The organism is Alphaproteobacteria bacterium, from assembly GCA_030680745.1.
Taxonomy (GTDB): domain Bacteria; phylum Pseudomonadota; class Alphaproteobacteria; order JAUXUR01; family JAUXUR01; genus JAUXUR01.
The window spans coordinates 1-92,583 of the sequence record JAUXUR010000043.1; the positions used below are offsets into that span (position 1 = coordinate 1).

Consider the following 92,583-nt stretch of genomic DNA (forward strand, 5'->3'; position numbering starts at 1 on the left):
CACTTTCAGACCAATTCATGAATAATGCTCCCTAAAAAGAAAACATTGTCGCAAAAATTATATTAAAAATCAATAGGTTGAAACACTTATGGGTAATGATATGCCCGCGGCTTGTCCGCGGGATCCATAATGCTGTAGAAGATATCTAAATATTATTAGGCTAATCGTTTCAGAAACTTTCTGGATCCCGCGGACAAGCCGCGAGACGTAGGAAAAGAGGTCATTACAACTATATCTCATTTTAACATAAACCCTATCTTAGTTAGATCAAATTCAGGTCCATGCGTACGAATTAGTTTATTCTTTATTTCACGCTCAAAATCACTTGCAGGTATAAAATGATCTAAAGGTGTCATTAATTTTTGACCGGCGGGCACGGGTTGTACCAAATACGGTGTAATAATAATCACAAGCTCTGATTCTTTTTGTTTAAAGCGCGATGACCTAAATAATGCTCCAATAATCGGCATTTCATGCAATGGTGGCAAGCCTGAAATACCCGAGCTTGTATTTTGTTGCAAAAGCCCAGCGATTGCAAAACTTTGGCCACTCATTAATTCAACCATGGTTTCAGCGCGCCTCGTTTTAAGACCAGGGATGCGCAACCCATTCACAACGACTGAATGGGCTTCTGATATTTCGCTTACTTCTGGTGCTACTTTAATACTGATACGTTTGCCTTCTTGAACAACAGGCGTAAAAGAAAGTCTGACGCCAAATTCTTTAAAAACAACTTCAACATTGTCCCTATTATTGGAAATGGGCACAGGAAACTCACCACCCGCTAAAAAACTTGCTGTATGACCTGAAAGCGTTGTTAAATCGGGCTCTGCAAGAATCGTAATCAATCCTTCGGCCGCCAATGCATCTATAAACACATTGATATCCTGATCGTGTGTTACATGCCCAAATCTGAAACCACTACATTCTGAAACAGAGGAAGCGAAATTAGTTGTAAGACCCAAAACAAAATGATCTGGACGTAAAATACTGCGCCATTTAATGCCCAATTCTTTATCAATATGGCGTGAAATTTCAGCGACCCTGACGCGCAAATTAACTTGCGTTGATTGCGTCACGCGTAAGTGATTGATAATTTTTGATTCGCCCGCATAGGCTTGTACGATATCAATAATTTCAGAGGCTTCTAAAGGAGAGGCAACTTCACCCTGTACACGTAATGCCATGTTAATAGAGGTTACTTGAATTTGCGGTGAAATCCGATGCAAATCTTCTTGCAAAGGACGCAAATCAAGACTGACTTTAACATCATGCCGCATCATTTCGTGTCCAGCTTCATCAAGCGCATAAACACTTGTGATACCAGATTTTAATCCATAAAGATGGAGCTTTTGAGGATTGGCCATATGAATCGTTGCAATATCAGGATTCACGATACCGATTTGAGAGGCAGCTTTTTTTAAATGAATTTCATGCGATTGGTTTTGACATAAAGATAATGTATCAGCTTTTGCGTCTATATTTATTAAGATGAAGAATAAAATGATAACGCTTTTAATTTTTAAATACATAAGACTCAGTTTTCTGCCCTTTAATAAAAATCACTTCTTTTTGTTTTTTCTTTTTAGGTTTTATAAAGGCATTTTCAGTAATTTTTAGAGTTGAATCAGCTTTTTTTTCAGATGTTTCCGGATATTTAACAAAGGAAATCTTACCAATTTCAGCACCCAAAAGAATTTTAGACACATCATTTTCAAGAACAGCAAAGGTAACACCTGGCTTTTCTAAAGATTTGGATTTATCAGGTTGAGGCACATCAAGTACGCGTAAATGTTGCACTAAAATATGAGATTGTGTTTTTTCCTTCACAATTCCTTCTTTGATGCGTTTAAATTTATGCGTTAATACAAGATCAACCCTATCATCTGGTTGTAATTGCAAATTTTCTTTAATGGGCAAAAAAAGAGCACGTTCATTTGGCTGTAATGTAAAATGTGCAGGTGGAATTTCAGCCTTGATAAGTTTAGCTTTTGTTAAAATTTCACCCTTAAAAATAGGGTAAAAAGCTTTTTGACCTTCAATCTGCGCAAGATCTCTGAGTGCATTTTCAGGAATCAATTCAATCGGATAATCTTTCATTTCGCAAAATTTCGCATTAATAATGCTATTTGCAGGAATGTGATCATTAATAAGGATAATCTTTTGAGTCTTTGGCTTTACCATTTGTAGAGATTTTTCAGGTTGATTTAGATATTGGTTAAGCACAAGGGTAAGCAGCAATGATACAGCCAACAAAGAAAGATAGATTTTAATCTTGCGTGATTTCATTATATTCGTCTTGTTTAAGGTAACAATCTCATAAAATCTCTATCTTCTAGCGACCTTTGAAATGCATCTCTTCGTTCTTTTTCCATTAATTCTATAAGCATCTCCATTACATCTACTTTTTCTTCAGTTAAAGGTTCTGTTTTTTCACCACTATCTTGCTTGATTTCATCATGTTTCACTTCTTTATATCGGTCTCTTGATTGTCCTTCTTCTAGATAAATCCGCATTATTTCTCTGCATAACATAAGGTGTTGTTCTAGTCTTGCTGAGTTTATACATAGATCAATTTCGGATGTGGTGTTTTCAATTGCAGGTTCTACGCATTGCACGGAATCTTGTTTAAGTTGTTCGAATTGTTCAGACATCATTTTGCTGAATGTAGTAGGTTCTGTATTTGCAAGCGCATTTGCTGTAGCTTGCATTTGCATGTCCAAAGTGGGTCGTAGTTTTTCAAATTGCAACTTAAGTTCTTCTAATGATGGAAACGGTCCCATCGCAAAACTATTCGATAAAACGAAAAAAGTTCCTAAAAATAAAATTGATTTTTTAAACATGATGTTTCCTTTCAGTTTATATTTTCTTGCGTGGTTTCATCGTGTTCGTCTTGTTTATCTGATGTTACTGATAATTCTTTTAGTTCCAATGCTTTTTGCTCTTCACAAGCTTCACAAAACATTTCTTGTGCAATAAGTAATTCTATTAACAGTTCTGTAGAATTTTTGTGAGGTATGTTTCTTTCTACTAAAACTTCTGATTCTTCAACAGCTTCTTTTTTTTTAATATATTCTTTTAAGAATTCGACGGGTATTTCTTTAATTAATTTAATGGTTAGTTTCTTCATTTCTATTGGTAAGCACATCACTTCCAAGCATTCTATTTTTTCTTCTGTACTAAAATTTTCAGATGTCATTAGAAAAATTATAAATCGTTTAACTTCTTTTATAAATTTTTCTTCTTTACGTTTTTCTTCATCATATTTTTCTAGTATGCGTGTAGAATATTTATGCTCTTTTTGTCTTTCTATTAATTTTATCATTTCTTCAGTTATATCAGTTGGAGATACTATGTTTTCATTGAGATTATCGGGCGTTGCGAATTTAACAAAATCTACTATGAATTCATGGTGCTCTAATTCAACTGAAGGTTTTGTACTTGCAAGTGCATTTGCTATATCTTCTATTTTTACAGTGAGTTGTTGTTTTGAACATTCCAAGTTATTAAGTTCTGCTAATGAAAACACGCGCATGGCAGAAACATCAGATAAGACGAAAAAAGTTCCTAAAAGTAAGATTGATTTTTTAAACATAATGTTTCCCTCTGTTATGTTTTTTTAAGTCTTACGGAATGTCTTCCTCAACAGCGCCAACAATTTTTGCTGAAGATTCTCCTGACATTTCTAATGTTTCGAGTGTTTCATTTATTATTGACAAAGATGTTTCTAATATTTTTTTTAATTCATCGTTTTCTTCATTTTTTGTTTTTTCTTCATAATCTTTTTTATGTTTCTCGTACTCAGGTAATAATTTATCTTTAAAATACTCAAGACAATTTTCTTTTTTGACTTCATCCGATAATAATTTTGTTTGGTCTAAAACGTAAATTTTCGCATTATTATAATCATCTACTTTTTGTTCTATTGTTTTATCAGTAATATTGTTCATTAAATCGTTTTGATGTGGTCGAATTGTTTCTTCCAAGGAAATGTATTGATTCCACAATTCTTCACATTTTGGATTTGCATGTACATTAGTTATTATTAAAACAGCACATGACAATAAGATTGATTTTTTGAACATATTTTTCCCTTAGCTTTTGTTTTTTTTAAATTTGTCACCCATAAAAAAGGCTATTAACCAAAGTTAATGAACTTAATAAGGGATGTAAAGGATAAAATTGAGAAATATTCTATGAATAAAATGAACAAAACTGCAAGGGTTTTGAACCCTATGCAGCTTCTTCTATATCAGGAAGTTCCATGCCTAAAGCACGACGATAGACGTCAAGCATGACTTCTTGTTCTTGGATGTCGTCTTGATCCATTTTGCGTTGCTTTAAAATAAGGCGCATAATTTTTGGATCATAGCCGGAGCTTTTCGCTTCAAGAAAAATATCTTTAACAAATTCAGATATTTCATGTTTTTCTTCTTCAAGCTTTTCAATACGTTCTATGTAAGAACGAAGTTGATCAGCCGAAATGCCACCAACTTGGCCTTTAAGGACTTCGTTTGACATGTCTTAATTAACCTTGGCGTGCTTTGTAGCGTGGATTAACTTTGTTAATAACATAAAGACGACCACGACGACGTACAACACGGCAGTTTTTGTCTCTGTTTTTAAGCGTCTTAATTGAATTTGCGACTTTCATTCTTCTAACCTTCTATAAAAGTGGTCCTAATTTATACCCAATTAATGACCTCACGTCAACCATTTTGGATATCTTTTTATAACAACCCAAATTATGGACAAATTCGTCGTCAAGTCTGCGTCTTCCGGTACTCATGCACAAAAAGGTACACTCCGTTCCGGTTCTCGCCTTTCCTAGACTTTGCCTCATCGTTTGGGTTGTTAATCAAAAACACATTGGTGTTAATTTTAATTTTCACGTCCATGGCAGTTTTTATATTTTTCACCCGATCCACAAGGACAAGGCGAATTACGTTGCACTTTACCCCAAGTGTTTGGATCATTCGGATCAACTTGTCCAGTTGCGTGACGTATAGTTTTAGGCTTTTGATCGTCTTGTTCGTCACCCTCTTCATCGCCTTCAAAAATATCTTGTCCATGAATTTCTTGAACTTTTTGAGGTGCTTCAGGATAGGCATCTTCAATTTCTTCAGGATCAGTTTCGCTTAATTCCATATGAGTCAACATACCAACTGTATGGTCACGTAAACGCTTCAGCATTGTTTCAAAAAGCATAAAAGATTCATGCTTATATTCATTCAATGGATCACGTTGTGCATAAGCACGTAAATTAATCCCCTGGCGTAAATGATCAAGCGATAATAAGTGATCTTTCCACAATTGATCAAGCAATTGAAGTACGATACTTTTTTCAGCTATACGCATTAATTTGGCACCATAAGTCACTTCTTTTTGGGCCATTTTTTCGCGCAAGGCTTTATTGATTCGGCTTTCTATTTCACGTGCTGATAAATGATCTTTTTCCCAAGCATCAACAGGAAGATCGAGCTTTAAAAGACGTAAACATTCTTCATGCAAGCTTTTTAAAACGCCTTTTTCTTTGACGCCTTCTTTAGGCACATTAAGAATAATTATATCTTCAATGACTTGCTCTTCCATATCACGGATAGCAGGAGAGATATCATTGGCGCTCATTAAATCTTTGCGTTGTTCATAGATGACCTTACGTTGATCATTCATCACATCATCATATTTAAGCAATTGCTTACGAATTTCAAAGTTTCTGGCTTCAACGCGTTTTTGAGCACGTTCAAGGGCTTTATTAATCCAAGGATGCGAAATCGCTTCACCTTCTTTAAGGCCCAAACGCTGCAAAACAGAATCCATTCGATCAGAACCAAAAATACGCATCAATTCATCATCAAGCGATAAGAAGAAACGTGAGGCCCCTTGATCGCCTTGACGACCTGAACGACCACGTAACTGATTGTCGATACGACGACTTTCGTGACGTTCTGTACCCATAACACAAAGCCCACCGGCTTGTTTCACGATTTCTTTTTCGGCTGCAACTTCTGCAATAATTTGATTTTTGCGTTTTTCAAATTCTTTAGGATCTTCGATACCTGAAAGCTCTTGCTTAATGCGCATTTCGATATTACCGCCAAGCTGAATATCAGTCCCACGACCCGCCATATTGGTAGCAATGGTGATAGCGCCTGCACGACCTGCTTGAGAAATAATAAAGGCTTCTTGCTCGTGATAACGTGCATTAAGAACGTGATGCGGGAGATTTTTTTGTTTTAAAAGCGTTGATAAAAGCTCTGATTTTTCAATACTGACCGTCCCCACAAGAACAGGTTGCTTTTTTTTGTAGGATTCTTCGATATGCGTAATCATCGCATTGTATTTTTCGGCAGCCGTGCGATAGACTTCGTCATCGCTGTCTTTACGAATACATGGAACGTTTGTTGGAATAGAAACGACATGTAATTTGTAAATGGATTCAAATTCGGCGGCTTCTGTCATCGCCGTTCCCGTCATGCCAGAAAGCTTTTCATACATACGGAAATAATTTTGGAAGGTAATGGACGCTAACGTTTGGTTTTCCATTTGAATATGCGCACGTTCCTTGGCTTCCAAAGCTTGGTGTAAGCCTTCGGAATAACGACGTCCTTCCATCATACGACCAGTAAACTCGTCAATAATAATAACTTTATTATCTTTAACGATATAATCAACATCACGTGTGAATAAATGATGTGCACGTAAGGCTTGATTAACGTGATGAACAAGCGCCACATTAGGCACATCATATAAAGTGCCTTGGGTTAAAACGCCTGCGCCTTTTAAAAGCTCTTCGATATGCTCAGTTCCTGCATCTGTTAGGGTAACAGAGCGTGCTTTTTCATCTTTTTCATAATCGCCAGGTTGAAGTCTTGGAATCAGCACATCCACTTGCGTATATAATTGTGATGAATCTTCAGCAGCACCTGAAATAATTAAAGGGGTACGCGCTTCATCGATTAAAATACTATCAACTTCATCGACGATTGCATAATTAAATTCGCGCTGAACCATGTCTTGTAATTTGAATTTCATATTATCGCGTAGATAATCAAATCCAAATTCATTATTCGTCCCATACGTAATATCGGCGCCATAGGCCGCTTTTCGTTCGCTATCATTTAATTTTGGAACAATACAACCAATGCTTAACCCTAGGAAAGAATGTAATTGACCCATCCATTCAGAGTCACGACGCGCCAAATAATCATTGACCGTTACAATATGTACACCTTTACCTGATAAGGCATTAAGATAAGTCGGCAAAGTCGCGACAAGCGTTTTACCCTCGCCAGTTTGCATTTCAGAAATCATACCTTTATGAAGCACAATGCCGCCTAAAAGCTGCACATCAAAATGACGCATTTTTAAAACACGAATCGATGCTTCCCTAACGGTTGCAAAAGCTTCTGGTAAAATGTGATCTAAAGTTTCACCTTTTTGAAGTCTTTCTTTAAGCTTAGGCGTTTGCGCCTGAAGTTCAGCATCCGAAAGTTTGGATAAAATTGGCTCAAAAGCGTTAATTTCCCCAACGATACGTTTAAAGGGTTTTAATATGCGCTCGTTTGGAGAGCCGAATATTTTTTGCAAAAACGAAAAAATCATGGTGACAAATGTCTCTTAATCATCTACTAAGGTCTTATAAAAGTATACGCATTTAAACGCTTTTGTATAGCAAAAAGAATTTCAAAAGACTATTTTTACCAAAATTCTTTGACCTTTAACCTTTTCCCCTCTAATATCGACTTCATTCAAGATTTATCCATGGATACGTAAAAATGATGAATTCCAAATCAGTTTCATTTCAAAATATCATATTAAAATTGCAACAATTTTGGGGTGATTTAGGCTGTGTTATATTACAACCCTATGACATGGAAATGGGTGCAGGCACTTTTCATCCTGCGACTGCCTTAAGACCATTGGGTCCAAATCCCTGGAATGTAGCCTATGTTCAGCCTTCCAGACGTCCAAAAGATGGACGATATGGTGATAATCCTGTTCGCTTTCAACATTTTTATCAATTTCAAATATTAATGAAACCGTCGCCTTTAAACGCGCAAGAATTATGTCTTCAAAGTCTTAAAGCCATCGGTCTTGATACTGAAAATAACGATATTCGTTTTTTAGAAGATGATTGGGAAAGTCCTACATTAGGTGCCTGGGGCCTAGGCTGGGAAGTACAATTAAATGGTATGGAAATTGGTCAATTTACTTATTTCCAGCAATTAGGTGGTTTTGAATGCGATCCTGTATCATTCGAGATGACCTATGGATTAGAACGCATTGCACGTATTTTACAAAATGTTGAGCACGTTTTTGACCTTAATTGGAATGGCCTAGAAGGTCCTGGAAAATTTACCTATGGTGATGTTTTTGCACAAAATGAACGTGAATTTTCTGCTTATAATTTTGAGTTTGCCAATACGGATAAATTATTTGAACATTTCAAAGATGCTGAACTTGAATGTGTCAGCCTTTTAGGCCACAAAATAACCTTACCTGCTTACGAGCAATGCGTAAAAGCAAGTCATTTATTTAATTTGCTTGATGCACGTGGCGTCATTTCTGTTCAAGAACGAGCGTCTTATATAGCACGCGTTAGAACACTCGCCAAAGCATGTTGTGAATCTTGGATGCAATCTCAAGAAATTCAAACCGTTAATCCACAGGAATTAATCTAATGGCTGATTTTTTAATTGAACTTTTTTCTGAAGAAATTCCAGCGCGTATGCAATTTCAAGCATTACAAGATTTTAAAAAATTGTGGGAAGACAAACTTCAAAAGGAAAATATCTTATTTGAAAAAGTGATTCCTTATGTGACACCACGTCGTTTGGCAGCACATATTATTGGATTGCCTCTTCGCCAAGAAAACCGTATTGAAGAGTTAAAAGGACCTCGAATTGGGGCACCTCAACAAGCTTTAGATGGTTTTTTAAAAGCTGCTGGCCTTACTATTGATGATTGCGTCCAGAAAGAAACAGATAAGGGTCTGTTTTATATGGCTCAAAAAATGCATCAAGGCAGAGAAATGGCTGATATTTTAAGCCTTTTAACCAATGATATTATTCGCGCATTCCCCTGGCCAAAATCAATGCGTTGGCGTGATTATAGCTTTAGATGGGTGCGTCCATTACATCATATTTTGGCGATTTTTAATAATAAAGTTATTGATGGTCGTTTTGATTTAGGCGGCACTTTTTTAAAATTTACGGATCATACTCAAGGCCACCGTTTTTTGGCTATAGATCCATTTCAAGTAACAGATATTGCACACTATAAAAGTGAACTTGAAAAACGTTTTGTATTGCTTGCTACAGATGAACGTCGTACACAAATTAAAAATCAGCTTGAAAATTGTGCTACTACTAAAAATGTTGTCCTGAAAGAGGATCCCGCTTTATTACAAGAAATGGCAGGCGCTTGCGAATGGCCTCAAATCTTTATGGGCGCAATCGATCCTTCTTTCCTTGATGTGCCATACGAAGTTTTAGAAACTGCTATGCGGAATCATCAAAAATACTTTTCCTTTAGAACAAAAGAAGGTGAATTTGCACCTTATTTTGCATGTGTAACGAATAATATTCCTAAAGATAATGGTCAAAAAATCATTCAAGGTAACGAGCAAATCTTAAAATCTCGTTTATTTGATGCCAAATTTTTCTGGATACAAGACCAAACTCAAACACTTTTATCCCGCGTTGAAAAACTTGAATCTATTGTTTTTCACGAGAAATTAGGAAGCTTAAAAGAAAAAATCGAAAGGTTGCAGCTTTTAAGTAAAGAAATAGCAGCTTTTATAAAAGCAGATCCTACAAAAGCCGCACGCGCTGCTTTATTATGCAAGACAGATCTTGTAACAGGTATGGTAGGTGAATTCCCGGAACTTCAAGGCATTATGGGACGTTATTACGCATTGCATGATGGCGAATCACAAGAAGTCGCAGATGCGATCGCTAGTCATTATGCACCACTTGGCCCCAGCGATAAATGCCCCAAGGAACTTGTTTCAATAAGTCTTGCTATTGCTGATAAAATGGACGCGCTTGTAGGTTTTTTTGCGAATGATATGAAACCAACAGGGTCAAAAGATCCTTATGCTTTAAGACGTGCAGCTTTAGGGATTATTCGGTTAATTCTAGAAAACAATCTACGTATCCCCTTATTTAATCTTATTGAAATTTCATATAAATCTTATGGATCAAAAGTAAGTACAACAGATTTCAATGTGCTTAAATCTGAGATTATGGAGTTTTTTGTCGATCGTCTCAAAGTCTTTTTACGTGAAAAAGGCATCAGGCATGATTATATAAATGCCATTTTTACGCAGGATCAAAAAACAGGTCAAGAAGACGATTTATCCCGTTTATGTTTGCGCGTTGAAGCTTTATCAGATTTCTTGCAAACACAAGAAGGTACTTATTTATTAACGGCTTACAGACGTGCTGGTAATATTTTACGCATTGAAGAAAAAAAAGATGGTAAAATATATACAAACAATGTAATCGTCGGCTTATTAAAGGAAGAAGAAGAAAAATCTTTATTTTCAATGCTTAATAATGTTTCGGATAATGCAAAGAAAAAAATACAGCTTGAAGAATATGACCAAGCTATGAAATACTTAGTGATGCTAAGGCAGCCAGTTGATTTGTTTTTTGAGCGCATCACTGTAAATAGCGATCAAAAAGAATTACGCGAAAATAGACTTGGGTTATTAACACATATTGTATCAACTCTTCATGAAATAGCGAATTTTCAAAAAATTGAAGGGTAAGGGGTGGGTATCATGAAGCAATGGGTTTATCGTTTTGGTGCAGGTGAAGTACCGCAAACACATGCGCAAGAATCTGAATTATTGGGTGGTAAAGGCGCAAGTCTTGCTGAAATGAGCTCACTTGGTATCCCCGTCCCACCAGGATTTACGATTACAACAGATGTTTGCGCCTATCATCATCTTCATAATAAAAACTACCCTGATTCATTGCAAACCCAGATTAAAGAATCAATAAAATGGCTTGAAAACAAAGTAGGTTTTGTTTTGGGTGATTCTAATAATCCTCTTTTAATATCTGTTAGATCCGGTGCACATGTCTCAATGCCAGGCATGATGGATACGGTTTTAAATCTAGGCTTGAATGATCAAACTGTTGTAGGTCTTGCAAAAAAAACCCAAGATCCCCGTTTTGCCTATGATAGTTATCGTCGCTTTATTCAAATGTATGGCAATGTCGTTTTAAATGTTGATCATCATTATTTCGAAGATATTTTAAGCCGTTATAAAGAAAATTATGCATTACGTGAAGACACAGATCTAAGCGAAACGGCTTGGCAGGAAATTATTTCGGATTATAAAAAAATTATTCGCGCAAGAACGGGTAATGATTTTCCTCAAAATGTGAATGATCAATTATGGCAGGCCATTGCTGCTGTTTTCTCCAGCTGGATGAATCAACGTGCAATTACCTATCGTCGTATTCACAACATGTCTGACAAAGGCGGGACAGCTGTTAATGTCCAAGCCATGGTTTTTGGCAATATGGGCGAAAATTGCGCGACAGGTGTTGCTTTCACCCGTAATCCGTCAACTGGCGAAAACGAATTTTACGGCGAATATTTAATGAATGCGCAGGGCGAAGATGTCGTCGCTGGCATTAGAACACCGCAATCCTTGACGCAACGCGCACGTATGCTTGAAAAATCAGATCAGCCTTCTTTAGAAGAATCGATGCCTTTGGTCTTCAAAGAATTATCTGATATTCGTCAAAAATTAGAACGTCATTTCAGAGACATGCAAGACATTGAATTTACGATTCAAAAAGGTAAATTATGGATGTTGCAAACGCGTTCCGGCAAAAGAACGGCAGCTTCAGCCTTAAAAATTGCAGTCGATATGGCAGAATCAGGCCTTATTACACGTGATGAAGCTATTAACCGTATTGACCCCTTGTCGCTTGAGCAATTATTACATCCTGTTTTGGATCCGAAAGCGCCTAAAAAACTTTTAACACGTGGATTACCCGCCTCCCCTGGTGCTGCATCAGGACGTGTTGTATTCACAGCTGACGAAGCAGAAACACGTGCCAATGCCGGTGAATCGGTTATTTTAGTACGCGTTGAAACAAGCCCTGAAGATATTCATGGTATGCATGCCGCTAAAGGCATTTTAACCAGCCGCGGTGGGATGACAAGTCACGCTGCCGTTGTTGCACGCGGAATGGGTCGTCCTTGTGTTGTGGGCGCGAGCGCTTTAAAAATTGATTATCAAAAACAAACGATGAATATCCAAGGTACATTGGTTAAAGCAGGTGATAAAATCACCCTTGTCGGTGGCAATGGTGAAGTTTTATTAGGCGAAGTGCCAACAATTCAACCTGTTTTATCAAGCGATTTTACAACATTAATGCAATGGGCAGATACGCGCCGTCACTTAAAAGTACGTGCAAACGCTGAAACCCCAAAAGACGCTGAAGTTGCGCGTCAATTTGGCGCCGAAGGTATTGGTCTTTGCAGAACAGAACATATGTTTTTTGAAGAAGAACGTATCCTTTGGGTGCGTCAAATGATTTTGGCCCAAAATGAACAAGAACGAAAAAATGCGCTGGCTAAATTATTACCTGTGCAACGTGATGATTTCATAGCACTTTTCAATATCATGCAAGAATTACCAGTCACCATTCGCTTGCTTGATCCCCCTTTACATGAGTTTTTGCCACATTCCGATCGTGAAATGCGTGATATCGCCAATCTTTTAAAACTTGATGTCGAAATCATTCGTAGACGTGCTGAAGAGCTTCACGAAATGAACCCCATGCTTGGTCATCGTGGTTGTCGCTTAGGCATTAGCTTCCCCGAAATTTATGAAATGCAAGTACGCGCTATTCTTGAAGCAGCTCTTGTGGCCGACATTACGCCCAATATAGAAATTATGATTCCATTGATTGCCACGAAGGTTGAGATGGAGATCATGAAAAAATTAGTTGAACGTGTAGCAAGTCAAGTTTTTGATGAAAAGAAAAAAACAATATCCTTCCAAATTGGCACCATGATTGAATTACCACGTGCTGCTTTACGCGCCCAAGAGATTGCAGAACATGCCGAATTCTTTAGTTTTGGGACCAATGATTTAACGCAAACAACCTTAGGTCTATCGCGCGATGACGCAGGTTCTTTCTTACAAACTTACCGTAAACAAGGCATATTCAAAAGCGATCCTTTTGCAAGTCTAGACATTGAAGGCGTTGGCGAATTAATGCGTATGGCAACCGAACGCGGTAAATTTCAACGTCCTGGGCTTAAATTAGGCATTTGCGGTGAACATGGTGGCGATCCAGAATCGATCTATTTCTGTGAGGAAATTGGGCTCGATTATGTATCTTGCTCCCCCTATCGTGTGCCTATTGCACGCCTTGCAGCTGCACAAGCAACAATCCGATGTTCTTTTCGTTGCGCCAATAATATCGATATAAAATTAGCAACGAAATTAAGCAATGCAGGCTGAATTAACGATAATAATAGGCACTGAAGAAGAGACAAACGCACTCAGTAATGAGCTTTTTGATTTCAACAAAAATATAGTCCCTGGTTTTGTTGGAAGAGATTATCCCTCTGATGTTGTTCGATATGTTGTAAAGCAAAATGATACATTGATCGCAGGTGTTGTTGGTAGAATAACGCTCAATCATATTGTTTATGTTGATGATTTATTTGTTATCGAAAATTTTAGAAAACAAGGATATGCAACAGCTTTATTGGATAAATTGGAATCAGAAGCAAAATTGAGAGGATGTTATTTGGCGTATCTGGATACGATTAATCATGATGCTGTAACTTTTTACAAAAAACGCAATTATAAAATCTTTGGCATACTTGATAATGTACCTTGCCCTGGTGTTAAAGCTGTTTATTTAAAAAAAGATTTATGAAAGATTTTTAGTTTGTATTGCCGGAATTGATATCCTAAAATACAAACATGATAATACGCAAAAAGCTACAAATAGTTCGAGAATTGCTAGACACCCCCCTACGGGAATTCGCAACGACGCGGTTCTTTATTTTTCATTTTTAATTCAAGCGGTTACACTTTAATTCAGCCATTTTTTAATTTCCGAGATTGCGTTCACATTTATGAGTAATGATATGGCCGCGGAGCGTAGAAAGATTGGCGCATAGTAAAAACTGTTGAGTGCCGTGGACATTTAATAATCCAGATAACCCCCACCATGAGAGATAAAAGCATCTCCATAATATATATGCCACTCCATCACACTGGGATGTTCTTTTGTATAATCCTCACGATAAAACCAATTATGATAACGAGGAGATTCGATTAATTTTAGTTTCAAATCATCATAACCTATTGTGTCATCAAAACGTTCTGTCTCACCTGTTTTTTTAAGATTTGTATTTCTTAATTCTACAACTTTTAGAGATTTCTCTATTAAGTTTAGAAAAGATTTTGGTATAAATTTAAGATTTCTATTATGGTCTAGCTTTATATTTTCTAATTTATCCAAATTTCCTACACTTTCAGGCAATGATTCCAGATCGTTATTGGCAAGATAAAAAAATTTTAAACATTTAAGATTACCTATATTTCTTGGCAATGTTTTAAGAGAGTACATATTTAAATTTAATTCTTCAATCCATGTTATAGAATCACAAAATTCTTCTAAATAATCTACAATAAATTTTCCTAAAAAATAAAATTCAGTAAATTTGCCTTTTAATAATTTCTTCTTAATTTTCTTAATCGTACCTGAACTTAAAAAATCTTCACCTATTTTATATAAAAATCCATAAGTTGTATTTACTATTTCATATTTTGAAAGTACTTTTTCCATAAAAGTATCGACAATTTTTTCTTTTTCTAAGTCATCTAAAACATTTTCATTTTGATCTAAAGATTCTTGCAATACCAATTGCATCATTGGATATACTTTTGCATGAAAGCTAAAAACAGCAGACATAACAAAAGCGAGTGATAAAAGTTTTTTCATTGTATTTTCTCCAAAATTAAATCACATATTTATAGTAAATTTATTTAAATAAATCTATATCATATTGAATTCAAATTAATAAAAAACATTAACCCAATGATATCTATCTTTTAAAAACGAGAACCGCACCCAACTCAATTCCCTTAATCCTATCCACACTCTTCAACAAAAACTTGCATTTTTCCCCTAAAACATGGTACAGACTATAAGTTTATATGTTCTTAGTTGAATTTTTAGGAAGCCTCCATGACTTATGTCGTCACTGAATCTTGTATACGCTGCAAATATATGGATTGCATTGAAGTGTGTCCTGTTGATTGTTTTTATGTCGGTGAAAATATGCTCGTTATCAATCCTGACGAATGTATTGATTGTGGTGTTTGTGAACCAGAATGCCCTATTGAAGCAATTATTCCTGATACGGCACAAGATGCTGAAAAATGGCTTGAAGTTAATCGTGATTATGCGTCAAAATGGCCTAACATAACTAAACGTGGTGCAACACCAAGTGATGCAGACGATTGGAAAGATGTTGAAAATAAATTCGAAACGCAATTTAGTCAAAATCCAGGAAAAGGCTCATGAAATTAAATACCAAGGAAATAACAAATATGCGTCCATCTGGAAGAGCACTTGATCAATTACGCGATATTGAGTTAATCCCAGGCTACAGCAAATATGCTGAAGGATCATGTCTTGTACGCTTTGGCAATACGCATGTTTTATGCACTGCAAGCGTTGACGAAAAAGTGCCGTTTTTCTTGCGCGATAAAAAACAAGGTTGGATTACCGCTGAATATGGCATGTTGCCACGCGCAACGTTACAGCGTACGGATCGAGAAGCCAGCAAAGGTAAGCAATCTGGACGCACACAAGAAATACAAAGACTTATCGGCAGATCTTTGCGTGCCATCATTGATTTATCACTTTTAGGCGAAAGACAAATCAAGATTGATTGTGATGTCTTGCAAGCTGATGGCGGCACAAGAACTGCGGCTATCACGGGATCTTACGTTGCGTTACATCAAGCATTAACAAAGTTACACGAATCTAAAAAAATAAAAACAATGCCCCTTAAAGTTCAAGTAGCAGCTATCTCATGTGGCATATATCAAGGCAATCCTGTTTTGGATCTTGATTATGATGAAGATTCAGACGCACAAGCGGATGCTAATTTTGTGTTAACGTCTGACGGACGCATTATTGAAATTCAGGCTACTGCTGAGCAATCCCCTTTCACGGAAGAGCAATATTCAAAACTTATGACTCTTGCACGTAAAGGGATTGATGAATTATTGCAAATGCAACGAGATGTTTTGTCAAAATAATAAGACCAACGTATAAAAGGATTAAAGAATGAGCCAGCCTATTATCAGACCCTTTCGTGATGAAAACTTAGTACTTGCATCACGAAATCAAGGAAAATTGATTGAGCTTCAAAATTTTTTACGTCCTTATTATGTCGAAGTTATTCCTGTCACACGTTTTGATTTACCTGAAATACCCGAAACTGAAACAAGTTTTCAAGGTAATGCCAAATTAAAAGCGCTCACCATCGCAAAAGCAACGGCCATGCCATCATTGGCGGATGATTCTGGTATTTGCATTCATGCATTAAACGGTGATCCAGGTGTTTATTCGGCTGATTGGGCAGGCGAGAATAAAGATTTTTCAGTCGCCATTAATCGTGTTTTAACAGAATTAAATGGCAAAAAAGATCGTAAAGCCGATGTTGTATGCGTCTTAGCACTCGCTTGGCCTGATGGGCATGTTGAATTTGTCGAAGGTAAAATTACTTGCGATATCGCAGAAGAACCACGTGGCAATAATGGTTTTGGATATGATGCGATCCTTATTCCTGCTGGATCAGATTTAACTTTTGGTGAAATGGATCCTGAAGAAAAGCAAAAAATAAGCCATCGTGCGATTGCGATGCGTCAATTAGTACGCACGTATTTTAGTTAATGTTTGGTCTTTATATTCATTGGCCTTTTTGCCTTTCAAAATGTCCTTATTGTGATTTCAATTCCCATGTACGAGAAAATCTTGATGAAGATCCTTGGCTTAAAGGGATTTTGCACGAAATAAAATCCTATGCTGAAATTATGCCTGAACCTAAAATTGATACCATATTTTTTGGCGGTGGCACGCCATCGCTCGCCTCCCCCATTGCCCTTAATAAAATTCTTAATGAAGTGCAGAAACACTGGCAATTTGCAGATGATATTGAAATCACATTAGAAGCCAATCCGCATACTGTAGAAGCCCAAAAATTTAAAGATTTTAGATCGATCGGTATTAATCGAGTATCTATCGGCGTTCAATCTTTACGCGACAAAGATTTAAAATTTTTAGGGCGTAAACATGATGTTAAAGAAGCCAAAGAAGCGATTAAAATTGCACAAGAATATTTTGAACGACTTAGTTTTGATTTGATTTATGCACGCCCTGATCAAACACTTAATGAATGGCAAGAAGAATTAAAAGAAGCATTAGAATTTGGCTTAAAGCATTACTCGCTTTATCAATTAACACTTGAAAAAGGCACAGCTTTTTATCAAGCCGCCAATCGCGGTGATTTTAAATTACCAGAAGAAGAATTAGCACGTGATTTTTATGTGTTAACACAAGAAATAATGACATCTGCAGGTCTTCCTGCTTATGAAGTGTCTAATCATGCGGCCTTAGGGCAAGAATCACGTCATAATCGATTATATTGGCAATATGGTCGTTTTTTAGGATTAGGACCAGGTGCACATTCGCGCATCGTATTAGATGATCAACGTTATGCTGTTTATAATGTAAAATCACCCGAATTATGGGCAGAAAAAGTTACAAAAACAAATTTTGGCCAAAAAGAAAAAATATCCTTGCCGTTGCAAGATCAAACATTAGAATTTTTTCTGATGGGTTTGCGTTTAAATCAAGGTGTTAGACATCAAGATTTTAAAGATATCTTTGGTATGGATTGGTATAAAAGCCTGCATATGGATCAAGTAAAAGATTTAGAAAGCCAAGGATTTTTAACATATGATGACAATCATTTGCGTTTAACCCTTGATGGCATGTTGTGCTTAAATAAGATTGCTGATTTAATTATTGCATGACACGCAAAAAACCAGTTATTTTATGCATCCTCGACGGATGGGGCAAACGCCAGGACGGCCAAAAAGGCTGCGCCTTAACGGGCACTACCCCTTTTTTAGATGATTTAATGGATCAATATCCATGTTCATTACTTGAAGCATCAGGTTTGGCTGTAGGTCTACCTAAAGATCAAATGGGTAATTCTGAAGTCGGCCACATGAATTTAGGCGCTGGCCGCATTGTGATGCAAGATTTACCCCGCATTGATGAAGCAATCGAAAATCATACATTTAACCAACTACCATCCTTAGTTAAATTTATACAGGCTTTAAAAAAATCAAAAGGAACGTGCCATTTAATAGGCATTTTATCCGATGGTGGTGTTCATGGTCATATTCATCATTTAATTGCGTTCATTAAATTATTAAATGCAGAAAATATTCCTGTTGCCATTCATGGATTTTTGGATGGTAGGGACACACCACCTAAAAGTGCATTGCCCTTTATAAAAATAATACAGGATAATATTAAAGATTTACCAAATGTTAAAATAGCGACTTTAATGGGGCGTTATTATGGCATGGATCGTGATAATCGATGGGACAGAACGCAAAAAGCCTATGATGCTATAATTGTTGGTCATGCAAAATCTGTAGAATCTTATACAGACGAAATTAATGCATCTTACGCAGAAGATGTGACAGATGAATTTATGTTGCCTTTTAAACATAAAGATTATGAGGGCGTCAATAATCAAGATGGATTAATTTCATTTAATTATAGATCAGATCGTATTCGTCAAATTTTACGTGCTTTTCTTGTGCCTGATTTTCATGAATTTAAAAGATCCACAATCATCCAATGGGCAGCATCGCTTGCCATGGTTGATTATGCTGATGATTTAAAACCTTTTTTACCGTCTTTATTTCATCCTATTCCTTTGGATCAAGGATTGGGCGAACTTATTTCATCTCATGGATTACGCCAATTCAGAATTGCTGAAACTGAAAAATACGCCCATGTAACTTTTTTCTTTAATGGTGGTATCGAAGAACCTTTTCCCGGTGAAGAACGCGTTCTTATACCATCACCCCATATCGCAACCTATGATGTACAACCCGAAATGTCCATTCAGGGTGTGACTGACAAACTTATTGAAGCTATTAACTCAACTAAATATGATTTTATTTTGGTAAATTTCGCAAATCCAGACATGATTGGTCATACCGGCATTATTGACGCTGCAAAAGAAGCGATGATTCATGTGGATCAGGCCATTAAACAACTCGTTGAAGCTGTTCAAAAAGTTAATGGCATTTTAGCCATTACAGCAGATCATGGCAATATTGAATATATGTATGATCCCGTTACCAAGCAACCGCACACAGCACATACAATGAATCCAGTTCCTTTTATTTTAGTGACAAGTTTTAAAACTTCTTTATTATTGAAAAAAAATGGCAAATTATGTGACGTTGCCCCAACATTATTGTCCTTTTTGGAGATTGAACAACCAGAAAAGATGAGTGGAATGTCACTTTTAACGCATTAGGCAAAAGTCGTTTGTAATAGACTTCTTTCGAAACTCGCTAATGTGGGGCGAGTGATAGAAGATTCGGCACGGAAGACCACAGTGTATTCTTCATACATGAGGATCTGAGTACCGAAGCGACGCATCAATCGACCACAGTAGTAGAGTTTCGAAAGAAGTCTAATGATTAAAAAATATGTATTCTTTATATGTTTGTTATTTCCTTTTTTGGTAGAGGCAAAAAACGATGCATTACCGCAACAATTTGGTACTATTAAACATTCAGTTCTGACGCAGAAAAAACAATGCGATACATTACTTCAAGAAATTGATGAACTAAACACTAAATTACAACATCTTGATCTAAAGATTAAAACATTAAAAGAAAATCTTCATCTTAAAGAAAATGATATAAAGGAACATCAAGAAAAAATAACTTTCCTAACACAACGCATTAAAAAATTGTATGCTAAAAAAAAGATTTTAAAACAGAATGAACAATCGTATACAAGTCTTTTGCTTCGTTTAAGTAAAATACCACCACAGCTTTTTTTAGGTTTAGATCATTCAGCGCACGAAACTGTGTTAGGACTTCATTATCTAAAATCTACATTGCAAAACCTAAAAGAAAAATCACTTAAATATCATAGAACAAAATCAAATTTACAAATTGATCAGCAAAAATTGACAAAAATGAGTACTATTTTATCCAATGAAAAAGAAGACTTACTTAAAGATCATGAAGATTTACACCAACAATTAAACATTTCTGTAAAACTAAAAAAAGAAAAAGAAGAGCTTGCTGAAAAGGAACAAAAAAAACTTGAAGCTTTAACATGCACCATGAATTCCGTTAAAGATTTATTAAAATCAGTACCAAAACATCCATCTCAAATAACGACATCACCTCAAAGCGAACAAGAAAATTTTAATCCTCAAAAAGGGAATTTTAGTAGACCTGTTGCTGGAAAAATTATTCGTCAATTCAATGAATTAGATGATCAAGGGCATAAATCACACGGCATTCGATTTGAAGTTGAGCCCGCATGTCCCGTTAAAGCACCCTTTACAGGTAAAGTTGCTTTTTGTGGGCCTTTCCGTCATTATAGCAACATCGTTATTATTGAGCATGGACAAGAATATCATTCTCTTTTAATGGGGCTTGATAATGTAAAGGTCGCGCCCGGTCAAATAGTACAAAAAAACGATCTAGTGGGTTATGTTGAAATGACACAAAAAAACGAAGAAGGCCAGTTTATAAAGCCAATTCTTTTTTTAGAGTTTCGTAAGCATCTACAACCAATAGATCCTATGCCATGGTTTGAACCGTAAACTACCCATCTTATGGGCAAATTCGTCGTCAGAACTGCGTTTCCGGTACTCATGTACGAAGAAGTACACTCCGTTCCGGTCCTCGTTCTTTCTAGACTTTACCTCATAATCCGGATAGTTTATTGAGAGTGCTACCTATCCTAGAGCAAATTCGTAGTCAGAATTGCGTCCAGGAAAACAGAAAATTACTAAATAACTACGTGACAAAAATTAAGGTTAAATAAATGTCTAAATTATCGTTTCATACATTAATTGCAGCACTGACATTAATTCAATTTGGATCGCCATTATTGGCTGAAGAACAGTCAATTTCAGAAGATAGGGCATTACTGACCGAACAACAACCAGTTTTAGAAGATAGTAAGACGAACAAAAAGAAGAACGAAGATGTTTATCATGCGCTTAATTTTTTTGGGTCTGTTCTTCAGCGCGTTCAAGAAGGTTATGTTGATGATGTCCCTGTTTCTAAGCTTATTGATAACGCTGTTGAAGGTATGCTTTCGGGGCTTGATCGACATTCTCATTTGGTCGATGAAAAAGATTTTAAAGATATGCGCAGCCAAATGAAGGGTGAATTTGGGGGGTTAGGCGTTGAAATTGTTGCTGAAAGTGGCATATTAAAAGTCATATCACCCATGGATGATGGCCCTGCACAAAAAGCAGGTATTCGCGCTGGTGATTATATTACCCATGTAAATGGTAAATTAATTTTGGGCATGAATTTAGATGATGCAATCAAACAATTAAAAGGTAAACCTGGCACTGAAGTTAAAATTACGATTAGACGTGAAGGCCAAAAACCTCTTGAACTCACCATTAAACGCGAACTTATTAAGACCCGCCCCGTTCGCGGTAAACGTGAAGGTGATTTTGCCTATTTAAGGGTTGCAACTTTTATTGATACTAATACCGCCGATAAACTTAAAGAAGAATATCAAAAAATTAAAAAAGACGGCAAACCCATTAAAGGTATTGTCTTAGATTTACGCAATAATGCAGGCGGACTTTTGGATGAAGCTAATGCAGTTACTGAACTTTTCTTAGAAAAAGGCAAAGAAATTGTGTCAATTCGCGGTAAAAATCATGAAGATATTCAACGTTTTCATGCGCGTGGTGGCGATCAATTTAAAGATTTACCTCTTGTTTGTTTAGTTAATCGTGGTACTGCCTCAGCGCCAGAAATTGTATCTGCAGCGCTTCAAGATCATAAACGCGCAATCGTTATGGGCGAAGCAAGCTATGGTAAAGGATCAGTTCAAACTGTCATTCCTTTACGCGATAAAAAAGCAATACGCCTTACAACCCAACGTTATTACAGACCATCCGGTGCAACCATTCAAGATGATGGCGTCAAACCGGATCTTGAGGTAGCACTTGCATCTATTGAAAAAATTGACTTGGGTCCCCGTATCACCGAAAAAGATATACCAGGTGGTGTAAGTAAAAAAGAACAAAAAACCGCAAAATCTGAAGAAAATAATAATGATCAAGTAGATGATGCAAACCATGATGATGAGGAAAAACCAACAGAAAATGCTTCACCCCAAAAAAACGATGATGAAAAGAAAAAAGATAACACCAAAAAAGAAAAAGAATTAGAAGATATCTTAAGTAAAAAAGATACCAAATCTGATGAAAAGTCGAAAAAAGAATTGATTGATTATCAATTAGAACGTGCTTTAGACTTGTTAAAATCAATCGTAGTATACAAGGACTTTATGAAACGCTGATGATTAACTACATATCTTATGGGCAAATTCGTTGTCAAATCTGCGCCTTCCGGTACTCATGTGCTTTAGTACATTCCGTGCCGGTTCTCGACTTTTCTAGACTTTGCCGCATAATCTAGGTAGTTAATAAATGCAGCTTGAGAGATTTTTTGATGATTAAAAAAGGCTTCAATTTTTTAAAACAACATCCCCTTTTAATTCTTTTATGGGTGAGTGTTGCATCACTTTCTGGCTTGATGACATGGATCATATTATTGTCGCCTGAAACAAAAGCATTAAGGACGCCACCAAGTTGTAAAATTCCAATGCCACAAATTCCATTGGAGTTTATTGAGCCTGTTGATCCTAAAAAATTTGGCAATAATTCAAAAACAGAACACGTAAAAGAACCAGACAAAAAAGATTTGTGTTGGCAAAAAAACGCAATCGCTTTTAATGGATCTAAAGATATACCTCATTTTGCAATTATATTAGCTGGACTCGGTCTAAGCCAAGAATTAACGATTCGTGCTATCAAAGAATTACCCCCTTATATCACTTTAAGTTTTTCACCTTATACATATAATCTTGATGATTGGATTCAGAAAGCAAAAGAAGCCAATCATGAAGTTTTAATCGATTTGCCCATAACACAACATGAAGGCATTGTTTGTGATGGCGGCATGCTTGCGCTTGATTCAAGACTAACGCTCGAAGATAATTCAAAAAAAATGGAAGAACTTATTGGCAAATCTTCACAAGCAATAGGCTTTAGCGTCAGTGATATCGATGATTCATTTCCAGAGGCCTTTTGGGTACCTTTAAAAAAACAAATGGATGATAAGGGATTATTGCTGGTTTCTTCTACACAATCTAAAGAAATACTAAAACAGCCTAATATCATTACACCTACTCCTATTCATAGCGATATAGGCGAGGAAGAAATCTTAAAACAATTGCTTGTCATTGAACAAAAATGCCCAGAATCTAAAAAAGAGATTGTGATTGCAACAATCAATCCAGCGATGATTGACCTTATTCAAAAATGGAGCATCCAACTTTCGGACAAACCTTTTGTTTTAGCACCCTTAACAGCGATTGTGAGTGCTCATGAATAATCCAGCGTTTTATAGACCCTGTGTTGGCATTATGCTGTTAAACAATCTGGGTAAAGTTTTTGTAGCACAACGCATTGATACACGCACTGAAGCTTGGCAAATGCCCCAAGGCGGCATTGAAGAAGGTGAAGACCCAAAACGCGCTGCCATGCGTGAATTGGAAGAAGAAATCGGTACCAATAAAGCCGCATTAATGGCTGAATCATCCGATTGGCTTTATTATGATTTACCCATAGACCTCCAACAAAAATTATGGAATGGACAATATAAAGGGCAGCGTCAAAAATGGTTTTTGTATCGTTTTTTAGGTAATGATCGTGACATAAATTTGCTGACAGAGCATCCTGAATTTCTCAATTGGCGTTGGGCTAATGTTAGTGAATTAGCTAACCTTGCTATTCCTTTTAAGCGTCATGTCTATGAAAATATTATTCAGGAATTTCATCGTTTTTTATTTTAGATTTTGAGAATTCAAGAAAATCAGTTTGCTCTGCTTCATTATCAAATTCAATTAAAAAATCTTCAGATTCTTTATCTTTAGGTCCAGCGTTTATATAAGAATATAATGTTGAGAGAAAAAGTAATGTAGAAACGTCATTATATAATTTTTGTGTTTTTTTATTTTTTTGATCAAGTTTTTGTAAATTTCTTTGATTTTGTTTTTCAAGCTTATTATAAAAAGATGTTTTTCCAGCTTCAGCAATGTTTGTTGTGTTAATTAATAAGATAGTCAAGATACATGTCTTTAATTTCATTGCATTATTCTTTATTTTTCTCATCAATAAAATTGTAAAATATTATCCAAAAAATTCATATAGTTTTGTTATTGACCCAACATCGTCAAAAGCATAATATTTTATAAATCAAAGCAGTACCCTTGTTTTGGGTATAGATAAAAATAAGAAAATTACCATGAAAACAATTTATTTGTTATTAATAGTGAGTTTGGGGTTGTTAAACATGTCATACGCTGCAGAAAAAAATGAAAAATATGTTCTAGCAACGGGTGATAAAGCACGTGAACGATTAGAACTGCAAAATAACTTACTTGCCAAAGATGCTTATGAGCACTTAGAAAAAGCGAAACTTTCAAAAGGCATGATTGTTTGGGATATAGGCTGCGGTGTAGGTGCAATGACATCTTATTTAGCAGATAAAGTTGGACCAAATGGTCACGTTTATGCGTTGGATATTAGTCAAGAACAATTAAAAACTGCAGAAAAACGTATCAAGTCAGAAGGCCATAAAAATGTTACTTTTATTAAGGGTGACATCAAAGAATTAGAAAATACTTCAAAAAATCCTGCCGATCTTATTTATATGCGTCTTGTTCTAATGCATTTAGAGCATCCTGAAAATGCTTTAGAAAAAATTAAACCTTTATTAAAACAAGGAGGTGTTATAGTTTCTCAAGAATCAATCATGAGTACCATTACCCAAGGGAAGCCTGTTATTGATGATTATGTAAATATTGTAATGGCGTTGGGACACCATAAAAAAGTTGATTACGATATTGGTAACCGACTTGAAGATTTGTACAAAAAAACTGGTTTTAATCCCGTAAAAGTATATTATAACCAACAAAAAATTACGGCCATAGATTTAAAAAAAATGCTTTTAATGGGTCTTTCTGAATGGAAAAATAAAGCCATTGAAATTAATCTTTTAACGACTGATAAGGTTGCTGCATGGGAAAAAGAAATTGAAGCCATCCCAACAAATGATCCAAATTTAATGTTTTCCTTGGCAAAACAAGTCCATGTTTTAGCATGGAAGTAATCTAATTCAATCTAGCGGACAAAAAATGAAATTAAGCCCATTTTTAACTATCCCGCTCTCACACGCCGCAACTTATTTCTAAGAAGCGAAAACAATTTTTTACCAAAAGCCCTTCAAAAAAAAGATTTTTTTTACCTCTCCCCTTGTGGGAGAGGTCACGACCAAAGGGAGCGGGTGAGGGGTATTTGTTTGACAATGCTTAGATTATTGCATGATGGTGTTGCTCTTTGTAAACGCTTTAGATCCACTCACCCGTCGCTACGCGCCGACCTCTCCCACAAGAGGAGAGGTGAAACCGAAGTTATTTCATTTTTTGTCACGTAGATTGATAATAGGTTTTCCTAATTATATTTTATAATAATTTCAATATATTCATTAAAATATAATATAGTGTTATCGCTTTAGGTTAAGAGAAGGAATGATAAGTCAAGTGTAGTCCTTCCTACATGAACGAAGAATAACGCTCTATTAACCTAAATGGACAATACTATAAAATATCTTTAAACCTTAGGCGACAACATCATCACGATTTGTTTACCTTCGATTTTAGGATTTTGCTCAACTTTTGCAATTTCAGTAAGATCTTCTTGAAGGCGTTCTAAAAGCTTGAGGCCAATTTCATGGTGCGCCATTTCACGTCCTCTGAAACGCATCGTGACTTTAACTTTGTCACCTTCTTCTAAAAAGCGTTCAATAGCTTTACGTTTAACCATATAATCATTGGAATCAGTCACGGGACGAAATTTAATTTCTTTAATCGTGATAACTTTTTGATTTTTCTTTGCTTCAACACGCTTTTTTTGTGCTTGATACTTAAATTTACCATAATCTAAAATTTTACAAACGGGTGGATCCGTTTGTGGGGAAACTTCAACTAAATCAAGCCCTAAACGTTGCGCATGTTTTACGCCGTCTTCAACACTCATAACGCCAAGCATTGTACCTTCAGGATCAATAACACGTACTTGACGTGCTCGAATTTCCCTATTGACACGGTACCCTTCATTGGGTGGTGTCTGATTCCCAGTTTGTGGTTTTATGTAACTTCTCCATTAAACATTAATACGAATAAAAACCTTCTACCTTAATTATTCACATAAGGTGGTTGGCTTTCAATATATATTCTCTCAATTGCCACATCTAATGCAAGGATTTCTTGCGCAGTGGATCCAAGTTTTCGTATAGCAACTGTTTTTTCAGCAGCTTCTTTTTTACCAATCACAAAAATGTAGGGCATTTTAGCCAAACTATGCTCACGTATTTTATAATTAATTTTCTCATTACGCAAATCAAGTTCTGCGCGAATACCTTTATGTTGTAGCGCGTGATACACAATACGTGCCGCATCATCTTCAACGCTGGTTAAAGACGTCACCATGACTTGACATGGACTTAACCAAAGTGGAAATTTACCTGCATATTGCTCAATCAACACACCGATGAAACGTTCTAATGATCCTAAAATAGCACGATGCAATAAAACAGGCACATGTTTTTTACCATCTTCACCAATATAAGTGGCGCCTAATCGTTCTGGTAAAATAAAATCAACTTGTAACGTGCCTAATTGCCAATCACGGCCGATCGCATCCTTTAACACAAACTCAAGTTTTGGCCCATAAAAAGCGCCCTCACCTGGATTAAGTGTATAATCAAGACCTACATCTTCAATAGCCGTTTTTAACGCATTTTCAGCCTGATCCCAGACTTCATCACTACCTGCGCGCGTCTCAGGACGATCTGAAAATTTAATACGCGGTGACGGGAATCCCATATCTTCATAAACTTTAGCCAAAAGCGCACAGAACTTTTTTGTTTCTGACGTAATTTGTTCAGGTGTACAAAAAATATGGGCGTCATCTTGCGTCATCGCACGAACACGTAATAATCCATGTAAAGCACCTGACGCTTCATTCCTGTGACATAAACCAAATTCGGATAAACGTAAAGGAAGGTCACGATAACTTTTAAGGCCTTGTTTAAAAATCTGAATAGCGCCTGGGCAAGACATAGGCTTAACTGCAAAAGTTTTATGTTCAACTTCAGATATAAACATATGTTCTTGGAATTTGTCCCAATGGCCTGAAGCTACCCAAAATGCTTTATCTAAAAGTTGCGGTGTATTTATTTCTTTATAATCAGCTTCTTTAAGGCGGTGTCGTATGTAAGTTTGCAATAATGTAAAGATTGTCCAGCCTTTAGGATGCCAGAAAACAACACCAGGACCTTCCTCTTGCATATGGAAAAGAGACATTTCACGACCTAAACGGCGATGATCCCGTTTTTCCGCTTCTTCGATTTGATGTAAATAATCATCAAGTTCTTTTTGGCTTGGCCAAACTGTCCCATAGATTCGTTGTAATTGTGGATTTTTAGGGTCACCGCGCCAATAAGCACCTGCGAGCTTCGTTAATTTAAAGGCAGTGCCCACTTTACTTGTTGAAGGAAAATGCGGCCCACGGCATAAATCGATAAAATTACCTTGTCTGTATAATGAAATATCTTCATGCTCTGGTAAATCACGAATGATATCTGCTTTAAATTTTTCGCCTTCTTTTTCAAAGAAATCGATGGCTTTATTACGTGGCCAAACTTCACGGCTTAATTTTTCGTCTCGCTTAACAATATCGCGCATACGTTCTTCAATTTTAAGAAGATCTTCAGGCGTGAAAGATGTTTCACGATAAAAATCGTAATAAAAACCATTCTCAATAGCAGGCCCAATGGTTATTTGTGTTTCAGGAAAAAGCTCCTTAACAGCTTCTGCGATCACATGTGCTGCATCATGTCGCAACGTCTCAAGCGCTTCAGGATGCGTAATCGTCAAAATTTCGATGGTGCCATTCGTCGTGAGCTGGGTCGAAAGATCGCGTAAGGTGCCATTAAATTTCATAAGAACAGCAGCCTTAGAAAGGCTTTGACTTAAATTTTTGGCAATTTCAAATCCGCTTATACCTTCTGGGTATTCACGTTGAGATCCATCTGGAAACGAAAGTGTAATCATGGCTTCCTTCAAAACAGCTTCAAGCATATGGGCCTACATCTGTAAGATAATTTAGAATATACATACTGTAACAAAAAAAACGTAAAAATAGGAGTATTAAATACATATTTTATCAGAAAGATTGAACCATTTTTTTAATACCATCCTGATATGAAAAGGAGGGAGCCCATTTTAAGGCATCACGGATAGGCGTATCATCAAAAACTAATTCTTGCATAAATCGTTCTACTTTATGCCCTAATATGGGTGTTTTTATCATCAGATTCAAAAAAAATTCAGGAAAAGCAAATAATTGTGATGGCATATTAAGCGTTTTACACATTTCAGCAATAATCGCATTTAAAGGCAAATCGTAATCTTTTACAAAATAAGTTTTATCCCAAGCATTTGGATTACTAATAAGGTTAAGAATAAGATCCAAAAAATTATCGATTGAAATAAGACTCTTCCTAGTAGCAATAGACTTAAAGGGTAAAGGAATTTTTTTTTGAACTAATTTTACAAGTGTTTCTAAATTACCTTTAACATGAGGACCATAAATTAAGGGAGGTCTTAATATTGTGATTTTCATATCTTTTATAGATCTTAAATATTCTTCAGCCTTATATTTACTCTCACCGTAAAAAGACCACCTTAATCTCAAAGACGACAATAATTCAGTTTGAGGCAATGATAAATCAAAAGGATATGCTGCAACAGAGCTTATAAAAATAAAATGTTTTACATTTTGAACAAGTGCCGCATCTACAATTTTTTTCGTTATTGCGTAATTGGTATCAAAATATAATTTTTGCGTTTCAAAATTGTTTTTATCATTCATTTGATGAACGCGTGCAGCGCAATGAATAATTGTTTTTTTATCTTTTAAAATCGCATTCCATTTTTGCTGATCATGAAAATCAGGCATAATTAATTGCTGAAAAGTACTTGTTGTTTTTTGACGCTGAACACCATAAACATCGTAACCAGAACGCGTTAAAAATTCGGCCAAAGGTTTGCCAAAAAAACCATTGCTCCCTGTAACTATTATACTCACTTGGAACTTTCCATTTCAAAAATTTTTGATTTTAATAACAAAAGATCGCGCCAAGATAATTGCTTATTTTGTGGTGAAGTTAATAAACTTGATGGATGAAAACTAGGCAAAATTATAATATCTGGATTTAGCGGATAAGGATGAAATTTACCGCGCAATTGTGTAATTCCCTGGGGTTTGTTAAGAAGCGCATTTGTAGCAATTGCACCCAATGTTACAATAATTTTAGGATTAATAAGCTTTATCATTTGGTGTATGAAATTAAGCGCTTCTTCAATTTCTTTCGGGTTGAATTGATAGTTTTGAGGTTTGTGCCAAAAAGTAACATTGCTCATAAAACAATTGCTACGCGTAACGTTAATGAACCCCAGCATCCGGTCCAACAATTGGCCCACTATACCCATAAAAGGTTTGCCTGATTGCACATCATCAAAACTTGGTGCATCGCCTAAAATGAGCAAATCGGCATTGGGATTTCCATCTCCAAAAACAAAGGTTGTTTCTGATTTTTCAAAAGAATTAGCTTTGAATTGTAAAAGCTGTTTTTTAAGTTCGTCAATATCTTGAGCAGGATTAAGGATTTTAACAGGTATTATTTTAATATGATCAACAATTGGTTCAATATGTATTATTTCTTTTTTAGATTGAAAAGTATAATTTTTTTTGTTCTGCGGAATGGATGTAATAATTTCATTAATTTGCAAAATTTCATCATAAAAATGCAAAAGATTTGCACATTTTTTTGCTATCATATTGTTTGACATGGGTGTAGAATTCACTAAAATTGTTTTCCTTTGTATTTTAGAGCATTATCATGGATCAAGCACAAGACATAAAATTTTCATACATTCTACCACTTCTGATGTTTGTCGTAATGTGCTGCGTCTTCTCAATTGATATTTATATCCCAAGTTTACCGCAAATGGTAAGTTTTTTTGCAACAACTCAAGAAAAAGTACAATTTACAATCACGGCAGGGATGCTTGGATCAACTGTTTTAACAATTTTTATTGGTCCTTTATCAGATGCTTTTGGTAGACGACGTTTGATTATTTTTTTTCAATTTTGTTTTGCTTTTATAACCTATCTTGCAAGTCTCGCAACGAGTGTTGAAATGCTCATCGTCGCCCGTGTTTTTCAGGGGATGTCAAACGTTGCAGGCATGGTTTTAAGCTTCGCCATTATTTCTGATGTTTCTCATGGTAAATCTGTTGCTATTCGATTTTCGTATATAACGACGACCATTACAACTTCTCTTGTATTAGCGCCTTTTATCGGCGGAATACTCGCAACTTATAATGATTGGCGTTATTGTTTTTGGTTATTAAGTTTAATGTCCTTCATATCTGCCTTGCTTCTATATTTTTTATTACCTGAAACAAATAAAATAAGAAAACCATTTTCAGTTCTAACAACAACTAAAAACTATCAAAAAATATTTACGCATAAGATTTTTTTAATGATTGTTTTTATCCCCTCTATCATGATTGGGGCACATATCGCCTTTACCGCATCTTCCTCTTTTTACTACAAAGAAGTTCTTAATATCTCGCCTTTTGGTTTCGGTATCTATCAAGCAATTATTATGAGTTCTAATTCAGTTTTTAACTATATTTCTAGTTTTGTTATTCATCGTTGGGGTGAAAAAAGAACGATTGAAATAGGCATGGGTATTACTGTTGTTGGCGCAATTGTTTTTTTAATAATTACCTTCGTCTTACCTTTTTCTGCAATTGCTATAACATCTGCAATGGTTCTTTGCAGTGGAGGCTTAGGGTTTATGCTTTCATCCTTATCCGCTGAGTGCTTTTCACTTTTCAGCAAAGATGCATCTGGCGCTACATCATCTGCTATGTCGCTTATCCGTGGCATTGTATTTGCCTTAATTTTATCAATCACATCCGTTCTTTATGATGGAGAATTAATTGTGCTTTCAGGCTGTATTGCTGTTGTTACGTTTTTGTCTCTATTTTTGTATCTTTTTGTCCTTAAATTAAAAAGAAATCAAACGTAATTTTTATTCTTTTTTAATTTTTTCTAGGTACAATTGTATAAAAGACATGTATCATGGTGAATTAAATGAGAGCATTTTATACAATTATCATTCTTTCAGTTTCATGCATTAGTTTCTCGTATGCTGATGAATGCAGTAATATTAAAGCTAAAATTCAAAACATTAGACAAGAACGAGAAAGAATCGTGCAAAGAATGCGTAATGATATTTCTGACCAAGATTTAGAAGAATTTCGTAAAAAACTAAAAGATTTAGAGCGCGAACGTCAAGATCTAGTCGCTAGAGGATTTGAGCAAAATTGTTTTGTATGGGAAGGCTGATAATAAATAGTCATTTAACTATAGTGTTATCGCTTTAGGTTAAGAGAAGGAATGATGAGTGAAGTGTAGTCTCTTCCTACATGAACGAAGAATGACGCTCTATTAACCTAAATGAATAATGTTATAAAATAATAAAACTTGATCAACACTCTCTAACATGGAAGAATTATAAAAGAATAAGTTTTATCTAAATAAATCTTAAAGGTCAAGGAATGCGTCTATTTTTTTATCTATTAACGTTATGTTACTTTCTTAATAATCCCTCTATGCTTTATGCAAGTGGATCTTCGGATGATGATGAGCCGTTTTTTAGCCCCTATGATGGATCTGATATTGAAAGTGATGATACTGTAAAAATTTATAGCAGTGATTCTGAAACGGGTGAAGAAACACCCAAAAATAATGCTTATTTACACCTTATTAACAATTTATTTCACATTGAAAGACTAGCTAGATCTGCAGATTTGCCACAAAAAAATGCTCAATCAAACTTTTTTCCTGATAATGAAAAAATTTATAATTTTTTAAAACAAACCGCAACAATAAATGATATTCTTACTGATAAATCAAATCATGAAAGACTCAACGAAAACTTCCCCGATAATTCTCATGAAGTAGAAAATTACTACGGATTTCTTTTAAAGTTTTTTAATATATATCCTTATAGCATCCGATTTGAAATAAACACTTTTAAACAAATTCTTAATTCAATATTCAATATTCTCCCAATAGAATCACAAACTTATTTAATACAAAATACACAATTAGATTCATTAACTTTAGATAGGGTGGTCTTAAAACTTGAGGAAGCAAAAGAGATAAACATTACTAAAAATCAATTTATCAAAGAATTAGAAATTATTAATCAAATTTTAATTCAATCAAGTGTTTTTTTTCATGCTCTTTTAGAAAGTGAAACCCCTCTACAATTTAATGAACGAGAAACTTCTTCAGAAGAGGATCAACTTCTTGCTAATGCAATAATACTTGGATTTGCTGAAGAAGACGGAGATGCTGACGACGAATCAGTTTTTAGAAACCTTTCTTCAGATGATGAAGATACTTTGAAAGCTAGAGATATAATTCATAGGTTTACAAAAGAAAACACACATTCTGATAATGAAGATATAGACGCTACTACAATCAGATTTTTAGATCAACAAGATGAAGAATTTTAGTAAAATATCTCAACTTATAATTAATTTTATTTTCAAATAAGTCATGAATAATCATATGAAATCACAATCGATTGAAATCAAACCTTTTTCTAAACACCATATTCCTGAAATTGTTTCAAGTTTTGAAGCACATCATTGGCCAAAACCCATTGAAACATTTGAAACTTATTGTAACGAACAAGAAAAGGGTGAACGTTTAATATGGCTCGCTTATTATAACAATTTATTTGCGGGCTACATCACGCTTAAATTTGAATCTTATTACAAACCCTTTCATGATAAAAATATCCCTGAAATAATGGACCTCAATGTATTACCGCCTTTTAGAAATAAAGGAATAGGATCAACTTTATTAGATCACGCAGAAAATAAGGCTTTTAAAAAAAGTAATATCATTGGCTTAGGTGTTGGTCTTTACAAAGATTATGGTTCTGCTCAAAAAATATATGTGAAACGTGGATATATTCCAGATGGTTTAGGCGTGACATATAATTATCATCCTATAATGCCTGGAAGCAATGTCTGTCTTGATGATGATCTGATTTTATGGTTTACGAAAAAAGAGGCCAAAGGCCCCTTTTTTATATAATACCTTCCAAAAGAAGACGATTAGTTTAAACTATTCTGCACTTGATTCAGATTCTACAAAAGAAACTGGTGCAGATGCTGAAGTTTCAGGCATCTCCTCTCCCAATGGCATTGCTTGGGGCATAACTTGAGGCACCCCTTGTGGCATTTCCATAGGAATTCCTTGAGGCATACCATCATGTTGTTTTCCTTGAAGCATACCTTCAATTCCTTTAGAAAGACCTTGAACATCTGTTGAAAGTTTACTTAAATTCAACGTATCAATGATAGCGGACACAGATTTGTAACGATTTTTAAGTTTTTCTTTAAATTCAGGTGAATCAAATTTAACTGTTAATTGAAGCGCTGTTAATTCTTCTTCAACAAGTTTCGTCAATTCTTGTCCTTTTTTGATCCATTCTTTTGGGTTTTGTTGTAATGCAAATCCCATTCCAAGGCCAATAATCTCTTGAGTGTATTGCGCAAGAACAGCAGGATCTTTAAGTGCACTGAAAAGAGGTCCTAAAATCCAAGTGAGCATAAAATCATATTGTTTTTGCATAACAGGTTTTTGATAAATTTCAATAAGCTCTTTTAATTCAGCTTCTGTAAAATGCTTTGCAGCTTCTGCAATCATCGGTTTTTTAATAACATTCATCACAGGTTGAATAAATTGCATCAAATATTCATTAGCCTTCGCCAAAGTTTTATCGAATGGTTTTGCAGGCATATCCAGCCCTTTAAACTCTTCTTCTAGGGGGGCTAAAAATTTACGAATGTCTGGAAATGTTAGTAATTTTGAAACTTCTAAAAATTTATCAGCCAATTGAACCTTAGAACCAGTTGATTCAGCTATCTCTGTTTTAGCATTTGCAGGCGCATCTTTGCTGCCCATCGCATTGCTTTGATTTATTGATGTAAAAGTTAAAAGTGAAAAACATATGATGGATGTTAACTTACGGTTCATTTGGCTCTCCTTAAGAAATATACGTCATGTTAAAAGATATAGTTTTTTTGTCAACGTTTATTAAAAATCTTCACTTAAATTAAACTTCATCCATTCTGGTATAAAAGGATGAATTATTGTGCCTGAAGATTTTATTACACCTTTATTGTTGATAAGCTCTTTAAGATATTCCAATCTAAAAAGGCCTAACCCTATGTTAGAACTGACTGATTTTATTTCACCTGCACTATTTTCAAGAAGATGCACAACATCACCTATAATGGGCGTTGTACCGATATAAGAAAAAGGTAAAAGTCTTTTACGCACCAATCCCCTATATTTAGTTCTTGCCGTTAGTTCTTGTCCTAAATAGCACCCTTTTTCCCAATCAATTGCACCCATGTCGTCAAAACCATTTTCAAGTAAAATAGCCTTTCCTGATTGTAGATCGCGTGCGCCATCAGGAATACCCAATTTCATACGATGTTCATCATAATCGTCGAGTGATTTTTCCATAAAGGAATTTTGTTTTAAAAGGGCATCATTTTCTAAATAAGCACGCCCACCGAGCATATTTAATCTAGGATCTTTAAAAATGACCCCTTCGCTTATTTCTAAAATCGTTTGATTATCAGCAAAATTAAATAGATGTGACCAATTTTCACCCCATATTGCATATATCTGATGGGATTCAATAGGTTGTAATATAACTTTTTGTCTTAATTTATAAAGGGTCAATTTTTTCTTGAAATCTTCAAAACTTTCTTTGAAAGAATCCATCCAAATGTCACCTTGAAACAATGTGATCAATAGATCTTCTAAAAATTTACCCTGAGGTGTCAAAAAAGCCGCATAAATTGGCTTCTGTTGGGTTAAAATACGCGCGTCATTACTTATAAGACCCTGCAAAAATTCAATTGTATCGACACCCGAAATTTTCAGAATTTGTCGATGGTCCAATCGTGTGTAAAATAAGCCCATATTTTTGTAAACTTAATGTCCCGAAAACTATGCAACGATGTTTGGATGAAGTTCGCTCTGAAAGTGATCTATTTGAACTTTAATGTTCTTCTTGACTTGTTGTAAGCGTGCCAATTGCAATTGATTTGAAGGCGACGTTTTAATGAATTTCTGAATTTCTTCATCGATTTTTTTGTAAGAATTTTTTAAAACTGACAGCTTGCGCATAAGATCCTCGCCATCATCTAGAGGCGAAAGCTCAAAAAAAGAAGTCGATTGAACAGATGTTAACATGATATTTTTACCCTTTTTTAACTAATTTGTGGTATCTTTGGTTACAGTGACTCTCTATCCTCATTTGACAATATTTAGAGTTAAAATGCAAGAAAAAAATAAAGACATAATGAAACAGCATTGTTTACACTAATAAAAATTAAATTTTGTTAAAATTACAAGTAATATGGACAAAAAATGGCTTATATTATTCCGATGATTCCTTTTGAAATGCTTGTTTTTGGAGGCGCAGGTGATCTGTCAATGCGTAAACTTATGCCGGCACTTTTCCATCTTCATTGCGATAATCGACTTCCAATTCATGGAAAAGTATATTGCTTAGGCCGCGAAAATTTATCAAAAGAAGATTTTATTCAATCTATTTTTGATATGCATCAACCCCTTTTTACAGAACAAAAAGAAAAAGTTGATTCTTTTTTTGAACGTATTCATTACATTCAATTTGAAGCGCTGAATATTGAATCCTACAAAAAAATTAAAACAATATTATCAAGCGATACTGAACTGGCGCGCATTTTTTATTTAGCAACGCCTTCTTCACTTTTTGGTCCCATTTCGCAGAATATTTCACTTGCGGATTTAATGACTAAAAAATCACGCGTCGTTGTTGAAAAACCTTTGGGCCATGATTTAGCCTCGTTCCAAAAAATAAATAATCTTATTTGTGATGTTTTTCAAGAAAGTCAAATTTACCGTATTGATCATTATTTAGGCAAAGAAACAGTACAGAATTTAATGGCGTTACGTTTTACGAACACACTTTTTGAATCTATGTGGAATCGCTCATACATCAGCCATGTTCAAATTACAGTTGCAGAAACAATTGGTATTGAAGGACGTCATCAGTTTTATGACCAATCAGGCGCCTTACGTGACATGGTTCAAAATCATTTGCTGCAACTTTTATGCTTAGTCGCAATGGAGCCACCATCAAATGCTGAGGCCAATACGATTCGTGACGAAAAGTTACGTGTTCTTAAAGCGCTAAGACCCATTAAAGATCAAGATGTTATTACGCATGTTGTTAGAGCGCAATACAAACAAGGCAACATACAAGATGTAAACGTAAAAGGATATTTGGAAGAGCAAAATATACCCCAAACAAGCACAACCGAAACCTTTATTGCCCTTAAAACCTATATTGATAATTGGCGATGGGCTGGCATTCCTTTTTATCTACGTACAGGTAAACGTTTACATAGTCGATATTCTGAAATTGTCATTCAATTTAAAAAAGTACCACATCTTATTTATCCATCAAGCGTTGGTATTATTGAAGAAAACAGATTAGTGATACGACTTCAACCAGATGAGGGCATCAAATTTAAATTAATGTCTAAGACCCCTGGCCCTGGTATGAATCTGGTGCCCGTATACCTAAATTTAAATTTTGCCGAAACTTTTAATGAGCGTTATCCAGATGCCTATGAACGGCTCATCATGGATGTTGTGCGCGGTATTCCAACCCTATTTATGCGTAAAGATGAGGTTGAAGAAGCATGGAAATGGACTGAAAATATTCTTAATGCCTTTCAAGAATTATCACCACCGCTAAAAACATATCCCGCAGGCACTTGGGGGCCAACATCGTCTATTGCATTGATTGAACGGGATGGGTTTACCTGGCATGAGGACATATAATGCAGATTGTAAAACATTATTTTGATACTGAAGACAAACTTACCCAAAAAATTTATACGGATTTCAAAAAAGAACTTCAAAAAATAAATTCACTCAATCAAGTTGTAGCGCTTGCTGGAGGATCTACACCTGAAAAATTATATACATTATTAAGTCAAGAAGATTGGAATAATGTGTGTTTTACTTTAAGCGACGAAAGACTTCTTGCTCACAATCATATTGGGCGCAATGAAACGTTGCTTTATCAAACACTTTTTAAAAATACCCCTAATCCAGATTTTTTTAGCTTAGCACCTCTTAATTTTAATCAACAAACACTAGAAAAATCATTGAATGAAGAATGGATTCACCAAAACAAAAAACTACATCTTGTTTTGTTAGGCATGGGTGAAGACGGTCATATCGCTTCTCTTTTTCCACCTCAGGAATATGTTAAAAACAACCCAAAAATATTCATTGAAACGAAAGGGCCCATGCCTTTTCCTAATCGCATAGGCTTAAGTTTTAATGCATTATGTGAAACATCTATAATTTTTCTTTTTATAAAAGGCACAAAAAAGAAAGAAATTTTAGAAAAAGCATTGTTAAAAGAAGATTCAAATTTACCCATTTCAATTCTTTTAGCACATAGTAAAAAATCAATTCATGTTTATTGGGCAGAATAAAATATACAGAATAAAACACTATGAAAAAACTAAAATTTAGCATAATATGTCCTTGAATTTAAAGTCACGGGTGCGTAGCTCAGTTGGGAGAGCAGCTGACTCTTAATCAGCGGGTCCTAGGTTCGATCCCTAGTGCGCCCACCATTTTTTCATAAAACATTGCTCGGATTATTTCAAAGTGTGGGTAGGAAGATAAGTGGTGAGCAAACGGAGTGTATTCTTCATACATGAGAGTATAGTAAATCCCGAAATCTGACGCCCTCCACAATTTGAAAGAATTTGAGCATATGAGAATTATAGCAGGCCAATTACGTGGACGACTCCTCGTCTCACCCCAAACTGAATCAATTCGACCCACAAGTGATCGCGTCAGACAAGCAGCTTTCAATATTATTGAACACAAATTAAACTTTTCTTTTGCTGACAAAATTGTATTAGATATTTTTGGCGGCACGGGCGCTCTTGGATTTGAGTCTCTTTCCCGAGGCGCACAATCTGTCATCTATTTCGATACATTAAAAGAAGCACATCTGGTCGCACGTCAAAATGCTGAAAATCTTAAACTTATTGATCAAATAATTTTTCGACAAATGGATGCACTCAATCCACCAATGGCGTCACATCCTGTTGATTTTGTTTTTATAGATCCACCGTATAATATGCAACTCGCTGAAAAAGCACTTGTGGCGTTTAAATCAAAAAATTGGTTTAAGAAAGAAACCTATTTTATGGTCGAGGAATTAAAAAATGTTAATCCCAACTGGCCTAATTTTTTAACACAAATAGACGAACGTGTTTACGGTAAAACAAAAATTATTTTTTTGCAAATTAAAGAAGAAACTTAATTTTTCCAAAGATAACAACATGTTTATTGAACTTTAGCTTTAACTTTTCCATCTTTGAATCGAAGCATTACATTGTCATTTTGTTTAATATTTTCAACGCTTGTAATTGTTTTGTGATCCTGGTTTTCAACGATTACAAATCCGCGGTTAAGTGTATTTTCATAGGAAAGTGTCTTTAATAAAACTGCATTTTGCTGCGTAATATTGATTTTGTCTTTCATCAATTGCGACACGTTTTTTGTCATCGCTTTTTGATAAAGATTTAAATTTTCATGATTTTTTTGGATATTATTAACAATAGAAGAGGGTTTTAAAAATCCTGCAATTTGTTTAAACGCATTTGTTTTAAATGTTATTGTTTTTTCATAAGATTCTTTGAATGTTTTAAATAGATTTTTTGCTTCTTGTTCCATCAATTGCACCTTATGTTTAGGATGTAATATTTTGTGACTAATAGCTTGAAAAGTATTAGTTTTTTCAGCCATTAATAAACGAACAGAATGTTGAAGTTTTTCACTATAGAGATCCAATTTTTGATTTTTTTCATCAAATTTGGATAATACTTGTTTTAAATGTTTTGTAATATTGGTTAAATTTAAAGCGTGAATTTGTACTTTTTTACGTGCAGAATGACTTGCCCTGAATTGTAAATGTACCAATTTTTCATAAAGCTCTTGCCTAACGGGTACTGCCATTTCAGCTGCAGCACTTGGTGTTGGTGCACGCAAATCTGACGCAAAATCAATTAAAGTTGTATCTGTTTCGTGACCAATGGCTGAAATCAAAGGAATGCTTGAATTTGCAGCCGCACGTACTACAATTTCTTCATTAAAGGCCCAAAGATCTTCAATAGAACCACCGCCACGCGCAACAATTAATAAATCGGGTCGTAAGCCGGATGCGGGGCTTAATTGATTAAAGCCGTTGATGGCTGCTGCTATTTGATCTTTTGCACCTTCCCCTTGCACAAGACAGGGCCAAACTAAAACGCGGCTGGGAAAACGATCTTGAATCCTATGCAAAATATCACGAATGACAGAACCTGTTGGCGATGTAATAACACCAATGATTAAAGGCAAAAATGGAATAGGTTTTTTACGTGCTGGATCAAATAATCCTTCAGCGAGTAGTTTTTGCTTTCTTTTTTCAAGCAAAGCAAGAAGAGCGCCCTCACCCGCAAGTTCCATCGAATCAACAATAATTTGATATTTCGACCGTCCAGGAAAAGTTGTAATTTTTCCACGACAAATAACCTCTAACCCATCTTCAGGATTAAAAGGAAATTTAAGGGCCGTACCACGCCAAGCGACCGCATCTAATATCGCGTCTTGATCTTTGAGTGTAAAATAAACATGGCCTGATGTTGCACGTTTAAAACCCGAAATTTCACCCCGGACACGCACTAAAGAAAATTGATCTTCAACGGTTTTTTTGAGTGCAGAAGACAGTTCAGAAACAGAAAAAATAGGAAGATTATGTTCGTTTAAATATAGCATCTAATTTATAATATATCCCTAGCCTAGTAAGATAGTACCAAAATAATACTACAATCAAAAGAAAAACAAATGAAATACGTATATTTTATTAAGATATGTCATAAACGCACCACAAATCTCGTGACCTCAAATTATGAGCTAATGTATCAGTGTTCTAAAAAAAAATAAAAACTGACTATACATTAATAAAACTATTGATTTTTATACTATTTAACATTGTCTTTATGATAAATAGATTATTTTCTTGACATGACAGCAATATTGTCATATTGTGACTTCATATTAAAATGTATTAATTTATTAAAAGGAAGTTAAAATGAGTAACAAACTAATATTATCTACAATTTTGGGCTTGACGTTATTGTGTCAGTCTACAGATTCCTATTCTGTAAATTGGCCCGTGATTGATAGTGATATTCAAACGCATGACCCAGTTATCAAAAAATTTATTGAAAATGCGAAAAATGAAAGATCTACGTTTCAATATATAGGTCATCAATTTAAAGTTCGTGGCGGCAATAATTATGCCATCGATCAAAACTATGATTTGTTTAATCATATCGATACTTTAGAAAATGCGTATTTAAAGGGTTATCACATCGAAATAAAACCAACAAGCGAAGAAGAAATATACAAAAATTTTGAAGAACGCTGCAAATACAAAATTATTATAACTAATAGAGATGATGTAACTTTTATCGAAGGTTTCCGTGTTTATGCGGCTGATAGCGATATTGCTCAACCACAACCAATTGTTGCTGATCAATTACCTAGCGTAGATGCGCCCCTTATCGAAGGTTGGTATAACAGACCATTAGGACGTGGTGCCCCTACAAATGTTGACCACAATGTCGTAAAAGGCTTACTAAACACATACAAAAATCATAACATCTTGAAACACGCTTTTAACCATATAAAAGCAGCTGATCTTGCAGATATTCAAGATCCTATTCTTTTTGCTGATTATATTCAAAAACATGGTCAAGTGTCAGCTAATGATGTTATCAATGCGATGAACGAAGATAAAGCACTTCTTCAAAGAGTAAAAAATTTAGGTGTTATCAGTGAAGGGCATGAAGAGCGAGGGCTTGATTTTGGTAACCAGCTTTCATATCCAACAGAATATATGAGTGACGCCATTAACTTAATCAGAAATCATCCGTCTCTTTTACGTGGAAAATTGGATGATGCTTTAAAATCTTCCAAAGGCGGTGACGCACATGCACTTTTACAAGCACAATTCTACATTGCGGCTGTTCAATCTTCTCAAAATGGATATAAACAACAATTTAGTACACTTCTTTCTAAAATAGGTGGGTTGTTCCATAAAAATTTACCAAGCAAAGAAAATGCACGAAACATCCTTAAGCAAACCCATCTTTGTGTAGATGGTGTTCTTTATACCCCAGCGCATAATTATGTGAAACATGGTGATGTTGTCAAAAAAATTAAACAACAAATTGCTAATTTACCAAATAATATGCAAGCACCTGGCGTTTATGAAAATATTTTCACAGATTGTTCCGGCTTGTCCATTATGGTCTTGCGTAAACTTTTTCCAGATAATGATTGGATTCAAAATGAACGCGCCATGTCATGGCATTTTGCTGCCGCTTATGACTATCTTAACAATGAAAATGCAGGCTATGACTATTGTTACATCAACGGTAATAAATTAAGAGTTGGTGGAGATTATTACAAAGATAATTGCAACATGGGCATTGCTAAAAAATTAGCTAAAATGTTAAAACCTGTGAACTATTACGCGAATCGTAAAGCAGGCGATATCCTTGTTCAACGCCATACCAATGGTAGTGAAGGACATGTGATGACGATTGTAGATCCATTTCCGAACCCACATAATTCAAACGAAGTAATTATTGCTGAAATGACGCGATGTTCAGGCAATTATCATGGCTTAGTCTTTAGAAAAATGTGGTTCAAAGAACCAGGAAATTCTCGTTTGCGTATCCTAAGACCAATATCAAACTAACTATCAAGTAAATATGAGGGGCTATTTAAGCCCTTCAGACATATTAATCAAAATCCTTTTTGACTTAAGTGTTGAAAAGGATTTTTTATTAAAAATAATAATTATTATTGTAAATAAATTGACATTTATTAATGTATAGTTCATAATTACTTTATTATTAATTTTAACTTAAATAAGGATTTTAAAATGTTTAAAAAATTACTATTATCTACAGTTTTGGGTTTGACGTTATTGTGTCAATCTACTAATTCTTTTGCTTGGGAATGGCCAGTTGTTGATAGCACTGAAGCAAATCACAAAATAGTTATTGAAAATTTTATTAAAAATGCAAAAAATGAACGAAAAGATTTTAAGTTTGTAGGTCATTTATTTAAAGTTCGTGGTGGTGATCATGATTATACAAACAAAAACACAACACTCTACCAAAAAGCAGATGAACTAAACAATGCACTTTTAAGAGGACAACACATACAAATAAAGCCGACGAGTGAGCGCAACATTTATAAACATTTTACAGAAAAGTGCTTATACAAAGTTGTTGTAAATGGCAGTACTATTGTTAAGGGTTTACGTGTTTATAATGCTGACGGTGATGTTATACAGCCTGAACAAGTAAATCGTAACAACAATGCTCATAATATTGTTCCTCAAAATAACAATAATATCAATGTATCAGCCCAGCAATCTCCACGCGTAAATCAAAACGTTAATATTGCGAATATACCAAATCCTTTTGAGAGGATGAATCCTGAGAGTGTACTTAAAGTTAAAAACATTGTTCAAGAATTTCAACAATCAGGACAATTAAGTGCAGCAACTAACATTGTTACAATTAAAGAAGGACGAGGCCCTGAAGCTAAGCAACTAATCTATGTAACGGATGCTCAACAAAAATTAGTTATAAAAGTTACGAACTCCAGAGGATCTTTTGAAGCAGCAAAAAAAGGAAAAACTGATGAGTTAAAATTCATTAACAACCTTAATCAAATTGCTTCAAATAATAACCTTGTTATTCCAAAAATAATTGTAGGACAAGAATTAATTAAAGTCGGAAATGATTATGCCGAGCTTCAAATATTGGCTAAAGGAAAAGCCATAGGAACGTTAGATATCCACGATATGAGCGATAATGATGTACAGACAATGTTTAAAGCTATGGGAACACAAATGGGTAATCTTGATCGTTTGCTTATAGCAAATCATATGCCCTTGTTGGAGCATCCTGATGGACATCCTCACAATTTCTTTTATGATAAAGGAACAAAAGAATTTTCATGGATTGATGTTGCTGGTGTATCGCATCCTAACAATGACCAAGCTGCTCAAATGGGAGATGGTTCTCTTTTTTCTCAAAAAGTTATAGATAGGCTTATAAATCGTGTCTTTATTCCTAATGGCGAAGGTCTTGATTGGGTAAGCAACAAAGATGTTTTTATTTCTGAATATGACCAAGATTACTATACTGATTTATTCAATCGTATAACCCCTCAAAAAATCTCGACCATAAAGAAAGAAATAAGAGAAGGTAGTACAGAGCCTAAATTTATTATTGAATCTATTTTAAAACTAATCCCAAAATTTTCACTTGCTGTTAAAAGTTTGGGTGAAGGGTACGTTCTTTCTTATCCTGAAGGTAAAAATTACTATAATAAGAACGTAAAATATGGTCAATTATACAATTATCTTCAAAATGCTAATGAGTTTCGAAAAATGATTGGCAAACTTGAAAAACCAATTTTTGATTTATTAGTTCGTTAAGCTTAATACTTAATTTTAAAATGACTTAACAAAACAGGAGTCCTGTTTTTATAAACGGACTCCTAAACTTTACTGATTCCAGCGTATTTCAATGTTAACTGAATCATAATTACCATTTTTATCTTGTAATGTTAAAGTGTAAAAACCTTCATCCTTAGGTAAAAATGTTAATTTTTTTTGAAACACATCAATATATTCTAATGAATTATTAACGTATAGACGATACGGCTTTTGACCTCCTTTAAAACGAATAGGTACCATGTCTCCTTTCGTAATCATCAATAAAGAATCTTTCTGTGGAAAGCTCATTTCAAATTTTGAAGCAATTACTTCTTTTTTAGACACGAGTACATGTTGTTTTAAAAAAGGTTTCAATTTAAAAGAATTGGGTATTTCATTAACAGGCATGTTTGATGAATGATTGTTAGATTTGGGCAATATATCAAAGACTTGCCTTAATATGGGCACAGCCAATTCAAAACCTGTTTTTTCATTCAATGACCCTTCTTTAGGCATTCCTACCCAAACACCAATTGTATATTGATCATTAAATGCGAGGGCGAGGGCATCACGATATCCATAAGATGTCCCTGTTTTGAGGGCAATTTTTTGATTATTTAGAAAAGAAAAAGGATTTTTTTCTAAAATTTCTTTGACCTTGATGGCTGAGCTTGGATAAAGCAAAAATTTAGGCGCTGCGGCTGTTTGGTTTTGCACATAATGAATATCAAAAGCCTGACCTTCTGTTGCAAAAGTACTGAAAATTTTAACAAGATCAACAAGCTTTAATCCAACACCACCCAACGCCATAGAAAGATTGGGCTTAACATCTTTGCTTTGAAATTCTGGATTAATACCAATGGACTTTAAAGCAGCATAAAAACGAATGGGCCCCAATAAATTGAGAAGCTCCACAGAGGGTATATTAAGTGATAATTGCAATGTTTCACTTGCTGACATAATGCCGTGATAGGCTCGATCAAAATTATGAGGTGCGTAAGCACCAAAATGTTTGCGTTCATCATGGAATAATGTTTCAGGTTCAATGAGCCCCTCATCAAAGGCGAGGCCAAAAATAAGTGGTTTCAACGTTGATCCAGGAGACCGTATCGCTTGGCAGAAATCATTTTGGCCTAATCGATCCTTATTAAAAAAATCTGTCGATCCAACATAAGCCACAATTTCATTTTTTTGATGATTATGGATAATGGCACATGCATTTGCATTTTTAGGAATGTTTTGAGACGTTTCTTTCAAAAGATGAATTAACTTTTCTTGAATTTGTTTATTTAAAGTTGTTTTAATTATTTTTGTTTCATCATGCAAACTATACGCTAAATGTGGTATTAAATTAGGGAAAATATGTCGTTTGGACGGTATTTTATCTTGAATGGCTGCTAAATATGTTTTTTCATCCAAAAAATTTTTCTGATGAAAAATATCAAGCGTTTGATTTCTTTTTTGTAAAGCTTGATTAGGATATCGATCGGGCCTTAAACGTGTAGGGGATTGTGGAATGGATATAAGCAATGCTATTTCGGACGTCAACAAACGATCTGGTTCTTTTTTAAAATAAGCAAGACTCGCTGTACGGACACCTTCTAAATTGCCGCCAAAAGGTACTAGATTCACATAAAATTTTAGAATTTCTTTTTTTGAGTAATGATATTCAAGTTGAAAGGACCTAAAAACTTCAATAAGTTTTGATAGATATGTCCTTGGACGAGGTTCAAGTAATCGTGCCGTTTGCATCGTTAAAGTTGATGCACCTGAAAAGATTTTACCTTTTGTGATATTTTGAAAAATTGCACGTCCTATAGCTTTAAAATCAACACCAAAATGCGTATAAAAATTTTTATCTTCTTTTTCGATGAGGTATTTTAAATAGTTTGGATCAATTTTATTAATATCAATAGGAATACGCCATTGATCGTCATTCGTTTTAAGGCAATGAATTAATTTTCCATTTATATCTTCAAACAACAGAGAATGATCTTCAAACCGTTTTAGATTAAGCGGAAAATAGGTATCAAGAATACGAAAAATAGTAAAACTAGTGATGCTTAGGAAAATAAGAATAAGGAAGATTTTTTTTAAAAATTTCATTATGTATCTTTTAAAGTAGGGTTAAAACATTTCCACCTTAAAAGATTATCGACATAAAGGAAAGAAAAAGAGGCCTAAAAAGGCCTCTAGAACAAAACTAAAGTTTTACTTTAATCCCTAAAGAAAGTGGTAACCCACCAATTTTCCCACGATTTCTTGAAAAGTCTTGTTTAAAATCAACTTTACCTGAAGATGTAGTTTTGTTTTTAATTTTCTGTCTGAGGCGTCCAGAGAATGTTTCAACCTTAGTAATAAAAGATACATTTTCGGATACAGGTACTTCAAATCCAGCGTCAACGCTCAAGCTTAAAGAATTTTTGTACTTAGCCCATAATCCACCAACAGCAACACCAATAAATGGTCTGAAATAATTATGCGCTTGGAAATAATATCGTGTTCCTAAATACGTACCAAACACATTTACGTCTTGTGATGCAAATTTAGGTTGAATCCATGCACCATTTAAAAGGTTAATACGATCATAAGTTTGTTTTTTTCCACCAATTTTAAAATAGGTAAATTTGGCTAAAATTTCCCAATTTTCCATAACACCATAAGCAGCTTCTAAAGATGGTCTAAATGATGCGTTCTTAGATCTAAGTTTATTTGTTTGAAAGAATGATTCCTTAGTGGTGTGGAATACACCTGGAGCAGTTTGAGTCGAATGAGTATAATTACCTTTTGTATAAATATCGTATTGCGATTTTGTTTTCGTCAATGCCATACCCGCAAATCCTGAAAAAGAAAATTGCCCTTTTTGAACTGACGCTGGCATTGTGTCGGCCGTTAATAAACTAGTTGAAAGCAAGAAACTGCCCAAAGTAATTAGAATTGTTTTTTTCATTTCAAAACCCTAAGATTGATTAAATATCACATATATCATTAATTTTAGGACAGGTCTACCTAACAAAACAGCATTATTTTTTATTCAACAAAGCTAATGTATATGAACAACAAAGACAGTTTTATTATTAAAAAACAATAAATAATTCAAAAGGTGCATAATAAAATGCACCTTTTTTTGTACTAGCTATTCATCGCTTCAAAGAAATCCTGATTACATTTGGAATCTTTCAATTTATCAATCAAGAATTCCATTGAATCTGTCGGCCCCATAGGCATCAGAATACGACGTAAAACCCACATTTTGGTAAGGGTTGCTTTATCGACCAACAATTCCTCTTTACGTGTTCCAGAACGCGTAATATCAATAGCAGGGAATGTGCGTTTATCAGCGAGTTTACGATCAAGAATAATTTCCGAATTACCCGTTCCTTTGAATTCTTCAAAGATAACTTCGTCCATTCGTGACCCTGTTTCAACCAAAGCTGTCGCAATAATTGTCATTGAACCGCCTTGCTCGATATTACGTGCGGCACCAAAAAAGCGTTTAGGACGTTGAAGCGCATTGGCATCAACACCACCGGTCAAAACTTTACCAGATGAGGGCACGACAGTATTATAAGCACGAGCGAGACGTGTGATTGAATCTAAAAGAATGACCACATCACGTTTATGTTCAACGAGTCTTTTAGCTTTTTCGATGACCATTTCTGCCACTTGGACGTGACGTGAAGCAGGCTCGTCAAAAGTTGAGCTAATGACTTCGCCTTTAACAGAGCGTGCCATATCAGTTACTTCTTCAGGACGCTCATCAATTAAAAGAACGATTAAAAAAATCTCTGGATGATTTTCAGTGATGGCGTGGGCAATATTTTTTAGCATCACTGTTTTACCAGTGCGGGGAGGTGCCACAATAAGTGCGCGTTGACCTTTACCAAGCGGCGCGATTAAATCAACAACGCGTGTTGTTAAATCACGATTAACAGAGCTTTCAAATTCGAGTGTAATTTTATCTTCTGGATATAAAGGTGTTAAATTATCAAAATTAATACGGTGTTTAACTTTTTCAGGATCTTGGAAATTAATTTGATTTACTTTTAATAATGCAAAATAACGTTCGCCTTCTTTAGGTGAGCGAATTTCACCTTCAACTGTATCGCCAGTACGTAAACTGAAGCGACGAATTTGTGCGGGCGATACATATATATCGTCAGGGCCGGGGAGGTAGTTAGAATCAGGGGAACGTAAAAAACCAAAACCGTCTTGAAGCACTTCAACGACGCCACTTCCAAAAATTTCAGTACCGTTTTCAGCCATTTGTTTCAAAATAGCAAACATCATATCTTGTTTACGTAAGGCGCTTGGATTTTCTATTTTGAGCTCTTCAGCGAGCGACAATAAAATTTCAGGTGATTTTTTTTTCAAATCTTGTAAATGCATTTCTCTTTTTTTCTAACCCTTCTTAGTTAAAACAGGTGATTGATTGTATGATGATTGAATTTTGACGCGTGATATATTGATGATTGATTGTCCAGATTGATATTTAGTCGGATGATTTTAGCCAGATACTATTTAAGTTGGAATTTCTTGACTCACTAAAGAACAACATAAGGTTGTATAGTTTATTTTGCAAGTCTTTTTTAAATAAATTTTTATTACTTTGTATTCAGTTCATGATTTATAAGCCAATTTTTTGTTTCAGCACCTTTTTTAAAACTGTAATGTACCATTTTAGAATTCGTACTTACCACACGATGACAGGGGATGATGATGGGAATTGGGTTTGTTCTGCATCCCATTCCAATAATGCGCGGATGAATGCCTAGTTTTTGCCCTAATTCTTTATAAGTGAGTGTTATACCATAGGGAATATTGCAAATACCTTCCCATATTTTTTGCTGTGTTACACTGCCTTTAGGATTTATTTTAAGATGGAATTTTTTTAAAGCTCCTTTAAAATAAAGATCAATTTCTTTTGAAAAATCAGTATGATTGCCCGGTATTTCTATTTCAAAAATGGCATTTTTTATGTTGTGGATTATTCCTTTCAGATGATATATATCAATATAATCTATAGGTGTTTTTAAAGTTTTTATTTCTAAATCTTGAATTATTGTATTAATTTTATTATACTCCTTAATCTAATATAGGTTTTTTTAATGATGCAGCCAAACTATACACACCATTTATTTTTTTGTACAAATACGCGCGATCCAGAGAATTCAAAAGGATCATGTGGGCAAAAATGTTCTATGCAGCTTAGAAATTACATGAAAACAAAAATTAAAGAAATGAATATTTCTGGTATTCGTGTGAATGCTGCTGGTTGTCTTGATGAATGTGATAAAGGTCCTGTTTTGGTTGTTTATCCTGAAGGTGTTTGGTATACAATTAACAATACAAATGATGTTGACGAACTCATTGAAAAACACATAAAAAATGGTCAAAAAGTTGACCGCTTACTTATTGATAAAAATATAGATTTATAATGACAGATACTATTTTTGCTCTTTCAACGCCACCTGGTCGATCAGCAATTGCTGTTTTTAGGCTTTCTGGTCCGCAATGCCTCTCTATTATTCAAAAGATGAGTCCAGATTTTAAAATCTTGCATCGTCACGCTCAATTTTTAAAACTTTATGATCAAGAGGATATCCTCGATCAAGCTTTAGTTCTTTATTTTAAAGCACCTTTCAGTTTTACGGGAGAAGAATCTTTGGAACTTCAGCTCCATGGATCGCCTGCCATTATTAAAAAAATGAGTGCTTATTTATCCTCTTTTCCTAAAACCCGTATTGCAGAACCTGGTGAATTTACAAGACGTGCTTTTTATAATGACAAATTAGATCTCGCTGAAATAGATGGTTTGTCATTCTTATTGCAAGCTGAAACAGAACATCAGCGTAAACTTGCATTGCGACAAATGTCTGGAGAGCAGGGACATTTATTTACGTCGTGGCGTGAAAAGCTTATCGAAATTCTCGCTTTAATTGAAGCTGATATAGATTTTGTTGATGGTGAAATTCCAGATTCAAATATAAAAATGTTTGAGAAAAATCTTGATATATTACGTCAAGAAATAACAGGATTTTTATCTACCTATAAAATCGGTGAAAAAATTAGGGATGGTATTACCATTGCAATTATTGGTGAACCCAATGTTGGTAAGTCAACGCTTATTAATAAATTAGCAAAACGTGATATGGCAATTGTTTCCTCTATTCCTGGTACAACACGCGATGCAATTGAAGTCCATCTTGATATTGATGGTTTTCCTGTCACTTTGGTGGATACGGCGGGTCTTTGTGAAACAACTGATTTAATTGAACAAGAAGGTATTAAAAAATCACTTTTTTGGAAAGAAAATGCTGATTTCATTATTCATCTTCAATCATTTCCTAAATATGAACTGCCTGATAAACCTTTGGATTCAACTTTATATGTTTTAAATAAAGCTGATTTGTGTGAAAGACATCAAGATATCCCGGCATGGGTAATCCCCATATCTTTGAAACAAAATCATGGCATTGATCATTTTTTAGCAGCTTTAAAAAATCATATTGCAACTCATTTTTCATTATCTTCAAGCCTTATATTGTCACATCAACGACAATTTGATTTGCTTCAAAAATCATTGCAATCAATGCAACAATTTGATCAACTAAAATCAATCGAATTAAAAGCTGAAAGTTTACGTCATGCGTTAATTGATTTAGGGCGTTTAACAGGTAAAGTTGATATTGAAGAAATTTTAGGGAAGATTTTTTCTTCCTTCTGTATAGGAAAATAATGTTTCACGTGAAACAAAAGAGTTAATAGGATTAATATGCTTATCCAAAAAATTACACAAAATTACGATGTCGTGGTTGTTGGTGGTGGTCATGCAGGGACTGAGGCAGCATCAGCATCAGCACGATTAGGCGCTAAAACTCTACTTGTTTCACATTCATATGAAACAATCGGTGCTATGTCTTGTAATCCTGCCATTGGCGGATTGGGGAAGGGCCATTTAGTCCGTGAAATAGATGCACTCGGCGGTTTAATGGGTCTTGCAGCAGACAAAGGGGGCATTCAGTTTCGTGTACTTAATCAATCAAAAGGACCTGCTGTTCGTGGTATACGCGCACAAGCTGATCGAAAATTATATGCATTGGCTGTAAAAGATTTATTAGCACAATATGATCATCTTGACATTATTGAAGATGAGGTTATTGGATTTGATAGTAACGCAGAAAACAGATTAACAAGTGTTACCTTAAATTTAAATGGTCTTGTGAAATGTGGCGCATCAATTATTACAACAGGCACATTTTTGCGCGGGATCATTCATCGCGGTAAAAACACATATCCTGCTGGTCGTATTAATGAAAATCCTGCCAATTTTTTATCAGCTTCATTTGAAAAGTTCAATTTTAATTTAGGTCGTCTTAAGACGGGGACGCCGCCACGCCTTTTAAAATCATCTATTAATTGGTCAATTCTTGAAGAACAAAAAGGGGATAATCCACCACCACCTTTTTCTTATTTGACCAAAGAAATTACAACACCACAAATCGCATGTGCGCTTACGTATACAAACAAGAATGCGCATGACATTATCGCCAATAATTTACAAGAATCTTCTATGTATTCTGGCCAGATTCAATCGATAGGACCACGTTATTGTCCATCAATCGAAGATAAAATTGTTAAGTTTCCAGACAAAGAAGTACATCATATTTTTCTGGAACCTGAAGGACTTGATTCAGATCTTGTATACCCAAATGGTATTTCAACGTCTATGTCAGAACCTATTCAAGATACTTTTATTAAATCCCTTGTTGGTCTTGAAAATGCTATTATTCAACAATATGGTTATGCCATTGAATATGATTATATCGATCCGCGTGAACTTAAACACAATCTTGAAACTAAAAAAGTTAAAGGCCTGTTTCTTGCCGGTCAAATAAATGGAACGACAGGGTACGAAGAAGCAGGTGCTCAAGGATTGATTGCGGGATTAAATGCAGCTTTTTTATGTAATAATGCTGAACCTTTTACATTGTCACGAACAGAATCATATATTGGTGTGATGATAGATGATTTGGTTACTAAAGGAACACTTGAACCTTATCGCATGTTTACATCGCGTGCTGAACACCGACTTGTTTTACGATCAGACAATGCTGATCAACGTTTAACGCCTTATGGTATAAAACATAGTTTCATATCTTCTGAACGCGTCAATCATTTTAATATCAAAATGAATGAACTTAATAAAATGCGTACTTATTTAGATTCTATTAAAACATCTTCAACTGAATTGTTAAAAATGGGTTTTGTTATTGCGCAAGATGGCAAGGTTAGATCCTTGCAAGAATTATTACGCAATAATGATATTACATTACCATTCTTATCTGATAAGTTTCCTGATTTGAAAAAACATGACAATGTATTGTTAGAACAAATTGATATTGAAGAAAAGTATCATTTTTATATTCAGCGTCAAAAAGAAGATATTGAACGTGTTACACGTGAAGAATCACTTATCATTCCTGAGAATATTGATTATACTTCTTTGGGTACCCTTTCTAAAGAAGAGCAGATGAAGCTCAAACAAATTTGTCCGCCAAATCTTGCTGCGGCTTCTCGTATTCCTGGCATTACACCTTCTGCCTTAACGTCATTATATCGCTACATCAAAAAGAAATAATATGAACAATCTGAAAAATGTTTCACGTGAAACAAAAAACAAAATAGAGCAATATGTCGAAATACTCCTTAAATGGAACCAAAAAATTAATTTAATCGGTAAAAGTACTGAATCAATTGTTTGGGAAAGACATATTGAAGATTGTTGGCGTTTACAAGAAATCATTCAAAATAAAAATGAATCAATCGTTGATTTAGGTTCAGGAGCAGGATTACCAGGATTATTATTCAGTCTCAACAATTACAATAATGTTACATTGATTGAGTCAGATTTAAAAAAAACGGCTTTTTTACGACATATTAAGGGGCAACTTAATTTAAATACAAAAATCATTGAAGATCGTATTGAAAAACATCTGGATATTCAGTACGATTGGGTTACGGCGCGCGCTTTTGCTTCTTTAATCGATATTTTGCCACTCGCCAAAAAGCTTTTAAAAGAAGAAGGCAAAGTCTGTTTGCTAAAAGGCACGAAAATAGCAGATGAAATAAAGGAAGCTCAACAAAAACATATTTTTGAGTTTCAACTAATCGAAAATCCTAACCCCAATTTTGGTCAAATAGTGATCATTTCAAAAATTGAAACAAAGAAAAATAATTAAAATGCCAAAAATGCTTAAAATACCTAAAATTATTGCTATCGCAAACCAAAAAGGTGGGGTGGGTAAAACAACAACAAGCATTAATTTAGCAACGGCTTTATCAACAATTAATAAAAAAACACTTCTCATTGATTTGGATCCACAAGGAAATGCAAGTACCGGACTTGGTATTAGCACCAACCAGCGTCATTATGGCACCTATGAATTGATGATTCAGGATATGCCCATTGAGCAATGTGTTGTTAAGACAGAGATTCCAAACCTTTATGTTATTCCTTCGAATGAACATCTCTCGGGCGCCGAATTAGAACTTATTGATCATGACAAACGCGAATTTAAATTACGCAAGAATTTACGTGATAATTTAATTGATTATGATTTTGTATTAATAGATTGTCCACCCGCTTTAGGACTATTAAATATTAACGCTTTTTCTGCATCCGATAGTATATTGGTGCCTTTACAATGTGAATTTTACGCACTTGAAGGATTAAGTCATCTGATGCGCACTATTCAGCGTATTCGTACTAATTTCAACCCTGATCTTGATTTACAGGGGATTGTGCTAACGATGTACGATAAACGCAATAATTTATCAGATTTAGTGGCACATGACGTGCGTTCATTTTTTGGTGATAAAGTTTACCAAACAGTGATTCCTCGTAATGTTAAAATTTCAGAAGCCCCTTCACACGGCAAACCAGCCATTATTTATGATTATAAATGCGCTGGATCGCAGGCTTATATTCATCTTGCTAAAGAACTGATTAAACGTGAAAAGATAATGGTGCATTAATGGAAAATAATTCTAAAAGAAAACAACTTGGCAAAGGATTATCTGCACTTTTTGGTGATCAGGCAAGTGATTATAAGGAATTGGATAAGGTTCAGTCCATCAGATTTATCAATATCCAACATCTTCAAAAGGGTCAATTTCAACCACGCAAACATTTTGCAGAAACTGAACTCAATGAACTTAAAGAATCAATCCTATCAAAAGGCGTATTACAACCTATTTTGGTAAGACGCAATCCAGGTCAAAATAATCAATATGAAATTATTGCAGGTGAGAGACGTTGGCGTGCAGCAATTGAAGCAGGTCTTAAAGAAATACCCGTTATTATTAAAGATTTTAAAGATGCTGAAGTTTTAGAAGTAGGCCTTATTGAAAATCTTATACGTCAAAATTTAAATCCACTTGAAGAAGCCGAAGGTTATGAACGTTTGCTTAAAGAATTTTCGTATTCTCAAGAACAATTAGCTGAAACGCTTCATAAAAGTCGCTCTCATATAGCAAATACATTAAGATTGCTACAATTGCCTGATGATATTAAAGAAAAATTAAGAAACGGCGAAATAAGCTCCGGACACGCACGTGCGCTTTTGCGCTTCGATGATCCCCAAACCGCTTTAAATGCTATTATAGATCAAAAATTATCCGTTCGTGATGTTGAAAAAATGGCTCAGGATGCATCCCAAGAAAAATCACCTACCCCTCCACGAAAGAAACAAAATATTAATCAATTGACGACAAATCCAGATGTTGTTGTCTTGGAAGAAAGCCTTAAACGTGCATTAGGTTTAGATGTTAAAATCCTTTCGAATGGGAACCAAGGAAGCGTAACCCTTAATTATAATAATTTGCTTGAATTGGATGACATCATTACGCGTCTGACTAAAGGGTATAAAACTCAATAAAAAATTGATTCAGCGTTTGCAAGGGATCTTTTTTTGTCTCTCGTAATTCTTCTTCAAGTCTATTTATTTTGAAAAGCAAATTGCTTAAAATTTTTACTGGATAAAAAGATTTTAACGTCGGAAGGGAAGGCGCAATTAATTTGATGACATAAGGAGAGATTCCTTCAAAATTCATAGGCAACGTATCTATGTTAGTCGTTGATAGATAATAAATTTTCTTCACATATTTTAAAAAGGACCGTGCTATAAAATGAGGATCAACAAGCTGCGTTTGCACATAATCCAATAATTTGGAAAGTGCATGTTTTTTTTTAAGAAGCAAATCTAAAAATAAGTTATCAATATGTTTAAAACCAGCATTTTCTGTAAATTTTTCTATATCATCATCTGTTACTAACTTTGCATCATAAACATAAAGCTCAATTGACCTTAATTGATGATTCATCAGTTGAAAATCATCTTCTAAGAGATCTGACAAAAGCTGCGCATGATGTGGTGAAAGCTGAATAGAAGACGTTTTAAAAAATTGGTCTATATAATTTTTTTTTTCAGCAAATTTAAAAGAATAAGCAGAAACAAAATAAAATGTATTATGCACATCATATTTTGAAAGACTTTTATATAATAAAGGAATATGCGATAAATCAATGTAACAATAAATTGATTCTTTCGTTTTTAAAAACTCAATAAAAGGTAAAATATATTTTTCTGGCAAATTAGAACAATGCATAAAAGTACTTTTACAGAAAAAATTTTGAGCTTTAGATATCGTTTTTTCAATAGATTCTAACGGTGTTTTAGATGATTTTAAATCTACTGAAATTGTTGAAATTTTTTCAATGTGTAATTCCAAAAAACTCTTTGTGCATTGAACTATATGATCAAGCTGCGATTTATCACTTCCGTAGGAAAATATAGCATTCGGTAATATCTTAGTATTTTTTAAATAATTTTCGAATTGTAAAATATTACCCTTCATTGAAGATCTTTTTGTAAAGCTGTAATTCGTTGAATAATATCATTAGCAATTTCACGCAATATCTTACGTTTAATATCTTCTTCATTAACGATTGACGCATAAATCGAAAATGGAATTGTTACAATGTCTGATTTTTCAGTTGTTATTGTTTTTGAAAATCCCTTTTTATTAGAAATTGTTGTTTTCGCAGTCACTGTAACACGTTTTACTGATGCAGATAAATCTGGATTACGTCCAATTTCTGTCGTTTCAGTGGTTAATGAAATATTTACGGAAATAGGATTTTCAATGCTGCGAATAAAATGGAGTCTCTCTGTCAACATATTACGTAATTCTTGACCTAAACGCTTCGTAATTGCAGAAACTTGAATAAAAGATTTTGAGTTTTCTGATTCTAGTGAATTTTGGTAATATAATGGCCTGACAGTACAAGCAGCAAATAATACCAATAAACTTAGATATCCAATTTTTTTAAATAAGTACATTAACAATCCGTCCTGAAACATAAATTACTTTTTTGATTTTCGCATCACCGATGGTTTTAAGAACATTGTCATGATTTAATGCTCTTTTTTTAACATCCTCTTCCAAATCATCACGTTTTATAATAATTGAGCCACGTAATTTACCATTCACTTGAATTGCGATAGGCAGCTCATCATCAATCACAAGCGTCGCATCAAATTTTGGCCATGATGTGTCATGACATTTTGATTCTGGATTAATACGCACCCACAATTCTTCTGCTAAATGAGGCATAAGTGGATTCAACATAAGAATCAAGACATCAAGCGCTTCTTTAACAGACCATTTTACATCTATAAGCTGACTAAGATTATATGATTCTAAAAAGTTCGTAAACTCACGAATTTGTGCCACAACTCTATTAAACTTAAACTTTTCAATGTCATTTGTTACAGACTGAATTGTTTTATGCGTCATACGCCTTAATGAAAGCGCATGATCACTGAAAGAATTTGGCATTGCAAATTGTCCATCACCGAGAAAAGATTCAAGGTTTTCTATAAGCAACCATAATCGATTGATATAACGCCAAGATCCATCAATACCACTTGATGTCCATTCCAAATCTTTTTCGGGCGGACTATCAGAAAGCATAAATAGACGCGTCGCATCTGCGCCATAAGTCATAATCATGTCATCTGTATCGACAACATTTTTCTTAGATTTACTCATTTTTTCAGTACGACCAACAATAACATTAGATCCGTCTGAAATTTTAATAATTGACCCATCATCTTTTTTTGTAATTTCTTGAGGCGTCAACCAATTACCATGCGTGTCTTTATACGTCTCATGGCAAACCATACCTTGCGTCATAAGTGCTTTGAAGGGTTCAGAAATGTCTATTTTTCCACATTTTTTCAATGCTTTTGTAAAAAAACGTGCATATAAAAGGTGCAAAATAGCATGTTCAATACCACCAATATATTGGTCAACAGGAAGCCAATAATTAACATCTTGCTTGTTAAAAGGTTGATCTTTTAATGTCGGTGAACAAAAACGCGCGAAATACCAAGACGAGTCAAAAAAGGTATCCAATGTATCTGTTTCACGTTTAGCGTGACGTCCACATTTAGGACAATTCACTTTTTTGAAACTTGGATGACGATCAAGGGGATTTCCAGGAATTGAAAAATCTACATCATCAGGCAATTCAATAGGTAAATCTGAAATAGGCGCAGGTTGAACACCACATTGATCGCAATGAATGATGGGAATGGGACATCCCCAATAACGTTGACGTGATATACCCCAATCACGTAAACGATAGACTGTCATAGAATTGCCTTCTCGCAATTCTTCTAAACGTAAGATTGTAGCTTGTTTGGCATCTTCAACATTCATATTATTTAAAAAATCTGAATTAATAAGCGTACCATCGCCTAAATAAGGATCTTTTGTATAATCATGAGATTTACCATCAAGTGGTGCAAGAACGGGTAAAATAGGAAGATTATATTTTTTCGCAAATTCAAAATCTCGTTGATCATGTGCAGGACAACCATAAATGGCACCCAAACCATAATCCATTAATACATAATTAACGACATATAAAGGTATTTCTAAATGAGGTATGAAAGGGTGACGTAATTTATAACCTGTATCATATCCAACTTTATCAAGCGTATCAATATCGCGTTCTGACGTTTTAATTTGGCGACATTCACGTTGAAATTCTCGTAAAGACCCATCAGATTCTGCAATTTTAACGGCAAAAGGATGATCAGGCGCAATCGCACAAAAAGAAGCACCATATAAAGTATCAGGTCTTGTCGTATAAACATCAATTGTTTCGCGAGATGTACCTATCACTTTAAAAGCGATTTTAGCGCCAAGTGACTTACCAATCCAATTACGTTGCATGATACGAACGCGTTCGGGCCAATCTTCCAAATCATCAATATCATTCAACAATTCTTCAGAAAAATCAGTAATTTTCATAAACCACTGTTTTAACAAACGTCTTTCTACTTGAGCGCCAGAACGCCACCCTTTACCATCGATAACTTGCTCATTAGCAAGAACGGTATTTTCAATTGGATCCCAATTAACCCAACTTTCTTTTTGATAAATAAGACCGTTTTCATAAAAATCTAAAAACAAACGTTGCTGATGTTTATAATAATCAGGCGAACAAGTTGCAATTTCATAATCCCAATCATATGAAAGCCCAATCGTATTTAACTGAACTTTCATCGCTTCTATGTTTTTAAGCGTCCATTCTTTTGGGTGAATCTTTTTTTCCATAGCCGCGTTTTCTGCGGGCAATCCAAAAGAATCCCACCCCATGGGATGTAATACATTGAATCCTTGTGCTTTTTTAAAGCGCGCAATGACATCGCCTAAAGTATAATTTCGAACATGCCCGATATGAATACGGCCAGAAGGATAAGGAAACATTTCAAGCACAAAATATTTGGGTTTGGATGGATCACGTTTTGTCTGAAATATCTTTTGATCACGCCAATAAGCCTGCCATTTTGTTTCTATTTCTCGAAAATTATACCGTGACATCTTCAACCTCAATTTTTATTTCTTATCTTTTTGGCGTAATTCGCTTGCTCTAGATAAAATTGCATTTTCAAAATATGCTATCGTATCTTTTGATACATTTGAATTTTGCCATTTATCCATTAGGTTTTTCACTTTTTTATATATCTTAAGGGATAAAGCGTCAGCTCTCAATTCTTTTGAATCAATTGTTACAACAATTTTAAACATTTCATTTGGATTTTCAACTAAAGTATGCCAATCCGTGATAATTGCGCCCGCATAAGGATCAGCAGATGTAATAGGAAGAATAGAAGAAAGTACATCTAAAGAAGCATGCCATAAATAACGATTTACTTTAATAGCATTTTCATCAATTTTCTTATCATCGTTTATGCCACCAATTTTTATTCCTTGGCTTCCTAAAATACTACCAAAACGATATAAATCTTTATGTGAGGATGGATACGTATTTTCAATTTTTGGATTTGTACAAGCCGAGAGTGTGAGTAACAGACCTAGAATGCGTAATTTCATGAATATTTCCATTAATACTGAACATAAAAAAAGGGCGGTAAAAACCGCCCTAATTCTAGCAAAAAAGGAAAGTATTGTCTACCAATCGATTTTTGAACCGATAAGCACAACAGAACGGTGATCGCGATCACGACGTTCATGGCTACGTTTTAATTTACGATGTGTGCCAGTTGCTTCAGTGAAAACACTTAAACCGCTTGCGACCTTGTACGTAGCACCACCTGAAACAACACTTGCTTTGTTTTTACCGCAGATAGTTGTGTCATCTGCTGTACGCATATTGGCATAATTGGTACCAATAATAACAGGACCTGCTTCATATTGAAGTCCAATGCTCCAACCACGTTCTTTACCATTAGAAAGACGTGCAATTTTATGTGTACCTTTGAAATAACCTGAACGGTTATTATTCACCCAGCTACCACCAAGGGTATAGCCAGCATAAACTAATTGAGCACCAAAACCATATGAATTTAAATCATTATATTTTCTACCAGGAAACTTAAGTGCTTTTCCTTGAGCACCAGTTGCCGATAAGAAAAGACCAACGCCATCAAAGGTATTGATATAATTTAGACCATATTCAACGATATTTTCAAAATTTTCATCACTTAATTTTGAAAATCCTGGATCAGTCAAGGCTACACGATTTCTTTTAATAAGGCGTCCACGGCGAGCATTTGTTGGTGTAAAGGAAACACCTGCTTGAAAACCTTCATAACGTGGCGTTAAATAAGAAACTTTAAGTGATCTAAATGATCCTTTTGGGATGTATGCTGTATCAACAACTTCTGAACCTAAGAAATCTTGATAAAGCCCATCAAATCCACCAGTACCAAAAGAAGCTGGTGCGTAATAAAAAAGTTCGTTAGCAACGCCATCATTAGAACCAGCTTCAATGCGACCAACATCATCTTTTGAAACATACATATAGACTTTATCAGCATTGATAAGATGCGCTTTACCTGGATTATCAGGCGATCCTATAATAACACCAGAATAATCTTTTTGACCTGGAATGCCTTTAATAGCAATTGGTCTGTCAATTTTTTGTGAATTGCCTGGATTAGCTTCAAGCTGTACTTCAGCACCATATTTAATATTATCTTTTGTGATCGCATCAGCTTTGATGATCACTTCAGCATCCATAAAAAAATCACCCTTACGTCTTTTATAAGGAATATTTTTGACAAGATTATTATCTGCATCATACTTTGAAATCAAATCTTTATCTTTATGTTCGTGATGATTATGAACCATCCCACCAATAAATTTAAAAAAACCGCCGGTTGTGACTTTCATTGTTGGATCAACTTTAGCTATATTAGCATCTACATTTTGGGCAAAGCCAAAAGTCAGCGCCATAGCAAGCGTCGAAGACGCTACCAATTTTGTAAACATTCTAAACTCCAAGTCTTCTAATAGGGTAATCTTTGATGTTATTATTAACAAGCCCGATTATCGTTGTGTGCATTTCGGGATGCAATCGCTATCGATATTTGTAAGCATGAATTACCCAATAATGTGTTGTAATCGCAACAAAAATGAAATCCCCTTAGGTTGAAAAGCAATATGTATAAAAATGAAAAAATATTAAACAAAATCAAAATATTAGATAATTTTCTTAAAAATTACCCTGATGCACGTCTTTTAATTGTAACAAAAGGACAAAATGTAGAAACGATCAATTTTTTAATAAATAATGGAATTAATGCGTTTGGAGAAAACAAAATTCAAGAAATAAAAAATAAATTTAACCATTTAAAAAATAAATCTATTCATTTTATAGGGCGTATTCAAACAAACAAAATTGAAGATATTTTAACATATTGTATTAATGTGCATTCATTAGATCGATTAGATGTTGCTACAAAATTTTCTGATATAGAAAAAAAATTTAATATTCAAAAAGACTATTTTATTCAGATGAATTTAGCAAAAGAAGCACAAAAAGGTGGTGTTTTTGAAGAGGATTTAGAAAAATTTTTGATAGAAACAATCGAAAACTTAAAGCTAAATATCAAAGGATTGATGTTGATACCACCCCAAGATGAAGATCCGACACCTTATTTTAGACGGTTGAAATTATTAGTAGATATGTATGGATTAAAAGAGCTCAGCATGGGAATGAGCCATGATTATAAAATTGCACTGAATGAAGGGGCTACAATCATAAGAATAGGGTCATATATTTTTGACAATGACAAATCAACTTAATGCGTTTACTATACGAAAGCATCCTAAAATGCTATTAATTTATCCTTCAGAAACCACACAATTTTCAAAACAGTAACAATCCATTACAATTTTTATTAATGATTGTTGACCTTTAATAAAAAACTAACTATATGTGGGTTACGTTGTATTTGGACCTATTCTTAAAAGGGAACAAAATGTTTAGAAATAAGTCTTTAATATCTTTAGGTTTATTTGGGTTACTCCTTTGCTTAAACCAAAGCTATACTTTCGCGAGCGCTGAAACAGCAATTGAAACATCCACACCCATTTTTCAAAAAAGCGATACAGCTGACATTGAAGACGCAAAAGCAATTTATGCAGCTAAACTTAAAGAATATGCATCAATTGAAGCGAAAATACATGAGCTTAAAAAAATTGATCCCAATGGCGATTATATTATAAATGACCAAAATAAAAATTCATTTTATGCAACAACAACAGCTGAATTTATAAAAGAAATTGGACAATTATCAAAAGAAATCTATGGTACGGGCGAAACAGACAAGCACGAAATTCAAAAATTATATGATGAAGAAAAACAAAAAGTAGAATTAGAAAATGATCTTCTTTACAAAAAAATTAATGAATATATTAATTTTAAAGAAGAAATAAAATCTGGTGTGATGTCACCTTCCAGTTTTCAATTGCTTGTTCGCGCAAGATTTGGTGATTATGCAAGGAATATCGATATTAATGATGCGACAACGCGCGCCAAACAAATTGAAGCATTAGATGCTGTTTCAAATATTATTACGTCGCGGATTGATAGTAACGCTAAAGCCATTGATAATATGGATATATATTATTTGGTTGTTCAAAGATATCCTGTTGTTAAGTATGGTTATTTTAAAGATTACACGGTCGTTAAAACGTTTTACAGACATAATTATTCACAATTTTCTGGGGCGCTTCTTTATAGTCCATCAAAAAATCATCTTGTTCTTGCCTTTCCTGGAACTGTAACGGGTGCTGATTGGGGACGTAATCTAAGCTTTACAAAACATCCAGGCGAACTTATTCCAAATGAAGAATTAAGCCTCCATAAAGGTTTTGTTAAGTCTTATAATGAAATAAAAGATCAAATTAATAGTGAATTAAATCGTTGGGTAAGTTTATATATTAATGATCCAGCTAATAAAGATCGCATATTGGAAGTGACAGCAACAGGTCATTCTAAAGGTGCTGCCATGTCAACGATTGCGGCTATAGATATAGCTGCAAATGTTTTAACGGAGCATTTAGGACCTAAAAATGGTCAATTCCCTTGGAAAGTTAATAATCCAAATTTTGCATCTCCTCGTTTCGCAGGGACAAGAACATCAAAATTAATTGAGGAAAAATATCTGAGCAAATACGATATTCTTCGTTTCGTTAATTATTGGGATGTCGTTCCAAGTGTGGTAGCCGAATTTACAGGATCAAAACATGTGGGTGTTGGCTTTGTCTTTAGCACTGGATTTTTTGAAGACATGACCAAAGATTATCCTATTGTGAACTGGCACAATATGGAGAAATATGCAGAACTTTCCCCCATTCAATTTGAGAAATGTCGTGAAGCTGGGAAAACGCTTGGGACTGACATTTTAAAATTGAATAAATTAAAGCTAGAGATCCAAGATCTTGAAAAACAGCATGGGTTTCATCAAAAAGGATGGTTGTCTGGTCTTTGATATAAAAAAAATACGTTCAACGTAAATATACGGGACTCTTTGTAATTTATTTTGAAAATGGAAGCTTTTAAAGCTCCCACTCCTTCGTTTCCCTGGACGGATGAGAAGCAAAGCTTCGAATCCAGATCCAGGGCCCAGACTAAAATACATGCTCGAGAGAGCATGACTTTATTTTTTTAACGACATGTCATGATCTCTGATCATGAGTGTTTCTGGACCTTGGATCCGCATTCGAGCCCTTTGGGCTCTCCATTGGCCCAGGGAAACAATTGAGTTGTTGTTACGTGACTCACAACGACGAAACCTAATGGTTTTGTTGTTTTAGTTCCAAGCTCACATTTTTAGCGACGAATTTTTGCCAGCCAATCCTTAGCCTTTTGACTAATAATCGTATCTTTTTTTGCTATTTCATATAGCTCATTGCGTCGTTCTTGGTCCTCGCCATACATGTCATCCAATAATTCATTCCAAAGCTTTATTGGATTCGTATCAACCTGATTTAAAATATCGTAGATACGTTTTTGATAATACGCATCGCAAGCTTTCTCAAGCCAAGAGACAATTTCAGGCGTCAACCCATAATCATCAAGATGTTTGCCTTCACCCCATCCTTTTTCAAAGATTTTAGTCCGTAAATGAGCATATTTTTTGCCGTATAACAGATTAACATGGTCCATGCATTTTTTGGCAAGCGCAATACCTATTTCACTTGTAGGATCCGTTTTAAGATTTTTTTGAAATTCAGAGACTAAATGTGCCCAAGTTTCTTCAAAATTCTTTTTCTCTTCAAGTGTAAAACGGGTTGGTAATTCTTTTTCAAAATTTGCAAATTGTTTAAGTTCTTCACTATTGAAGATCTCTTTAACCCATGCATGTTCTAATTGTTGTGTCATTTGATAAACCTCTATTAAATCTATAATTTTTTTCCATGGAAAAGATTTTTGTGATTTGTATTCATCCAGCGCTAATTCAAGGGTCTTTTTTGCCTCCACCAATGCATCTGCTTTTTCTTGTAACAACCTTGATTGCGCATGAAAATGTGTTTCCATATCAATCTGTTGTTTAAGCAAAGTTTGAATTTGCGAAAGCTCAAAACCAAAAAATTTTAACGCTAAAATCTGTTGCAATTTCACTAAATCTTTTTCAGTGTATAAACGATAGCCGTTCGGTCGTCTCAATGAAGGTTTAAGCAAATTAATTTTGTCATAATGATGCAATGTACGCACGGTGACATTCGTTAATTTGCTTAGTTCCTTGATATACCATTCAGCCATCTTTTATCTCCTTAAAATTAAGATGAGGTATGACGTAAGAAGAGGGTCAAGAAGTTTTTTATCTATTTTGAAATAAATCGGTATTTTTGTAAACTCAGACAAGAAAATACGCACATAATTCCTATGTGAGATCGTGTGAGATTATGTGAGTAAGTCAACTTACTAAAACATTAATCGTGCTATGTCCAGAATACGCATTGAAAATGCCTCATTCATTTTTAGCTTTCATCGATGCTTCAAATTCTTCTGGTCCTAGCCTAAATTCATCAATTTGAGATTTACTTCCAGGTAATATTGATAAAAAAAGTCTATTTGTTGAGATTGGCGGTTCTGAATGAATAGCAGCTTTGTTTCCACCAACAACAAAAACAGCCCCCTGATACGGCTTAGCAATTGTGATAGGTGCTTGGAAGTCACTTATCATCGTTGCTAAGGCTTGTCGATTAGAAATATCTTCCTCAAATTTTATAATTTTTCCACTTTCATCCTGAACAATTTTTTGAATTTCTTTCTTTTTCAAAATATCAAATGCTTTTTTTTCATCAGGGGACAATTTACAAAATAAAGTCGAAGGACCTTTTAAAACCAGCGCAAATTTATATTGTTGAATGTCATAAGGCTTATAAAAATAGCCATCATGGTGCCAACGAGGCAAATCAAAATCTGAATTTGGAATTGAGGGGCGCAAAGCAACCCAAGCTGTTTCTTTACCTGAAGCTTGAATAAGTTCTTTTACAAGTTTTTCAATAAGTTGAGAAACTTCTTTTGCAATTATTTCATTTTCTTGACTTAGTTTTTTAATGAATTCATTTACTTCAACTTCTAATTTATCAATATGTCCATAATTGTTATAAGCTGTTAATATTGGAGAATTGATGGTAATTTTTTCTAATGTTTTTATTTCATTGTCTGAAAGATTTAGATCATAAAATGCGAAAGGATTATTAGGCCCTAAATTATTGATAGCAGTCTGAACATTAGTGATTAATGTATCTTGGGAATGCGCTGAATTAATTGATAAAATTGCGCATAAACTAAGAAATAATCGTATTTTTTTCATAATATTCTCCATAATGAAAGTTACGGAAGAATAACGAATCAGTTAAGTGAAGTCAATTTACTAAAACAATAAATGCGCTGTATCTAACATCCTCATTGAAAAGCCCCATTCATTATCATACCAAGCAAGAACACGACAAAATTTGCCATCCATGACTTTTGTTTCAAGTAAATCAACAATAGCACTATGGGGATTATGATTAAAATCTGTGGATACAAGCGGCAGATGATTAACGTCTAAAACGCCCTTAAGATTATTTTGACTTGCTTCGATAAAAGCATTATTTAAATGTTCAATGCTCGTGCTTTTGCTTGTGTCAAAACAAAAATCAACAATAGATACATTGGCAATTGGGACCCTTATCGCTGTTCCATCTAATTTGCCTTTAAGTTCTGGCAACACAAGCGAAACAGCTTTTGCTGCACCCGTTGAGGTTGGCACCATTGAAAGGGCCGCTGATCGTGCGCGTCTTAAATCTTTATGCGTTCCATCAACTAAACGTTGATCGCCCGTATAAGCGTGAATCGTTGTCATGAAACCGCGCTCAATACCCACAGCTTTGTGTAAAACAGAGGCGACAGGCGCTAAGCAATTGGTGGTGCAGGAAGCACTTGAAATAATACGATGTTCCGGTTTTAAATCTTGGTGATTAACGCCATAAACAATCGTAATGTCAGGATCTTTAGCAGGCGACGAAATCAATACTTTTTTGGCACCCGCTTCAATATGTTTAAGCACTGCATCACGGGATACAAAATCACCAGTGCACTCAAGCACAAGATCGATTTCTAGTTCTTTCCAAGGCAAAGTAGATGGATCACGCTCTGCAAAAACTTTGATTTCGCCTTGCCCTAAATCGAACCCTGTATCACTAACATCCACTGGGCCCCTATAAGGCCCGTGAACTGAATCCCATTTAAAAAGATGAGCGCAAACGCTTGGATTGCTTGTTGAATTAATCGCAACGATTGTTAAGTCGTTAAGATTATATTCTTGAATGGCGCGTAATAAAAGTCGTCCTATACGGCCGAATCCATTAATCGCTAATCTCATCTGTCATTCCTAATGTTATTTCTTCGATTACGTCATTGATACGTTCGATTATTGCTGGAACGGTCAAACCGTAACACTCGTATAAATCTTGTGCTTTAGCAGAAGCACCAAAAGTATCAATACCGATTATAGTATCTGGACTGAACGCAAAACGCTCCCACCCCATTGTAGATGCTGCTTCAATCGTGAAAATAATCGTACCATAAGGGAAGACGCTTTGCTTATAATCTTCATCTTGCGTTTCAAATAATTCCCAGGAAGGCATTGAAACAAGACGAATATCAACGTCTTTTTTAAGATCTTTCCATACTTCATAAGCAAGACTTACTTCCGAACCTGTGGCAACCAAAGTAATGCTTAATCCTTCGGTGGTTTCTATATCTTCAAGAACATAAGCACCACCTGCGGTCAGATTTTCATCTGTGTATTTTTTACGAAGCGCCGGTAATTTTTGACGAGACAACACAATAACAGAAGGTGTTTCCTCTTGTGCAAGTGCAATTTGCCAAGATTCTAAAACTTCAACAGCATCAGCTGGTCTGAAGACCAACAAATTAGGAATTGCGCGTAAGCCTGCTAAATGTTCAATCGGCTGATGTGTTGGTCCATCTTCACCAAGGCCTATAGAATCATGCGTCATTACATAAATAACGCGCGTACCCATTAAAGCTGAAAGTCTGATCGCGGGTTTGCAATAATCTGTGAAACATAAGAAAGTGCCGCCATAAGGAATAATACCTTTATGAAGGGCCATACCATTCATAATAGCTGCCATCGCATGTTCTCTGACACCATAATGCAAATAAGTACCAGCATAATTTTGAGCATTTAGAATGTTCTGTTTTTTCGAATGCGTGTTATTTGATCCTGTAAGATCAGCCGAACCACCGATAAAGCCAGGGATAAAATCTGTTAAATAATCAATAACATCACCAGAGCTTTGGCGTGTTGCTTGATTGCGTGGGTTTTTCGAAAAATCTTTTTTAAGTGTTTTAAATTTTTCTTCTAGATCTTCGAACAGATTTTCATAATCATGGCTGAACATTTCATCTTTTTTAGATCCTTCAATCTTTTCGATGCGTTCGATCCATTTTGTAAAAGCTTCCGCATTGCGTTCAGGTATCGCGCGCCATTCATCCAAGATTTGATCCGGAATAACAAAAGGTTTATGGGACCAACCAAGTTTTTCACGTGTCGCTTTGATTTCAGCTTCACCTAAAGGCGCACCATGCGATTCTGATTTGCCTTCTTTTGTCACAGCACCAAAGGCAATTTTTGTTTTGCACGCAATAAGAACAGGACGATCACTTTGACGTGCCTTGCTTATCGCATCATAAATTTGGACAGGATCGTGACCATCGATCGACATCACAGCCCAATTATAGGATTCAAAACGTTTTAATGTTTGATCTGATGTTGAAAGCGATGTTGGACCATCAATCGAAATTTGATTGTCATCAAATAAGGCAATCAATTTATTCAGTTTTAAATGACCTGCCAATGAACATGCTTCATGGCTTATGCCTTCCATCAAACAACCATCGCCTAAAAAGACATATGTATAATGATCAACAAAATCTTTGCTAAATTTTGCTGATAAATGCGCTTCAGCAATGGCCATACCAACGGCATTGGCAAGTCCTTGACCTAAAGGTCCTGTCGTTGTTTCAACGCCTGGTGTGTGACCATATTCAGGATGACCTGGGGTTAAACTATCAAGCTGACGGAAATTTTTAATTTCATCGATCGTCATATCTTCATAACCGGTTAAATGGAGCAACGCATATAAAAGCATAGACCCATGACCATTTGAAAGAATAACACGATCACGATCAGCCCATTCTGGATCTTCTGGCATAAATTTTAAGAAATGACGGTAAAGAACAGTTGCTACATCTGCAAGCCCCATAGGCATGCCAGGGTGACCTGATTGTGCTTTTTCCACAGCATCTATTGCTAAAAAACGAATGGCATTGGCCATTTGTGCGTGAAGTGGATCGTTTTGAATCTTGAGTGCTGCGTTGGACATGATCTTACCTTTTGCTAATTTTATAAACTTTATGAAATGTTTTATGGAATGTCTAGGCTTTTCTATTTGAGTTAATATATTTATTCACGATTCTCAATTAAAATCTCACGTTTCCCAGCATGATTAGGGGCGCTTATCACACCTTCATTCTCCATACGCTCAATCAAAGTTGCTGCCCTGTTATAGCCTAATTGTAGCTGACGTTGAACGAAACTTGTTGATGCTTTTTTGTTTTTAAGCACAACTTGAACGGCTTGCGCATATAAATCATCTTTAGGATCGTCAAATCCCCCTTCATCACCATAAGAACCAGAATTTTCATCTTCTTTGGTGACTTCTTCAAGATAAGAGGGCTCGCCTTGCGATTTTAAATGTTGGACAATATGTTCAACGTCTTCATCTTTAACGAAAGGTCCATGAACACGAATGATGCGGCCACCACCTGCCATATAAAGCATATCACCTTGACCTAACAAACTTTCAGCGCCACCTTCACCTAAAATCGTACGCGAATCAATTTTGGATGTAACTTGGAAACTAATACGCGTCGGGAAGTTGGCTTTAATTGTACCAGTAATAACATCAACTGATGGTCGTTGTGTTGCAACAATAAGATGAATACCCGCAGCACGCGCCATTTGGGCTAATCGTTGGATAGCCGCTTCAATATCTTTCCCAGCAACCATCATTAAATCGGCGAGTTCGTCAACGATTACAACAATATAAGGGAAAGGTTTTGAGGCTAATTCTTGATCCTCAAACATCGGATCACCTGATTCTTCATCATAACCCGTTTGAACACGACGTTTTAAGTTCTCGCCATTTTTAAGGGCTTCATTTAAACGAACATTATAGCCTTCAATATTACGCACACCCAATTTAGACATCGCTTTATAACGATTTTCCATCTCACGAACGGCCCAACGTAAGGCGACGATTGCTTTTTTAGAATCCGTTACAACAGGCGCCAAAAGATGTGGAATACCATCATAAACGGAAAGTTCCAACATTTTGGGATCAACCATGATCAATCGGCATTGTTCGGGGGAATGCTTAAATAAAAGAGATAAAATCATGGTGTTAATAGCAACTGATTTACCAGAGCCTGTCGTCCCAGCCATCAACAAATGCGGCATACGGGCAAGATCCACAACAATGGGGCCACCCCCAATATCTTTTCCTAAAATCATGGGTAATTTGGATGCATTATTTTCGTAAACAGGCGTCACTAAAAGTTCACGCATATAAACCGTTTGTCGTTTATCATTGGGAATTTCAATACCAATGGCATTTTTACCTGGAATAACGGCGATACGAACAGATACGGCACATAAAGTTCGTGCAATATCTTCTGACAAACTAATAACACGGGATGATTTTGTGCCAGGGGAGGGCATAAGCTCATATAAAGTAACAACAGGCCCTGGGTGAACTTTGATAATTTCACCTTTGACACCAAAATCTTGAAGGACCGCTTCTAATGCTTGAGCCGTTTGCGTTAATATATCACGATCAACACTTTTCGAATCTTGTGATTCAGGTTGATTCAGCAAATCATAAGGCGGCAAAACATAAGTATTGGGGTTGTTTTTTTGATTTTTTTTGATCGGCGTGATCGCATTGTTATATTGCGATGAAGGTTGATGATCAGAACCTGCAATTTCAACATCATAATCATGGTTTGAATTTTGAAATTGTTCAAAAAGTTCAGCATCATTTTGTTGAATCTGTTCTTTATGTTTCGTTTTTTTAGCTGGTTTGGATCTTATAATATCCGATTGCGGCATCGAAATTTTAGGCCTTTGTCGAATTAAATTATAAAGCGAAATAAAAGGAATCGTTATTGCTTCAAAAACAAGATAAGAACTTATAATAACCCCTTTTTTAAGAAGGCCAAAGGGAATGCTAGATGCCAGCATAAAAGTAAAAAGGCTTAACAAAAAAAAGAAAACTTGTATAAAATTTTGAGCAAGTCCATTCCCCATTAAAGGCATTAAAACTTTTAACAAATTTGTTAATAAAAGATCACCTGTAATACCCCCTAAACCAGCATTCATAGGCCAAAAATCGTAATGGGAAAAAGGGGCTAATACAAGAGAAAAGCTTAAGACAGCAATTAATAAAGACAATATACGACCAGGAATGGATACTAATGGCATATGTCTAAAAAAAGAAACACCCCATAAGAAAACACCTAAAACAAGGACAAAAACGGAAAGACCAAAGCTTTGTAAAAAAAGATCTGCGGAATAAGCGCCAAAAGTGCCCAAATAATTATCAATCTTGACTGATTCACTGGCTGTGTTAAAAGAGGGGTCACTGGATGTATATGAAATTAAAGCAAGCACAAAAGCGCCCAAAAAACCAAAAATCGTAAGACCTATAATTTCATCGAGACGATGTTTAAAAAAACGTGCTAGGCTTTCAGGGAGTATTTGTCTTTTTTGTTTGCGTGTCATGATCTCTAAAGTTTGTTTAATAAATGCCAAAAATGGTGCTGTCTAAAAACCATACCATACTTCAAATAGGAGTTAAATTAAATGTCTTTACCAAAATTTTTTATCATTTTCATTTTTATGACATTTAATTTCAAAATTTGTGAGAGCACATTAACGCAAGAGCAACTTAAAGAAATTAAATTGGATCTTAGGTTTCATATTGCTTTACATGATAACAATCAAAAAATGCTCGTTGAAACTGCTCAATTATTGAAGGATCGAGAATTTGAAGTAACGGATCCTATAAGATTTTTAACCGAATCACAAACCATAGGGTTAGCTATCATTTGTTATCAAAATGTAATTATTTTAAATGCAGCTTGTTATGATTATAATTTAACAATAGGAGAATTATATGAAAAATGGGCAGAATTAACAAAACCTCATAAAAAAGAGAGAATTTTAGAAAAATATAAATTGGCATTTCAAAACTATATGTGTTTATTTGGTAAGCAACAAGATAATGAACAGCCTTTATCCAAAATTTCATCTTTAGCGAAGAAATTTTATGATGAATTACATATCTTTTATTTTGATAGTAAGAGTGATTGTCTTGAATGGATTTATAAAATTTTATTCGGTAGCATAAATATTGATACTCAAAAATTAAAAAATAAAGTTCAACATACTAAAAAAAGTGAGATTTTATGGAATTTTTTAATTAATTTAGAACAAAAATTTGGCAAAGATACAAGAAAGATATTTAACTTAATTAACGAATAAATTGCATATCTCTCTTCATCATAGAAATTACCCAATGATCATGAAGGACAAGGATTACCTTGTATTATTATTGGAAGCAGTACTTTTTGATCAAAGAATGATAGATTGGGTTAAATAAATGTTGAAACGCATTTTTAACCCTTTGATGTGCTAAATAAAATCAATCCGCTATATATTGCCCAGACTCCAAATCCACCTAGAATTATTGCAGATACATATCGAATTCTATATATCCATGTTTCAGACAAAAAATGTTTTGTTTTCGTTATAATAAAGCCTAACATCAACATCCAACTTAACGAACCTAAAGAAACACCAAGCACCATCCATAGGGATAGATTATGATTTATATCGCTGCCTCCAATGCTTGCAAAAATGGCTATAAAACTTAAAATTGTCATAGGGCTTGTAAGCGTTAGAAAAAAAACACTGTAAATTAGTTTTACTGCTTTTTTTCCTTTGTCATGAATTTCTGTAGGCAATTTTGAACTGTTTTTCAACTCTTTAAAGGCTAGAAAAAGCAAAAAAATCCCACCAAGTATTTTTATGTACAATTCATTATCAAGTAAAAAGTCCGAAACGCTCGTTATTCCAGTTGCTGCAATGAATGCATATATAGAATCTGCGAGTGCTGCACCCAATCCTACAGCGATCGTACCGATAAATCCAAGTTCAAGTGTTTTGCGGATACAAAGCATCCCTACTGGGCCAACAGGTGCAGCAATTGCAACGCCAATCAACCAGGATTTTAGTAGATAAAATAATATTGACACAACATATAATCCTTACTATCATTAAATATACAAAATATTTTACAGGAAATATAAAAAATGTCAATAAATAATTCTGATTATAACGACTTAGACAGGAAAATTGCCGTCATTTTAGCAAATGACGCAACATTAACCAATAATATGATTAGCGAACTTGTTGACCTTTCCGCCTCCGCCGTCCATGAACGTATTCGTAAACTTAAGAACGGGCAAAAAATAAAAAAAATAGTAGCTTTTTTGGATAGTAATTTTATGGAGATGCAACTTGCTTCTTTTATATCAGTTATAGTTGATGGAAAAGATAATAATAAACATTTTATTGAATGTGTAAAAAACCATAAAAATGTTCTTGAATGCCATCATATGACAGGTGATTTTTCGTATTTGCTGAAAGTACGTGTTAAAGATACACAGCAATTGGAAAGCTTCATTTCTGATTTTTTAAAAGAGCTCCCTGGTGTAACAAAAAGTGTCACTGAAGTCGTTTTGTCGTCGCCGAAAGATGAAAGCATTATTGTCGATTAAAAAAAATTTAGCCAGCAATTCTACTTTCAGATTTGGGTGCTTCTTGCATAAGCTGTTTTGCCACATCATCGCTCAACCAATGATAATGCGTCAATAAATGCTGTAATTGGAATTTAATAAGATCTTCATCCCATTTTTTTTCTTTTGCACCTTGATAAAGGTAACCTTCAAAATTAATGCCTCGTTTAAAACATTCTTCCTTAACGGAACGAATATAGGCGCCGTCATCATCAATCATCACAATTTTTTCGGGCTTAAAAGATATTTTATCTAAAAATGCACCAATAACAGGTCCTTTTTCTTCAAGGTCTGCCGATAAAACACCTTTGTAAAAAACAGGCTGCGATTTAAACCCTTGCAAGGTAAAATCTTTTGACGTAAAAGATCCCTCAAATCCCAATGATTTTAAATGATCATAACGCCAAATTTCAAGACGCTCATATAAAGCAGCTTTTCCTGTATTCATGCCAGTGCACGCAATAACAAGTACGTTTCTTTCTTGCAGTTTTTTAATTTCTGAAACAATATCAGGTTCAATTAAGGGTCTTTTTGCTTCCTCGAGAATTATTGATAAAATCTTATCCCAATCTTTCACTCCTGGATGATCCGCAACCATCTTTTCACGAAAATTAATACCTTCGGCCTTATGTTCATTAATGAGATATGTATCCACAGGTTGAATCAAAGTTTCATCAACGTCAAATATCACTAATGTGTTAGGGGATTTGATAGAGGAAAAATCAATTGCCTTGAAGTTTGAAACAGATTGTATAGAAAAATCTGAAGAACAAGCATTGATGATAAATATCAAGGAAATTCCTAAAGTCAAACGAATGGCAAATCTAATGAATCGAATTTTCATATTTGTTTCCTTAAATTAATTTCGTTTATAAATTAGTAGTATCAAAAATCTACCAAATACTAGCTGTTTCCCTGAACAGGCGAGAAGCGAAACTTCGATCACAGATTCAGGGTCCAATTAACAATCATGATCATAGATCATGACATTATTTAAATAATGTTGCCATGCTCTTTCGAGCATGAATTTCCTTTTGGATCCTGGATCTACGTATGAAGCTTCGCTTCTACGAGTCCAGGAAAACAAAGATGTGTAGGCAAATTTTTAGCATAAAATAAAAATTGTACTGGAATCATGATAAAGATTTTGCTATTAGTATTTGCTTAAATCTGTATTTAAGCATTATCCGCTTTAATAGGATTTTGTTGATTTGAAATTGTCTGAACTTTGTTCTTATCGTCTTTATTTTCGCCGTCTTTATTTGTATCATCAGTATTTTCTTGGGATGCTATCTGCGCTGATTTATTCTCTTCAGCTTTATCTTGGGTTGAAGCTTGCTCTAAAACAGGTTTATCAAGACTATTGGCTGAATTTTCTATATTATGTGCCAATTTTTTTTGATCTTGCACAATTCCATTGTGTGCAATTAATTTCTCTGTTCCCCTAGTGCGTAATTCTACGAGGCTTGTGTTCGTTTTTCCAATACAAGCAAAAAACTGTTGCAATTCGCGGCCTTCAAGCTTTTTACTGCCAACATTTTTAACCGATTTAGGGTTAATTTGTTGACCATGTCGTAACACTTCATAATGAAGGTGACAACCTGTCGCCGTTCCTGTGCTCCCGACTTCACCAATCTTCTGACCTTGGTTGACTTTAGCGCCAACTTTTAAGCCAGGTGCAAAACGGTTCATATGGGCATAAGCAGTTGCAAATTCACCATTATGTTTGACTTGGATATAACGACCATAGCCGCCATGCCAACCCATTTTTGTTACAACGCCAGCGCCTGCTGCAAGAATTGGTGTGCCACGAGGCGCCGCAAAATCTACACCACGGTGCATACGTGTAAATTTGTGTACTGGGTGTTTACGCATACCAAAGCTGGAGGAAAGACGCGCACCATCAATAGGTGTGCGCATAAAGCCATTATTTTTCAAGCTGCTGCCATCTTCCAAGTAGAAATCATTTTCACCTGTTTTTGAAACATGTCGATAAAGTTTAATATCTTTACCTTTGGCATGCAGCAGAACGAAAGTTGCCTTACCATCTGAAACAACCTTACCTTCATGATCGACAAAGCGTTCATAAGCAATTTCAAATTGGTCGCCAGGCTGAATATCGCGTTGTAAATCGACACGATGAGAAAGGGCACGAATAACATCAACAACTACGTTTGCAGGGACACCTGCTTGTGTTGAAGCACCGAAAAGACTATTGTCTATGGTAACTTTTGCATAAGCGAGCTCTTTGGTAACTTCTTTTTCTTCAAGCCAGGCATCAAATTTACCGCTATCGCCTTTGCTTGTATGAACATCTTTCGTTTCATCGACTTTTAAGGAGACTTTAAGAAGCTCTGGACCTTGTTCTTCATCATCCGAAGGTTTAAGCGCTAAAGTTACTGTTTGACCAGGTTTTAAGCGACGTGGATCACAATGATTTCGCAAAGAACGAACAACATCATGCGCGAGCCTACGATCGATACCTTCGCCTGTTAGGATTGTAACGAGCGTATCGCCACCTTTAACTTCCAAGGTTTTTTCGGTAGGTCTTAAAAGATCTGTTGTACGTGCATGTTTTGAATGAAATAATTCTTGTGTTTTTAAATTGAGCTCAGCAATTGTAATGGGTGTGTGCGTTTCGGGTTTACTATAATCATCAATTGTATCTGGCACATCGTCTTGTACAGACGTATCAGGAAGGATTTTTGTTTCTGCCATTTGGACAGGTATGATGATGCCGTGGCGTTTACCCATTTGGTAACCTAGTCCACAACCTACAATAAACACGGCCATGACCATGTTATAAGGATAATGCTTTTTAAAGGCATCAAACCCGGCTCTAAACAGCCAGAATAAAGCTTTCTGAAATGGCTTCATTGTTCCGTCAACTTGTTTTATACTGTGTATTAAGATACCAAGAAATCTGCAGATGTCAAGTTAATTTTTAATTTAATCCTATGTAAAGGGCTTTTAAAACTAAATGTGTAGAAAGAACAAATCAAACACTTTAATATTTTTTCTGTATTTAATTTCTGTATTCAGTATTACTGAAATTTGTGCTAAAAAATTGAATATTCCTAACCCGAATTTTACTTATTTTACAATTGCTGCAGGTCCTGCATCAGGTAGTTATTTTTCTATTGCAAGCTCAATGGCAGGATTGCTTTCATCGCCACCAGGATCACCTCCATGCGAACGTGGCGGGAGTTGTGGCGTTAAAGATCTGATTGCCTTAGCGCACGCAACCGAAGGATCTTTGTATAATATTGATCTTCTTAAAGAAAGAAAAGTGGATACGGCCCTTATTCAATCAGACCTTATGATTCATCAAAAAAACATCAAAACAATTGCGACTCTTTATCCTGAAGTGCTCCATATTGTTGTTTTACAAGATTCTCCTATATATAAATTCGCGGATTTAAAGGGTAAAATGATTTCCATAGGGACGCGCCATTCAGGCACATTGCCATCGGTTAGAAATATACTCAATATATTAGGCCTTGCAGAAAAAGATTACGTACAAAGTTATGATGACCCCGGGAAGGCTTGCGACTTACTATTAGAGGGAAAAGTTGATGTAATGCTTTTTTTTGCTGGAGCCCCAGTATCCTGTATTGTTAATTTAGCCAAAAATATACCGTTAAGATTTATCAATATAAGTCCTGAAGAAGAGAAGAAAATAGCTTTAAAAAACAAGATGTTCAGACCATATGATATAGAAGCTGGACTTTATTGGAATATTGGAAAAATTAGATCGTTAAGTGTTATGGCGCAATGGGTCGCTCCTGAAAACACGTCGGCAGAACTTGTTTATAATCTTGCTAAAGCATTTTGGTTGCCACAAAATCAAAACAAATTACAATTACAATTCCCAAAGATAAATTTTTTAAGCGCTGATCAATCTGCTGCTTTTGAAACAGGTTCTTTGCATAAAGGCGCCTTAACATTTTATGAAGAAATGGGCTTTTTTCCTAAAAAAAGAAAGAAATAAAATGAATTCATGTATAGAAAAATTATTCACTTTTGAAAAGACGCATGAGGCCATTCCTATTGTTTTAATGAATAAGGAGCAATTAGAATCATTATCTTTTGTAAAACCAAAAGAAAAATGGCTTAAATCTTCTGCATTTCAAGCGAAACCCTATGAATATCGATATATTCCAAATGCAAAAGGTGAAATTCAAGAGATTGTCATCGGTTTTGATGATTTTAACCCATGGATTTTGGGTGATTTAGCCAACATGTTGCCTATTGGCGATTATTACATTAAAACAAAAATGCCTAAAGAAAGCCTTTTTAATCTTTATTTAGGATGGGGATTAGGTGCTTATGGTTTTAAAAACAAAGAAGTAAATCTAATTTCTAAAGCAAAACTTTTGATTGCGGACCCAAAACATGAAAAAAAACTAAAATTAATGTTGGATAGTTTTTTTTGGGTTCGAGATCTCATAAATTTGCCTTCAACGGATCTTTATCCACAAAAATTATCTGAAAAAGCAGTTGAAATGACAAGTCTTTATGGGGCTGAAAGTAAAGTCATTGTTGGCGAAGATTTACTTAAGGAAAATTATCCACTTATTTATGCGGTCGGAAAGGCAAGTGTTCATAAACCAACAATGACAATTTTAGAATGGGGCGATAAAAAACTTCCTAAGGTTTCCTTAGTAGGCAAAGGCATTACCTTTGATACAGGCGGTGTGAATATCAAACCAGATGCTGGTATGCGTTTGATGAAAAAGGATATGGCAGGTGCTGCACATGCGTTAGGCCTTGCGCGTCTTATTATGGGGCTTAATTTACCCATTTGCTTACAAGTCCTTATCCCATCAGCTGAAAATGCTGTTTCGGGTAATGCTTATAAGCAATTGGACGTCATAACATCTCGTAAAGGTTTGACGGTTGAAATTGGGCATACAGATGCTGAAGGACGCTTGGTTCTAGCAGATGCTTTATTTGAATCAAATACACATAACCCCGAGCTTTTAATCGATTTTGCAACTTTAACAGGGGCTATGCGAACAGCTTTAGGGCCTGAATTGCCAGGCTTTTTTACTAATAATGATGCATTAGGTGAAACCTTGATGAATTTAGGTGAAAAAATGCATGATCCTTTATGGCAAATGCCGCTTTTTAAGCCCTATAAAAAATGGATTAAAGGTCGTAATGCAGATTTATGTAATGTAGCAAGCTCATCCCTTGCATCAGAAGTTGGTCTTGGAGGTGCTATAACTGCAGCCCTCTTTTTAGAGGAATTTATTCCCAAAAATACGGATTGGGTCCATATCGATTTTGCAGCTTGGAATTATGGATCGAAACCTGGAAGGCCTGAGGGTGGGGAAGTGATGACGTTGCGCACGATCCTCGCTTATCTCGAAAAAAAATATGTCCGCTCATAAACCTGTAAATATCCACCCTATGGGCAAATTCGTTGTTAAGCCTCCGCTTCCGGTGCTCATGTACTTAAGTACATTCCGCTCCGGCTCTCGACTTTCCTAGACTTTGCCGCATAATCTGGATATTTATGAACAAGAATATGTGTGATGTAATGAATGCGTAAGAAAGAAAAAATACAGGAAAAAGGTGGCATATTCATCATTTTTTTAGCCCTTTTGCCTATTCTCATCACATTAATTGTTTTCACTATAAATAACCTTCAGGCGAGCCTTCTTTACAAGCGACTCTGCCAAGCAGTTACTTTGTATTCAACTCAAAAACAATTAGCGTACAATTTAATTGCGCACAATCAATATGGCATAACATATTCAAATATATGTGAAGTTGAAGATGACCAAAGTATCAAAGGCACACTGACCTATAAACCTTTTTTTGGTTTTTCAGATGAATCAATTAGTATTGAATATAGTCAAAAAATAAAAAATAAAAATATCTCTATAATTGTGCTCCTTGATTTATTTGTTGATCAAGAACATATGGATCATTTTCAGAAATTGATACCTTTTATTGATGCCTTCAAAGAAATAGCACAAAATAAAAATATAAATTTTAAAATAATACCCTATGCAGGGTCAATTAATATCGGAAAAGAAAATAGAGATTTTGTTACATTTGAGCCAGCAATTTCCAAAAATAAAAGAATTGCAGGTAAAATATTAGATTTTGAAAAATTATCACCTTATCAAGCAATTCTCAAAAACAAAAAAAATGAATTAAAGCTAGGCGATCAACCTAATGTAAATTATTGGTCTGGATGTATTGAAGTCAACAATCCGTTGCTGTCATTTAAGGAACAATTATCAGAAAAATTTCAGCCTTACTTTTATGCATCGACCTTTGGAAAAAGATATATTGATGATAAAAAGAATTTGCTCAGAAAAAATCATCCGCGTTTCGGATCGTTAATTATCACAGGTGATAATAATTGGACAAATCGGACGATACGAGAATTGCCCCAAGATTATCAACTTTACGGCGGATTCGTACTTGGACCTAATATTGGTTGTCCTCCCCCAATGGCTGAAGATCCTAACCTATTTGAATCCTCGTTACATCCTATTACACGTGGTGGTTCTATGTTACCACTCGCATTTGATTATGCTGATTTTTTATTGAAGGATGATAAAAATCCAAAAATAATTTTGATTGTTAAATCATCCCCAATTCTTTTTTATGATTGGGAAGGCCCTTTTTTTAATTTAATAACTGAATCAACGGGTTTTCCTGGGTTTTCAGGAGTATTTTCTAATAGTGATTATTCAGCTTATGGACGACTTTCAGATAAACGATTTGCTCAAACAAAAAATGAAGCTGAAGAAAAAATTATCGAACTTTTAAAAGAAAAAATGGAAGATTTCAAAAAAAACAAGGGAGATATTTTAAGTTTTTATCTTGACCAAGGAAATTCAAACATATCAGAAATACTCAACACACAATCAACTGAACATATTCCTTTTCAAGAAACCTATAGAGCACAAGAAATAATAGATTTTATACAAAATTTTATAATTAGGTTGAATTTTTCTAGAAAGTGATTAGATTAAATGTAGATTAGATAGGTTCATGGAGATTCAAATGTCCTACCAACCAAATGTTGTGACACGTACGCAAGCGGATATTGACCAGGGTCTTCGCTCCCATATGTTGCGTGTTTATAATTACATGGCAGCAGCTTTAGGGCTAACAGGGCTTATAGCCTATTTCGTTGGCACAAATCCTGCAATGATGACTACACTTATTAAAAACCCAGTACTTTTTTGGGTAATTGCATTAGCGCCTATTGCACTCGTCTTCTTTCTAAGTTTTCGAATTGCTCATATGTCTTTTGCGACGGCTCAACTAACTTTTTGGATTTTTGCGGCTTTAATGGGGTTGTCTCTTGCATCCATTTTTGTTGTTTATACACAGGAAAGTATTGCGCGTGTATTTTTTATAACGGCAGGTACTTTTGCCGCGATGAGTATTTATGGATACACAACGAAACGCGATTTGACTAATATGGGATCATTCCTAATGATGGGATTGATCGGTATTATTATTGCGTCTGTCGTTAATATTTTCCTTAAAAGTTCTGGCTTAGGTTTTGCCATTTCTATTTTAGGCGTTCTTATTTTTGTGGGATTAACAGCTTATGACACCCAGAAAATTAAAGAAATGTATATGGAAAGCGATGATTCGACAATTTCTGGTAAAAAAGCAATTATGGGTGCGCTTGCGCTTTATCTTGATTTCATCAATTTGTTCTTAATGCTTTTAAGACTTTTTGGTGATCGCAAATAGTTGCGACTTAAATTTAGAAATGTTTAAATAAAGGGGCTTTATAGCCCCTTTTTTTATAGTTGTTTAATTTCATGCGGATACGTCGTCATTCCTTGCTCACGTATAAAAAATAGGCATCCCGCCTAAAAGGGGCGGACTTAAAGGAAACAACACCTTCTATCCGTCGTTGCGAGCGGCCCAAATTTAAAGGCGCCGCGTGGCAATCCAGTCTAAAAATCAATATTTAGAACTTTCTAAGTGTTTTTCTGGATTGCTTCTTCGCCCCATTTAATTTGGGGCTCATCGCAACGACGAACTTATTGGTTTTGTGTAAAGTTAATATTAAGTCCATGTTTATACTAATTTTTTTCAGAGGTAATAATGCTTAAACGATTTTTTTTAATAACACTAAGTCTCTTATTTTTATCGCAAAACTTGATGGCGTCACGGGATCAACAAGAACTTGTCGATCGTTCTAAAATTGTCTTTCAAAGCCTTATGAATGATCAAGGATATAAAAATAATCTTGAATCACTTTTAGAGCGTGCAAAAGGTGTAATCATTATCCCATCACTTTTTAAAGCAGGCTTTATTCTTGGTGGAGAAGGTGGAAATGGTCTTGTTATTACCAAAACGCAAAATGGAGATTGGTCATATCCTGCTTTTGTAACTTTTGCAGGGGGGAGCATTGGCCTTCAAATTGGTTTTGAAAGTTCAGAGGTCCTGTTGGTAATCATGACTGATAATGGCCTTCGAAATGTGATGAATGATTCATTTACACTTGGCGCTGAAGCAAGTATTGCAGCAGGCCCTGTAGGCGCTGGTCTTTCTGCCCAAATGACAGCAAATTTTGATGCTGATATTTACACATATTGCCATTCTAAAGGATTGTTTGGTGGGGGATCACTTAAAGGATCTGTTATTAAAGCACGTCATTCTTGGAATGAAGCTTATTATAATGCTGATAATATCACAGCTGAACAAATTTTACTTTTAGGTCGATATAAAAATCCTGATGCTGAACCTTTACGTGCGGCCTTAAAGGCGGGCACAATTTACACACCTCCAGTCGTTAGTCCACCACTTACAAAAACATATTATAATCCTCAACGTAATGCACCAAATTATCAACCATCAACTCAAATTTCTACGCAAAAAAATACGGGTAATCTTAAGCCACAAGACAGAATTGGATTTGATAATCGTGCTCAGCCTAAATCACAACAAATTGATGTTGAAGAAAATACAGGTCCTAAAGAATTACTTCCTTGGCAAAGGGGATAGTCTTAAACCAATCTACCGGACAAAAATTTAATTTTGGATAGAAACCTACCAAATAACAGCCGTTTCCCTGAACAGGCGAGAAGCAAAGCTTCGAGCACGGATTCAGGGTACAATTAACAATCATGATCACAGATCATGACGTTATTTGAATAATTTTGCTATGCTCTTCGAGCATGTGTTTTGATTTGGATCCTGGCTCTACGTATGAAGCTACGCTTCAACGAGTCCAGGAAAACAATGGTGTGTGGACAAGTTTCTAACATAAAAATAAAAATTGTCCCGTAGATTAGTCTTAAACAGACTTAATAAATTTAACGATGTTGAGAATCTTGAAGTTGTTCAAGTGATTTCAAGAGGAAATTATCCTCTTGAATCATCCCTAATTATTTGCTTCCATGTAATTCTTTATAACGGCATCTACTAAAGTAGGGTGTAATGTAGGTTTAAAAGATGAACTTATTTTAAGCTCAGTAACTTGTTTGCTTATTGTTTTGACATAATAATTCCAAGACAAACAATCATATTTTGCAACTATGTTACGTGGCTGATCAAATTGATAATTCCCGTTTAAGAAAGGACATGAAACAATAGGAAGGCCAAAAAATGAAGATCCGTGCACACAAGGATTAGCGCCTGCCAATAGCGCTCTTACCCGTAATTCGTCTATAATATTTATATATTCTAATTTGCCGCTATCATTCTTAACGAGTGTTTTAATGGAGTTACCACCAGGTTCACCTGCAGCTAAAGCTGGATTTCTGTGACATAATATGCTAATGGGAACAATCTCAAAATTTACACCTCTTTGAATAAGCATATCCATAATGCTCAATCTTGCTTCAAGAGAAATATCATCTGTTCTAATAGGATATTGTGGATCCAAAATCAAATGTGCCATCGTATATGATTGCCCATATCCCCATACCCAGTATTTTGAATCATTAATATCATCAACATAATTTAAGAATTTATTTAATAAATTTGTATTACCCAAACAAATAGCCAATGCTAGTACATTAGTTGTGTCAACTTCAGGATCTCTGTTGTCTAATTGATATAAATTATCAATATCAAAATATTCAAGTTGTAAATTTCTTAAATAAGAATTGCTTATTTTTTTTGAAACAATAATTCTTTTTTCATTTTCAGATGAATGGTCAAATTTGTTATCAATTTTATTTAATATAAATTGTGCTATTTTACGTGATTCTTTTATTTTTTCTTCGGATATTCCGCTAAAAGCAGATGAAGATAATAAAAAGAAGGAAATAAATATGTATTTTAATCGGTTCATGTTCAGTCCTTTTAATTAATATACGTTAAACGGATTATTTATTAAATATCCAATGATTATTTTAAATTAAAGTACATTAAAAAAAAAATATGTCAATATACATGACGTTATTTTATCTAATTCCAGATACAAATTTTATACAGCAATAATTTCAGTTGAAAAAATTTAAACATTCTATGTTAATGCAAGAAATTTAGGCTCTAAAGAATTGATCCCTTAGCAAAGGAGTAGCATAACAGACTTTATTAATTTAACTATGTTAAGGCTATTGAAGTTGTTCAAGAATTTGATCAACTGGTTAATTAGAACACATTTCTTGTTGGTATTGCAGCGTTTATTGTAAGGAGGTATTTTTCTTCCTCCTTACCTTTTTAATTTATTCTTTGATCGCTTTTTCTAATTTGGGATGTAATGAGAGTTTAAAAAATGGATTTGTTAAATTCTCTTCAATTTGTTTGTTCATTAATTGCAAATATTTTGACCAACCCCAAGCTTTTGACGTAACAATAAGTGGCTTATTGAATTGATATTCACCATTTTCATAGGGACGTGACACAATTCCAATGCCACTAAATGAAGATCCACATGCAGTTGGATTAGCGCCTGCTAATAATGCCCTAACGCGTAATTCATCGGTAATATATTGATATGTCAAATCTCCATTTTCTTCAATAAAAGGTGCGCGAATTCCACGTCCGCTAGGGTCACCTGCTGCTAAAGCAGGATTTCTGTATATTTCTGTTGAAGGAATAATATCAAAATCTACCCCTTTTTGAATAAGCATATCCATAATATGTAATCGTGTTTTAAGAGAAATTTCGTGTGTAACAATGGGGTATTGTGGGTCTAAAATCAAATGTGCCATTGTATAAAGTTGTCTATATCCCCATACCCAATATTTTTTGTCATTGATATCATCAACATAATTTAAAAATTTATATAATGAAGTCGTATCTCCTAAACAAATGGCTAATGCTAGAACATTTGTTGCATCAACTTCTGGATCTCTTTTTTCTAATTCGTATAATTTATCGAGTTTTAGATCTTCGATATTTTTTAATTGTCTTAAATAATTACAACTTATTTTTTTTGAAACAATGCCTTTCTTTTCGTCATCAATTGTATTATCAAATAATTCCTCAATTGTATTTAATGCAAATTGTGTAATTTGAAAATGCCGTTCTTTTCTTTCTTCATATGTTTCAGCAAAAACAGACGAAGAACATAAAAAGAAAGAGATTATTATAATTTTTAAGCGCTTCATAATTTACCTTTTAATTTGTTAGGGATCAATTGTTATAGATATCACAAAAAATAATTATGTCAATCATGCTGCGCCAATAAAAGAAACTCATCCTCATTCAAACACTTAACACCTAGTTCTTTGGCCTTTGCAGCTTTTGATCCAGCATCAGATCCGATGACCACATAATCGGTTTTGCTTGAAACTGATCCTGCAACTTTAGCGCCTAATTTTAAGGCATTATTCTTAGCTTCATCACGTGACATCTTTGTTAATGTACCCGTAAACACAAGCGTTTTGCCTGAAAAAATTGATTCTTGTATAATATGTTCATAAGGTTCAATTGTAATTTCGTTCAATAAACCTAAAACAACATCTTGATTATGCAATTCTTGAAAAAAATGGATCAAATCTTTGGCCATGGAAGGTCCAATGCCATCAATGGACGCAAGGTTGATATAAGATTCACTTGTCTCATCTTGGGCTTTTATAATTTCGCTTTCAAAATGTTGAAAATTTCCATAATTTTTTGAAAGCAATAAAGCAGTTGCTTGACCAATTTGAGGAATACCCAAAGCATATAAAAAACGTGGCATTGAAATAGATCGTTTTGCTTCAATGGCTTGCAAAAGATTATCAACTGATTTTGCGCCCCAACCTTCGCGTTTTTTAAGGTCCGCTTCGATTTGTTTCAATTTAAATATATCTGCAGGTTTTTGAACAAGTTTTTCATGCCAAAAACTTTCGATATATTTACTGCCAAAGCCTTCAATATCAAAACCATGTTTAGAAACGAAATGTTTAAGACGCTCAACAATTTGGGCTGCACAAATAAGACCACCTGAACATTTACGTGCAACTTCGCCTTCTTCTCTAAAAGCAAGGCTCCCGCAAATAGGACAATGATCTGGAAATTGATACGGCACAGAATTTGTGGGTCGTGCAGATAAAATAGCTTTAACAATTTGTGGAATAACATCGCCTGCGCGTTGGACAATAACGCGATCGCCAATACGTACATCCTTGCGTGCAATTTCATCCTCGTTATGGAGCGTCGCGCGCGAAACCATCACACCACCCACATTAATGGGTTTTAAATAGGCAACAGGCGTCAACACACCTGTCCGACCAACTTGTATTTGGATATCTTCTAAAGTCGTTTCAGCCTGTTCTGCTGCAAATTTATGCGCGATTGCCCAACGGGGTGAACGACTGACAATACCAAGTCGATCTTGTAAGGAAATATCATTCACTTTATAAACAACGCCATCAATATCAAACCCTAAATCAGTTCGTTTTTGACCTAAAGAATCATGAAATGTTGTTAGATCTTGAACATTATGACAGATTTGGCGTAATGGGCTAATTTTAAAGCCCCAATTTTCTAATTGATTTAAAAGTGCCCAATGTGTTGGGAAACTTGAAGGATCGTGCAATCCCATACCATACGCATAAAAATGGAGTGGACGTTGCGCTGTAATACGTGCATCCAATTGCCGCAAAGCGCCAGAAGAGGCATTACGTGGATTTGCAAAGACAATTTCACCTTTTGACGCTCGTTCTTGATTAAACGCTTCGAATTCATCGTGACGCATATAGACTTCACCGCGAATTTCAAGACGCTCAGGAAAAGGTGCTTTTAAAACATGCGGAATTTCTCGGATTGTTTTAAGATTTTGCGTAATGTCTTCGCCTATGCTGCCATCACCCCGTGTTGCACCAATTTTTAATTGTCCATTTTCATATAGAAGATTTGCTGACACGCCATCAATTTTAGGCTCCGCAACAAATTCTAATGGATGAGCGGGATTTAAATTTAAATAACGATATATTTTTTTTAAAAAATCGATGACATCTTTTTCATCAAATGCATTATCCAATGAAAGCATTGGTGCGCCATGTTTATATTTTGAAAACCCATCTTGTGGCGTTACACCAATTTTATGAGAGGGACTATCAGGACGTTTAAGATCTGGAAAATTTGCTTCAATTTTTGTATTTAATTGGCGTAAAAAATCATAATCAGCATCACTTATTTCAGGTAAAGAATGGGCATAATATAATTTGTCATGACGCTCAATTTCAATTGCTAAAAAGGCAAGAATAGATTTTGCCGTATCAGCATCGATTGATGTAATATCAATTTTTTTAAGATCTTCTATAGTCATCATGATGTTTTTGATAATTTTTCTTGAGGTTGAATTTGTCCTGATTGAAGAAGACTCAATGCGGCACGCCTTGCTTCATCCGTTATGAAGGCACCTGATAACATACGTGCAATTTCTTCTTGATGTGCCTCTGCATCAAGCAATGTAAGCGTTGATGCCGTTTTTTCAGCATTGGTTTTTTTCTCAACCTTATAATGATGATTCGCTTTGGCAGCAATTTGAGGTGCATGCGTAATCGCTATTGTTTGTGTGAGCACACTTAAACTTTGTAAACGTAAACCAAGCGCATCAGAAACAGCACCCCCAACACCTGTATCAATTTCATCAAAAACAAGTGTTTTAGGATGATCGCTTTTATCCAAAATTTTAAGTGCTAGTAATAAACGAGACATTTCACCACCAGAGGCAGTCTCGTCAATTGCTGTAAAAGGGAGCCCAGGATTGGGTGCAAAAGCAAAATGAATTTGATCAATACCAGAAAGTTGCGGCATTTCGATTTGATTGTGCACAACCTTAAACAATGCTTTTTCAAGCTTAAGATGGATCAATTCTTTTTGAATGTTTTGCTCAAGAATTTTAATATGTTCAAGTCGTTTTTGACTCAGATTTTGGGCTAATATCAGATATTGTTCTTTAGCAATTTTTGTTTTTTCTGAATATTCAGCAAGGTCTGCTTCAGCTTTTTCAAAAGTTTCAATTTTTTCGCGTGTATTATCCCAAAATTCACCCAATGCATCAGGTTGCACACGGTGTTTTCGCGCTAAATGACGCAACACATAAATTCTATCTTCAATCGCTTCAACTTCTTTTGCTTCTTTACCAATTTTACCCAAAAGATCATGAAGCTTTGCCTCAGCATCTTCAACTTCAAAAGCTGCTTTTTCAAGTTGCTGATAAATGGGTGAAATTATATCTTCGTTTTGAATCGGCGCTTTCATGAGTTCGCGTTGCGCTGTGTAAAGAAGCGCTGAAACATTTTTAGGTTCATTTAATTTTGAAATCGTCTTGCTGATAATTTCATTTAATTTTTGGGCATTGCTTAAAGCTGCTTTTTTTTCAATGAGTAATGATTCTTCATCATACAAAGGCGCTATCTCATTTAATTCCTGAAGAATAGCTGATAAATAATCATAATCACGTTCAATGCGTTCTTTTTCTTGTGTAATTTCAATGAATTTTTGTTTGGTTTCATACCAAATATGATAAGCTTTTTCAACTTGATTTTTATCATGTTGAAGTTTTGCAAATTGATCTAAAAAGCAAAGATGCTCACTTTTTTGCATAAGGGATGCTGTTGAAAATTGACCAATAATTTCAATGAGATCAACACCAAGTTCTTTTAACTTTGATAATGTAATAGGCTGATCGTTTAAATAGGCTTTGCTATGTCCCGATTTTGTTAAAATACGTTTAAATAGAAGACCCTCTTCTTTTAAAATCGCAAATTCATCAAGTTTTTGGTAAATAGGATGATCATTTTGAACATAAAATTCTAAAATAATTTGCGCTTTATCAGCATTGGGTCGAATCATGGATTGATCAGCACGCGCGCCTAAACCAAGATTAATGGCTTCTAAAAGAATAGATTTACCGGCACCTGTTTCACCAGTAATCACAGAAAGTCCATGCTCAAAATCTATATCGAGCATATCGATGAGTACGAAGTTTTGAATATAAAGTCGTTTCAGCATTTTTTATCAGAAACTCGTTAATTGTTGTTATAAACGCTTAACACGAACTAGCAACAAACTAAAATAAAGACTTAGACTTTCCAAGTATTTTTGCTGGATTGCTTCATGGCTAAATCCAATCTCAACGACGGAACTGCTAGTTCCTTTTGATACTACCTAGATTGCAAATTAAAGTCTAGAAAGCAGGTATAGTATTTTTAGATCAGATAGCAAATTTGCCCATATTAGAAATACTCAAATTATTCCATAAATACCGCCTAGAGTATGAGGCAAAGTCTAGAGGCCCTCGAACCGGAACGGAGTGTACTTCTTCGTACATGAGTACCGGAAACGGAAACCTGACGACGAATTTGACCTTAATCTAGGTGGTTGGCTAGAGTATGTGTTTCCATGGTCTCGCCCACCAAGAATCAGGTTCATATTTCGGATTAATATTACCCGATTTAATAAGATCAAAAGCATTACGATACCAAATGGACGAAGGGTAATTATGACCCAAAATGGCCGCAATCTTTTTAGCTTCGGTTTGAATACCCAAAGCCAAATAACACTCAACTAAACGATACAAAGCTTCTTCGATATGTGTTGTTTTTTGGTATTGATTCATCACACGTGTAAAACGGCTTAAAGCAGCTGTATATTGACCTTTGTTAAGATAAAAACGGCCAATTTCCATTTCTTTACCCGCTAAATGATCAAAAACGAGGTTTCTTTTGACATTCGCGTCTTTTGCATAATGTGAATCTGGAAAACGTTTAATGAGCTCATCAAAACTTTTAAGAGAAAGCTCTGTCATAATTTGATCACGACCAACGTCTGATATGCGTTCGTAAAAACAAATGGATTTTAGATAATGCGCATAAGCAATATCTTTGTCGCCAGGTCGTAACGCAATAAATTTGTCTAATATGATAACAGCATCATCATATTTATCATCAGCATAATATGAAAAGGCTGCCATTAATTGGGATTTTATAGCCCACAAAGAATAAGGATGTTGGCGTTCAACTTCTTCGAAAGCTGGTGCTGCTTTTCCATAAGAGCCATTTTTAAAATTATCGTACGCATCATTGTAAATAATTTCAACAGGACGCTCTATATATTCTTCTTTTTTAGCACATCCAGAAAGAATTAAAACACTCAAAGCGAATGGAGTTAAAAAACGCAACTTTAAAGTCCTTAACATATTATTTTAATATCTTTTCTATTTTGATTAATTGGCTACTGCCAATTCACTTGCATGCTCCCAAGGAAGCACTTGAACATGACGTGGTGGATTAGCAGGTCTTAAATGCCAAGCTGATGTGTCTTCAAATAGCTTTTTAAGCAAAGCACAATTTAAAGCATGCCCCGAACGAACACCTGTGAAATGCGCAATGAGTGGTGCACCAGCTAAATAAAGATCGCCAACGCAATCAAGAATTTTATGACGTACGAATTCATCATCATAACGAAGTCCGCCATCATTCATAATTTTATCGCCAGTGATAACAACGGCATTATCCAAAGATGCGCCAAGCGCATAACCATTTTCGCGTAATTTATCCCAATCATGTAAAAAACCAAATGATCGTGCACGCGAAATATCAGATTTAAAACTTGCCTGATATAGACCTAAAGTTAAATGTTGCTGTGCTAAAGGGGAATTTTCATAATTAAGTTCGAAGCTGACTGAAAAATGGGGTGCAGGCGTTAAACTTGCCCATGATTTGCCATTTTCAACCGTAATTGTTTTTGTGACTTCTATCGCCATGCGCGGTGCATCTTGTTCAATTTGCCCTGCACATTCAATCAGGAAAACAAAAGGTGCTGCACTTCCATCCATAATAGGAACTTCAGGACCGTCAATTTCAATAATAACATTATCAATATTGCAGCCATAAAGTGCTGACATTAAATGTTCAATGGTTGCAATCTTAACGCCATTAGAATGACCAATAACCGTACATAATCTTGTATCGACTACATTTTCCCATTTTGCAGGAATAATCGTTTGTTGGCCTGAAATATCAATACGACGAAAAATAATGCCTGTATTTAAGGGTGCCGGCAAAAGCCACATCGATACTTTACGACCGCCATGAACCCCAGTACCAAAACAGTGTATAGGGTTTTTAAGTGTTCTTTGCTTTGGAGAATCTTTTTTCTCCTCTTGCGTCAAACCCTTAAAAAGGTGATGAATTATTTTTGCACTCATCGGTTGATGTAAACCCCATTTTGTTACTGTAATACGAAAGTTTTAAAGTAGTCTTATATAGATTGCAAGCCCTTATCATACTTTCCACCATTCTAACCTTATAATGATCAAAATTGTCAAATCTTTCACGACAGAGTGCATTGTTTATTTACATAAGAGTGTTTTGTAAACCTCAATTAAATAATTTTAATTAATTTTAAACATAATAATTCTTATAATATAAAAAGGAGGAAAATGCTATGAAAAAAATTACTTGTCAAAATTGTAATTGTGCGATGGAAGGCGGTTATCTTCAGTCCAAGAATCATATTCCTAATGAAAAAGCGCATATTCGTTGGTATAACGGCACTGTTGAAAAAAAATGGTACGGCTACAATGCTACAGGTGATAAAGAATTACCCATTCAATCATATCGTTGTCCCAGATGTAAAAAAATTGAACTTTATGCTGATGAAAATAGGGAGGATTAAATGAATAATTTGTTAAAAATAAATGGGTTGTTAGCAGCAATCATTTTAGCGCCTATCATTTTAATTTTTTTTGGCTTAATTATTCTGGCTGTTACTTTAAAAATACAATTATTAAGCATTTTATTCGGCATTGTTTTTGTTCTTTCTTTGCCTCTTTTAAAAGGGTTTGTTATTGTTGAGCCGAACCAAGCCTATGTTTTTTTGCTCTTCGGGCAATATAAAGGTACAATATCAGATGCGGGGTTTTTCTGGGTCAATCCATTTTATACTAAAAAATCTATTTCATTACGTGTTCATAATTTACACAGCGCACAATTAAAGGTGAATGATCAAAAAGGGAATCCAATAGAGATTGCAGCAGTTGTTGTTTGGCGGATTAAAGATCCATATAAAGCCCTTTTAAATGTGCATCATTATTTAAATTATGTGGATGTTCAGATTGAATCAGGCATTAGACATTTAGCTATTACACACCCATACGATCATGGCGATAAAAATGTTACCTCTCTTTCACGCGGTGGCGATGTCATAGAATCTGAATTAAACGAAGAATTAACAGCACGTATGGAACTTGCAGGTGTTGAAATTTTAGAATCGCGTATTAGTCATTTAGCTTATGCGCAAGAAATTGCAGGTGCTATGTTGCAGCGTCAACAAGCAGAAGCAATCGTTGCTGCACGGGGTAAAATTGTTGAAGGTGCAGTTTCAATTGTCAAAGATGCAATTGATCACCTTGAAAACGAAAAAATTGTTAAGTTAAGTCAAGAACAACGTGCATCACTTGTTAATAATTTATTGCTTGTTTTGTGCTCCGAACAACGGACACAGCCCGTTATTACAATGTAATCAAAGCATTAGAATTCTTTCGAAACTCTACTACTGTGGTCGATTGATGCGTCGTTTCAGTACTCAGATCCTC

80 protein-coding genes and 1 tRNA gene are annotated in these 92,583 nt (G+C 34.9%); 41 read left to right on the plus strand and 40 right to left on the minus strand.

Going from position 1 to position 92,583, the window contains the following annotated elements; all coding sequences use genetic code 11:
* Positions 1 to 236: 236 nt before the first annotated feature.
* The 8 genes from Q8L85_03925 to secA all read right to left on the minus strand — a co-directional run bounded on the left by Q8L85_03925 (position 237) and on the right by secA (position 7,605).
* Complete coding sequence (locus Q8L85_03925) at positions 237 to 1,532, minus strand: type II and III secretion system protein family protein (GenBank protein MDP1723829.1); 1,296 nt, start codon at positions 1,530 to 1,532, stop codon at positions 237 to 239.
* Positions 1,516 to 2,289: a Flp pilus assembly protein CpaB gene (gene cpaB / locus Q8L85_03930; GenBank protein ID MDP1723830.1), complete on the minus strand. Its 774-nt coding sequence runs from the start codon at positions 2,287 to 2,289 to the stop codon at positions 1,516 to 1,518. Before cpaB ends, Q8L85_03925 begins: the two co-directional genes overlap by 17 nt.
* A gap of 14 nt (positions 2,290 to 2,303) precedes the next feature.
* Entirely contained in the window at positions 2,304 to 2,843 is a 540-nt protein-coding gene (locus Q8L85_03935) for a hypothetical protein (GenBank protein MDP1723831.1), read from the minus strand.
* A gap of 11 nt (positions 2,844 to 2,854) precedes the next feature.
* Positions 2,855 to 3,595 (minus strand): hypothetical protein, encoded by a 741-nt coding sequence (locus Q8L85_03940; GenBank protein MDP1723832.1) that lies wholly within the window; start codon positions 3,593 to 3,595, stop codon positions 2,855 to 2,857.
* Positions 3,596 to 3,626: 31 nt separating this feature from the next.
* The gene (locus Q8L85_03945; protein ID MDP1723833.1) at positions 3,627 to 4,085 is read right to left on the minus strand and encodes a hypothetical protein; all 459 of its coding nucleotides are present in this window, start codon (positions 4,083 to 4,085) and stop codon (positions 3,627 to 3,629) included.
* 148 nt (positions 4,086 to 4,233) lie between these two features.
* Positions 4,234 to 4,521: a DUF2312 domain-containing protein gene (locus Q8L85_03950; GenBank protein MDP1723834.1), complete on the minus strand. Its 288-nt coding sequence runs from the start codon at positions 4,519 to 4,521 to the stop codon at positions 4,234 to 4,236.
* A 7-nt stretch (positions 4,522 to 4,528) separates the two neighbouring features.
* Positions 4,529 to 4,654 carry a type B 50S ribosomal protein L36 gene (gene ykgO / locus Q8L85_03955; GenBank protein ID MDP1723835.1) on the minus strand — a complete coding sequence of 42 codons (126 nt, stop codon included), beginning with the start codon at positions 4,652 to 4,654 and terminating at the stop codon, positions 4,529 to 4,531.
* A 227-nt stretch (positions 4,655 to 4,881) separates the two neighbouring features.
* Complete coding sequence (gene secA, locus Q8L85_03960) at positions 4,882 to 7,605, minus strand: preprotein translocase subunit SecA (GenBank protein MDP1723836.1); 2,724 nt, start codon at positions 7,603 to 7,605, stop codon at positions 4,882 to 4,884.
* 176 nt (positions 7,606 to 7,781) lie between these two features.
* Here secA and Q8L85_03965 point away from each other — a divergent pair, with 176 nt between their 5' ends.
* Genes Q8L85_03965 through Q8L85_03980 form a run of 4 tightly spaced genes read left to right on the plus strand, consistent with a single transcriptional unit; the run spans position 7,782 to position 13,925 of the window.
* Positions 7,782 to 8,684 carry a glycine--tRNA ligase subunit alpha gene (locus tag Q8L85_03965; GenBank protein ID MDP1723837.1) on the plus strand — a complete coding sequence of 301 codons (903 nt, stop codon included), beginning with the start codon at positions 7,782 to 7,784 and terminating at the stop codon, positions 8,682 to 8,684.
* Entirely contained in the window at positions 8,684 to 10,777 is a 2,094-nt protein-coding gene (gene glyS / locus Q8L85_03970; protein MDP1723838.1) for a glycine--tRNA ligase subunit beta, read from the plus strand. Before Q8L85_03965 ends, glyS begins: the two co-directional genes overlap by 1 nt.
* Positions 10,778 to 10,789: 12 nt before the next feature.
* Positions 10,790 to 13,501, plus strand: coding sequence for a pyruvate, phosphate dikinase (ppdK, locus tag Q8L85_03975; protein ID MDP1723839.1), 2,712 nt, complete (start codon positions 10,790 to 10,792; stop codon positions 13,499 to 13,501).
* Positions 13,491 to 13,925: a GNAT family N-acetyltransferase gene (locus Q8L85_03980; protein ID MDP1723840.1), complete on the plus strand. Its 435-nt coding sequence runs from the start codon at positions 13,491 to 13,493 to the stop codon at positions 13,923 to 13,925. The genes ppdK and Q8L85_03980 overlap by 11 nt, the downstream gene beginning before the upstream one ends.
* Positions 13,926 to 14,198: 273 nt before the next feature.
* On the opposite strand, the gene Q8L85_03985 is transcribed toward Q8L85_03980, so the two are convergent.
* Positions 14,199 to 14,999, minus strand: coding sequence for a hypothetical protein (locus tag Q8L85_03985; GenBank protein ID MDP1723841.1), 801 nt, complete (start codon positions 14,997 to 14,999; stop codon positions 14,199 to 14,201).
* Between the two features lie 246 nt (positions 15,000 to 15,245).
* Between Q8L85_03985 and Q8L85_03990 the strand changes: the two genes are divergently transcribed.
* The 9 genes from Q8L85_03990 to Q8L85_04030 all read left to right on the plus strand — a co-directional run bounded on the left by Q8L85_03990 (position 15,246) and on the right by Q8L85_04030 (position 24,236).
* Complete coding sequence (locus Q8L85_03990; GenBank protein ID MDP1723842.1) at positions 15,246 to 15,584, plus strand: ferredoxin family protein; 339 nt, start codon at positions 15,246 to 15,248, stop codon at positions 15,582 to 15,584.
* Between the two features lie 26 nt (positions 15,585 to 15,610).
* The gene (rph, locus tag Q8L85_03995) at positions 15,611 to 16,327 is read left to right on the plus strand and encodes a ribonuclease PH (protein MDP1723843.1); all 717 of its coding nucleotides are present in this window, start codon (positions 15,611 to 15,613) and stop codon (positions 16,325 to 16,327) included.
* Between the two features lie 28 nt (positions 16,328 to 16,355).
* Positions 16,356 to 16,964, plus strand: coding sequence for an RdgB/HAM1 family non-canonical purine NTP pyrophosphatase (gene rdgB / locus Q8L85_04000; protein ID MDP1723844.1), 609 nt, complete (start codon positions 16,356 to 16,358; stop codon positions 16,962 to 16,964).
* Positions 16,964 to 18,106, plus strand: a complete 1,143-nt coding sequence (gene hemW / locus Q8L85_04005) for a radical SAM family heme chaperone HemW (protein ID MDP1723845.1) — start codon at positions 16,964 to 16,966, stop codon at positions 18,104 to 18,106. The genes rdgB and hemW overlap by 1 nt, the downstream gene beginning before the upstream one ends.
* Positions 18,103 to 19,638, plus strand: coding sequence for a 2,3-bisphosphoglycerate-independent phosphoglycerate mutase (gene gpmI, locus Q8L85_04010; protein MDP1723846.1), 1,536 nt, complete (start codon positions 18,103 to 18,105; stop codon positions 19,636 to 19,638). The genes hemW and gpmI overlap by 4 nt, the downstream gene beginning before the upstream one ends.
* Positions 19,639 to 19,800: 162 nt before the next feature.
* Positions 19,801 to 20,949, plus strand: a complete 1,149-nt coding sequence (locus tag Q8L85_04015; GenBank protein MDP1723847.1) for a peptidoglycan DD-metalloendopeptidase family protein — start codon at positions 19,801 to 19,803, stop codon at positions 20,947 to 20,949.
* A 224-nt stretch (positions 20,950 to 21,173) separates the two neighbouring features.
* A complete protein-coding gene (locus Q8L85_04020) occupies positions 21,174 to 22,679 on the plus strand; it encodes a S41 family peptidase (GenBank protein MDP1723848.1) in 1,506 nt (501 codons plus the stop codon).
* Between the two features lie 152 nt (positions 22,680 to 22,831).
* The gene (locus Q8L85_04025) at positions 22,832 to 23,776 is read left to right on the plus strand and encodes a divergent polysaccharide deacetylase family protein (GenBank protein MDP1723849.1); all 945 of its coding nucleotides are present in this window, start codon (positions 22,832 to 22,834) and stop codon (positions 23,774 to 23,776) included.
* Complete coding sequence (locus tag Q8L85_04030) at positions 23,769 to 24,236, plus strand: RNA pyrophosphohydrolase (GenBank protein ID MDP1723850.1); 468 nt, start codon at positions 23,769 to 23,771, stop codon at positions 24,234 to 24,236. Before Q8L85_04025 ends, Q8L85_04030 begins: the two co-directional genes overlap by 8 nt.
* On the opposite strand, the gene Q8L85_04035 is transcribed toward Q8L85_04030, so the two are convergent.
* Positions 24,205 to 24,510, minus strand: coding sequence for a hypothetical protein (locus tag Q8L85_04035; GenBank protein ID MDP1723851.1), 306 nt, complete (start codon positions 24,508 to 24,510; stop codon positions 24,205 to 24,207). The two genes, Q8L85_04030 and Q8L85_04035, sit on opposite strands and share 32 nt — an antisense overlap.
* A gap of 226 nt (positions 24,511 to 24,736) precedes the next feature.
* On the opposite strand from Q8L85_04035, the gene Q8L85_04040 reads away from it, so the two are divergent.
* Positions 24,737 to 25,555: a class I SAM-dependent methyltransferase gene (locus tag Q8L85_04040; protein MDP1723852.1), complete on the plus strand. Its 819-nt coding sequence runs from the start codon at positions 24,737 to 24,739 to the stop codon at positions 25,553 to 25,555.
* Positions 25,556 to 26,055: 500 nt separating this feature from the next.
* Here the strand turns inward: Q8L85_04040 and infC are convergent, their stop codons facing one another.
* The 4 genes from infC to Q8L85_04060 form a co-directional block, all read right to left on the minus strand.
* Entirely contained in the window at positions 26,056 to 26,595 is a 540-nt protein-coding gene (gene infC, locus Q8L85_04045; GenBank protein ID MDP1723853.1) for a translation initiation factor IF-3, read from the minus strand.
* A 44-nt stretch (positions 26,596 to 26,639) separates the two neighbouring features.
* Entirely contained in the window at positions 26,640 to 28,559 is a 1,920-nt protein-coding gene (thrS, locus tag Q8L85_04050) for a threonine--tRNA ligase (GenBank protein MDP1723854.1), read from the minus strand.
* A gap of 112 nt (positions 28,560 to 28,671) precedes the next feature.
* A complete protein-coding gene (locus Q8L85_04055) occupies positions 28,672 to 29,595 on the minus strand; it encodes an NAD-dependent epimerase/dehydratase family protein (protein ID MDP1723855.1) in 924 nt (307 codons plus the stop codon).
* Complete coding sequence (locus Q8L85_04060; GenBank protein ID MDP1723856.1) at positions 29,592 to 30,374, minus strand: uracil-DNA glycosylase; 783 nt, start codon at positions 30,372 to 30,374, stop codon at positions 29,592 to 29,594. Before Q8L85_04060 ends, Q8L85_04055 begins: the two co-directional genes overlap by 4 nt.
* A gap of 35 nt (positions 30,375 to 30,409) precedes the next feature.
* Here Q8L85_04060 and Q8L85_04065 point away from each other — a divergent pair, with 35 nt between their 5' ends.
* The 4 genes from Q8L85_04065 to Q8L85_04080 all read left to right on the plus strand — a co-directional run bounded on the left by Q8L85_04065 (position 30,410) and on the right by Q8L85_04080 (position 33,696).
* A complete protein-coding gene (locus Q8L85_04065) occupies positions 30,410 to 31,609 on the plus strand; it encodes an MFS transporter (GenBank protein MDP1723857.1) in 1,200 nt (399 codons plus the stop codon).
* 65 nt (positions 31,610 to 31,674) lie between these two features.
* A complete protein-coding gene (locus Q8L85_04070; protein MDP1723858.1) occupies positions 31,675 to 31,929 on the plus strand; it encodes a hypothetical protein in 255 nt (84 codons plus the stop codon).
* A gap of 212 nt (positions 31,930 to 32,141) precedes the next feature.
* Positions 32,142 to 33,107, plus strand: coding sequence for a hypothetical protein (locus tag Q8L85_04075; GenBank protein ID MDP1723859.1), 966 nt, complete (start codon positions 32,142 to 32,144; stop codon positions 33,105 to 33,107).
* Positions 33,108 to 33,162: 55 nt separating this feature from the next.
* Positions 33,163 to 33,696: a GNAT family N-acetyltransferase gene (locus tag Q8L85_04080; protein MDP1723860.1), complete on the plus strand. Its 534-nt coding sequence runs from the start codon at positions 33,163 to 33,165 to the stop codon at positions 33,694 to 33,696.
* Positions 33,697 to 33,726: 30 nt separating this feature from the next.
* On the opposite strand, the gene Q8L85_04085 is transcribed toward Q8L85_04080, so the two are convergent.
* Genes Q8L85_04085 through Q8L85_04095 form a run of 3 tightly spaced genes read right to left on the minus strand, consistent with a single transcriptional unit; the run spans position 33,727 to position 35,874 of the window.
* Entirely contained in the window at positions 33,727 to 34,641 is a 915-nt protein-coding gene (locus Q8L85_04085) for a hypothetical protein (protein ID MDP1723861.1), read from the minus strand.
* 60 nt (positions 34,642 to 34,701) lie between these two features.
* Positions 34,702 to 35,601, minus strand: coding sequence for a folate-binding protein (locus Q8L85_04090; GenBank protein MDP1723862.1), 900 nt, complete (start codon positions 35,599 to 35,601; stop codon positions 34,702 to 34,704).
* A gap of 27 nt (positions 35,602 to 35,628) precedes the next feature.
* Positions 35,629 to 35,874: a hypothetical protein gene (locus Q8L85_04095; protein MDP1723863.1), complete on the minus strand. Its 246-nt coding sequence runs from the start codon at positions 35,872 to 35,874 to the stop codon at positions 35,629 to 35,631.
* A 177-nt stretch (positions 35,875 to 36,051) separates the two neighbouring features.
* Between Q8L85_04095 and zwf the strand changes: the two genes are divergently transcribed.
* From zwf to rsmD, 4 genes are all read left to right on the plus strand, one after another.
* Positions 36,052 to 37,515, plus strand: coding sequence for a glucose-6-phosphate dehydrogenase (zwf, locus tag Q8L85_04100; protein ID MDP1723864.1), 1,464 nt, complete (start codon positions 36,052 to 36,054; stop codon positions 37,513 to 37,515).
* Positions 37,515 to 38,180 (plus strand): 6-phosphogluconolactonase, encoded by a 666-nt coding sequence (pgl, locus tag Q8L85_04105; GenBank protein MDP1723865.1) that lies wholly within the window; start codon positions 37,515 to 37,517, stop codon positions 38,178 to 38,180. The genes zwf and pgl overlap by 1 nt, the downstream gene beginning before the upstream one ends.
* A gap of 68 nt (positions 38,181 to 38,248) precedes the next feature.
* Positions 38,249 to 38,324 (plus strand) — tRNA-Lys (locus Q8L85_04110).
* A 125-nt stretch (positions 38,325 to 38,449) separates the two neighbouring features.
* Complete coding sequence (gene rsmD / locus Q8L85_04115; protein MDP1723866.1) at positions 38,450 to 39,025, plus strand: 16S rRNA (guanine(966)-N(2))-methyltransferase RsmD; 576 nt, start codon at positions 38,450 to 38,452, stop codon at positions 39,023 to 39,025.
* 23 nt (positions 39,026 to 39,048) lie between these two features.
* Here rsmD and xseA read toward each other — a convergent pair whose 3' ends face one another.
* The gene (xseA, locus tag Q8L85_04120; protein ID MDP1723867.1) at positions 39,049 to 40,521 is read right to left on the minus strand and encodes an exodeoxyribonuclease VII large subunit; all 1,473 of its coding nucleotides are present in this window, start codon (positions 40,519 to 40,521) and stop codon (positions 39,049 to 39,051) included.
* Between the two features lie 316 nt (positions 40,522 to 40,837).
* On the opposite strand from xseA, the gene Q8L85_04125 reads away from it, so the two are divergent.
* Together Q8L85_04125 and Q8L85_04130 are read left to right on the plus strand one after the other, a co-directional pair.
* A complete protein-coding gene (locus tag Q8L85_04125; protein MDP1723868.1) occupies positions 40,838 to 42,514 on the plus strand; it encodes a hypothetical protein in 1,677 nt (558 codons plus the stop codon).
* Between the two features lie 186 nt (positions 42,515 to 42,700).
* Positions 42,701 to 44,272 (plus strand): hypothetical protein, encoded by a 1,572-nt coding sequence (locus Q8L85_04130; GenBank protein ID MDP1723869.1) that lies wholly within the window; start codon positions 42,701 to 42,703, stop codon positions 44,270 to 44,272.
* A gap of 69 nt (positions 44,273 to 44,341) precedes the next feature.
* Here the strand turns inward: Q8L85_04130 and pbpC are convergent, their stop codons facing one another.
* From pbpC to rho, 3 genes are all read right to left on the minus strand, one after another.
* Positions 44,342 to 46,378, minus strand: coding sequence for a penicillin-binding protein 1C (pbpC, locus tag Q8L85_04135; protein MDP1723870.1), 2,037 nt, complete (start codon positions 46,376 to 46,378; stop codon positions 44,342 to 44,344).
* 97 nt (positions 46,379 to 46,475) lie between these two features.
* On the minus strand, positions 46,476 to 47,222 hold the full coding sequence (locus Q8L85_04140; GenBank protein MDP1723871.1) for a hypothetical protein: 747 nt from the start codon (positions 47,220 to 47,222) through the stop codon (positions 46,476 to 46,478).
* A 182-nt stretch (positions 47,223 to 47,404) separates the two neighbouring features.
* Positions 47,405 to 48,661 (minus strand): transcription termination factor Rho, encoded by a 1,257-nt coding sequence (gene rho / locus Q8L85_04145; GenBank protein ID MDP1723872.1) that lies wholly within the window; start codon positions 48,659 to 48,661, stop codon positions 47,405 to 47,407.
* Between the two features lie 719 nt (positions 48,662 to 49,380).
* Between rho and Q8L85_04150 the strand changes: the two genes are divergently transcribed.
* Genes Q8L85_04150 through Q8L85_04175 form a run of 6 tightly spaced genes read left to right on the plus strand, consistent with a single transcriptional unit; the run spans position 49,381 to position 55,212 of the window.
* The gene (locus tag Q8L85_04150; protein MDP1723873.1) at positions 49,381 to 49,710 is read left to right on the plus strand and encodes a (2Fe-2S) ferredoxin domain-containing protein; all 330 of its coding nucleotides are present in this window, start codon (positions 49,381 to 49,383) and stop codon (positions 49,708 to 49,710) included.
* Positions 49,710 to 51,011 carry a tRNA uridine-5-carboxymethylaminomethyl(34) synthesis GTPase MnmE gene (gene mnmE / locus Q8L85_04155; protein ID MDP1723874.1) on the plus strand — a complete coding sequence of 434 codons (1,302 nt, stop codon included), beginning with the start codon at positions 49,710 to 49,712 and terminating at the stop codon, positions 51,009 to 51,011. The genes Q8L85_04150 and mnmE overlap by 1 nt, the downstream gene beginning before the upstream one ends.
* A 36-nt stretch (positions 51,012 to 51,047) precedes the next feature.
* Positions 51,048 to 52,913: a tRNA uridine-5-carboxymethylaminomethyl(34) synthesis enzyme MnmG gene (gene mnmG / locus Q8L85_04160; protein ID MDP1723875.1), complete on the plus strand. Its 1,866-nt coding sequence runs from the start codon at positions 51,048 to 51,050 to the stop codon at positions 52,911 to 52,913.
* 1 nt (position 52,914) lies between these two features.
* On the plus strand, positions 52,915 to 53,514 hold the full coding sequence (gene rsmG, locus Q8L85_04165) for a 16S rRNA (guanine(527)-N(7))-methyltransferase RsmG (protein ID MDP1723876.1): 600 nt from the start codon (positions 52,915 to 52,917) through the stop codon (positions 53,512 to 53,514).
* A 10-nt stretch (positions 53,515 to 53,524) separates the two neighbouring features.
* Complete coding sequence (locus Q8L85_04170; protein MDP1723877.1) at positions 53,525 to 54,310, plus strand: ParA family protein; 786 nt, start codon at positions 53,525 to 53,527, stop codon at positions 54,308 to 54,310.
* Positions 54,310 to 55,212 (plus strand): ParB/RepB/Spo0J family partition protein, encoded by a 903-nt coding sequence (locus tag Q8L85_04175; protein MDP1723878.1) that lies wholly within the window; start codon positions 54,310 to 54,312, stop codon positions 55,210 to 55,212. Before Q8L85_04170 ends, Q8L85_04175 begins: the two co-directional genes overlap by 1 nt.
* On the opposite strand, the gene Q8L85_04180 is transcribed toward Q8L85_04175, so the two are convergent.
* From Q8L85_04180 to Q8L85_04200, 5 genes are all read right to left on the minus strand, one after another.
* On the minus strand, positions 55,190 to 56,191 hold the full coding sequence (locus tag Q8L85_04180) for a hypothetical protein (GenBank protein MDP1723879.1): 1,002 nt from the start codon (positions 56,189 to 56,191) through the stop codon (positions 55,190 to 55,192). The two genes, Q8L85_04175 and Q8L85_04180, sit on opposite strands and share 23 nt — an antisense overlap.
* Positions 56,188 to 56,676 carry an LPS assembly lipoprotein LptE gene (gene lptE, locus Q8L85_04185; protein ID MDP1723880.1) on the minus strand — a complete coding sequence of 163 codons (489 nt, stop codon included), beginning with the start codon at positions 56,674 to 56,676 and terminating at the stop codon, positions 56,188 to 56,190. The genes Q8L85_04180 and lptE overlap by 4 nt, the downstream gene beginning before the upstream one ends.
* Positions 56,663 to 59,230, minus strand: a complete 2,568-nt coding sequence (leuS, locus tag Q8L85_04190) for a leucine--tRNA ligase (protein ID MDP1723881.1) — start codon at positions 59,228 to 59,230, stop codon at positions 56,663 to 56,665. The genes lptE and leuS overlap by 14 nt, the downstream gene beginning before the upstream one ends.
* Before the next feature lie 15 nt (positions 59,231 to 59,245).
* Positions 59,246 to 59,743 (minus strand): DUF3576 domain-containing protein, encoded by a 498-nt coding sequence (locus tag Q8L85_04195; GenBank protein MDP1723882.1) that lies wholly within the window; start codon positions 59,741 to 59,743, stop codon positions 59,246 to 59,248.
* 78 nt (positions 59,744 to 59,821) lie between these two features.
* Positions 59,822 to 61,144: a porin gene (locus Q8L85_04200; GenBank protein ID MDP1723883.1), complete on the minus strand. Its 1,323-nt coding sequence runs from the start codon at positions 61,142 to 61,144 to the stop codon at positions 59,822 to 59,824.
* Between the two features lie 171 nt (positions 61,145 to 61,315).
* Here Q8L85_04200 and Q8L85_04205 point away from each other — a divergent pair, with 171 nt between their 5' ends.
* On the plus strand, positions 61,316 to 61,960 hold the full coding sequence (locus tag Q8L85_04205; GenBank protein ID MDP1723884.1) for a YggS family pyridoxal phosphate-dependent enzyme: 645 nt from the start codon (positions 61,316 to 61,318) through the stop codon (positions 61,958 to 61,960).
* Between the two features lie 176 nt (positions 61,961 to 62,136).
* Complete coding sequence (locus tag Q8L85_04210) at positions 62,137 to 63,651, plus strand: lipase family protein (GenBank protein MDP1723885.1); 1,515 nt, start codon at positions 62,137 to 62,139, stop codon at positions 63,649 to 63,651.
* 341 nt (positions 63,652 to 63,992) lie between these two features.
* Here the strand turns inward: Q8L85_04210 and Q8L85_04215 are convergent, their stop codons facing one another.
* From Q8L85_04215 to Q8L85_04235, 5 genes are all read right to left on the minus strand, one after another.
* Complete coding sequence (locus Q8L85_04215) at positions 63,993 to 64,925, minus strand: MerR family transcriptional regulator (GenBank protein MDP1723886.1); 933 nt, start codon at positions 64,923 to 64,925, stop codon at positions 63,993 to 63,995.
* 208 nt (positions 64,926 to 65,133) lie between these two features.
* Complete coding sequence (locus tag Q8L85_04220) at positions 65,134 to 65,985, minus strand: hypothetical protein (GenBank protein MDP1723887.1); 852 nt, start codon at positions 65,983 to 65,985, stop codon at positions 65,134 to 65,136.
* A gap of 60 nt (positions 65,986 to 66,045) precedes the next feature.
* Positions 66,046 to 67,038, minus strand: a complete 993-nt coding sequence (gap, locus tag Q8L85_04225; GenBank protein MDP1723888.1) for a type I glyceraldehyde-3-phosphate dehydrogenase — start codon at positions 67,036 to 67,038, stop codon at positions 66,046 to 66,048.
* On the minus strand, positions 67,022 to 69,067 hold the full coding sequence (gene tkt, locus Q8L85_04230) for a transketolase (GenBank protein MDP1723889.1): 2,046 nt from the start codon (positions 69,065 to 69,067) through the stop codon (positions 67,022 to 67,024). The genes gap and tkt overlap by 17 nt, the downstream gene beginning before the upstream one ends.
* Positions 69,068 to 69,147: 80 nt before the next feature.
* The gene (locus Q8L85_04235) at positions 69,148 to 71,526 is read right to left on the minus strand and encodes a DNA translocase FtsK 4TM domain-containing protein (protein MDP1723890.1); all 2,379 of its coding nucleotides are present in this window, start codon (positions 71,524 to 71,526) and stop codon (positions 69,148 to 69,150) included.
* Positions 71,527 to 71,607: 81 nt separating this feature from the next.
* Here Q8L85_04235 and Q8L85_04240 point away from each other — a divergent pair, with 81 nt between their 5' ends.
* Positions 71,608 to 72,288: a hypothetical protein gene (locus Q8L85_04240; protein ID MDP1723891.1), complete on the plus strand. Its 681-nt coding sequence runs from the start codon at positions 71,608 to 71,610 to the stop codon at positions 72,286 to 72,288.
* Between the two features lie 134 nt (positions 72,289 to 72,422).
* Here the strand turns inward: Q8L85_04240 and Q8L85_04245 are convergent, their stop codons facing one another.
* Positions 72,423 to 73,061, minus strand: coding sequence for a LysE family transporter (locus Q8L85_04245; GenBank protein ID MDP1723892.1), 639 nt, complete (start codon positions 73,059 to 73,061; stop codon positions 72,423 to 72,425).
* Between the two features lie 57 nt (positions 73,062 to 73,118).
* On the opposite strand from Q8L85_04245, the gene Q8L85_04250 reads away from it, so the two are divergent.
* Complete coding sequence (locus tag Q8L85_04250) at positions 73,119 to 73,586, plus strand: Lrp/AsnC family transcriptional regulator (protein ID MDP1723893.1); 468 nt, start codon at positions 73,119 to 73,121, stop codon at positions 73,584 to 73,586.
* A 7-nt stretch (positions 73,587 to 73,593) separates the two neighbouring features.
* Here the strand turns inward: Q8L85_04250 and Q8L85_04255 are convergent, their stop codons facing one another.
* Complete coding sequence (locus Q8L85_04255) at positions 73,594 to 74,448, minus strand: DUF2608 domain-containing protein (protein ID MDP1723894.1); 855 nt, start codon at positions 74,446 to 74,448, stop codon at positions 73,594 to 73,596.
* Between the two features lie 332 nt (positions 74,449 to 74,780).
* Positions 74,781 to 76,481, minus strand: a complete 1,701-nt coding sequence (locus Q8L85_04260; protein MDP1723895.1) for a peptidoglycan DD-metalloendopeptidase family protein — start codon at positions 76,479 to 76,481, stop codon at positions 74,781 to 74,783.
* Positions 76,482 to 76,584: 103 nt separating this feature from the next.
* Here Q8L85_04260 and Q8L85_04265 point away from each other — a divergent pair, with 103 nt between their 5' ends.
* The 5 genes from Q8L85_04265 (at position 76,585) to Q8L85_04285 (ending at position 82,601) form a co-directional block, all read left to right on the plus strand.
* The gene (locus Q8L85_04265) at positions 76,585 to 77,595 is read left to right on the plus strand and encodes a TAXI family TRAP transporter solute-binding subunit (protein MDP1723896.1); all 1,011 of its coding nucleotides are present in this window, start codon (positions 76,585 to 76,587) and stop codon (positions 77,593 to 77,595) included.
* Position 77,596: 1 nt separating this feature from the next.
* Positions 77,597 to 79,000, plus strand: a complete 1,404-nt coding sequence (locus Q8L85_04270; GenBank protein ID MDP1723897.1) for a leucyl aminopeptidase family protein — start codon at positions 77,597 to 77,599, stop codon at positions 78,998 to 79,000.
* Positions 79,001 to 79,153: 153 nt separating this feature from the next.
* Complete coding sequence (locus tag Q8L85_04275) at positions 79,154 to 80,593, plus strand: hypothetical protein (protein ID MDP1723898.1); 1,440 nt, start codon at positions 79,154 to 79,156, stop codon at positions 80,591 to 80,593.
* Positions 80,594 to 80,633: 40 nt separating this feature from the next.
* The gene (locus Q8L85_04280) at positions 80,634 to 81,338 is read left to right on the plus strand and encodes a Bax inhibitor-1/YccA family protein (GenBank protein ID MDP1723899.1); all 705 of its coding nucleotides are present in this window, start codon (positions 80,634 to 80,636) and stop codon (positions 81,336 to 81,338) included.
* Positions 81,339 to 81,698: 360 nt separating this feature from the next.
* On the plus strand, positions 81,699 to 82,601 hold the full coding sequence (locus Q8L85_04285; protein MDP1723900.1) for a lipid-binding SYLF domain-containing protein: 903 nt from the start codon (positions 81,699 to 81,701) through the stop codon (positions 82,599 to 82,601).
* 379 nt (positions 82,602 to 82,980) lie between these two features.
* Here the strand turns inward: Q8L85_04285 and Q8L85_04290 are convergent, their stop codons facing one another.
* The 6 genes from Q8L85_04290 to lpxC form a co-directional block, all read right to left on the minus strand.
* On the minus strand, positions 82,981 to 83,895 hold the full coding sequence (locus Q8L85_04290) for a hypothetical protein (GenBank protein MDP1723901.1): 915 nt from the start codon (positions 83,893 to 83,895) through the stop codon (positions 82,981 to 82,983).
* A gap of 376 nt (positions 83,896 to 84,271) precedes the next feature.
* The gene (locus Q8L85_04295; GenBank protein ID MDP1723902.1) at positions 84,272 to 85,159 is read right to left on the minus strand and encodes a hypothetical protein; all 888 of its coding nucleotides are present in this window, start codon (positions 85,157 to 85,159) and stop codon (positions 84,272 to 84,274) included.
* Between the two features lie 59 nt (positions 85,160 to 85,218).
* Positions 85,219 to 87,309 carry an NAD-dependent DNA ligase LigA gene (ligA, locus tag Q8L85_04300; protein MDP1723903.1) on the minus strand — a complete coding sequence of 697 codons (2,091 nt, stop codon included), beginning with the start codon at positions 87,307 to 87,309 and terminating at the stop codon, positions 85,219 to 85,221.
* Entirely contained in the window at positions 87,306 to 88,997 is a 1,692-nt protein-coding gene (recN, locus tag Q8L85_04305) for a DNA repair protein RecN (GenBank protein MDP1723904.1), read from the minus strand. Before recN ends, ligA begins: the two co-directional genes overlap by 4 nt.
* Before the next feature lie 373 nt (positions 88,998 to 89,370).
* Positions 89,371 to 90,165, minus strand: a complete 795-nt coding sequence (locus Q8L85_04310; protein ID MDP1723905.1) for an outer membrane protein assembly factor BamD — start codon at positions 90,163 to 90,165, stop codon at positions 89,371 to 89,373.
* A gap of 45 nt (positions 90,166 to 90,210) precedes the next feature.
* Positions 90,211 to 91,194: a UDP-3-O-acyl-N-acetylglucosamine deacetylase gene (gene lpxC, locus Q8L85_04315; protein ID MDP1723906.1), complete on the minus strand. Its 984-nt coding sequence runs from the start codon at positions 91,192 to 91,194 to the stop codon at positions 90,211 to 90,213.
* 239 nt (positions 91,195 to 91,433) lie between these two features.
* Here lpxC and Q8L85_04320 point away from each other — a divergent pair, with 239 nt between their 5' ends.
* On the plus strand, positions 91,434 to 91,664 hold the full coding sequence (locus tag Q8L85_04320; protein MDP1723907.1) for a PF20097 family protein: 231 nt from the start codon (positions 91,434 to 91,436) through the stop codon (positions 91,662 to 91,664).
* Complete coding sequence (locus Q8L85_04325) at positions 91,665 to 92,510, plus strand: SPFH domain-containing protein (protein MDP1723908.1); 846 nt, start codon at positions 91,665 to 91,667, stop codon at positions 92,508 to 92,510. It begins immediately after the preceding gene.
* Positions 92,511 to 92,583: the final 73 nt, after the last annotated feature.

What these genes read in the sequence shown, in the direction of transcription:
- Q8L85_04080 (MDP1723860.1), top strand. Translation starts at nt 33,163, where the DNA reads ATGAAATCACAATCGATTGAAATCAAACCTTTTTCTAAACACCATATT.
- Q8L85_03965 (MDP1723837.1), top strand. Translation starts at nt 7,782, where the DNA reads ATGAATTCCAAATCAGTTTCATTTCAAAATATCATATTAAAATTGCAA.
- Q8L85_04180 (MDP1723879.1), bottom strand. Translation starts at nt 56,191, where the DNA reads ATGAAGGGTAATATTTTACAATTCGAAAATTATTTAAAAAATACTAAG.
- Q8L85_04280 (MDP1723899.1), top strand. Translation starts at nt 80,634, where the DNA reads ATGTCCTACCAACCAAATGTTGTGACACGTACGCAAGCGGATATTGAC.
- leuS (MDP1723881.1), bottom strand. Translation starts at nt 59,230, where the DNA reads ATGTCACGGTATAATTTTCGAGAAATAGAAACAAAATGGCAGGCTTAT.
- cpaB (MDP1723830.1), bottom strand. Translation starts at nt 2,289, where the DNA reads ATGAAATCACGCAAGATTAAAATCTATCTTTCTTTGTTGGCTGTATCA.
- Q8L85_04170 (MDP1723877.1), top strand. Translation starts at nt 53,525, where the DNA reads ATGCTTAAAATACCTAAAATTATTGCTATCGCAAACCAAAAAGGTGGG.
- Q8L85_03945 (MDP1723833.1), bottom strand. Translation starts at nt 4,085, where the DNA reads ATGTTCAAAAAATCAATCTTATTGTCATGTGCTGTTTTAATAATAACT.
- mnmG (MDP1723875.1), top strand. Translation starts at nt 51,048, where the DNA reads ATGCTTATCCAAAAAATTACACAAAATTACGATGTCGTGGTTGTTGGT.
- xseA (MDP1723867.1), bottom strand. Translation starts at nt 40,521, where the DNA reads ATGCTATATTTAAACGAACATAATCTTCCTATTTTTTCTGTTTCTGAA.
- Q8L85_04070 (MDP1723858.1), top strand. Translation starts at nt 31,675, where the DNA reads ATGAGAGCATTTTATACAATTATCATTCTTTCAGTTTCATGCATTAGT.
- zwf (MDP1723864.1), top strand. Translation starts at nt 36,052, where the DNA reads ATGGCTTATATTATTCCGATGATTCCTTTTGAAATGCTTGTTTTTGGA.
- Q8L85_04210 (MDP1723885.1), top strand. Translation starts at nt 62,137, where the DNA reads ATGTTTAGAAATAAGTCTTTAATATCTTTAGGTTTATTTGGGTTACTC.
- pbpC (MDP1723870.1), bottom strand. Translation starts at nt 46,378, where the DNA reads ATGAAATTTTTAAAAAAAATCTTCCTTATTCTTATTTTCCTAAGCATC.
- Q8L85_04095 (MDP1723863.1), bottom strand. Translation starts at nt 35,874, where the DNA reads ATGTTAACATCTGTTCAATCGACTTCTTTTTTTGAGCTTTCGCCTCTA.
- Q8L85_03980 (MDP1723840.1), top strand. Translation starts at nt 13,491, where the DNA reads ATGCAGGCTGAATTAACGATAATAATAGGCACTGAAGAAGAGACAAAC.
- Q8L85_04195 (MDP1723882.1), bottom strand. Translation starts at nt 59,743, where the DNA reads ATGAAATTACGCATTCTAGGTCTGTTACTCACACTCTCGGCTTGTACA.
- rdgB (MDP1723844.1), top strand. Translation starts at nt 16,356, where the DNA reads ATGAGCCAGCCTATTATCAGACCCTTTCGTGATGAAAACTTAGTACTT.
- Q8L85_04090 (MDP1723862.1), bottom strand. Translation starts at nt 35,601, where the DNA reads ATGGGCTTATTTTACACACGATTGGACCATCGACAAATTCTGAAAATT.
- Q8L85_04065 (MDP1723857.1), top strand. Translation starts at nt 30,410, where the DNA reads ATGGATCAAGCACAAGACATAAAATTTTCATACATTCTACCACTTCTG.
- Q8L85_03950 (MDP1723834.1), bottom strand. Translation starts at nt 4,521, where the DNA reads ATGTCAAACGAAGTCCTTAAAGGCCAAGTTGGTGGCATTTCGGCTGAT.
- glyS (MDP1723838.1), top strand. Translation starts at nt 8,684, where the DNA reads ATGGCTGATTTTTTAATTGAACTTTTTTCTGAAGAAATTCCAGCGCGT.
- recN (MDP1723904.1), bottom strand. Translation starts at nt 88,997, where the DNA reads ATGCTGAAACGACTTTATATTCAAAACTTCGTACTCATCGATATGCTC.
- Q8L85_04325 (MDP1723908.1), top strand. Translation starts at nt 91,665, where the DNA reads ATGAATAATTTGTTAAAAATAAATGGGTTGTTAGCAGCAATCATTTTA.
- gpmI (MDP1723846.1), top strand. Translation starts at nt 18,103, where the DNA reads ATGACACGCAAAAAACCAGTTATTTTATGCATCCTCGACGGATGGGGC.
- Q8L85_04320 (MDP1723907.1), top strand. Translation starts at nt 91,434, where the DNA reads ATGAAAAAAATTACTTGTCAAAATTGTAATTGTGCGATGGAAGGCGGT.
- Q8L85_04030 (MDP1723850.1), top strand. Translation starts at nt 23,769, where the DNA reads ATGAATAATCCAGCGTTTTATAGACCCTGTGTTGGCATTATGCTGTTA.
- Q8L85_03990 (MDP1723842.1), top strand. Translation starts at nt 15,246, where the DNA reads ATGACTTATGTCGTCACTGAATCTTGTATACGCTGCAAATATATGGAT.
- Q8L85_04275 (MDP1723898.1), top strand. Translation starts at nt 79,154, where the DNA reads ATGCGTAAGAAAGAAAAAATACAGGAAAAAGGTGGCATATTCATCATT.
- Q8L85_03940 (MDP1723832.1), bottom strand. Translation starts at nt 3,595, where the DNA reads ATGTTTAAAAAATCAATCTTACTTTTAGGAACTTTTTTCGTCTTATCT.
- Q8L85_04260 (MDP1723895.1), bottom strand. Translation starts at nt 76,481, where the DNA reads ATGAAGCCATTTCAGAAAGCTTTATTCTGGCTGTTTAGAGCCGGGTTT.
- ligA (MDP1723903.1), bottom strand. Translation starts at nt 87,309, where the DNA reads ATGATGACTATAGAAGATCTTAAAAAAATTGATATTACATCAATCGAT.
- lptE (MDP1723880.1), bottom strand. Translation starts at nt 56,676, where the DNA reads ATGTACTTATTTAAAAAAATTGGATATCTAAGTTTATTGGTATTATTT.
- Q8L85_04235 (MDP1723890.1), bottom strand. Translation starts at nt 71,526, where the DNA reads ATGACACGCAAACAAAAAAGACAAATACTCCCTGAAAGCCTAGCACGT.
- Q8L85_04130 (MDP1723869.1), top strand. Translation starts at nt 42,701, where the DNA reads ATGTTTAAAAAATTACTATTATCTACAGTTTTGGGTTTGACGTTATTG.
- Q8L85_04015 (MDP1723847.1), top strand. Translation starts at nt 19,801, where the DNA reads ATGATTAAAAAATATGTATTCTTTATATGTTTGTTATTTCCTTTTTTG.
- pgl (MDP1723865.1), top strand. Translation starts at nt 37,515, where the DNA reads ATGCAGATTGTAAAACATTATTTTGATACTGAAGACAAACTTACCCAA.
- Q8L85_04270 (MDP1723897.1), top strand. Translation starts at nt 77,597, where the DNA reads ATGAATTCATGTATAGAAAAATTATTCACTTTTGAAAAGACGCATGAG.
- Q8L85_04025 (MDP1723849.1), top strand. Translation starts at nt 22,832, where the DNA reads ATGATTAAAAAAGGCTTCAATTTTTTAAAACAACATCCCCTTTTAATT.
- ppdK (MDP1723839.1), top strand. Translation starts at nt 10,790, where the DNA reads ATGAAGCAATGGGTTTATCGTTTTGGTGCAGGTGAAGTACCGCAAACA.
- ykgO (MDP1723835.1), bottom strand. Translation starts at nt 4,654, where the DNA reads ATGAAAGTCGCAAATTCAATTAAGACGCTTAAAAACAGAGACAAAAAC.
- Q8L85_03925 (MDP1723829.1), bottom strand. Translation starts at nt 1,532, where the DNA reads ATGTATTTAAAAATTAAAAGCGTTATCATTTTATTCTTCATCTTAATA.
- gap (MDP1723888.1), bottom strand. Translation starts at nt 67,038, where the DNA reads ATGAGATTAGCGATTAATGGATTCGGCCGTATAGGACGACTTTTATTA.
- rsmG (MDP1723876.1), top strand. Translation starts at nt 52,915, where the DNA reads ATGAACAATCTGAAAAATGTTTCACGTGAAACAAAAAACAAAATAGAG.
- Q8L85_04075 (MDP1723859.1), top strand. Translation starts at nt 32,142, where the DNA reads ATGCGTCTATTTTTTTATCTATTAACGTTATGTTACTTTCTTAATAAT.
- rho (MDP1723872.1), bottom strand. Translation starts at nt 48,661, where the DNA reads ATGCATTTACAAGATTTGAAAAAAAAATCACCTGAAATTTTATTGTCG.
- Q8L85_04265 (MDP1723896.1), top strand. Translation starts at nt 76,585, where the DNA reads ATGTGTAGAAAGAACAAATCAAACACTTTAATATTTTTTCTGTATTTA.
- Q8L85_04175 (MDP1723878.1), top strand. Translation starts at nt 54,310, where the DNA reads ATGGAAAATAATTCTAAAAGAAAACAACTTGGCAAAGGATTATCTGCA.
- Q8L85_04240 (MDP1723891.1), top strand. Translation starts at nt 71,608, where the DNA reads ATGTCTTTACCAAAATTTTTTATCATTTTCATTTTTATGACATTTAAT.
- Q8L85_04255 (MDP1723894.1), bottom strand. Translation starts at nt 74,448, where the DNA reads ATGAAAATTCGATTCATTAGATTTGCCATTCGTTTGACTTTAGGAATT.
- Q8L85_04220 (MDP1723887.1), bottom strand. Translation starts at nt 65,985, where the DNA reads ATGAAAAAAATACGATTATTTCTTAGTTTATGCGCAATTTTATCAATT.
- Q8L85_04140 (MDP1723871.1), bottom strand. Translation starts at nt 47,222, where the DNA reads ATGAAAAAAACAATTCTAATTACTTTGGGCAGTTTCTTGCTTTCAACT.
- Q8L85_04040 (MDP1723852.1), top strand. Translation starts at nt 24,737, where the DNA reads ATGTCATACGCTGCAGAAAAAAATGAAAAATATGTTCTAGCAACGGGT.
- Q8L85_04205 (MDP1723884.1), top strand. Translation starts at nt 61,316, where the DNA reads ATGTATAAAAATGAAAAAATATTAAACAAAATCAAAATATTAGATAAT.
- mnmE (MDP1723874.1), top strand. Translation starts at nt 49,710, where the DNA reads ATGACAGATACTATTTTTGCTCTTTCAACGCCACCTGGTCGATCAGCA.
- Q8L85_04020 (MDP1723848.1), top strand. Translation starts at nt 21,174, where the DNA reads ATGTCTAAATTATCGTTTCATACATTAATTGCAGCACTGACATTAATT.
- Q8L85_04290 (MDP1723901.1), bottom strand. Translation starts at nt 83,895, where the DNA reads ATGAACCGATTAAAATACATATTTATTTCCTTCTTTTTATTATCTTCA.
- Q8L85_04150 (MDP1723873.1), top strand. Translation starts at nt 49,381, where the DNA reads ATGATGCAGCCAAACTATACACACCATTTATTTTTTTGTACAAATACG.
- secA (MDP1723836.1), bottom strand. Translation starts at nt 7,605, where the DNA reads ATGATTTTTTCGTTTTTGCAAAAAATATTCGGCTCTCCAAACGAGCGC.
- thrS (MDP1723854.1), bottom strand. Translation starts at nt 28,559, where the DNA reads ATGATTACACTTTCGTTTCCAGATGGATCTCAACGTGAATACCCAGAA.
- Q8L85_04295 (MDP1723902.1), bottom strand. Translation starts at nt 85,159, where the DNA reads ATGAAGCGCTTAAAAATTATAATAATCTCTTTCTTTTTATGTTCTTCG.
- Q8L85_04215 (MDP1723886.1), bottom strand. Translation starts at nt 64,925, where the DNA reads ATGGCTGAATGGTATATCAAGGAACTAAGCAAATTAACGAATGTCACC.
- hemW (MDP1723845.1), top strand. Translation starts at nt 16,964, where the DNA reads ATGTTTGGTCTTTATATTCATTGGCCTTTTTGCCTTTCAAAATGTCCT.
- rph (MDP1723843.1), top strand. Translation starts at nt 15,611, where the DNA reads ATGCGTCCATCTGGAAGAGCACTTGATCAATTACGCGATATTGAGTTA.
- Q8L85_04250 (MDP1723893.1), top strand. Translation starts at nt 73,119, where the DNA reads ATGTCAATAAATAATTCTGATTATAACGACTTAGACAGGAAAATTGCC.
- Q8L85_04285 (MDP1723900.1), top strand. Translation starts at nt 81,699, where the DNA reads ATGCTTAAACGATTTTTTTTAATAACACTAAGTCTCTTATTTTTATCG.
- lpxC (MDP1723906.1), bottom strand. Translation starts at nt 91,194, where the DNA reads ATGAGTGCAAAAATAATTCATCACCTTTTTAAGGGTTTGACGCAAGAG.
- Q8L85_04125 (MDP1723868.1), top strand. Translation starts at nt 40,838, where the DNA reads ATGAGTAACAAACTAATATTATCTACAATTTTGGGCTTGACGTTATTG.
- Q8L85_03935 (MDP1723831.1), bottom strand. Translation starts at nt 2,843, where the DNA reads ATGTTTAAAAAATCAATTTTATTTTTAGGAACTTTTTTCGTTTTATCG.
- Q8L85_04200 (MDP1723883.1), bottom strand. Translation starts at nt 61,144, where the DNA reads ATGTTTACAAAATTGGTAGCGTCTTCGACGCTTGCTATGGCGCTGACT.
- tkt (MDP1723889.1), bottom strand. Translation starts at nt 69,067, where the DNA reads ATGTCCAACGCAGCACTCAAGATTCAAAACGATCCACTTCACGCACAA.
- Q8L85_03985 (MDP1723841.1), bottom strand. Translation starts at nt 14,999, where the DNA reads ATGAAAAAACTTTTATCACTCGCTTTTGTTATGTCTGCTGTTTTTAGC.
- Q8L85_04085 (MDP1723861.1), bottom strand. Translation starts at nt 34,641, where the DNA reads ATGAACCGTAAGTTAACATCCATCATATGTTTTTCACTTTTAACTTTT.